The organism is Paenarthrobacter sp. NPDC090520 (assembly GCF_044769205.1).
Taxonomy (GTDB): Bacteria; Actinomycetota; Actinomycetes; order Actinomycetales; family Micrococcaceae; genus Arthrobacter.
This window is the reverse complement of record NZ_JBIVXM010000012.1, coordinates 1-115077: the sequence shown is the minus strand read 5'-3', so window position 1 is coordinate 115077 and position 115077 is coordinate 1. Positions and strand designations below refer to the sequence as shown.

At 64.4% G+C, this 115077-nt stretch carries 96 protein-coding genes, 4 tRNA genes, 1 pseudogene and 1 riboswitch (1 of these 102 only partly in view); of the genes and pseudogenes, 49 read left to right on the top strand and 52 right to left on the bottom strand.

The features are described 5' to 3' along the window. Together ACIQTZ_RS15570 and ACIQTZ_RS15565 are read right to left on the bottom strand one after the other, a co-directional pair. Positions 1 to 326 carry the 5' portion of a sensor histidine kinase gene (locus ACIQTZ_RS15570; RefSeq protein WP_402950099.1) on the bottom strand. Its footprint begins 1165 nt before the window's first position, so only the first 326 of its 1491 coding nucleotides appear in the window; it begins with the start codon at positions 324 to 326; its stop codon lies off the left edge, out of view. Between the two features lie 3 nt (positions 327 to 329). Continuing rightward, positions 330 to 1070 carry a response regulator transcription factor gene (locus ACIQTZ_RS15565; protein ID WP_397323830.1) on the bottom strand — a complete coding sequence of 247 codons (741 nt, stop codon included), beginning with the start codon at positions 1068 to 1070 and terminating at the stop codon, positions 330 to 332. Positions 1071 to 1272: 202 nt separating this feature from the next. Between ACIQTZ_RS15565 and ACIQTZ_RS15560 the strand changes: the two genes are divergently transcribed. The 3 genes from ACIQTZ_RS15560 to ACIQTZ_RS15550 all read left to right on the top strand — a co-directional run bounded on the left by ACIQTZ_RS15560 (position 1273) and on the right by ACIQTZ_RS15550 (position 4433). Then, a complete protein-coding gene (locus ACIQTZ_RS15560) occupies positions 1273 to 2397 on the top strand; it encodes a hypothetical protein (RefSeq protein ID WP_402982099.1) in 1125 nt (374 codons plus the stop codon). A 565-nt stretch (positions 2398 to 2962) separates the two neighbouring features. Then, entirely contained in the window at positions 2963 to 3826 is an 864-nt protein-coding gene (locus tag ACIQTZ_RS15555; protein WP_397323832.1) for a winged helix-turn-helix domain-containing protein, read from the top strand. 82 nt (positions 3827 to 3908) lie between these two features. Next, complete coding sequence (locus tag ACIQTZ_RS15550) at positions 3909 to 4433, top strand: SixA phosphatase family protein (RefSeq protein ID WP_402950091.1); 525 nt, start codon at positions 3909 to 3911, stop codon at positions 4431 to 4433. Positions 4434 to 4460: 27 nt separating this feature from the next. On the opposite strand, the gene ACIQTZ_RS15545 is transcribed toward ACIQTZ_RS15550, so the two are convergent. Further along, entirely contained in the window at positions 4461 to 4784 is a 324-nt protein-coding gene (locus tag ACIQTZ_RS15545; RefSeq protein WP_402982097.1) for a hypothetical protein, read from the bottom strand. Positions 4785 to 4879: 95 nt separating this feature from the next. After that, positions 4880 to 5809, bottom strand: a complete 930-nt coding sequence (locus ACIQTZ_RS15540; RefSeq protein ID WP_402982096.1) for a LysR family transcriptional regulator — start codon at positions 5807 to 5809, stop codon at positions 4880 to 4882. A gap of 72 nt (positions 5810 to 5881) precedes the next feature. Here ACIQTZ_RS15540 and ACIQTZ_RS15535 point away from each other — a divergent pair, with 72 nt between their 5' ends. Next, the gene (locus tag ACIQTZ_RS15535) at positions 5882 to 6796 is read left to right on the top strand and encodes an EamA family transporter (RefSeq protein ID WP_402982094.1); all 915 of its coding nucleotides are present in this window, start codon (positions 5882 to 5884) and stop codon (positions 6794 to 6796) included. Between the two features lie 30 nt (positions 6797 to 6826). Here ACIQTZ_RS15535 and ACIQTZ_RS15530 read toward each other — a convergent pair whose 3' ends face one another. From ACIQTZ_RS15530 to ACIQTZ_RS15515, 4 genes are all read right to left on the bottom strand, one after another. Then, a complete protein-coding gene (locus ACIQTZ_RS15530) occupies positions 6827 to 7474 on the bottom strand; it encodes a hypothetical protein (protein ID WP_402982092.1) in 648 nt (215 codons plus the stop codon). A gap of 90 nt (positions 7475 to 7564) precedes the next feature. Continuing rightward, positions 7565 to 8200, bottom strand: a complete 636-nt coding sequence (locus ACIQTZ_RS15525; RefSeq protein ID WP_402982091.1) for a TetR/AcrR family transcriptional regulator — start codon at positions 8198 to 8200, stop codon at positions 7565 to 7567. Beyond that, entirely contained in the window at positions 8197 to 10233 is a 2037-nt protein-coding gene (locus ACIQTZ_RS15520; RefSeq protein ID WP_402982089.1) for a YhgE/Pip family protein, read from the bottom strand. The genes ACIQTZ_RS15525 and ACIQTZ_RS15520 overlap by 4 nt, the downstream gene beginning before the upstream one ends. Beyond that, positions 10230 to 11000, bottom strand: coding sequence for an ABC transporter ATP-binding protein (locus tag ACIQTZ_RS15515; protein WP_402950073.1), 771 nt, complete (start codon positions 10998 to 11000; stop codon positions 10230 to 10232). Before ACIQTZ_RS15515 ends, ACIQTZ_RS15520 begins: the two co-directional genes overlap by 4 nt. A gap of 114 nt (positions 11001 to 11114) precedes the next feature. Here ACIQTZ_RS15515 and ACIQTZ_RS15510 point away from each other — a divergent pair, with 114 nt between their 5' ends. Further along, entirely contained in the window at positions 11115 to 12569 is a 1455-nt protein-coding gene (locus ACIQTZ_RS15510; protein WP_402982087.1) for a dihydrolipoyl dehydrogenase family protein, read from the top strand. Between the two features lie 18 nt (positions 12570 to 12587). Here the strand turns inward: ACIQTZ_RS15510 and ACIQTZ_RS15505 are convergent, their stop codons facing one another. The 7 genes from ACIQTZ_RS15505 to ACIQTZ_RS15475 form a co-directional block, all read right to left on the bottom strand. Then, positions 12588 to 13274 (bottom strand): N-acetylmannosamine-6-phosphate 2-epimerase, encoded by a 687-nt coding sequence (locus ACIQTZ_RS15505; RefSeq protein ID WP_402982086.1) that lies wholly within the window; start codon positions 13272 to 13274, stop codon positions 12588 to 12590. A gap of 10 nt (positions 13275 to 13284) precedes the next feature. Continuing rightward, on the bottom strand, positions 13285 to 14271 hold the full coding sequence (locus ACIQTZ_RS15500; RefSeq protein ID WP_402982084.1) for an ROK family protein: 987 nt from the start codon (positions 14269 to 14271) through the stop codon (positions 13285 to 13287). Between the two features lie 18 nt (positions 14272 to 14289). Further along, positions 14290 to 15207, bottom strand: coding sequence for a dihydrodipicolinate synthase family protein (locus ACIQTZ_RS15495; RefSeq protein WP_402982082.1), 918 nt, complete (start codon positions 15205 to 15207; stop codon positions 14290 to 14292). A gap of 37 nt (positions 15208 to 15244) precedes the next feature. Continuing rightward, positions 15245 to 16039 carry an ATP-binding cassette domain-containing protein gene (locus ACIQTZ_RS15490; RefSeq protein ID WP_402982081.1) on the bottom strand — a complete coding sequence of 265 codons (795 nt, stop codon included), beginning with the start codon at positions 16037 to 16039 and terminating at the stop codon, positions 15245 to 15247. Continuing rightward, positions 16036 to 18147, bottom strand: coding sequence for a dipeptide/oligopeptide/nickel ABC transporter permease/ATP-binding protein (locus tag ACIQTZ_RS15485; RefSeq protein ID WP_402982079.1), 2112 nt, complete (start codon positions 18145 to 18147; stop codon positions 16036 to 16038). Before ACIQTZ_RS15485 ends, ACIQTZ_RS15490 begins: the two co-directional genes overlap by 4 nt. 3 nt (positions 18148 to 18150) lie before the next feature. Continuing rightward, positions 18151 to 19107 carry an ABC transporter permease gene (locus ACIQTZ_RS15480; protein ID WP_400335861.1) on the bottom strand — a complete coding sequence of 319 codons (957 nt, stop codon included), beginning with the start codon at positions 19105 to 19107 and terminating at the stop codon, positions 18151 to 18153. Between the two features lie 95 nt (positions 19108 to 19202). Continuing rightward, on the bottom strand, positions 19203 to 20825 hold the full coding sequence (locus ACIQTZ_RS15475) for an ABC transporter substrate-binding protein (protein WP_400335864.1): 1623 nt from the start codon (positions 20823 to 20825) through the stop codon (positions 19203 to 19205). Positions 20826 to 21145: 320 nt separating this feature from the next. Here ACIQTZ_RS15475 and ACIQTZ_RS15470 point away from each other — a divergent pair, with 320 nt between their 5' ends. Continuing rightward, the gene (locus ACIQTZ_RS15470) at positions 21146 to 21874 is read left to right on the top strand and encodes a FadR/GntR family transcriptional regulator (RefSeq protein ID WP_400335866.1); all 729 of its coding nucleotides are present in this window, start codon (positions 21146 to 21148) and stop codon (positions 21872 to 21874) included. 144 nt (positions 21875 to 22018) lie between these two features. Here the strand turns inward: ACIQTZ_RS15470 and ACIQTZ_RS15465 are convergent, their stop codons facing one another. Further along, positions 22019 to 22639 carry a TetR/AcrR family transcriptional regulator gene (locus ACIQTZ_RS15465; protein WP_402982075.1) on the bottom strand — a complete coding sequence of 207 codons (621 nt, stop codon included), beginning with the start codon at positions 22637 to 22639 and terminating at the stop codon, positions 22019 to 22021. Positions 22640 to 22784: 145 nt separating this feature from the next. Here ACIQTZ_RS15465 and ACIQTZ_RS15460 point away from each other — a divergent pair, with 145 nt between their 5' ends. Genes ACIQTZ_RS15460 through ACIQTZ_RS15450 form a run of 3 tightly spaced genes read left to right on the top strand, consistent with a single transcriptional unit; the run spans position 22785 to position 25751 of the window. Then, positions 22785 to 24020, top strand: a complete 1236-nt coding sequence (locus ACIQTZ_RS15460) for an MFS transporter (protein WP_402982074.1) — start codon at positions 22785 to 22787, stop codon at positions 24018 to 24020. Continuing rightward, positions 24013 to 24798 carry a cyclase family protein gene (locus tag ACIQTZ_RS15455; RefSeq protein WP_402982072.1) on the top strand — a complete coding sequence of 262 codons (786 nt, stop codon included), beginning with the start codon at positions 24013 to 24015 and terminating at the stop codon, positions 24796 to 24798. Before ACIQTZ_RS15460 ends, ACIQTZ_RS15455 begins: the two co-directional genes overlap by 8 nt. Continuing rightward, positions 24795 to 25751, top strand: coding sequence for a fumarylacetoacetate hydrolase family protein (locus ACIQTZ_RS15450; RefSeq protein WP_402982070.1), 957 nt, complete (start codon positions 24795 to 24797; stop codon positions 25749 to 25751). The genes ACIQTZ_RS15455 and ACIQTZ_RS15450 overlap by 4 nt, the downstream gene beginning before the upstream one ends. Positions 25752 to 25990: 239 nt before the next feature. On the opposite strand, the gene ACIQTZ_RS15445 is transcribed toward ACIQTZ_RS15450, so the two are convergent. After that, positions 25991 to 26064 (bottom strand) — tRNA-Arg (locus tag ACIQTZ_RS15445). 285 nt (positions 26065 to 26349) lie between these two features. Here ACIQTZ_RS15445 and ACIQTZ_RS15440 point away from each other — a divergent pair. Continuing rightward, on the top strand, positions 26350 to 28176 hold the full coding sequence (locus ACIQTZ_RS15440) for a phosphoenolpyruvate carboxykinase (GTP) (protein ID WP_402982069.1): 1827 nt from the start codon (positions 26350 to 26352) through the stop codon (positions 28174 to 28176). Between the two features lie 91 nt (positions 28177 to 28267). Here ACIQTZ_RS15440 and ACIQTZ_RS15435 read toward each other — a convergent pair whose 3' ends face one another. The 4 genes from ACIQTZ_RS15435 to ACIQTZ_RS15420 all read right to left on the bottom strand — a co-directional run bounded on the left by ACIQTZ_RS15435 (position 28268) and on the right by ACIQTZ_RS15420 (position 31996). Further along, positions 28268 to 29425 carry a globin domain-containing protein gene (locus tag ACIQTZ_RS15435; RefSeq protein WP_402982151.1) on the bottom strand — a complete coding sequence of 386 codons (1158 nt, stop codon included), beginning with the start codon at positions 29423 to 29425 and terminating at the stop codon, positions 28268 to 28270. A gap of 142 nt (positions 29426 to 29567) precedes the next feature. Beyond that, the gene (locus tag ACIQTZ_RS15430; RefSeq protein ID WP_400335880.1) at positions 29568 to 30062 is read right to left on the bottom strand and encodes an RrF2 family transcriptional regulator; all 495 of its coding nucleotides are present in this window, start codon (positions 30060 to 30062) and stop codon (positions 29568 to 29570) included. A 24-nt stretch (positions 30063 to 30086) separates the two neighbouring features. Next, positions 30087 to 30554 (bottom strand): hypothetical protein, encoded by a 468-nt coding sequence (locus tag ACIQTZ_RS15425; protein ID WP_402982067.1) that lies wholly within the window; start codon positions 30552 to 30554, stop codon positions 30087 to 30089. A gap of 23 nt (positions 30555 to 30577) precedes the next feature. Further along, entirely contained in the window at positions 30578 to 31996 is a 1419-nt protein-coding gene (locus ACIQTZ_RS15420) for a phosphomannomutase/phosphoglucomutase (protein ID WP_402982065.1), read from the bottom strand. 126 nt (positions 31997 to 32122) lie between these two features. Here ACIQTZ_RS15420 and ACIQTZ_RS15415 point away from each other — a divergent pair, with 126 nt between their 5' ends. Next, positions 32123 to 34288 carry a RecQ family ATP-dependent DNA helicase gene (locus ACIQTZ_RS15415; RefSeq protein WP_402982063.1) on the top strand — a complete coding sequence of 722 codons (2166 nt, stop codon included), beginning with the start codon at positions 32123 to 32125 and terminating at the stop codon, positions 34286 to 34288. A gap of 178 nt (positions 34289 to 34466) precedes the next feature. Continuing rightward, entirely contained in the window at positions 34467 to 35900 is a 1434-nt protein-coding gene (locus tag ACIQTZ_RS15410) for an MFS transporter (protein ID WP_402982062.1), read from the top strand. Positions 35901 to 35959: 59 nt separating this feature from the next. Here the strand turns inward: ACIQTZ_RS15410 and ACIQTZ_RS15405 are convergent. Together ACIQTZ_RS15405 and ACIQTZ_RS15400 are read right to left on the bottom strand one after the other, a co-directional pair. Further along, positions 35960 to 36048: transfer RNA gene (locus ACIQTZ_RS15405), tRNA-Ser, on the bottom strand. A 68-nt stretch (positions 36049 to 36116) separates the two neighbouring features. Continuing rightward, a complete protein-coding gene (locus ACIQTZ_RS15400; RefSeq protein WP_402982060.1) occupies positions 36117 to 38351 on the bottom strand; it encodes a prolyl oligopeptidase family protein in 2235 nt (744 codons plus the stop codon). Positions 38352 to 38411: 60 nt separating this feature from the next. On the opposite strand from ACIQTZ_RS15400, the gene ACIQTZ_RS15395 reads away from it, so the two are divergent. Both ACIQTZ_RS15395 and cycA read left to right on the top strand, forming a co-directional pair. Continuing rightward, complete coding sequence (locus ACIQTZ_RS15395; protein WP_402982058.1) at positions 38412 to 40358, top strand: FAD/NAD(P)-binding protein; 1947 nt, start codon at positions 38412 to 38414, stop codon at positions 40356 to 40358. A gap of 122 nt (positions 40359 to 40480) precedes the next feature. After that, positions 40481 to 40580: riboswitch (glycine riboswitch) on the top strand. A gap of 159 nt (positions 40581 to 40739) precedes the next feature. Next, entirely contained in the window at positions 40740 to 42200 is a 1461-nt protein-coding gene (gene cycA, locus ACIQTZ_RS15390) for a D-serine/D-alanine/glycine transporter (RefSeq protein WP_402982057.1), read from the top strand. Between the two features lie 61 nt (positions 42201 to 42261). Here cycA and ACIQTZ_RS15385 read toward each other — a convergent pair whose 3' ends face one another. The 5 genes from ACIQTZ_RS15385 to ACIQTZ_RS15365 all read right to left on the bottom strand — a co-directional run bounded on the left by ACIQTZ_RS15385 (position 42262) and on the right by ACIQTZ_RS15365 (position 49239). Further along, positions 42262 to 46782: an ExeM/NucH family extracellular endonuclease gene (locus tag ACIQTZ_RS15385; RefSeq protein WP_402982055.1), complete on the bottom strand. Its 4521-nt coding sequence runs from the start codon at positions 46780 to 46782 to the stop codon at positions 42262 to 42264. Between the two features lie 181 nt (positions 46783 to 46963). Further along, positions 46964 to 47149 carry a hypothetical protein gene (locus ACIQTZ_RS15380; RefSeq protein ID WP_402982053.1) on the bottom strand — a complete coding sequence of 62 codons (186 nt, stop codon included), beginning with the start codon at positions 47147 to 47149 and terminating at the stop codon, positions 46964 to 46966. 175 nt (positions 47150 to 47324) lie between these two features. After that, on the bottom strand, positions 47325 to 48110 hold the full coding sequence (locus tag ACIQTZ_RS15375) for a VOC family protein (protein ID WP_402982052.1): 786 nt from the start codon (positions 48108 to 48110) through the stop codon (positions 47325 to 47327). Between the two features lie 213 nt (positions 48111 to 48323). Then, positions 48324 to 48623 (bottom strand): hypothetical protein, encoded by a 300-nt coding sequence (locus ACIQTZ_RS15370; protein WP_402982050.1) that lies wholly within the window; start codon positions 48621 to 48623, stop codon positions 48324 to 48326. Positions 48624 to 49148: 525 nt separating this feature from the next. After that, positions 49149 to 49239: transfer RNA gene (locus ACIQTZ_RS15365), tRNA-Ser, on the bottom strand. 103 nt (positions 49240 to 49342) lie between these two features. Here ACIQTZ_RS15365 and ACIQTZ_RS15360 point away from each other — a divergent pair. The 7 genes from ACIQTZ_RS15360 (at position 49343) to ACIQTZ_RS15330 (ending at position 55710) form a co-directional block, all read left to right on the top strand. Further along, positions 49343 to 50326: an NAD(P)H-quinone oxidoreductase gene (locus tag ACIQTZ_RS15360; RefSeq protein ID WP_402982048.1), complete on the top strand. Its 984-nt coding sequence runs from the start codon at positions 49343 to 49345 to the stop codon at positions 50324 to 50326. A gap of 29 nt (positions 50327 to 50355) precedes the next feature. After that, positions 50356 to 50895, top strand: a complete 540-nt coding sequence (locus tag ACIQTZ_RS15355; protein WP_402949328.1) for a PadR family transcriptional regulator — start codon at positions 50356 to 50358, stop codon at positions 50893 to 50895. A gap of 183 nt (positions 50896 to 51078) precedes the next feature. Continuing rightward, positions 51079 to 53346 carry a carbon starvation CstA family protein gene (locus ACIQTZ_RS15350; RefSeq protein WP_402982047.1) on the top strand — a complete coding sequence of 756 codons (2268 nt, stop codon included), beginning with the start codon at positions 51079 to 51081 and terminating at the stop codon, positions 53344 to 53346. Beyond that, a complete protein-coding gene (locus ACIQTZ_RS15345; RefSeq protein ID WP_402982045.1) occupies positions 53346 to 53537 on the top strand; it encodes a YbdD/YjiX family protein in 192 nt (63 codons plus the stop codon). Before ACIQTZ_RS15350 ends, ACIQTZ_RS15345 begins: the two co-directional genes overlap by 1 nt. An 85-nt stretch (positions 53538 to 53622) precedes the next feature. Beyond that, positions 53623 to 54264: a bacterial proteasome activator family protein gene (locus tag ACIQTZ_RS15340; RefSeq protein WP_402982043.1), complete on the top strand. Its 642-nt coding sequence runs from the start codon at positions 53623 to 53625 to the stop codon at positions 54262 to 54264. Positions 54265 to 54272: 8 nt separating this feature from the next. Further along, complete coding sequence (locus ACIQTZ_RS15335) at positions 54273 to 54713, top strand: hypothetical protein (protein WP_400270673.1); 441 nt, start codon at positions 54273 to 54275, stop codon at positions 54711 to 54713. A gap of 157 nt (positions 54714 to 54870) precedes the next feature. Further along, positions 54871 to 55710: an aldo/keto reductase gene (locus ACIQTZ_RS15330; protein ID WP_400335919.1), complete on the top strand. Its 840-nt coding sequence runs from the start codon at positions 54871 to 54873 to the stop codon at positions 55708 to 55710. Positions 55711 to 55831: 121 nt separating this feature from the next. Here ACIQTZ_RS15330 and ACIQTZ_RS15325 read toward each other — a convergent pair whose 3' ends face one another. The 5 genes from ACIQTZ_RS15325 to ACIQTZ_RS15305 form a co-directional block, all read right to left on the bottom strand. After that, positions 55832 to 57421, bottom strand: a complete 1590-nt coding sequence (locus ACIQTZ_RS15325) for an APC family permease (protein WP_402949340.1) — start codon at positions 57419 to 57421, stop codon at positions 55832 to 55834. A 111-nt stretch (positions 57422 to 57532) separates the two neighbouring features. Continuing rightward, positions 57533 to 59185: a GMC family oxidoreductase gene (locus ACIQTZ_RS15320; RefSeq protein WP_402982041.1), complete on the bottom strand. Its 1653-nt coding sequence runs from the start codon at positions 59183 to 59185 to the stop codon at positions 57533 to 57535. Further along, positions 59186 to 60673 carry an aldehyde dehydrogenase family protein gene (locus tag ACIQTZ_RS15315; protein WP_402982040.1) on the bottom strand — a complete coding sequence of 496 codons (1488 nt, stop codon included), beginning with the start codon at positions 60671 to 60673 and terminating at the stop codon, positions 59186 to 59188. A gap of 349 nt (positions 60674 to 61022) precedes the next feature. After that, positions 61023 to 61652, bottom strand: coding sequence for a TetR/AcrR family transcriptional regulator (locus tag ACIQTZ_RS15310; protein ID WP_400335927.1), 630 nt, complete (start codon positions 61650 to 61652; stop codon positions 61023 to 61025). Positions 61653 to 61711: 59 nt separating this feature from the next. Then, complete coding sequence (locus ACIQTZ_RS15305; protein ID WP_402982038.1) at positions 61712 to 63448, bottom strand: L-aspartate oxidase; 1737 nt, start codon at positions 63446 to 63448, stop codon at positions 61712 to 61714. A 71-nt stretch (positions 63449 to 63519) separates the two neighbouring features. On the opposite strand from ACIQTZ_RS15305, the gene ACIQTZ_RS15300 reads away from it, so the two are divergent. Together ACIQTZ_RS15300 and ACIQTZ_RS15295 are read left to right on the top strand one after the other, a co-directional pair. Beyond that, positions 63520 to 64479: a LysR family transcriptional regulator gene (locus tag ACIQTZ_RS15300; protein WP_402982036.1), complete on the top strand. Its 960-nt coding sequence runs from the start codon at positions 63520 to 63522 to the stop codon at positions 64477 to 64479. Between the two features lie 36 nt (positions 64480 to 64515). Next, the gene (locus ACIQTZ_RS15295) at positions 64516 to 64881 is read left to right on the top strand and encodes a bleomycin resistance protein (RefSeq protein ID WP_402982149.1); all 366 of its coding nucleotides are present in this window, start codon (positions 64516 to 64518) and stop codon (positions 64879 to 64881) included. 72 nt (positions 64882 to 64953) lie between these two features. On the opposite strand, the gene ACIQTZ_RS15290 is transcribed toward ACIQTZ_RS15295, so the two are convergent. Beyond that, positions 64954 to 66165 carry an MFS transporter gene (locus ACIQTZ_RS15290; protein WP_402982035.1) on the bottom strand — a complete coding sequence of 404 codons (1212 nt, stop codon included), beginning with the start codon at positions 66163 to 66165 and terminating at the stop codon, positions 64954 to 64956. A 164-nt stretch (positions 66166 to 66329) separates the two neighbouring features. After that, positions 66330 to 66950 carry an MBL fold metallo-hydrolase gene (locus ACIQTZ_RS15285; RefSeq protein WP_402982034.1) on the bottom strand — a complete coding sequence of 207 codons (621 nt, stop codon included), beginning with the start codon at positions 66948 to 66950 and terminating at the stop codon, positions 66330 to 66332. 104 nt (positions 66951 to 67054) lie between these two features. Between ACIQTZ_RS15285 and ACIQTZ_RS15280 the strand changes: the two genes are divergently transcribed. After that, positions 67055 to 68704 (top strand): alkaline phosphatase D family protein, encoded by a 1650-nt coding sequence (locus tag ACIQTZ_RS15280; protein WP_402982032.1) that lies wholly within the window; start codon positions 67055 to 67057, stop codon positions 68702 to 68704. A 14-nt stretch (positions 68705 to 68718) separates the two neighbouring features. Here the strand turns inward: ACIQTZ_RS15280 and ACIQTZ_RS15275 are convergent. From ACIQTZ_RS15275 to ACIQTZ_RS15260, 4 genes and pseudogenes are all read right to left on the bottom strand, one after another. Further along, positions 68719 to 69832, bottom strand: a pseudogene (locus tag ACIQTZ_RS15275) (hypothetical protein). Positions 69833 to 69845: 13 nt separating this feature from the next. Then, the gene (locus tag ACIQTZ_RS15270; protein ID WP_402949365.1) at positions 69846 to 70025 is read right to left on the bottom strand and encodes a hypothetical protein; all 180 of its coding nucleotides are present in this window, start codon (positions 70023 to 70025) and stop codon (positions 69846 to 69848) included. Between the two features lie 30 nt (positions 70026 to 70055). Beyond that, entirely contained in the window at positions 70056 to 70799 is a 744-nt protein-coding gene (locus ACIQTZ_RS15265) for a sulfite exporter TauE/SafE family protein (protein ID WP_402982030.1), read from the bottom strand. Continuing rightward, on the bottom strand, positions 70800 to 70943 hold the full coding sequence (locus ACIQTZ_RS15260; protein ID WP_402982152.1) for a hypothetical protein: 144 nt from the start codon (positions 70941 to 70943) through the stop codon (positions 70800 to 70802). Between ACIQTZ_RS15260 and ACIQTZ_RS15255 the strand changes: the two genes are divergently transcribed. Then, entirely contained in the window at positions 70878 to 71528 is a 651-nt protein-coding gene (locus ACIQTZ_RS15255) for an AGE family epimerase/isomerase (RefSeq protein WP_402982147.1), read from the top strand. The genes ACIQTZ_RS15260 and ACIQTZ_RS15255 overlap by 66 nt on opposite strands. Positions 71529 to 71754: 226 nt before the next feature. Further along, entirely contained in the window at positions 71755 to 72708 is a 954-nt protein-coding gene (locus ACIQTZ_RS15250; protein ID WP_402949384.1) for an Lrp/AsnC family transcriptional regulator, read from the top strand. Here the strand turns inward: ACIQTZ_RS15250 and ACIQTZ_RS15245 are convergent. After that, on the bottom strand, positions 72689 to 74137 hold the full coding sequence (locus ACIQTZ_RS15245; protein ID WP_402982028.1) for an amidase: 1449 nt from the start codon (positions 74135 to 74137) through the stop codon (positions 72689 to 72691). The two genes, ACIQTZ_RS15250 and ACIQTZ_RS15245, sit on opposite strands and share 20 nt — an antisense overlap. A 274-nt stretch (positions 74138 to 74411) precedes the next feature. On the opposite strand from ACIQTZ_RS15245, the gene ACIQTZ_RS15240 reads away from it, so the two are divergent. Genes ACIQTZ_RS15240 through ACIQTZ_RS15220 form a run of 5 tightly spaced genes read left to right on the top strand, consistent with a single transcriptional unit; the run spans position 74412 to position 80020 of the window. Beyond that, positions 74412 to 75161 carry a DUF5058 family protein gene (locus tag ACIQTZ_RS15240; protein WP_402982027.1) on the top strand — a complete coding sequence of 250 codons (750 nt, stop codon included), beginning with the start codon at positions 74412 to 74414 and terminating at the stop codon, positions 75159 to 75161. 43 nt (positions 75162 to 75204) lie between these two features. Further along, positions 75205 to 75942, top strand: coding sequence for a hypothetical protein (locus ACIQTZ_RS15235; RefSeq protein ID WP_402982025.1), 738 nt, complete (start codon positions 75205 to 75207; stop codon positions 75940 to 75942). Between the two features lie 49 nt (positions 75943 to 75991). After that, positions 75992 to 77218, top strand: a complete 1227-nt coding sequence (locus ACIQTZ_RS15230; protein WP_402982023.1) for an amidohydrolase — start codon at positions 75992 to 75994, stop codon at positions 77216 to 77218. A gap of 36 nt (positions 77219 to 77254) precedes the next feature. Next, on the top strand, positions 77255 to 78478 hold the full coding sequence (locus ACIQTZ_RS15225; protein WP_402982022.1) for a CaiB/BaiF CoA transferase family protein: 1224 nt from the start codon (positions 77255 to 77257) through the stop codon (positions 78476 to 78478). Further along, positions 78479 to 80020: a carboxyl transferase domain-containing protein gene (locus ACIQTZ_RS15220; protein ID WP_402982020.1), complete on the top strand. Its 1542-nt coding sequence runs from the start codon at positions 78479 to 78481 to the stop codon at positions 80018 to 80020. 44 nt (positions 80021 to 80064) lie between these two features. On the opposite strand, the gene ppk2 is transcribed toward ACIQTZ_RS15220, so the two are convergent. The 4 genes from ppk2 to ACIQTZ_RS15200 all read right to left on the bottom strand — a co-directional run bounded on the left by ppk2 (position 80065) and on the right by ACIQTZ_RS15200 (position 83765). Then, on the bottom strand, positions 80065 to 80958 hold the full coding sequence (ppk2, locus tag ACIQTZ_RS15215; RefSeq protein ID WP_402982018.1) for a polyphosphate kinase 2: 894 nt from the start codon (positions 80956 to 80958) through the stop codon (positions 80065 to 80067). A 99-nt stretch (positions 80959 to 81057) separates the two neighbouring features. After that, on the bottom strand, positions 81058 to 82098 hold the full coding sequence (locus tag ACIQTZ_RS15210) for a hemolysin family protein (RefSeq protein ID WP_402949397.1): 1041 nt from the start codon (positions 82096 to 82098) through the stop codon (positions 81058 to 81060). Continuing rightward, positions 82091 to 83449, bottom strand: coding sequence for a hemolysin family protein (locus tag ACIQTZ_RS15205; protein WP_402982017.1), 1359 nt, complete (start codon positions 83447 to 83449; stop codon positions 82091 to 82093). The genes ACIQTZ_RS15210 and ACIQTZ_RS15205 overlap by 8 nt, the downstream gene beginning before the upstream one ends. 243 nt (positions 83450 to 83692) lie before the next feature. Continuing rightward, a tRNA-Thr gene (locus ACIQTZ_RS15200) sits at positions 83693 to 83765 on the bottom strand. Positions 83766 to 83983: 218 nt separating this feature from the next. Here ACIQTZ_RS15200 and ACIQTZ_RS15195 point away from each other — a divergent pair. Further along, a complete protein-coding gene (locus ACIQTZ_RS15195) occupies positions 83984 to 84715 on the top strand; it encodes an HAD family hydrolase (protein WP_400335998.1) in 732 nt (243 codons plus the stop codon). A 13-nt stretch (positions 84716 to 84728) separates the two neighbouring features. Here ACIQTZ_RS15195 and ACIQTZ_RS15190 read toward each other — a convergent pair whose 3' ends face one another. Genes ACIQTZ_RS15190 through tmk form a run of 3 tightly spaced genes read right to left on the bottom strand, consistent with a single transcriptional unit; the run spans position 84729 to position 88086 of the window. Then, positions 84729 to 86279, bottom strand: a complete 1551-nt coding sequence (locus ACIQTZ_RS15190) for an alpha/beta hydrolase (protein ID WP_402982015.1) — start codon at positions 86277 to 86279, stop codon at positions 84729 to 84731. 8 nt (positions 86280 to 86287) lie between these two features. Next, positions 86288 to 87439, bottom strand: a complete 1152-nt coding sequence (locus tag ACIQTZ_RS15185) for a DNA polymerase III subunit delta' (RefSeq protein ID WP_402982013.1) — start codon at positions 87437 to 87439, stop codon at positions 86288 to 86290. Further along, on the bottom strand, positions 87436 to 88086 hold the full coding sequence (gene tmk / locus ACIQTZ_RS15180; protein WP_402982011.1) for a dTMP kinase: 651 nt from the start codon (positions 88084 to 88086) through the stop codon (positions 87436 to 87438). Before tmk ends, ACIQTZ_RS15185 begins: the two co-directional genes overlap by 4 nt. 73 nt (positions 88087 to 88159) lie before the next feature. Between tmk and ACIQTZ_RS15175 the strand changes: the two genes are divergently transcribed. After that, positions 88160 to 89344 carry a trans-sulfuration enzyme family protein gene (locus tag ACIQTZ_RS15175; RefSeq protein WP_402982010.1) on the top strand — a complete coding sequence of 395 codons (1185 nt, stop codon included), beginning with the start codon at positions 88160 to 88162 and terminating at the stop codon, positions 89342 to 89344. A 10-nt stretch (positions 89345 to 89354) separates the two neighbouring features. Then, a complete protein-coding gene (locus ACIQTZ_RS15170) occupies positions 89355 to 89696 on the top strand; it encodes a DUF2516 family protein (RefSeq protein WP_402982008.1) in 342 nt (113 codons plus the stop codon). A 16-nt stretch (positions 89697 to 89712) separates the two neighbouring features. On the opposite strand, the gene ACIQTZ_RS15165 is transcribed toward ACIQTZ_RS15170, so the two are convergent. Next, on the bottom strand, positions 89713 to 90534 hold the full coding sequence (locus tag ACIQTZ_RS15165; RefSeq protein WP_402982006.1) for a class I SAM-dependent methyltransferase: 822 nt from the start codon (positions 90532 to 90534) through the stop codon (positions 89713 to 89715). Between the two features lie 274 nt (positions 90535 to 90808). Between ACIQTZ_RS15165 and ACIQTZ_RS15160 the strand changes: the two genes are divergently transcribed. Further along, a complete protein-coding gene (locus ACIQTZ_RS15160) occupies positions 90809 to 91555 on the top strand; it encodes a phosphoglyceromutase (RefSeq protein ID WP_387438948.1) in 747 nt (248 codons plus the stop codon). Between the two features lie 77 nt (positions 91556 to 91632). Here the strand turns inward: ACIQTZ_RS15160 and phoU are convergent, their stop codons facing one another. Then, positions 91633 to 92286 carry a phosphate signaling complex protein PhoU gene (gene phoU, locus ACIQTZ_RS15155; protein WP_400336008.1) on the bottom strand — a complete coding sequence of 218 codons (654 nt, stop codon included), beginning with the start codon at positions 92284 to 92286 and terminating at the stop codon, positions 91633 to 91635. Between the two features lie 199 nt (positions 92287 to 92485). Here phoU and ACIQTZ_RS15150 point away from each other — a divergent pair, with 199 nt between their 5' ends. Both ACIQTZ_RS15150 and ACIQTZ_RS15145 read left to right on the top strand, forming a co-directional pair. Continuing rightward, on the top strand, positions 92486 to 93763 hold the full coding sequence (locus ACIQTZ_RS15150) for a sensor histidine kinase (protein WP_402982146.1): 1278 nt from the start codon (positions 92486 to 92488) through the stop codon (positions 93761 to 93763). Next, positions 93760 to 94440, top strand: a complete 681-nt coding sequence (locus ACIQTZ_RS15145) for a response regulator transcription factor (RefSeq protein ID WP_020608526.1) — start codon at positions 93760 to 93762, stop codon at positions 94438 to 94440. Before ACIQTZ_RS15150 ends, ACIQTZ_RS15145 begins: the two co-directional genes overlap by 4 nt. A gap of 71 nt (positions 94441 to 94511) precedes the next feature. Here the strand turns inward: ACIQTZ_RS15145 and ACIQTZ_RS15140 are convergent, their stop codons facing one another. Further along, positions 94512 to 95069 carry a hypothetical protein gene (locus ACIQTZ_RS15140; RefSeq protein ID WP_400336039.1) on the bottom strand — a complete coding sequence of 186 codons (558 nt, stop codon included), beginning with the start codon at positions 95067 to 95069 and terminating at the stop codon, positions 94512 to 94514. 293 nt (positions 95070 to 95362) lie between these two features. Between ACIQTZ_RS15140 and ACIQTZ_RS15135 the strand changes: the two genes are divergently transcribed. The 6 genes from ACIQTZ_RS15135 to rlmB all read left to right on the top strand — a co-directional run bounded on the left by ACIQTZ_RS15135 (position 95363) and on the right by rlmB (position 100196). Further along, the gene (locus tag ACIQTZ_RS15135) at positions 95363 to 95845 is read left to right on the top strand and encodes a CarD family transcriptional regulator (RefSeq protein ID WP_009357288.1); all 483 of its coding nucleotides are present in this window, start codon (positions 95363 to 95365) and stop codon (positions 95843 to 95845) included. Positions 95846 to 95966: 121 nt separating this feature from the next. Then, positions 95967 to 96749 carry a 2-C-methyl-D-erythritol 4-phosphate cytidylyltransferase gene (gene ispD, locus ACIQTZ_RS15130; protein ID WP_402982005.1) on the top strand — a complete coding sequence of 261 codons (783 nt, stop codon included), beginning with the start codon at positions 95967 to 95969 and terminating at the stop codon, positions 96747 to 96749. Then, positions 96749 to 97276: a 2-C-methyl-D-erythritol 2,4-cyclodiphosphate synthase gene (gene ispF / locus ACIQTZ_RS15125; protein ID WP_402982003.1), complete on the top strand. Its 528-nt coding sequence runs from the start codon at positions 96749 to 96751 to the stop codon at positions 97274 to 97276. The genes ispD and ispF overlap by 1 nt, the downstream gene beginning before the upstream one ends. Then, positions 97269 to 97622, top strand: coding sequence for a hypothetical protein (locus ACIQTZ_RS15120; protein ID WP_402982001.1), 354 nt, complete (start codon positions 97269 to 97271; stop codon positions 97620 to 97622). The genes ispF and ACIQTZ_RS15120 overlap by 8 nt, the downstream gene beginning before the upstream one ends. 35 nt (positions 97623 to 97657) lie before the next feature. Next, entirely contained in the window at positions 97658 to 99127 is a 1470-nt protein-coding gene (cysS, locus tag ACIQTZ_RS15115) for a cysteine--tRNA ligase (protein ID WP_402981999.1), read from the top strand. A gap of 79 nt (positions 99128 to 99206) precedes the next feature. After that, a complete protein-coding gene (rlmB, locus tag ACIQTZ_RS15110) occupies positions 99207 to 100196 on the top strand; it encodes a 23S rRNA (guanosine(2251)-2'-O)-methyltransferase RlmB (RefSeq protein WP_402981998.1) in 990 nt (329 codons plus the stop codon). Between the two features lie 310 nt (positions 100197 to 100506). On the opposite strand, the gene ACIQTZ_RS15105 is transcribed toward rlmB, so the two are convergent. Continuing rightward, entirely contained in the window at positions 100507 to 101316 is an 810-nt protein-coding gene (locus tag ACIQTZ_RS15105) for a carbon-nitrogen hydrolase family protein (RefSeq protein ID WP_402982144.1), read from the bottom strand. Positions 101317 to 101439: 123 nt separating this feature from the next. Between ACIQTZ_RS15105 and glgX the strand changes: the two genes are divergently transcribed. From glgX to ACIQTZ_RS15090, 3 genes are read left to right on the top strand one after another with little or no spacing between them, the layout of a single operon-like run. Next, complete coding sequence (glgX, locus tag ACIQTZ_RS15100; RefSeq protein ID WP_402981996.1) at positions 101440 to 103548, top strand: glycogen debranching protein GlgX; 2109 nt, start codon at positions 101440 to 101442, stop codon at positions 103546 to 103548. A 32-nt stretch (positions 103549 to 103580) separates the two neighbouring features. Next, on the top strand, positions 103581 to 104024 hold the full coding sequence (locus ACIQTZ_RS15095; RefSeq protein WP_402981994.1) for a ribonuclease domain-containing protein: 444 nt from the start codon (positions 103581 to 103583) through the stop codon (positions 104022 to 104024). A gap of 6 nt (positions 104025 to 104030) precedes the next feature. Beyond that, positions 104031 to 104390, top strand: coding sequence for a barstar family protein (locus ACIQTZ_RS15090; protein ID WP_402981992.1), 360 nt, complete (start codon positions 104031 to 104033; stop codon positions 104388 to 104390). A gap of 62 nt (positions 104391 to 104452) precedes the next feature. Here the strand turns inward: ACIQTZ_RS15090 and glgP are convergent, their stop codons facing one another. Next, positions 104453 to 107077: an alpha-glucan family phosphorylase gene (gene glgP / locus ACIQTZ_RS15085; protein WP_400336025.1), complete on the bottom strand. Its 2625-nt coding sequence runs from the start codon at positions 107075 to 107077 to the stop codon at positions 104453 to 104455. Positions 107078 to 107208: 131 nt separating this feature from the next. Here glgP and ACIQTZ_RS15080 point away from each other — a divergent pair, with 131 nt between their 5' ends. The 3 genes from ACIQTZ_RS15080 to ACIQTZ_RS15070 are packed head-to-tail and all read left to right on the top strand — an operon-like array spanning position 107209 to position 114739. Further along, entirely contained in the window at positions 107209 to 109290 is a 2082-nt protein-coding gene (locus ACIQTZ_RS15080) for an alpha-1,4-glucan--maltose-1-phosphate maltosyltransferase (protein ID WP_402981991.1), read from the top strand. Further along, positions 109291 to 111087, top strand: a complete 1797-nt coding sequence (gene treS / locus ACIQTZ_RS15075) for a maltose alpha-D-glucosyltransferase (RefSeq protein ID WP_400336029.1) — start codon at positions 109291 to 109293, stop codon at positions 111085 to 111087. It abuts the gene before it with no gap. 1 nt (position 111088) lies between these two features. Then, positions 111089 to 114739: a 1,4-alpha-glucan branching enzyme gene (locus ACIQTZ_RS15070; protein ID WP_402981989.1), complete on the top strand. Its 3651-nt coding sequence runs from the start codon at positions 111089 to 111091 to the stop codon at positions 114737 to 114739. Positions 114740 to 115077 lie beyond the last annotated feature (338 nt).

Genomic DNA, 115077 nt, shown 5'->3' with positions numbered 1-115077 from the left:
GCGCTGCTGACGGTCGATCCGCTGATCCGCGCATTCAGGGTGCCGGCGCCCTGCCCGCGGGCTTCGAGGGGGTCAGGCCGGCCGTTCGGGTAGCTGGAGGGCGGCCTGCCAAAGTCGTTCGCGCGGCTGGACGCCTGCTCCAATTGCCGGTCCAGTTGCCGGTTGAACACCATGTCCATGGACGCATAGCTCACCACTCCCACCGCCCCGCAGATGGCAACGAGCAGCGCCATGGCTACGAGCACCAGGCGGGTCCGCAAATGCCAGGTGGATGGGTCCAGCCAGCTCCGCTGCGTCTTCCGGGCGACCCCTGAGAGTGTGGTCAAGGTTCAGTCCGCGGGCTTGATGACGTAGCCTGCGCCACGCACGGTGTGGATCATGGGCGGGTGGTTGGCCTCGATCTTCTTGCGCAGGTAGGAGATGTAGAGCTCCACGATGTTCGCCTGCCCGCCGAAGTCGTAGTCCCACACGCGGTCGAGGATCTGGGCCTTGCTGACCACGCGTTTGGGGTTCTCCATGAGGTAGCGCAGGAGCTCGAACTGGGTTGCCGTGAGGGCGATGTCCTCGCCGGCCCGGGTTACTTCGCGGGTGTCCACGTTCAGGGTCAGGTCGCCCACCACGAGTTCTGCGGTGTCCATGGCGGCAACACCTGAACGCTGCACCAAACGGTGAAGGCGCAGCAGGACTTCCTCCATACTGAACGGCTTCGTCACGTAGTCGTCGCCGCCCGCAGCCAGGCCAACGATGCGGTCCTGTACTGCATCCTTCGCGGTGAGGAAGAGAGCGGGGACTTCCGGGGCGAACGCGCGGATCCGGTTCAGGACCTCAACTCCGTCGAATCCGGGAAGCATCACGTCCAGCACCAGGACGTCCGGACGGAAGTCTTTAGCGAGCTTCACGGCCTCGGGGCCGTCTGCGGCCACGGCGACGGACCAGCCGGCCATGCGGAGGCCCATGCTCATGAGCTCGGCGAGGCTCGGCTCGTCGTCCACCACCAGGGCGCGGATGGGGGAGCCGTCCGGGTGGGAGAGCTGGGGAAGGTTGTTGGTCATGGAGTGCGGGGATGCCATGTGACAACTCTCCAATCTGCTGGTTTGCCGGCGCTTTGCCGGTCCTGTGAGGACCCTGTGAAGTCAACACTAGCGAGATGGGAGTCCTGAAACACGCGAATCCACAGGTCACAGGAGGGACTGCTCCTCAACACAGCTTCCGCACAGCCAGGCAGCAGACTCTGGGGCCTAAGAGGACCAACAACCCCATCTGGAGAACACCATGAACGAGCAGCAGCGCCCCGAAGACCCCACGTCCCCGGCCCCGCAGGGCACCACCCAGGGAAACCAAGGCACACCCCGGGAAAATACCGGGCCGAAGCAGGAAACCGCGCAGCCCGGCCCCGGAGAAGCCAATCCCGGGTCCTCGTGGGCATGGGGCGAGGCAGATTCCCAGAAGGGCCGCAGGGACCTACCCGGCGGCGCGCCGACCCAGGAAACGCGACAGGCCGCTACCCAGCCCGGCGGAACCCAGCCGTCGGCGGGGTGGGGAGCTCCGCCGTCGGGCCCTACCGCAGCCAACAGTGAGTGGGGAGCTCCGCCGTCGGGCCCTACCGCAGCCAACAGTGGGTGGGGAGCTCCGCCGTCGGGCCCTACCGCAGCCAACAGTGGATGGGGAGCTCCGCCGTCGAACACCAATGGCTGGGGTGCTCCGCCCGCAAACGGCTGGGGTAGCTCCCTGCCCGGCAAGGACAAGGGAACCCTGCAGGGCCGCTGGACGCTCAAGCGGACACTGATCGTTGCCGGCGTTGCGGTGGTTGTCGCCGCAGGAACGGCTGCGGGCTTCTACTCCCTGGGCAACGCCGGCTCGGCAGATGCGGCAAACGTGCCCTTGGGCCAGGCCGGCGGAACCGGTGCGCAGCAAGGCGTCCCGGGACAGGGCCTCGGACCCGGGGGAACCGGCCAGGACGGGAGCGGAACGGGCCAGAATGGCATGGGCATGCCCGGCCAGATGGGCGGCATGTCGCCTGACGGCCTGGGCATGGCCGGAGGCCTGAACGCCGCCATCCATTCCGAGTACGTGGTCCTCCGCGACAACGAATACGTGACCATGGCCGATCAGCTCGGAACGGTCAGCGAGGTTTCGTCCAATTCCCTGACGGTCAAGAGCTCCGATGGGTTCTCCAGGACGTATGTCCTCAGTTCGGATACAGCCGTAGCCCAAGGCACCAGGCAGCGGGGCAGCACCACCAGCAGCCTGACCATCGCGGACATCAAGTCGGGCGCCACAGTGCGGGTAACGGCTACCAAGGACGGCGACACCTACGCGGCCTCCTCCGTCCGGCTCACCACGGCAACTACGTCCTCCGGACAGGGCTCGACGTCGGGTTCGGGCACCACGTCCTGAGCTGCCGGCCGGGCGATGTGGCCCGTTTCTACCGCTTGTAGCAGATTCGGGCCACTAATATCGAGACGGAGTCGAGTTGCGACTGGTCAGTAACTGTTTCAGATCGTGAGATTCCATGGCCGCAGGAGGTTGGAAAATCGCGAAGGCCATAATGCACTATTCGTCGAAGAAAGTTCACTGCATGTTCAATATTTCGGGCATCGGACGAATGGAATGGCGTTCATTTTAGGGACCCGCTGAATTGTGATTTGAGGCACAATAGTGCCGGATGTCTCAGGATGTGGACGTTTTGGCACATTGTTACTTGCGTGTTGCCTTTGTTACGTTGCACACTTCCAATGTGAACAAGAACTCAACAGCACCTGCAGCCGCAGCAATCTGGTCCAGCACACCCGCTGGCGACGAGACCCGCTGTTGTCGAATGCAAGCCTAACTTTCCACCCCAAAGAAGTTTCAGGCATTCGCCCCCTTGCCCAACGTTGGGCGCCCCTCCCCAGACTCATTGCGGGGACAACCAGCATTCGAAGCCGCGATGACGGCTATTCACTTTTGAGGTAAGCACTCCATGTCAGTTGCATCCGGATACGTCCACATCTCTGTCCGTAACGCCAATAAGGCCGCTTCCAATGCCGGCCTGCGCCCCGGTTTCGGCAACCGTCCGGGCTATGCCCCCGGTTCCCAGGGCGCCCAGCAGGCACCCGGGTACGTCCCGCAGGGCTACAACCCCAACTCTTACGGCCAGTTGCGAGCAGTACCCACCAACGAGCCAGCGCCGATTACTGCGCCCACCCCCGTGGTTGCCCAGACCGAGCGCCTTCGCCCCGTTGCCAACGACAACGTGGCGCGCGGATTCGTGCTCTACATGGGTATTGACGAGGAAACCGCTGCCGCGGCCGGGACGTCCATTGCCAAGCTGGCCCAGGAAATCCGTGCCTATGCACAGTCCCTCGTGACCGGAGCCGAGAGCTACGCTGCAGTCGCTGTTGCGCCGGCCAATGCACCCGGGTCCGCACTCGACGTCGTCCGCTCCACTTTCGGTGACCCCACGGTGGCCGCCCGCCAGCGCACTGAGGCCGCCCGTCCGGCGCCGCAGCAGGAAGCCCGCCCGTCCGGCGTGCTCATCGACCTGGCCCGCCGCGAAGTCCACCTGGACGGCGAATCGCTGAACCTGACGTTCAAGGAGTTCGAACTCCTTAACTACCTCGTGGAGAACGGCACCCGCACTGTGGGCCGCGACGAACTCTTGGAAGGCCTGTGGCGCAACGCCGAGGAAGTGCCCAACGAGCGCACCATCGACGTCCACATCCGCCGCCTCCGCTCCAAGCTCGGCCGCCTGGCCAACACTGTCCGCACGGTCCGTGGACAGGGCTACCGCTTCTACGAGCACCCCGAAGTCATTGTTTGGGCTGCCCCGGAATACTCCATCTAGCAGCACGCACAAGGCGCCCGTCTCCCTAGGGGAGGCGGGCGCTTTCGTATCTGCGCCGGCTTGGCAGCTATAGGGTTGAGGCATGAGCGACCACCACATCAAGCGGCTTGTGATCATGCGGCATGCCAAGGCTGACTGGCCACTCGGCGTCCCGGACCACGAACGGCCCTTGGAAGAGCGTGGCCACCGCGAAGCCCCGCTTGCAGGCAAGTGGCTCCTGAAGCACAAGATCGTGCCGGATTTCATTTTGTGTTCTTCGGCGCTGAGGACGCGGCAAACCTGCACGTGGGTCTGCGACGAGCTCGGGGAGAAGGCTCCGACGCCCAAACTCGAGGATGGCCTGTACGCGGCATCGGCCACAGGCATGTTGTCCGTGATCAACCACGTACCGGACACGGTCACCACGCTGATGGTCATCTCGCACATGCCGGGCGTCCAGGACCTGGCCATGCATCTGGCTTCCCGCGACTCGGACCATGACGCCTACATGGATGCTGCCACGCGTTACCCAACGAGTGCGTTGACGGTAATGGAAACAGAGAAGCCGTGGGCTGAGCTGGACGGCCAGGATGCCAGGCTGACACATTTTAAGGTGCCGCGGCACTAGCCTCTGGGCGGCTGCCGGGATGAAGGCCTAGACGGGGTCCGGTTCCGTAAGCTGCGGCAGGCACATGCAGCGGATCTCGAACACGGGGAGGCCCGCAGCCTCCTCGCCGTGGCCGGTGGCAATCAGGTATTCGCCGTCGAACATGTACACAGGAAGCTGTGGCGCGAGGTATTCGTTGTAGCGGCTGGGGTAGACCCATTGTCCGCGGATATCGAAGGCGGGGAGTGCGTACGTGTCCCTGCGGTTGTGGGCGCTGGGAAAGAGCTCGTCGTCCACCATGTGGTAGCTGGCCAGCCCATACAGGTGATGGTGGTTCGTGTCCGTGGGAAAAAGGATTGCTTCAACTGCCATGGCCCCTCCGAGCGGTGTTGGACCGGCGCATCAGACGCGTCGGTGGTTAGGTAAGGTTAAGCTAACCTAACCCCCGGGAGGGTGTCGAATGTTCCTCAGTGTGACGTTGCTTGCAGCGGCAGTTCCTGCTGCGCAGCCACCTCGCGGAGCAGTCGCACGGCGTGGCGGATGTTGGGGCTCGCCGTCATGGTCTTGCGGTACACGATCCCGACGGCGCGCTGCTGGACTGGATTCACCAAGGGAACGGCCACCACCGCAGTTGGGAGCGGTGGACGTCCCAGTCGGGGGACCAGCGCCACGGCCACTGCCTGCTCCACCATGGCGACGTGGGTCGAAAAGTCGGGATCGTAGACACGGATGTCCGGCACCCGGCCCAGGCCGGCGAAGATCTGCAGCAGCGCCTCGTTGCAGATGGCGCCTGCCGGGGTGCTCACCCACGTCTCGTCCAGCAGGTCTTCACGCTCGACGGCGGTTCTCGCCGCGAGCGGGTGGGCGCTGTTGAGCAGGATGTCGGCTTGGTCAAGGCAGAGGTCCTCGAGCGCCATGTTCTCCGGGATCACCAGCGGTACGGAATTCCAGTTGTGGACCACGGCGAGCTCGGCCTCTCCGGAGGCGACTCGTTGGACGGCTTCGCGAGGGTCCTCGGCGAGGACGCTGATGTCCAGCGCGGAACCGGCCGACGCCAGCCTCCCCAGCATGGGACCTGCCAAGCCGCGGCAAGCCGTGGAGAAGGCAACCAGGCGGAGCAAGCCGGAAGGCTTCTCCGGATCTGCTAGCAGAGTAGCCTGCAACTCTTCCAGTTCGCCCAGGATTCGCCGCCCATACCCGGCAAGGGCGAGACCCCGCTCGGTGAGCAGGACGCCGCGCCCGTTGCGTTCCAGCACGGATACTCCTGCCTGTTTCTCCAGTTTCTTGATCTGCTGGGACACGGCCGACGGACTGTAGCCCATCACCTCGGAGGCGGCCACCACGGACCCGTGCTGCTCAACGGCTACCAAAGCCCGGAGCGCGGAAATGTCGATCATGAAGTAAATCTACGTTGTTTCATGCTGAATTCAACGCTGGTGCTTCATCGAGAATGGGGTCAAAGTTAAGCCGTGAACCTTCGCCATTCCTTGCTCGCGGTCCTTGTCGCCGTCCTTTGGGGCATCAACTTCGTTGCCATCGACCTTGGGTTGCACCCTGCTGGCCACGATGTCCCGCCGCTGCTCTTCGTGGCCTTCCGTTTCCTTCTGGTGGTCATTCCTTGCATCCTCTTCATCCGCAAGCCGGACGTGGGCTGGAAGGCCATTGTCGGCGTCGGGCTTTTCATGAGCGCCGGGCAATTCGGGCTGTTGTACCTGGGCATGGCCTTGGGCATGCCGGCGGGCCTGGCCTCGCTGGTCCTGCAGGCGCAGGTGCTTTTCACCATCCTGCTCGCCTCGCGGATCCTGGGGGAGCGGCCGACGCGGCGGCAAATGGTTGGCGTCATCCTGGGGATCGCCGGCTTGGGTGTGGTGGCGTTGGGGCGAAGTGCCGTGGCTCCCGTACTGCCGCTCATGATCGTGCTGGCCGCGGCCTTGTCCTGGGCCGTAGGCAACGTGGTGGCCCGGCACTCGAAGGCCACCTCCGGGCTGGGGCTGGTGGTCTGGTCCGGTGCTGTGGTTCCCGTGCCGATGGCGGCGCTGTCTTTGGTGGTGGATGGTCCGCAGGCGGTGATTGGAACCATCGTGGATCTGCAGCCGGCCACCATCCTGAGCGCGGTGTATACGGCCGTGTTCGCCTCGCTGATTGGTTACGGGATCTGGAACAGGCTCCTGACGTTGTACCCGGGTTCCGACGTCGTGCCTTTCACACTGCTGGTTCCCGTGGTGGGGATGACCGCCGCGTGGCTGGTGCTTGGCGAAGTCCCGACGCCCGCCGAGATCCTGGGCGGCTTGGTCCTGCTCCTCGGCGTGGCCACGGCGGTGCTGGGAGTGTCCCGCAAACCACCCGGTGTGGGGTCTGCTCTACGGGCCAAAGCGCTCCGGTAGCGCGTTCTGCGGGCCCGCTGGCGTTGGGGGCTACCGCTTGGGGGCGGGTTTGCGTTGGGCGGAGGCGTTCGACGGCGGTCGCTTGGCTGGCGTGGCCGCCTTGCCGGCCTGCGCGGGGCGCTTGACGGTTGCGGGGTTTGGGCGTTTGGCCGCGGCCGGCCGGGGTTGGGTGGGTCGGCCCTGGGTAGGCCGGCCCTGGACGGGCCGAGCGGCGGGTCTCTTCGCCGGCACTGATCCGGAAGGTCGCTTGGCGGCGGGACGCTTGCCGGGCCGGGCGGCGACGGGCTGGGCGCGGGAACCGAAGCCCGGCAACACCGCACCGAGGAACAAGATCCCCAGGGTCCCCACTCCGGCCACCGCGGCCAGATAAAAGTAGATGTCCGAATCTTTGCTGCTCACAGCGCTTCCCAAGGCGTTGGAGTCCTGGTTGAAGGCGAGGCCCCACATGCGCAGGAACGCGATACCGAAGCCAATGAACAAGGCGGTGCCGGCGGCGCCGAGGAGGACCACAAGGTACCGGCGCCGGTTGAAGACCTGTATCAGGGAGGCCAGGTAGCACGTGAGGACGGCGCCCAAGAGCAGGTACAGGACCACTTCCTCCAGGACGGCGGCGGCCAGGACCAGCAATCCGAGGGAGACGACAGCGGCAATGATGGCTAGTTTTCCACTGTTCCCCATGTGACGCATGAGGTTAATCATCGCCGACCAAGCCGCCGCGCCACGCCGTCGTAGATTGCAGTTGCGTACCGTTGTGCGGGCCGCGTGCCACTACTTGATGACGTACCCGTGCATGATGGTCATCACCGCGGCCACGCTCTGCTCGCGGGTGCGCTCGGGGTTGTAGGTTTGCCGGTCCAGTCCCACCACGAAGATGGCCCCGAAGATGGCTGCTTCCAGGCTTCCCCGTGCAATGGACGTATCCACCGCGTACCCGGAAGCCACGCTCTCCACCGCTGAACCGATCACGGCAAGGAGCTCACCGCGGAGCTCGGCGAACACTGCACTCCATTCGCCCGGCGCGCGCCAATTCTCGCTGACCCAGAGCCGGGCAAAGGAGGGGTAGTCGTCCATGAACTCCATGGCCTGGCCCACCATGTCCCGCATGGCCTCCAGGGGATCCTCGGTCTGGCCTTCGATGGCCTGCAAGCGTCCCAGCATGATGTCCACGCCGTGGCGCAACAGTTGCGCGATCAGGTCTGACTTGCTGCCGAAGTTGTAGTAGACAGTCCCCTTGGACACGCCGGCTGCGGCGGCGATCTCGTCCACCGTGACCCCCGCAGCTCCACGTTCTCCAATGAGTTCCATGGAGGCCTCGAACAGGCGCTGCTTGGTGGCGTTGGTGCGCTCGGGCCGGAGCTTCTTCCCTCCAGTTCCCGGCGACGGGACTGGCTCTGCGGTGCTCATACTGCGATCTCCGGCTTCAGGGTCTTCAAGGTCCACATCTTGTGCTTGCGGACGGCGAGCGTAGACAGTGCCGCTCCCAGCAAAGTGTAACCAAGCAAGCCAAGGACGGTGGGCCAGATCATGGTCAGCTCGCCGCCGTAGATCAGGTGGCGCATGCCCGTCACCACGTAGCCCATGGGGAGGACCTCGTGCACCACGTGGAGCGGCATGGGCGTGGTCTGCCAGGGGAATGTGCCGCCGGAGGAGACGAGTTGGAGGACCAGCAGGATCAGCACCACGAACTTTCCGGGCGTACCCAGGAGCGCCACGATGCCTTGGATGATCGCGCTGAAGGCCATGACGGCGGCCAGCATGAAGAGCCACATTCCGATGGGGTGCGCGGCGTTAAGTCCCAGGCCCAGGTTCACCACCACCGTGAGGATGGTGGCCTGCAACACCGAAACCACGAAGAACGGCAGCCAGCCGCCCACGGCGATCTTCCACGCCGGGGCATTGGACGCCAGGGCCCGCTGGGTGATGGGACGCATGGCCTGGACCAGCATGAACACGCCAATCCAGAGGGCAAGCGTCAGGAAGAACGGTGCCAGGCCTGCGCCGTAGGAATCGGCCTTCGCCTGCGAGACGTTCTCCACCGCCACAGGATCCGCGATGACCTTGGAGACGTTGCTCTTCTGCTCGTCGTTGGGGTTCGGAATGTCACCGGCACCCTTGGCGAGCTCGGACGCCAGTGTGTGCGCGCCATCGTTGGCTGTCGCGGCGCCTGTGGCAAGTTGTCCCGCGCCGTCGTCGAGTTGGCGTGCACCGCCGTCGAGCTTGGTGGCGCCATCCAGGGCGGCCTGCTGGCCCGTGGCAAGGGTGGACGCTCCGGTGCTCAGCTTCCCCGCGCCGTCCGCGGCCTGCGAGATGGCATCGGTCAGCGCGGGCGTCGCTCCGGCGAGCTTCGCTGTCCCGGCACTTACTGCGGCCGAACCGTCGGAGAGCTGTTGGATCCTGGCGGCGTCGCCCGTGATCTTCGCCTTGGCATCGGTCACCGGGCTGGAGGTGGCGGCGGCGTCGAAGTCGGCCAGGACCTTGTCTGCCTGCTCCTGGGTCAGCACGCCCGCGGCAACCAAACGCGCATTGGATTCGACGACGCGGTTCCGGAGGCCTTTGTCCGCGGCGTCCAACTGCCCGACGACGTCCTGCACTTTCGCGTTCAACTGGGCGTTGCCCGCGGCTACTTGGGCGGCGCCGTCGGCAAGTTTCTGTGAGTCAGCAGGCAATGTGGCTGTCTTGCTCTTCAGCTCTGTGAGGCCTGAGCTCAGCTGGCCCGCGCCCGTGGTGAGCTGGTTGGCGCCATCGCGCAATTGGGTCTGCCCGGCTACCAGTTGATCCGCGCCGGTGACCAGTTGGCTGGTGCCGTCATGGAGGGTGCCAGCGCCGTCGCTCAGCTTCCCGACGCCATCGGCCAATTGCCCGGCGCCGTCAGCGGCCTTGACGATGGACGCGTGGATGGTCCCGAAGCCCGTGAGGAGCTGGTTGGCTGTTTCCTCGCCCACTTCCTTGGCCACCGTTGAGTGCACCGCCGTAGTGAGCTTGTCCACGATGGTGCTCAGGAGGTAATTGTTGGCGTCGTTGGTGGTGACGTGCAGCATGGCCTGGTTGGCGGCATCGAAGCTGCCGGGCGAAACCAGGTTCGCGGAGAAATCCTTGGGAATGCGCAGGGCGAAGGCGTACTCGCCCGTCTTCACTCCAGCGTCGGCGGCTTCGGCATTGGACACTTGCTTCCAGTTGAAGACATGGCCGTCCACCAGGCCGTCGGCCACCTTCTTGCCTGCCTGGAGTTCGGTGCCGTCCTTCGACGTGGCGCCGGTGTCTTCCACCACCAAGGCAGCATCGATCTGATTGAGGTTGCCGTAGGGGTCCCAGTTCGCGTAGAGGTAAACGGCCCCGTACAGGAGCGGCACCATGGTGAGGGCGAGGATGGTCAGCTTGGGCAGGAGCCCGCCGGTCATGCGCTTGAGTTCGGATCGGGCAAGCCGCAGCACAGTCACTTTGCAGTCCTTTGGAGGTCTTGGTCTTCTTGGTGTTCTTCGGTAAGAGCGCTTTCGGGCTCGACGGCGGCACTTTCGGTAGCGGCTGCCAGCCCGGCTTCCGGTTGTGGTTCGGCCGGGTCCGGTTCGGCTTCCGTCGCGTGGGTTACCGAATTGCCGATCACAGCAGCAGGCCCGTCCCATTCGTCCGGAAGGGCGCTGACGGTCGCGACGACGGCAAGCGGCCTCCCGGCGTCGGACGCCAAGTCCTGCAACCGGGGCAACCAAGCCGCGGGGTCGGCGCTGTGGCGATCGGGGGAGTCGACCACCAGGAGGTCGATTGCGGGGTCGGCCAGGGCGAGGGACGTCAGCAACTCAAGCCGGCGACCCGCCGGAAGTTGTTCAATCCAGAGATCGGCGATGTCCTCGAAACGGTTGACCTTCAGCCACGGCTTGCTCAGCAGCGCGCCACGGTAGCGGCGGGGAATGAGGGACAGGTCCTCGGTGACGAGATCGCGGACGCTCAGGTGCTGCTCGGGTTCGTTGACGCCCGGGGAGTCGATCAGTGCGCTCGCGAGCCGGATCCTCTTGGTTTTGGTGGTGCTGTCCCAGGACAGGATTCCGTCGCTGGGCTTCATTCGGCCGCTCAGGGCAAGGGCGAGGGCGGTGCGCTGGTCCTGCCCTTCGCCCGAGATGAGGATGAGCTCGCCCCGCTTTGCTTCGAGCGAGGTGGGTGGCAGGAGGTCGGTACGGCGGCCGTTGATCTGGAGTTGCTGTACGGACAGCATGTGATCCCTTCAAGGGTGATGGGTTCTGGTTCTGCATCGATTCTAACTAAACTGACCAGTCAGTTCAAATAGAGGTCTCTCACTTGCCCGTCCAACCCGGCGTAGGCTTCTCCCATGACTGCCGAAAACTCCCGTGAATTCGATGTGATCGTTCTTGGCGCCGGTGCCGTGGGGGAAAACGTAGCGGACAGGGTGGTTCGTGGCGGATTGTCGGCGGTGATCATCGAAAGTGAGCTGGTGGGCGGCGAATGCTCCTACTGGGCATGCATTCCTTCGAAGGCGCTGTTGAGGCCGGGCACCGTCCTGCACGCGGCCCAGTTGGTGCCCGGTGCCTCTGAGGCAGTGACCGGAACCGTGGATGCGGAGGCAGCCCTCAAGCACCGGGATTGGTTCACCAACAACTGGCAGGACGGCGGCCAGGCGGAGTGGCTGGACAGTGCGGGCATCGAGCTGATCCGCGGCCGCGGGCGCATCACGGGCCCCCGCGAAGTCCAGGTTGATGGCCTGGACGGAAACAGCTACGCACTCAAGGCCCACCACGCCGTCGTCGTCGCAACGGGTTCCACGCCGACCATCCCGGACATCGGGGGCCTGGCAGACGTCCCCTTCTGGACTACCCGTGGTGCCACCGCAGCCAAGGAAGTCCCGCGTCGGTTCGTTGTGCTCGGTGGCGGCGTGGCCGGCGTTGAATTGGCGCAGGCGTTTGCCCGGCTGGGTTCGGATGTTGCCCTCGTTGCGCGGGGGCGGCTGCTCAGCAGCTACCCGGAAGAAGCTGCCAACCTGGTGCTCGCAGGACTCCGGGCCGATGGCGTTGCGGTCCACGTGCACACCGATGTGGAGAAGGTGGAGAAGAACGACGACGGCTCGGTCAGCGTGCTGCTGGACGGGACCACGCTCGTTGCCGACCAACTCCTGGTCGCTTCGGGCAGGCACCCTTCGCTGGCCAATCTTGGCCTGGAGAGCGTGGGCGTCGCCGCGGAGGACGGAAAACTCCGGCTCACAACGGATCCCAGCGGATTGGTGGAAGGCCCGGCCAGCGATGGCACCAGTGGCCTGTGGCTCTACGCGGCGGGCGATGCCGCGGGCAAGGTGCTCCTGACCCATCAGGGAAAATACGAGGCCCGCGCAACCGGCGATGCCATTGTTGCCCGGGCCCGCGGCCACCTGCGCGGAGCCCCCAAACCGTGGAGCTCCTTGGCGCACACGGCCAACGACCACGCCATCCCCAGCGTCGTTTTCACTGATCCAGAAGTTGCCTCAGTGGGGCCGTCGCTGGAGCATGCCCTGCTGCAAGGGAAGAACGTGACGGGTGTCGAATTGCCCATCAACGTCTCGGGGTCCCAGCTGTACTCCTCCGATTACAAGGGCTGGGCTCAGATCGTGGTGGACGAGGACCGCAAGGTGATCCTTGGCGCGACGTTCGTTGGCCCCGGCGTCGCGGAGTTGCTGCATTCGGCCACGATCGCGATCGTCGGAGAGGTTCCGCTGGACCGGTTGTGGCACGCCGTTCCTTCCTACCCAACCATCAGCGAGGTGTGGCTGCGCCTGCTGGAGAAGTACGGGCTCTAGCAGCCCAGCAAGGAAGGGCTAGGAGTGCATTGCACCCTTGAACCAGCCTGTGATGGTGGCCGGGTGGGTGATCGCGGTGCCCACCACCACGGCGAAGGCACCGGCGTCGAGGGCCTGGCGGGCTTGGGCGGGGGTGTGGATGCGGCCCTCGGCGATGAGCGGCTTTCCCAGCTCTGCCGAGGCAATCTGATCCAGGAGTCCCAGGTCCGGGCCGTCGGTCTTGGGGCGCTCGCCGGTGTAGCCGGCAAGGGTGGTGCCAATGAGGTCGGCGCCTGCCTCAACAGCAGCAACGGCGTCCTCGAAGGAACCACAGTCGGCCATCACCAGTGCATGGGATTCTGCATGGATTCCGGCCACGGTGTCAGCCAGGGACAGTCCATCCGGCCGGGTGCGCCGAGTGCCATCGATCGCCACAACATGCGCTCCCGCATTGGCTACGGCCAGGGCATGCCGGAGGGTTGGGGTGATGAAGACGCCGTCGTGCCCGTCCTTCCAGAGGCCGATTACCGGAACCTCGACGGCGGTACGAGTGAACTGCACGTCGGCCAATCCTTGGACACGGATCGCCGCAGCACCCCCGATCACGGCTGAGGCAGCAACCTGGCCAGTGGTCCGGGGATCGCGCATCGGTTCGCCGGGGTATGCCTGGCAGGACACGATGAGCTGGGAACGGAGGGCTTCGAGGCCGTCGAGGGTCAGGATCACAGGTCTTTCCTTAGCTAAGAACGAGTTTCGCAGCGCCTACGATGGCCGCGGTGTTGCCGAGGGTTGCCGGGACGACAGGGACGGCGGCCAGGGGAGCAAGGAGTTCCTGGCGCAAGGCGGCTTCCATGGGCTTCAACCAGAGCTCGCCCGCATCGGCGAGGCCGCCTGAGATCACCACGGTTTCAGGATCCAGGATGTTGATGAGTCCGCCCACGGCCTGGCCTGCGGCGCTCGCTCCCAGTTCGATGGCGCGGGAGGCGGCGGTGCGGCTGGCCGCGGAGTTGGCGGCAGCGCCGGCGTCGTGCTTCTCGGCGAAACCCGAGGCGAGCGCAAAAACGCCACGGGTATCGGCAGCGAGGACAGAAGAACCGCCGAACCGGAGGTAGGCCTCATGGATGGCCGGCCCGGACGCGATGGCCTCCACGTGCCCGGAGCCACCGCACACGCAGGGCAAGGGAACACCATCAAAAGCCGCCAGCGGTGAAGCGAAATGCCCCACGTGCCCGCCCACAAACCGGTGGCCCAGAAGAGGCGCGCCGTTCAGCACAAAGCTGCCGCCGACGCCTGTCCCGAACGCCACCATCAGGGAACTCGAGGAACCTGCGGCGGCACCCAGCCAGGCCTCTCCGAGGGCGTGGGCATGGACATCGTTGACGGCGCGGAGGGCCGAGGACGGAATCGAAAGCCGCAAGGAAAGCCCGGCAGCCAGTTCAGTCCCGGCCCAGCCGAGGATGGCATCGGTGGCGGACACCACGGATCCAGTAACAGCATCAATGACCCCCGCGGAGCCGACACCGACGCCGGACACTGTCAGTCCGGCGTCGGCAGCGCGCTCCACCAAGCCTGCGATCAACGCTGCGGTGGCATCAAGGATCGCCTCGCCACCGGCCCGGTTCAGCGTCGGAATGGTGTCCGAGAGCAGCACCTCGCCTGAGGAGGAGACAACCCCGGCAGCGGTCTTGGTGCCGCCGAGGTCAACACCGATCACGTGGGTCATGGAAGAGGTCATAGGAAGCTAGACCAGCCCGTTCCGCTCCAGGATGGCGCGGATCGCAGCCGTTTCGGCTTCGTTCAGGGACAGCATCGGCGAGCTCATGGTGTTGGACTCGATAATTCCCATGACCTGCAGTGCGGTCTTGAAGGCACCCAGGCCAGCGGCGCCGCCGGACACGCGGCCGTTGGGGGTGTAGACGATCTCGAAGACGTCGGCCAAGCGGTCCTGCTCGCGCGCTGCCGAAGCCCAGTCGCCGGCCTGCGCAGCGTCGAAGAGACGGCGGTAGCCGGCGGGGTCCACGTTGCCAAGGCCCGGGACGACGCCCTGCGCGCCGCCCAGGAGGGCACCGTCCACCACGACTTCGTGACCGGTGAAGATGTCGAAGTTGGGGATGTCCTTCGCTGCGAGGAGCAGTTGGCGGAAGGAGACATCGTCGCCGGAGGAGTCCTTCACGCCGGCGATCACACCGTCGCGGCCGAGGCGGACCAGGAGGTCCGTGGGCAGCTTGAAGTGCGTGCGGACGGGCACGTCGTAGGCGAAGATGGGCTTCTGGATGGCCTCGTGGATGCTGCGGAAGTGGGTCTCGGTTTCCGCCACGTTGCCGATCGCGTAGTACATGGAGGTCACCACGATCGCGTCTGCGCCGAGGTCCACCACCTTGCGGGCTTCCTCGATGACGCGGTTGGTGGTTTGCTCGTTCGCGCCCACGATCAGGGGAACTGCACCGGCATTGGCGTCAGCGATGGTGGAGACCACCAGTTCACGTTCGGCGTTGGTCATGTAGGGGACTTCGCCGGAGGAACCCAGCACGAACAGCCCGGATACACCGCCGTCGATCAGGTGCTTGGTGACGTTCTTCAACGACTGGGTGTCGATGCTGCCATCGGCGTGGCGGGGCGTGATGACCGGGGGGATGACGCCCTGGAACTGAGTGGACACAGAAATCTCCGATGTTGGTAACTAGTGAAGGGAAAAGCTAGATGTGGAGCAGGCTGGGCGCGGCGCCCAGGAGCTTCCGCGTGTAGTCGTTGCTGGGATTGTCGAAGACCTGCGCGCCCGTGCCTTGTTCGACGATCTTGCCGAAATACATGACGCAGATCCGGTCCGAGACGTAGCGGACGGTCTGGATATCGTGCGAAATGAACACCATGCCCAGGTTCAGCTGCGTCTTCAGGTCGGAGAGCAGGTTCAGCACCTGCGCCCGGACAGAGACGTCCAGGGCCGACGTCGGCTCGTCCGCCACAATGATGTCCGGTTCCAGCGCCAGTGCGCGGGCGATCGCCACGCGCTGGCGCTGGCCGCCGGAAACCTGCGACGGCGTCACTTCGGCCGCCGATTGCGGCAAGCCAACCAGCGCCAACAGTTCGCGGACCTTGGCGGCGCGGCTGGAAGCGTTGCCGATGCCGTGGACCTGCAGGGGATCGGTCAGGATGTCCTGGATGGTCATACGCGGGTTGAGCGCGGTGGACGGATCCTGGAACACCACGGAGACGGAGCGGCCGAACTCGCGGCGCATGGCTGCGCTGCGCTTGATGGCCGGCTTTCCGTGGAACAGGACACTGCCCGACGTCGGGGGCTGGAGTCCCACGAGCACTGACGCGAGCGTGGACTTGCCGCAGCCGGACTCACCAACGATGCCTACGGTTTCGCCGCGGCTGATGCTGAAGTCCACCCCGTCAACGGCCTTGACGATGTTGGGCCGGAACAGCCCGCCGGTGCGTGCCCGGTGATAGACCTTGACGTCCTTGAGCTCGATGACTGGTGTGCTCACTTCGCGTCCTCCTTCAGGTGGCTCGCCCAGTAGTGATCGGTGTCTTCGCCGCTGCTTGACGCCACGGAGGTGAGGACCAGTTTCTGGTGGGGATCGGCGTCGGGCCTCAGTGAGCGCGCCGCGAAACGGTCGCCCGTGGCGAAATCGCGCGGCGAAGGAACCGTGCCGGGGATCTGGTGGAGCCGTGTGGCGTCGGCTTCGATGGAGAGCACGGCGCCGAGCAAGCCCCGGGTGTATTCGTGCTTGGGGTTCTGCAGGAGCTCGGAAGCCTGTGCGGATTCCACTACCTGGCCGGCGTACATCACGGTGATGCGGTGGGCCAGGGAGGCGACCAGGGCGAGGTCGTGGCTGACGAACACCATGGCGAATCCGAGTTGCTCGCGGAGTTCGTTGAGGAGGTCCACCACCTGCTTCTGGACCGTGACGTCCAGCGCAGTGGTGGGCTCGTCGGCTACCACGATCTTCGGCGAACGGGACAGGGCCATGGCAATCAGCACCCGCTGGCGTTGTCCACCCGAGAGCTCGTGCGGGTAGCTGGCCAAGGTCCGGACAGGGTCCAGCTTGACCATTTCCAACAGCTCCGCGGGCGTCTTGCGGCCCCCGCGCTTGGTGAGCTGCTCCATTTGCTCCTTGATCTTCATGGACGGGTTCAGGGAGCTCAACGCGTCCTGGTAGACCATGGCGATCTGCTCACCGCGAAGGCCAACGTAGGCTTTCGGGTTGCTGTGCTTGGTGTTGGCGTCCAGGAGTTCCTTGCCATCGAAAGTGATGGATCCGGTGACCTGCGCCGTCTTCGGGAGGAGGCCCATGACGGCCAGCGAGGTGATCGACTTGCCGCAGCCGGACTCGCCGACCAGTCCCATGGTTTCGCCTTCCCGGACCGTGAAGGACACGTTGTCCACGATCGCGGTGTCGCCGAAGCGGCCGGGGAAACGGATGGACAGGTTCTTCACTTCAAGGACGTTGCGTGCGCCTGTCGGTACCTGCGGGAGGCGGTCGGTGCGCTTCGCTTCGATTTCTGCCAGCAACGCAAGTTCCCGGTCCAGGAGGAGGTGCGGGTTGGCGGCGTCTGGCCGAACATCGGCGAGCAGGTCTGACTGGCCGCCCCCGGAACCGGCCCCCGGGCCGGAAGCTGCGCGCACGCCGTCGAGCTCGTGTTCCTCCACAACGGAAGGCTGGGCGACGGAGGTGGCAACTTCGGTGTCCACGGTCAGGGCAGCGGTGGAGCCGTCGTCGTCCTTCACCACCGGAGCCCGGCGGAGCTTGGGGTTGACCATCGCGTCGGTAAGGCCCTCGGCGAGGATGTTCAGGGACAGTACGGTCAGCAGGATGGTGAGGCCGGCGAAGGTGGTGGCCCACCAGCCACCGGACAGGACCAGGTTGCGGCCGTAGGAAATCACGTTGCCCCACGACGGAGCAGGATCCTGCACGCCCGCGCCCAGGAAGGACAGGGAGGCTTCGAGGATGATCGCGTCGGCCACCATGACGGTGGCGAACACCAGCACGGGAGCAGCGGTGTTGCGGACGATGTGCTTGACCAGGATGTAGAACCGGCCGGCACCCATGACCCGCTCTGCCCGGACGTAGTCTTCGCCGTACTGGGCCAGGACGTTGGCGCGGACCACGCGGGCCAGTTGCGGGGTGTAGATGATGGCAATCGCGATGATGATGGTCGGGACGGAGTTGCCGAACGCTGCCAGGAGTACTGCTGCCAGGGCGATGCCCGGGAAGGCCATCAGGATGTCCATGATGCGCATGATGATCTCGTTCACGGACTTGCTGGACGTCGCGGCGAACGAACCCAGGAGCGCGCCCACCAGGATCGCGAGACCCACGGCGCCGAGGCCGATCATCAGCGAGGACTGCGCGCCGAACAGGAGCCGGGAGAAGATGTCGCGACCCAACCGGTCGGTGCCGAAGAAGTGCTCGGCGCCCGGCGGGGTGGCCGGAATGAAGGTCTCCAGCGGATCATGCGGCGCCAGGACCGGCGCCAGGATGGCTGCGAGGACAATGAGGATGAGGAAGAGCAGGGCGATACGCGATCCCCAGGGCAGGGCTTTGAAACGAAGGCCCGGGGCGCTCAGCCGATCTGCGAGCTTGCTGCGCATGAGCTATACCGTCCTGATTCGGGGGTTGATGAGCAGGTAAAGAAGGTCCACCACGATGTTCACCAGTACGAAGGTGACGGAGATGGTGAGCACCACGCCCTGGACGAGGTTGACGTCCAGGTTGGTGATGCCGTTGAGGATCAATTGGCCCATGCCGGGCAAGGCGAAAATCATTTCAATCACGACGGCGCCACCCAGCAGGTAGCCCACGCGGAGTCCCAGCACGGTCACCGGGGTGACGAGCGCGTTGCGGAGGACGTTCTTGGAAACAACCTCCCGGTAGGGGACACCGTTGCCGATGGCTGTGCGGACATAGTCGCGGTCCAGCTCTTCCACCATGGAGGTCCGGACCACGCGGATCAGTGAGGCGGACACGGGAATGCCGAGCGCCAAAGCCGGGAGCGCCATGGAGTTGAGCCAACCGCCAAAGCCGGATTCCGGCGTCGCAATTCCGCCCGAGGGGAACATCGGGTTCTCGCCGAGCGCGAACCACTGGATGAGCAGGATGCCGAGCCAGAACGACGGCGTGGCGATCGCGGCAATCGAAAAGACACGGACCAACTGGTCCTGCCACTTGTCGCGGTAGAGAGCGCCCATGATGCCGAAGGCGAGGGACAGGACGATCGCGATCACGACGCCCAGGAACGTCAGCTGCAACGTCAGGGGGAAAGCCGAACCGATCATGGAAGCGACGGACTTGGCAGGGGGAGTGGTGACCCCGAGATCGAACTGCAGGAGCTTGCCGAGGAAGCGGAAGTACTGCAGGACCAGGGGATCGTTGAGGCCATTCTCCTGGCGGTACTGCTGCTTCGCTTCTTCGCTGGCCCCGTCACCGAGGGCCGAGCTGGCCTGGTCGCCGGGAGCGGCCTGCAGGACGAGGAAGACGAGCAACGTGATGCCCAGGATCATCAATGGCAAGGCTGCAAGTCTGCGGCCAAGCAGACGCAATATCGTGACCAATTTGTTCTCCGGTAGGTTGGGAATTTCTTGGCTTGCGGGGCCTGCCCTGCGTGCTACTTGGGGGTTTTAGCGCACAGAGCAGGCCTCACAAGGAACTAGGCGGTTCGTCCGACGTCGACGAACGACAGGCCTGTGGTGGGCAGCGGCTTGAAGCCGTTGAGCTTCTTCTCGTCCCACGCGCTGGGAAGCTGGCGGTGGAAGATCGGGTAGAGCGGAAGTTCCTCGGAGACCAGGTCCACGATTTCGCCTACGGTCTTCTTGGCCTCATCGCCGGAGGCCTGCGAACCCTTGTTCATGAGGTCCTGCAGCTTGGTGCGCTCCGGAGTGGTCCAGAAGGCGCGCTTTTCCATCCAAGTTGCTCCCGAGTAGAACCAGCTCAGGAGCAGGTCCGCGTCGTTGCCGAAGACGGACGGATCGCCGGGGGCCGCGACCACGGTGTAATCGCCCTTGCCCACGCGGTCGCTGTACAAGGCACCGGACTGCAGGTTCTTGACGGTGACCTTGACGCCGGGGATCTTGTTCCAGGATTCGAGGATCAGCGGAGCAACGTCCTTGACCCAGGCGGTGTCAGTGGTCAGCAACTCGAATTCGAGGTTGCTGACTCCGGCCTGCTTCAGGAGGTCGGCAGCCTTGGAGGCGTCGTAGCCGTAGACGTTCTTGGCCTTGACGTAGTCCGGGTGGCCTTCCTGGAAGTACGAGCTGGCGGCCTTGGCGTTGCCGAACAGGGCCTTCTTGATGATGGCTTCCTTGTCCATGCCGTAGTGCAGGGCCTGGCGGACCAGCTTGTTGTCGAACGGAGCCTTGGCGCAGTTGAACATGAGGAACAGCAGGCCGAAGGACTGGACGGACTCCACCTTGACCTTGGACTTCAAGCCGTCCACGTCCAGGTAGGGAACGTCCTCAATGGCCTGGACGCGGCCGGACTGGACTGCGGTGACGCGGGCTGCGGCGTCGGAGAGCAGCAACCAGTTCATGCCCTTGGCCAGGGCGGGCTTGGGGCCGTTGTAGTCCGCGAACGCCTCGAACACGATCTTGTCGTCCTTGACCGCGGACACCAGCTTGTACGGGCCGGAGCCCACCGGCTTGGCGTCGAAGGCTTTGAGGTCGGTGGCGAGTGCCTTGGGAACGATCTTGACCACGGAAATGCGCGGGCCGAAGCCGGGGAAGGCGTACTTGAGCGTGAATTCCACGGTCTTCGCATCCACCGGCTTGACGTCCTGGATGAACGGAATGAACTGGGAGAACAGCGACTTGTTGGCCGGGTCCATCACGCGGGTGAAGGAGAAAGCAACGTCTTCGGTGGTGACGGGGGAGCCGTCGTGGAACTTGGCGCCGTCGCGGATGGTCACCTGGTAGGTGGTGTCGTTGACCTTCTTGGGGTCCGATGCCGCGAGGGCGTTGTAGGGCTGGCGGGTGGCCGGGTGCAGTTCGATGAGGCCTTCGAAGATGTGCAGGTTGGCGGCCATGGGCGTTGCGCCGGAGGAGCTCAGCGGGTCGAAGCCCGTGGACAGGGCGTAGGAGATGCCCGCCTCGATGATGAGGTCCTTGTTCACCGCCGCCGTGTTGCTTGCGTTGCTGGTGGTAGTGCTGGCAGCGCCGCCGCACGCAGAAAGGGTTGCCGTGAAGGCGGCTGCTGCACCAACTGCGCCGCTTAGCTTCAGGAAGTTCCGGCGGCTGGCGTCGTTGACCAGCGGCAGGCTGTGGATCGTCTTGCTCATAGGGTGCCTCACCATTCGAGTTTCGTGGGTTATCGGATGTAGGACGTCCGATGCTCGTATGGAAACTGTAAGGGCGGTCACAACGGAACGTCAAGCGGGAGTCGGGTGCCGGGGGAGCTGGCGGGGCCTCCGTGACCGGCGGTACAGGCCAGTAATGGCGGGAAATCCGAGGAATTCCCGCTACACACTTATCAAGGACGTGGGACATCCGATATTGTATGTTGCGAGTCACTCATTCTGTGGTGGGCGCTAAGCTCGCCTCAATATTAACACCGCGCTGCCCGGCACTGACGGGAGAGCGCATTGGCAAGGAGAGCGCCATGACAACTTCCGGTGTGGTTCCGCAAGCGCGGTTCAGTGCACAGGCACGCCTGCGTGCTTTGCAGTCGGACATTATGGAGCTGATCCTCGAACGCGAACTCGAAGCCGGCGATCCCTTGCCCACGGAAAGCGAGCTGTCGGTTGCTCTGGGTGTTGGGCGGAACACGCTCCGTGAGTCCCTGAAGGTGCTCCAGGCTCTGGGTGTCATCGAGATCCGCCACGGTTTCGGCATGTTCGTGGCCCCCAGCAACTTCGACGCGCTGGCCGACGGCCTCACGTTCCGCGGACGTTTGTCTCTGCGGCACCAAGGTCTCGAAGCCCTGCAATTGGTGGATGTCCGGCAGGCGCTCGAATCCGGACTCATTGGCACGTCCATCGACGTCATGACCCCCGATCAGCTTGCCCTGATCGAGGAAGCCGTCAAGCAGATGGAAGACCTGGCCGCTGCCGGCGAAAACTTCGTTGCCGCCGATGCCGAGTTCCACCGCCGCCTCTTCGAGCCCCTGAACAACGAACTCCTGATCAACCTCATGGGTGTGTTCTGGAAGGTCTACCGGAAGATCCATGTAGAGATCGGCGCGGGTAACGAGGACCTGGTCAAGACCGCAGCCATCCATCGCAACATCTACGCCGCCGTCGCTGCCGGGGACAAGGTGCTCGCAGCCGAGCTCCTGAACCGCCACTTCGACGGCATCCGCCGCCGCATCAGCGAGGCCGTTGGCGAGTAGCGCACGCAAACGCAAGGGCCGCCGTCGTGCTTTCCGCAAAAGTACGACGGCGGCCCTAGCGTTATCGTCGTGGCCACCCAACTGGGTCGCAGTTGTGCGCGTTTTGAGGACTCATAACGCGCACTAATGCGACTTAGTTGGGTGTTAGCCGCGCCAGCCGGCCACCAGGACTGAGCGCAGGTAGTCGTAGCGGAACTCGTTGATGTTGTCCTGGTCCGAGAGCGACGCGATCCGGTGCGGAAGCGCAGTACCCGTGAGCGCGCCGACGCCAAAAAGGTAGGCCCATTCGTGGAAACCCCGCGGCTTGTCCGGCAACGCCTGGCGCATCACCGTAATGAAGTCCCGCGCCATGGGATCGAAGTACTCGGCGAGGATGCCGCGTTCATGGGCCGCCGGATCTGAAGCCTCCCGGAGGACAAGCCGAGCGAAGAGTTTTCCATCCGGTGTTTCCTGCGCCCGCAACGTTGGCAGGAGGAACGCTTCGACGATTCGTTCGACGGCGTCACCCGCCGAGGTGTCGACGGCCAGGACCTCACGACGGCGTTCCTCGTTGAGGTGTTGATAGCGGGCGAAGATTGCCTTGTAAAGATCCAGCTTGGTGGCGAAGTGGTAGATCACCAGCGGCGCCGTGGTGCCTATGTCCTCGGCGACGGCACGCATGGTGGTTGCTTCGAAGCCCCGGTCCGCGAACATCCTGACGGCGGCATCAAGGATCTGCTCGCGCCGACGTGTTCCCGCGGTATTCCCTTGTACTTCTGTGGACATGGTTTCCAGTCTATAGCTCCGTTCCCGACGGTCGTTGACACAAACTGAATAGGTGTATAAATTCTATCCCATCCAGAAACTGAATGAGTGTCTAAATTCTGTTTCGCGCCGGGCAACGTCGCCCGATTAAGAAGGGATTTCCACCATGAAACGTGGAACCACATGGTTCATCCTCCTTGGATCGTTCGTCATCTACCTCTTCGATGCCCTCGAAATCGCAGTGCTTTCCTTCGCCTTGCCGGCCATCAGTGCCGAGCTGGGGCTGACGCCCTTGGCAGGAGGCTTGCTGGCCACCGCCACGCTCCTGGGCATGGGCTGCTCAAGCGTGATCACGGGATGGCTGGCTGACAACCGTGGCCGGCGCGTCGCGCTGATCGTGTCCATGGTGGTCTTCGTGGCACTGACCTCGGCCCTCTTTGTGGTGCCCAATTATGGGGTGTTCGTGGCTTTGAGGTTCCTTGCCGGCATTGGCTTGGGCGGTGTGTGGTCCGTTCTGTCGACCTACATCGTTGAATCCTGGCCGCCCTCGCAGCGCGGGCGGGCTGTCGCTTTCGTCTTGGCGGCCTATCCGTTGGGTGGAGCAAGTGCGGCTTTGATTGCCGGATTCTTCATGCCGGATTGGCGGCTGCTCTTCCTGGTCACCGGGTTGTCGGCGCTGGTTCCCTTGCTGATGGTGGTGTTCTTCTTCCCGGAGTCCAAAGCCTGGCTCGCCGAGCGGGCGGCGCGTTCGGCCGCCGTCGGCCGCCCTGCCAGCGTGACCGCACGGGAACTGTTCACTGGTCCATACCGGCGCCGCACCATCATTGCCACCTTGGTGGCTGTCTGCGCCTTCATTGGTTTCTATGGCGCTTCCACGTGGCTGCCCAGCTACCTTTCCAACGAACGGGGACTGGACCCACGGCAAGTGAGCCTTTTCATGACCGTACTGAACCTGGGCATGTTCCTTGGGTACCTCGCTTTCGGTTGGGTGGCTGACAAAATCGGCCGCCGCAACGCGATCATTCTTTCCCTCGCAGGAACGGGTGTGCTGATGCCTCTCTATGGGCTGGTCACCCACCAAGCAGTCCTGCTCTGGATGGGGCCGCTCTATGCCTTCTTTATGACTTTCGCCGGGCTTTTCGGTTCGTACCTTGGCGAGCTGTATCCCACGAGGATCCGTACCACCGGCGCCGGTTTCTGTTTCAACATCGGACGCGGCGTCGCAGCCTTCGCACCCTTGGCCATGGGCGGAATCGCGGCCTCTTGGGGGTTCTCTTCCGGTCTTATCCTCTCCGGGGCGGTGTTCCTGCTGGGCGCCTGCCTCATGTTCTTCCTCCCGCAGAGGCACACCGCCGATGTCGCCGAAACATATCCAGACAAGGAACCCGCCACGCATGCCTAAGCTCGTAGACCTGTCCGTCAGCCTCAGGGCCAACATCGCCTCCGATCCGCCAGGCCTGACCCCGGAGATCGAATACTTCGGTCATCAGGAAACCGCCCGCGATCTGGTCTCCTTCTTTCCCGGCCTGGCCGAGTCCGACTTGCCCGGAGGGGAAGGCTGGGCCATCGAGCGCATCACAGCCACTACCCACACCGGAACACACCTGGACGCCCCCTACCACTACGCCTCCACCATGGACGGCGGTGCGCGGGCCATCACCATCGACGAGGTTCCCCTGGAATGGTGCTTCGGCAGGGGAGTGAAGCTGGACTTCCGGACATTTGAAGACGGGTACGTTGCCACAGCGTCGGATGTGGAAGCGGAACTGGACCGGATTGGCCATGAACTCGCCCCGGGGGACATCGTCTTGGTCAACACAGCTGCCGGCACCCGCTACGGGCTGGACGACTACCTCTCCACAGGGTGCGGGATGGGCCGTGAAGCGACGCTCTACCTGACCAGCCGAGGCGTCCGGGTGACCGGTACCGATGCCTGGAGCTGGGATGCCCCGTTCATCCATACCGCTAAGCGATATGTGGAAACCGGCAATAACGACCTGATCTGGGAAGGGCACAAAGCGGGCATGGAGATCGGATACTGCCACATCGAAAAGCTCAGCAACCTGGAGATCCTTCCGAGCGCTGGTTTCCAGGTCTCCTGCTTCCCGGTGAAGGTTCACGGCGCGTCCGCCGGCTGGACCCGTGCCGTCGCGATCCTTGATGAGGAGGTTCCGCGGTGAAGTTCTTCCGGATGATGCACGACGGCGTACCTCGCCTTGGGCTGGCCGACGACGGTTTGGTTTCGGGCCGGCTTTACCCCGAAGGCCTCGAGGCCTTCGATGTGATTGCCTGGCCCTGGCAGTCCTCCAGCGGTGCGCTGGTGGACCTGCAGGACGCCGAGCTCCTGCCGCCGTTTGAGGTCACGAGCATCCGGGACTTCATCACCTTTGAGCAGCACACGGTGGGTGCCCTCCGCTCCGTTGCTCCGGACAAGGGCATACCCCCGACCTGGTACGAGGCCCCCGCGTTCTACTTTACGAATCCGCACGCGGCCGTTGGCCACAACGCCACCGTCCCGATGGCGCCGGGCACGCAGCAATTCGACTTCGAACTGGAAGTAGCCGCCGTGATAGGCGCTGACGGATACAACCTCTCGGTGGAGGAAGCCGAGGAACACATCGTCGGCTACATGATCTTGAACGACTGGTCCGCCCGCGATCTGCAGCGCGCCGAAATGGCTGTCGGGCTGGGGCCCGCCAAGGGCAAGGACACGGCCACCTCGCTGGGCCCCTTCTTCGTTACCAAGGACGAGGTTGCGGATGCCACCTCGGATGGCTTCCTGGATCTTGGCATGAGCGTGTCTATTAACGGACAGGTGTTGGCCACGGATTCCCTGGCCAACATGGCGTGGAGCTTCGCTGAGTTGGTGGCCTATGCCAGCCGCGGAACGTGGGTGCGGCGTGGGGATGTCCTCGGCTCCGGCACGGGCGGTGGCGGCTGCCTCGCCGAGTTCTGGGGTTGGTACGGTTCCCAGACGCCACCACCGCTCAAGGCAGGTGACTCTGTAAGCCTGACGGTCGACCGGCTTGGCACTTTAACCAACGTGGTGGGCCAGGCCGCGCCTGTCCATCCGCTCCCACGGGCCCGCTGCCGGGCTTACGCCCCGCCAACGCCGTTCGCTCCGGGCGCCTGAGCTGCGCGGCACCCAGCCGTATTTGTATGCAAAAGGCGAGGGCCGCCGTCGTACTTTACGTAAAGTACGACGGCGGCCCTCGCGTTAGCGTCGCAGCCGCCCCAACTGGGTCGCAGTTGTGCGCGTTTAGAGGGCGCTAAACGCGCACAACTGCGACTTAGTTGGGGAGGCGTGTAGTTGGGTGCGCGTGGGGAAAGAAAAAAGACCCGCACCGGCGAACCGGTGCGGGTCTTCATTTGTGCGCCCAAAGGGATTCGAACCCCTGACCTTCTGTTCCGTAGACAGACGCTCTATCCAGCTGAGCTATGGGCGCATTTCGCGTGATTCTCGGCGGTGTGTTTCTCTGACCCCCTCGAACCTCAATAAACTTTACAGAAGTTCATGTGAAGTTCCAAATCGGAAAGCTGTAATCTAGCTAACTAGACCGGTCTAGGTGACCTTCGTCACTTAAAATGAGCGTCTTGAAACGCAGATCCTTGAATTTCCGCGGTTTTTGTTTTTTGGTTCCTTGGTTGTCCGATGTCTGACAGCGGATTGGTCTGGTCCGCGCCCCCTATCGTTTAGGACACACCACCGAACCCGAGGGAAGGGAACCGCAATGGGCGATCTGGCGCGACTGCCGCTGCTTGAGAAGGCACCTACTACGCATGCACGCCTGCTGGCCTGGGTTGAGGAAGTTGCCGAGCTGACCCAGCCGGACCGCATCCACTGGGTTGACGGTAGCGAAGCAGAAAACAAGAAGCTGACCGACGAACTCGTCGAGGCCGGCACCCTGAAGCGGCTCAACCCGGAAACGTTCCCGAACTCCTTCGCAGCGTTCTCCGATCCTGCAGACGTTGCCCGTGTTGAAGAGCAGACCTTCATCTGCTCCGAGAACGAGCGCGATGCAGGCTTCACCAACAACTGGATGGCCCCGGCCGAGATGAAGCAGAAGCTGCGCGGACTGTTCGCCGGCTCCATGCGCGGCCGCACCATGTACGTCATCCCGTTCGTCATGGGCCACTTGGATGCTGAAGACCCCAAGTTCGGCGTTGAGATCACCGACTCCGCCTACGTCGTGGCTTCCATGCGCATCATGGCCCGCATCGGCACGGACGTCCTGGACCGCATCACCCAGACCGACGCCTTCTTCGTTCCCGCCCTGCACTCCCTGGGCGCACCGCTGGAGGCAGGGCAGGCCGATGTTGCCTGGCCGTGCAACCCGGAAAAGTGGATTGTCCACTTCCCCGAAGAGCGCTCCATCTGGTCCTTCGGCTCCGGCTACGGCGGCAACGCCCTGCTGGGCAAGAAGTGCTACGCACTGCGTATCGCCTCGGTCATGGCCCGCGATGAGGGCTGGCTGGCTGAGCACATGCTCATCCTCAAGCTGACCTCCCCGGAGCAGAAGACCTACTACGTCTCCGCTGCGTTCCCGTCCGCTTGCGGCAAGACCAACCTCGCGCTGCTCGACCCCACCATCAAGGGCTGGAAGGTCGAGACCCTGGGCGACGACATCACCTGGATGCGCTTCGGCAAGGAAGGCGAACTTCGCGCCGTCAACCCCGAAGCCGGCCTGTTCGGCGTTGCACCGGGCACCGGTTGGGGCACCAACCCGAACGCCATGCGCGCCATCGCCAAGGGCAACAGCATCTTCACCAACGTTGCGCTGACCGATGACGGCGGCGTCTGGTGGGAAGGCATGACCGAGGAAACCCCGGCCCACCTGACCGACTGGCGCGGTGAGTCCTGGACTCCGGACTCGGACAAGCCTGCCGCCCACCCGAACTCCCGCTTCTGCACGCCGATCGACCAGATCGACATGCTGGCCGAAGAGTACTTCAGCCCCGAGGGTGTTGAGCTCTCCGCCATCCTGTTCGGTGGCCGCCGCAAGACCACCATCCCGCTGGTCACCGAGGCCCGCGACTGGTCCAACGGCATCTTCATGGGCTCCACGCTCTCCTCGGAGACCACTGCTGCCGCGGCCGGCGCAGTTGGTGTTGTCCGCCGCGACCCCATGGCCATGCTGCCGTTCATCGGCTACGACGCCGGCGACTACCTGAACCACTGGGTCAACCTGTCCGCCAAGGGCAACCCGGAGCGCCTGCCGAAGATCTTCCTGGTCAACTGGTTCCGCCGCACGGCCGAGGGTGGCTTCGCCTGGCCGGGCTTCGGGGACAACGCCCGTGTGCTCAAGTGGGCCATCGAGCGCCTCGAGGGCAAGGCCGACGCGGTGGAGACTCCGATCGGCTTCGTTCCGACCGGCGACTCGATCGACCTGGAAGGCCTGGACATGACCCCGGCCGAGGTTGAGGCTGCGGTTCGCGTTGACGCTGACGAGTGGGCAACCGAGTTCGCCTCCATCGAGGAATGGTTCGCCAACTTCGGTGGATCGCTCCCGGCGGCGCTCCAGTCCGAGCTGGATGGCCTGAAGAGCCGCCTGGCCTAGACCCCTTAGGGACAACGGCGTCCTTAAGTGCACGACGACGGCCTGTCGCCTTTCGCTGGAAAGGTGACAGGCCGCCGTCGTGGTTTAAGCGTTAGTTGGCGAGCCAGACGTCCGGTCCGAAGACTTCGTAGTGGATGCGGGTGGCCGGAATGCCCGCCTCGATGGCTTCGTCCCGGATCTTCTTCATGAAGGGCAGTGGGCCGCAGAGGTACAGCGAGGCATCCGCGGGCAGGTCGACTTCGCGCAGGGACATGAAACCTTCTTTGGCGCCGGACTGCGGGGTCTCGAGCCAGAGCTGCAGTTGGGCATCGATCCTCGCAGCGTCCGCGGTCATCTGGCCGCTGAGCGCCCAGCTCTCCATGGACCGTTCGGCGTGCAGCACCAGGACATCGCGTTCCGTACCGGTGTCCGCGAGGGAGCGCAGGATGGACGCCGTGGGGGTGCAGCCGATCCCCGCCGAGGCGAGGACTACGGGGCCGTCGCCTTCCTTGAGCGTGATCTCGCCGTACGGGTTGGAGATTTCCAGGATGTCGCCGGGCTCGACGGCGGTATGAAGGGCGGTGGACACCTCGCCGCCGTCGTTGAGCTTGGTGGTGAAAATCCGGCTGCTGCCGGCGCTGCCGGAGAGTGAGTACTGGCGGACCTGGCGGAGGCCATCGGGCAGCGTCACCTTGACGCTGACGTACTGGCCGGGCTTTGCCGCGGTGACGGGCGTGTCATCGGCGGGTTCAAGGGTGAAGGTCATGGAGTCCTTGCCCGCGGCTTCCTTGGCCACCACCCGCCACGGCATCCACATCATCGTGTTGGCCTGGGCTGCGTAGAGGTCCTTCTCCAGTTTGATCAGCGCATCGGCCATGAGCCAGTAGACCTCGGTCCACGCCTCGGCGATCTCTGGAGTAATGACGTCAGCCAGGTCAGCGGCGATGGCGGCGAACAGATGCTCATAGACCACTCCGTACTGTTCCTCGGTGATCCCCAAGGAGGCGTGCTTGTGGGCGATGCGGGAGAGTACCTTCTCCGGAAGGGTTCCCGGGTTGTTCACCAGGTGGGTCGCGAACGCGGCGATGCTCCCGGCCAAGGCCTTCTGCTGCTCTCCCGAGCGCTGGTTGGAGCGGCTGAAAAGCCCATCCAGGAGTTCGGGGTGGGCGGTGAAGAGGCGGTTGTAAAAATCAGCGGTGATCTCGCCAATCCGCGATCCGACCAGCGGAAGAGTTGCTTCAATGATGGGGCGGGACTTCTCCGAGAGCATGGTTCTCCTGGGGTTGGGGTCCGGCTGGTTGTCCGGACGCGAGCGGTAATATACGTATTTGAAATGCTTGTATTTACAGCTCAATTTCTACTCCTTGTAGAAAAGATGTGCAAATCGCGACGCAGCGTGTCGCGGAAGGGTGTTACGGAGCGGCGACCGCGGCTTCGGTTGCTGGGGATATCCCGGCCTGGAACTGTGGCCGCAGTCCAATGGTTTGGAACACCGGGGCCATCTGGCGGGCGTGCGGCAGTGACGCAATCACCACGCCATCGAGCTCCCGGTAGAAGGCTTCCCGCGCCCGTTTCATGGCGTGGCGGAGCCCGCACTCGGTGAGGAGGGGGCAGTCGCCGTTGGGGGACTGGCACTCGGCCGGGTCCTGGCGGCTGTCGAGTTGGCGGAGGAGTTGGCCTACGGTGGCCTTCCTTCCCGAGGCGTTCAAGCGCGAGCCGCCCAGCCGTCCGCGTTCAACATCGATCAGCCCGAGCTCCCGGAGCCGGACCATGGCCTTGCTGACGTGGTTGTAGGGCGTGCCAACAGCATCCGCCACAGCCTGTGTGGTCAACAGCGTTCCGTCGGGAGCTGCGGCCAGGACCATGACAGCGCGGAGGCTCACATCTGCGAACGCGTTGATCTTCATGGCATTTGCCTAACGTCGTGAGGTCTAGTCCACCCAGACGGTGGGCTCATGGGTGTCTGCTTCCATGGCACCGAAGGTGAAACCGTCGTTGGTTTGCGTGTAAGGAACGATGGCAGCCAGGACTCCGCCATCCCGGTGCTCGGCTGCGCCGGTGATGCCGTCCGATCCATGGTCCGGCAAGGATACGTCATAGGCAATGGCCACGGCCCGGTAGCCGTCACGGCCTTGGCGCAACAACTCCTGGACGTCGGACAGCATTTGTTCCGCGTCCAGCTCACCGTTCTCATCCGGCTCGTTCGGGGTGACCAGGACGATGCGGAGCTCGCCGTCGTGGGACAGCGTGATGCCGAAGGGGAGGAAGCCGCCGTTCTGGAGCAGGTGTTCCTGGGCCGTGCCAATGGCGGTGCCCAGGGTGTCGCGGAGCTCGCGGTCCTGGTCAGGATTGGAGTCTTGTCCAGCCGGTTGCCCCGTTGCTTGAGGTGTTTGGCTCATGGTGTCAGTATTCCTCTGCGTTGCTAGCCCCGGACGATTGCCAGGACGCGGTCGCGGATCTTTTCCATGGTGGCGTGGTCCTTGGCTTCGGCGTTCAGCCGGAGGAAGGGCTCGGTGTTGGAAGGGCGGAGGTTGAACCACCAGCTGCCGTCCTTGGCGCTGAAGGTGCTGCCATCCATGTGGTCAATCTCGATGTCTTCGGAGGCGAAATCAGCGCGGACGCGTTCCACGGCTGCGGCCTTGTCCTCGATTTCCGAGTTGATCTCACCGGAGGAAACGTAGGGTTCGTACTGGCGGCCGAGCTCGGACAACGGACCGTCCTGCTCACCCAACGCAGCCAGGACGTGCATGGCTGCCAGCATGCCGGTGTCTGCGTTCCAGAAGTCACGGAAGTAGAAGTGTGCCGAGTGCTCTCCACCAAACACTGCTCCCTCTTGGGCCATCACTGCCTTAATGAAGGAGTGGCCCACGCGGGTACGGACCGCGCGGCCACCGTCCTGGGCCACGAGTTCCGGCACGGCCTTGGACGTCAGCAGGTTGTGGATGATCACCGGGGTTTCTTCGCCGGCCGCCTTCGCGCGGGCGATTTCCCGGCGGGCCACCATGGCGGTGATGGCCGACGGCGATACAGGCTCGCCCTTCTCGTCGACCACGAAGCACCGGTCGGCATCGCCGTCGAAGGCCAGGCCGATGTCGGCGCCGTGCTTGAGGACCGCTGCCTGGAGGTCGCGCAGGTTCTCCGGTTCCAAAGGGTTGGCGGGGTGGTTCGGGAACGAACCATCCAGCTCGAAGTACAGTGGAACGATCTCAAAAGGCAGGCCGGGGAGCAGCTTGTCGCCCAACACTGCCGGGGTGGTCAACCCGGCCATGCCGTTGCCGGCATCCACAACAACCTTCAAACGCCGCGACCCGGAAAGGTCCACGAGCTTGCGCAGGTACTCGGCGTAGTCCTTCAGGACATCCCGCACGCCGATCTGGCCGCGCTTGGCGGCTGCCGGGATGCTGCCCTGGTTTAGGTATTCCTCGGCCAGGGCCTGGATCTCCTTCAGGCCACTTTCGGAAGAAATGGGCTGGGCGCCGGCCTTGGCCATCTTGATGCCGTTGTATTCGGCCGGGTTGTGGCTCGCGGTGAACGTGGCACCGGCGGCGTTCAACGCACCGCAGGCGTAGTAGAGCTCGTCAGTGGAAATCAGATCCAGCAACTGCACGTCCGCGCCACGGGCAGCGGCGCCCTTGGCGAACGCCTGGCTGAACTCCGGCGAGGACGGACGCATATCGCCACCCACCAGGACCGTCTGGCCCTCAAGGCCAAGAACGTCAATGAAGGCAGCACCCACGGCCTGGACAATCTCAGCCGTAATGGATTCCCCCACGATGCCCCGGACGTCGTACGCCTTGAAGGAAGCCGAGAGGTCGAAAGTCTTGTTCTGCTCGCTAGTCACGCGCTCAATCCTACTGTGGCAGTGCAAATGGGCATGAACCGGCGCAGGCTACATGTGGATAGACGTTGTCCACATAGCCCGTCGTCGGGGTCCTGGCTGTCAGGGCCGGCTGCAATACTGGGGTACATGGCCTCCAACCCCCACATTCCCTCTGTTTCCGTGCAAACACCTACCCGTGAGCAGGCCCTCGCCTGCCTCCGTGAACTCGTGGGGCACCCGGAGGCGGAGTTCCACGACGGCCAGTTTGAGGCCATCGAGGCCTTGGTGGACGGCGGGAGGCGGGCATTGGTGGTCCAGCGCACGGGTTGGGGGAAATCGGCGGTCTACTTCGTCTCCTCCCTGTTGCTGCGCAGGCGCGGTGCTGGCCCCACGCTGATCGTCTCGCCACTGCTTGCCCTCATGCGGGACCAGGTTGCGGCCGCTGCGAGAGCCGGTGTGCGCGCGGTGGCCATCAACTCGGCCAATGCCCTGGAGTGGGACTCCGTCCTGGAACAGCTCGCGGCCGACGACGTTGACGTCTTGTTGGTGTCCCCGGAACGGCTCACCAACCCCTCCTTCCGGGAGAACCAGCTTCCTGAACTGATCAGGCGCACCGGCCTGCTGGTGATCGATGAGGCCCACTGTATTTCGGACTGGGGGCACGACTTCAGGCCCGACTACCGGCGGATCGCGGACCTGATCGCCCAGCTTCCGCAGAGTGTGCCCGTGCTGGCCACTACCGCCACGGCCAACTCCCGCGTGGTCCATGACATCGAAGAACAACTCGGCGAAAGCGTCCTGACCATCAGGGGAGCTCTGGGCCGGGAATCCCTGCGACTCGGCGTGCTGAATCTTGAGAACTCCCGGGACAGGCTTGGCTGGTTGCTGACCCACCTCGCAGACCTGCCTGGCAGTGGAATCATCTACACGCTCACAGTCTCGGCGGCCGAGGACACCGCGAGGCTGCTCGCCGAAGCCGGGCACAACGTCTTGTCCTATACCGGCAGGACGGATCCCGCCGAACGGGAGCGCGCCGAGCAACTCCTGAAGGACAACCAGGTCAAGGCCCTCGTTGCCACGTCCGCGTTGGGCATGGGCTTCGACAAGCCTGACCTCGGATTCGTTATCCACCTGGGGGCGCCGTCCTCGCCGGTGGCGTACTACCAGCAAGTGGGCCGTGCTGGACGTGGGGCAGCCAACGCCGATGTCCTCCTGCTCCCGGGCTCTGAGGACCGTGAAATCTGGCAGTACTTCGCCACGGCCTCCATGCCCTCCGCGGAAAAGGCCGCGGCCGTGCTGGACGTCCTCGCGGATGCAGGGTCTGCACTGTCCACGGTTGCCCTGGAAGCCCGCGTAGACCTGCGCCGGACACCACTTGAGTTGCTGCTCAAGGTCCTTGCCGTGGACGGCGCCGTGGAGCGCGTGGGCGGAGGATGGCGGTCCACCGGCCAGCCGTGGGTCTATGACGCCGAGCGCTACTCGCGTATTGCCGAGGCCCGGGTGGACGAGCAGGACTCCATGATCATCTACCAGGACACCTCAGGGTGCCGCATGGAGTACATCACCTCCGTGCTCGACGACGAGACCGCAGCACCGTGCGGACGCTGCGACAATTGCGCCGGACGCTGGTTTCCGGACGATATTGCCGCGGCCGCGGTGGACGCCGCAGGACAGACACTGCGCAGGGTGGGCATCGCTGTGGAACCCCGCCTGCAGTGGCCGTCCGGGATGGACCGGTTGGGCGTTCCCGTCAAGGGCAAGATCAAGCCGGACGAGGGCATCGCTGAAGGGCGTGTGCTGGCCCGTCTCACGGACTTGGGCTGGGGCGGTGCGCTTCGCGAGCTCTTCGCGGCAGGAGCTGCTGACCGTGAGGTGGACCCGGCCATGCTCCAGGCCTGCGTGCAGGTCCTGCGCGAGTGGTCCGGCGCGGATGGCGGAACTGCCTGGAGCGGGGTGGGCAGGCCTGCTGCCGTGGTGAGCCTTCCCTCCAGGAGCAAGCCGCAGTTGGTGGACTCACTGGCGCGAGGGATCGCCGGGATCGGACGCATGCCCTACCTGGGGTCCCTGCAGCCCCAGCACGGCGGACCCACGGGGTCCCGCGGAGGCAACAGTGCCTACCGGCTTGCAGGAGTTTGGGACCGGCTGGTGGTGGGACCGGAACTGGGCCAAGCGCTCGCCGGAACCGCTGGGCAACCAGTGCTTCTGGTGGATGACCTCGTTGACAGCCGCTGGACCATGGCCGTGGCCGCCCGGGCCCTGCGGCTGGCCGGTGCAGGGCCGGTCCTTCCGCTGGCGTTGGCGCAGGCTGGGTAGAAGGTCTCCCCGGGCACGGCTGTCGCGGCCCACAGCGGCGGAACTGCGAGTGCCGGGCAACGTCCTGGGACGTAAGGCTGTGTCATTTTGTGATCGCTCCCACATTGTCTCTATAGGATCGATGAAACACGCCAGATAGCCCCGTGCGGGCCGTCCATCCTGACTTTGGACCGGAGCAATGACCACAGATTCGAACCAGACCGACGCTGCCACCGCCACGGAGAGTACATGGCAGCCGAGGTTGGCGCTGCTGGTGGCCGCAACGTTCTTCATGGAGTTCCTCGACGGCACCATCCTCACCACGGCCGTTCCCAGCATCGCTTCCGATTTCAGGGTCCCGGCCGCGGATGTCAACATCACCATGACGGCTTACCTCGTGACAGTGGCCATGGGTATTCCCCTCAGCAGTTGGCTGGCCGAACGGCTGGGGGCACGCAGGGTATTTTGCCTGGCCATCGCTGTCTTCACCGTGGCGTCGCTGCTCTGCGCCATCAGCCAGGACCTGACCATGCTCACGCTGAGCCGTGTGGCCCAGGGCGCGGGTGGGGCCATGATGGTTCCCGTAGGCACCTTGGTGGTGCTGCGGGGAACGCCGAAATCCGAACTCCTCCGGGCGACGGCCTTCCTCGTGTGGCCCGGACTCCTGGCACCGGTCCTGGCCCCCATGGTGGGAGGGGCGCTGACCACGTTCCTGTCCTGGCACTGGATCTTCATCATTAACGTTCCGCTTGGCCTCGCAGCCTTCATTGCGGCGTTGCGGCTTGTGCCGAAGACCGCCGGGGACGGCAAACGCAGGCTGGACTGGTTCGGGCTGCTGCTGACCACGCTCGGCGTCGGGGCCTTGGTTGTTGGTCTGGAAACGCTGGGTGGCCACGCGCCCGGGTCGGTTGCCGCCGTCGTGGTTGCTGCGGGCGTCTTGTCGCTGGCAGGTGCCGTCTGGTGGATGGCGAAGGCCAAGGTCCCACTGTTCAACCTGAACGTGTTCGGGACCAGGACGTTCCGCGCTACCTCAACTGGCGGCTTCATCTACCGCCTGACGATCAGCTCTGTGCCATTCCTCCTGCCCCTCATGTTCCAGGACGGTTTCGGCTGGGATCCGCTGAAGGCCGGCGTCATGGTGGCAGCCGTTTTCGTGGGCAACATCGGCATCAAACCCGCCACCACCCCGCTTATCCGGCGTTTCGGATTCAAGACGGTGCTGGTTTTCGCTTCCCTTGCATCGGCGGTGACGTTTGCCCTGTGCGCGTTCCTTACCGCCCAGACACCCGAGCCGGTCATCTTCGGACTCCTGCTCCTGAGCGGTGCCTTCCGATCCATCGGATTTTCCGCCTACGCCTCCGTCCAGTACGCGGACATCATTCCCGAACAGTTGCCCTCCGCCAACGCCATTTCAGCCACCTTGGTCCAACTGGCCGCGGGAGCGGGAATCGCCGTCGGAGCGCTGTTCCTCCGATTGTTCGACGCCACCCACCTTTTCGGCGCCGACCATGTGACCGCCTACAAGGGGGCGTTCCTGGCGATGGCCGTCCTGATGCTGGTCAGTACCATCGACAGCCTGACACTGCACCGCCATGCGGGAGCCGAGGTCAGCGCAGGGGCTTCCAAGCGGTAGGTCCGCGAAGCCCAGCGTTAAACGCAAAAGGTCCCGGTTCAAAAACCGGGACCAATTCGCGGAGACGGGGGGATTTGAACCCCCGGTCGAGTTTAACCCCGACCCTTCATTAGCAGTGAAGTCCATTCGGCCGCTCTGGCACGTCTCCAATCCGCTATTGCTAGCCCACCAAGGATACGCAGAACCAGCGGCCCAGTGCAAAACAGGCCAGGAGCGTCAGTTGATTCCGGCCAGCGCCCTCCACAGGAAATGGTTGCTCCGGGCTTGGAGGGCCGCGGCTTGCCGGTTGTCCGAGGCTCCGGCGTGCCCGCCTTCCAAGGCTTCGTGGAACCACACGTTGCGTATGCCCATGGCTTGCATGCGGGCTGCCATCTTGCGGGCCTGGACGGGGCCCACGCGGTCGTCGGACGTGGCGGTCCAGATGAACGTCTCCGGGTACTCCACGCCGTCGTGCAACAGGTGGTACGGCGAGAAGGTTCGGATGAACTCCCACTGCCCGGGAACATCCGGGTCGCCGTATTCGGCAATCCAGGAGTACCCGGCGGAGAGCTTGGAGTACCGGCGCATGTCCAGCAACGGCACTCCGCAGGACACCGCGCCGAACAACTCCGGGTACTGGGTGAGCATGTTGCCTACCAGCAGCCCGCCGTTGGAACCGCCCACGCAGCCGAGGCGCTTCCGGCTGGTGACTCCACGTGAGATCAGGTCCCGGGCGACGGCAGCGAAGTCTTCGTAGGCACGGTGACGGTTTTCCTGGAGTGCAGCGCGATGCCAGGAGGGCCCGTATTCGCCGCCGCCACGGATGTTGGCCACTACATACACGCCACCCCGGGCATGCGAATCCGGCCCGGTGGTGCGGCGCTCCAACCAGGCACGGCCAACCGTACCGCTGTAGGCAGGGGTGCGGGACACTTCGAACCCGCCGTAGCCGGAGAGCTGCGTAGGATTTTGGCCGTCCAGGACCAGGTCCTTTGAGGCCACCTGGAAGTAGGGCACGCGGGTGCCATCAGCGGAGGTGGCGAAGTGCTGCTGGACCTCGTACCCGGCTTCGTTGAAGAACGACGGCGACCGTTTCACCTCTTCGTGGTGGCTGTTGACGCCTCCGGTGCGCCCGGAGTCCAGGGAGTACACGGCTTCCCCGGGCTCCAGGGTCCCTCGGGTGAGCGTGGTGGGCGTCGTGAAGCCGGTGGCGACCAGCCAATAGTCGTTGCCGGCGCCGGATTCATCCTCGTCATCCACGGCGTAGGCGTTGACATCGTGGAGGGGCGGGCAGGCATCCAGGGTGCTGGAGGCCCAGGACCCCGCTGAATCGAGAGGGGTGGGGTCCAGCACACGGATTTCGGAGGAAACGTCGTGCAGCAGGTTCAGCAGGAGGTAGTCCCGGGTCCAGCTCCAGGACTGGAGGGACGTGTGCTGGTCCGGGGTGAAGAGCACCACCACCTCGAGTGATCCGGCGAGCCACGAGTCAAGGTCGGCCGCCAGGAGCGAGCCTGCGGGATAGACAACATCGGCCAAGGACCAGTCTTTCTGGGGCCGGAACATCAGCCATTCCCGGTGTGCGCTGATGTTCACGTCCGTGGGTACCTCGATGGCCACCCACGAATCGTCGCGGAGCAGCCACGTGCTCCGGTTGTAGAAGTCGATGTAGTCCACTGCGAAGGTCCGCTCGTAGCCCGGAGTGGCGTCGTGGGCCACCATGGCGAGCATGTGGTCTTCGGGGATTTCGAAGACCTGCTTCGCAGAGGCCAACGACTGCCCCCGGCGAAGCTGGACCGCCGTGCGGGCGTAGGAGGACGACGTCGCCGGAAGGCCGTCCGCCGTGCTGGAAACGAGCAGCGTATCGACATTGAGCCAGCTGACGTTGCCCTTTGCGGTTGGCACGTCGAAGCCGCCCGCGGCAGGGTCCACGAAGGCGCGGGTCTCGACGTCGAACTCGCGGTACCGGTTGGCGTCGCCGCCGTCGGGGGAGAGCGAAACCATCGCCAGACGGTACTCGGCGCCGGGCGCGGGACGCAGGAAACCGGCACCGTGGAAGACCCACTCGATCCCCTCGGCCTTGGCGAGGGCGTCGACGTCCAGCAGGACGTCCCACTCCGGCGACTCGGTGAGGTAGCTTTCCCACGTGGTGCGGCGCCAAAGGCCCTTGGGGTGCTCCCGGTCCTTCCAGAAGTTGTAGTAGAAGTCGCCACGCTTGTTCACCATGGCGATCCGGTCGGTGGAGTCCAGGACTTCGAGGATTCCGGCCTCCACGGCGGCGTAGTCGGCGTCTTCCAAGAGGTCCTCCGTGCGGGCGTTTTGCTCGCGGACCCAGGCCAGCTGCTCTTCGCCGTGGATGTCTTCCAGCCAGACATTCTCGTCCGTCGGTTCCGCTGCCACATCGGCGGCGTGGCGGGGTCCGGTAGCGGGGCGGTCTTCGGGGAGTGGCGTCTGATCAGCTTCTGTGGTGGTCATCGCCCCATCCAAGCAACTCTTTTCACGGGGAAGCAAGTCACACGGACGTTAGGCTTGAGCGTGGCTAAATCGCAAATCATCCGTGTTGCCCTGGTGGGGGCGGGCCCCCGGGGTACCAGTGTGCTTGAGCGGCTGCTCGCCAACTGGGCCGCCACCACGGACGAGGCGAATGTGACCGCAACGCTCCACATCCACGTCATTGATCCTTACCCGGCCGGTTCGGGCCACGTGTGGCAGCCGGACCAGTCGCGGCTGTACCTGATGAACACCCAGTCGTTCTATCCGACGCTCATTCCCGAGGATCCCGAACTTGCGCCGCCCTTGGCGGGGACGTCCTTCGACGAATGGCGAGTCACCCGGCGTCGTGATGGCCAGGGGCTGAACCAGGCCGAGAAGGCGGAACTGGCCACCCTCGAGTCGGACAACTTCCCCAGCCGCGCCATCTACGGACGCTATTTGCGCCAGACCCTCGCGGAGCTGCTGCAGCGGCTGCCCGACGGCGTCGAGGTCACCTTCCATGAAACCACCGCCATCGCGGCGCGGCCGGTTGGTGACATGTTCGACGTCGAACTGGCCGACGGCGGTAGCCTCACGGTCGGTTCGGTGGTCCTCGCGCTGGGGCACATCGAATCCCGGCTGAATCCCGAGCAGCGCTCGTTCGAAACCGCCGCGCGGGAACAGGGCCTGCTCTACTTCCCGCCTGCTCCTCCAGCTGATGTGGACTGGACACGCGTACCGGACAACGAGCCGGTCCTGGTCCGCGGCATGGGACTGAATTTCTTCGACGTCATGGGGCAGCTGACGGAAGGCCGCGGGGGCAAATTCGTCGACTCCGTGGCTCCGGGGACCGGTACGCTCGAGTACCGGCCGTCCGGCCGCGAGCCGAAGATCATCGCTGCCTCACGAAGGGGCACCCCGTACCGCGCCAAGGCCGGGCTGTCCGGCTACTACGCCACGAGCATCACGCTCCGGTACCTCACCGAGGCCGCCATGGACCGCTTCAAAGCCGCTGGCATCCAGCCGGGCTTCGATCACGACCTCTGGCCGCTCCTGCACCGCGACGCCCTCTGGGCCTACTACGCCACGCTGGCGGGATCGCAACCAGCGGCGATCCGGGACCCGGCGCAGTTCCTCGCGGACCTGGAGGATGCCTTGCAGCCCCACGCCCACGCAACGGGCAACTGGGAAAGCGCCGTGGGTGCGCTCGTGGAAAAGCACGTGGTGGCCTCCCGCCGGCTCAACCTGAAGGGGCTTGCAGCACCCTTGGCCGGCCGGACCTTTGCCTCACGCAAGGAGCTGGACAAAGCCATTACGGACTACCTCGACGACGACGCGCGGCGCTCCGCCCTCGGCGAATCCGACCCCGTGAAGATGGCCATCGGTGCCCTGCACACCGGCCGGGCGATCCTCAAGACAGTGGTGGCCGACGGCGGCATCACGGACGAATCGTGGGTGGCCGGGTTGCGGGGCTGGTTCGAATCGTTCGTGGAGGGGTTGGCCAGCGGTCCTCCGGCGCTGCGGTCGGAACAATTAGCCGCCTTGGCGCGTGCCGGCGTCGTGAGTTTCGTGGGACCCGACCCCAAGTTCAGCGTGGATCGGAACGCCAAAGTGTTCCGCGCATTCTCGCCGTGGGTCCGCGACGTACCGGCGCAGGCACGGACGCTGATCGAGGCGATGTCGCCCGCGAACCGTGTGGGCATGAACATCTCGCCGCTCCTGGAGCAACTGCTGGAGGACGGTTTGGTCCGTACCAAGATCATGATGAGCGTCGAGGGAACTCCGGTGCGGACCACAGGCCTGGACGTTGAACCGCATCCTTACCGTCCGGTGGCGGCGAACGGTTCAGTGACCCGGGGGCTGTACGTGCTGAGCCTTCAGTTGTCCGCCACGCAGTGGGGAACCGCGATCGCGGCCGAGGCACGGCCCACCAAGGGCAGGGCATACAGGAGCGGGCAACGGACCCTGCGCGATGCCGACGAGATCGCCCGCAGCATCCTGGAGCTCTGATGCGCGCCGCGGACGCGGGCTGTGGCAGGGCAAAAACCATGGCCTGACCCGGGGCGCTTGCGTGAACCACCACGCCTTCGCTACTGTGTGAGCTGCATCACCGGCCAGGTGGTGCGCGCTAGTGATCCGTGGCGGGAGAGTCCTGCCGGTACATCCCGTCAGGCGCCGTAGGAGCAAACCCTCCCCAGGAATCTCTCAGGCACCCTGTACCGCCGCGGCGAGGCAACTCTGGAAAGCAGTCCGGGATTCCCGGGCTCACCGAAGGTGCAAGCGTTCCTGCGTGCGCGCAGAACGCGGAAACTCTCAGGTCCATGACAGAGCGGGGAGGAACCCGAATCATCGCGGTACCCAAAAGGTACCGCCTGAACAATGGAGTTCCTCATGACGATTCAGCGCCCGCCAACAGATTCCAGCCAAGAACCCCACCTCGAACGCCAGCTCAGCAACCGCCACATCCAACTCATCGCGATCGGCGGTGCCATTGGAACGGGCCTCTTCATGGGCTCCGGCAAGACCATTTCCGCGGCCGGACCGTCGGTCATTTTCGTCTATATGATCATCGGCTTCATGCTGTTCTTCGTCATGCGGGCCATGGGCGAGCTGCTGCTGAGCAACCTGAACTACAAGTCCTTCAGTGACTTCGCCGCCGACCTCCTGGGTCCCTGGGCAGGCTTCTTCACCGGCTGGACCTACTGGTTCTGCTGGGTCATCACGGGCATCGCGGACGTGATCGCCATTGCCGGCTACTCCAAGGAACTCTGGCCGGGCCTGCCCCTCTGGATTCCGGGGCTCATCACCATCGGCATCCTCCTGCTGCTCAACCTGGCCACCGTGAAGGCCTTTGGCGAGACGGAATTCTGGTTCGCCCTCATCAAGATCGTGGCCATCGCGGCGCTGATCATCGTTGGCCTGTTCATGATCTTCAGCGGCTTCCAATCCGACGCCGGTCCCGCCAGCTTCACCAACCTCTGGTCCCACGGCGGCTTCTTCCCCAACGAATTCATGGGCTTCGTTGCCGGCTTCCAGATCGCCGTCTTCGCGTTCGTTGGCATCGAACTGGTAGGCACCACGGCCGCTGAAGCCAAGGACCCCGAGAAGAACCTGCCCAAGGCCATCAACTCCATCCCCATCCGCGTGCTGCTCTTCTACGTTGGTGCCCTCATCATCCTGATGTCCGTCACGCCGTGGACCCAGTTTGCCGCCGGCCACAGCCCCTTCATTGCCATGTTCTCCCTGGCGGGGCTCGGTGCCGCAGCCACCATCGTCAACCTGGTGGTGCTGAGCTCGGCGATGTCTTCGGCCAACTCCGGTATCTACTCCACTTCCCGCATGGTCTATGGCCTGGCACAGGAAGGCGACGCGCCCGCCGTCTTCAGCGCGCTGTCCGGACGCAAAGTACCCCGCAACGCCCTGTTCCTTTCCTGCGTCCTGTTGCTGTCCGGCGTCGTGCTCATGTACGCCGGCCAGGATGTCGGCAAGGCGTTCGACCTGGTGACCACCGTGTCCGCCGTCTGCTTCGTGTTCGTCTGGTCGATCATCCTGGCCAGTTACCTGGCGTTCCGGAAGCGCCGGCCGCAGCTTCATGATTCTTCGAAGTTCAAGATGCCCGGTGGCGTGGCGATGGTGTGGGTGGTGTTCGCGTTCTTCGCGTTCATCCTCTGGGCTTTGACCACCCAACCTGACACCCTCATGGCGTTGCTCGTGACTCCGGTCTGGTTCCTGGCCTTGGGCGTTGCGTGGGCCATCCTCCGCAAGCGGCCCACCCACCTTGCCCGGTACGAACACTTCCGTGCCGAGCTGCAGAAGGACGCTGAGCGGATACCGGAACCCGTCCGCAACTAGCCCACAAAGCAAAGGAGCCCCTCACGGGTGTGAGGGGCTCCTTTGCTGCTTTGAAGGGTGCTTAGCCCCTCAGGCACTTCTGGTACTCCAGCCACGCGAACGCGTAACGGAGCCAGCCCACGATGTCGTACCACTTGGACGGTTTGGTGGGGGCGGTGCACTGCGGCGGGTTCGGACCGCTCGCTGCCACCTTGACCAACGCCTTGACTGTGGTGCCACTTTCGACGGCGGTCAGCACCAGGGTGCCGGTACCTGCGGCTGCTGCCGCGGGAACCTTGAAGCTGACGCTTGCTGCACCGGAGGCAACGGGGACGTCGCCCAGTGCCACTGTGGCCCCCTTGGCATCAATGAACACTGCCTTGAGCGTCTTGTTGGCCGGGCTGCCGATGGAGGTCAGGTCCAGTTTGGACACCGCCAGCGTGATGGCGTCGCCTGCCTTGACCTCCGCGGCGGTGCTGTTCGCCACTGCCACTGAGCGCCGGGCGAAGTCAGGGGAAACCGGATTGTGCGCCTGCAGGTACTTGATCCAGGCGTCGCGGTCCACCAGGCCCGTGTCCTTGGTGTCGCTGCCTTCCTTGAACACCCGGAAGTTGTCACCGCCGGTGGCAAGGAAGCTGAACGTCCCGATCCGGTACTGCTTGGCCGGGTCCATCACGGCGCCACCCACCCAGATGCCGGTGATGCGGTCACCCGCGGGGCGTGCGGCGTCATAGGTGTAGTTGACGTTCTTGGACAGGCCCAGCTGCTGGTAGGGGCGGCTGGGCACCGTGCCATCAGGGTTGGTCTGCCACTGCTGTTCCAGGAGCGTCTTGAACTGGGCGCCGGTGAGCGTCGTCGTCCAGAGGTTGTTCACGAACGGCAGTACTGCGTTCGCTTCGGCGTAGGTAATGGTTCCGTCCGGGGCGTAGTACAGCTCGTTGCGCAGCCCACCGGGATTGACGACGCCGATCTCCGCCGCGCCCAGTTCAGGAGCCTTAAGCGTATCCACCAGCGAGTCCGCCACGAGGTTGCCCAGCGTGGATTCGGACGCGCGGTCGTCGCGCTTCGGGGCACCGCCGGCCGGGTCCGGGGTGAAAGCCGTGGTGATATCAGCGGTCACCGCGCCCACCGGCTGGTTGCCGATCTCTGCGGCGTTGGCCAGGGCTTTGTCCACGATCGTCTTGACGGCGGCGACGCGCGGGTAGGCGGCGACGAGGCTTTCTGCCGTGTCCGTGGTGCGGTCCACGATCGTTGCCTTGTACGCCGTGACCGACTTGGAAGCGGTGTCCACGGTCAAGGTCACGCTGCCCACGTTCTCGCCGTAGTTTCCGGTCTGCACGATCGGACGGGTCTTGCCTGTGGGCTGTCCGTTCGAGTCCAGGATGGGTGCATCCCAGGCATATTCCTTGTGGGTATGCCCGGTGAAGATCGCAGCCACGTCCGGGGAGGTCTCCTTCACGAGCTTGGCGAACGGGCCGCCGGCTGCGACTTCCTGCTCCAAGGTGGCGCCTTCGGGTGTTCCGGAGGCGGCGCCGTCGTGGTTTTCCGCGATGATCAGGTCCGCAGCGTTCTCCGACTTGATCTTGGCAGCAACCCGGTTGATGGCCTCCACCGGATCACCGAATTCCAGGTCCGCTATCCCCGCAGGGGTCACCAACGACGGAACTTCCTGCGTCACGGTGCCGATCACGGCAACCCGCAAGCCGTTCATCTCCAGGACCTTGTACTCCGGCAATACCGGGGTGGTGGTGCCCTTTTGGTAGACGTTGGCGCCAAGGTAGGCGAACTTCGCGTTGTTGCCACCGGCAATGACGCGGTCGCGCAAGTCCTGCCACCCGCCGTCGAACTCGTGGTTGCCAACTGCGGAAGCCTGCAGTTCAAGGGCGTTGAGCACATCGATGGTCGGCTGGTCCTTCGCCACAGAAGAAGCGAAGAGCGACGCTCCGATGTTGTCGCCGGCCGAGATGAAGGCCGTTGCGCCCGGAGCGGCTGCTGCCCGCAGCTTCTCCACGGTCCCTGCGAAGAGCACCGTGTTGGAGTCGATGCGGCCGTGGAAATCGTTGATGCCCAGGAACTGCAGGTCAACGCTTGCCGGTGCGTCCGGTGCCAGGTCCAGGCCCACCACCACGGGATCGTGGTCGCTGGCACGGAACTCGTCCGCGGCATAGTAGTTGGTCACATTGTTGTTATACCGGCTGTACTCCAACGCGACGGACTCCACGGAGTTGATGTTCCAGATGTCGGTTCCCGTCACGGTCTTGTGCGCCGCTGGGGAAGCGAGGATGTGGTCCAGGGAGCCGACCATTCCGCCGAAGAGATAGGAGTGCTTGTTGGTTCCGGCTTCGAGGTCGGTGTAGCCCGCGCCCGTGAGGACGTTGATGGGGTCCTCCTTGGCGTAGGCGTTGAAATCGCCGATCAGGAAGACCTTGTCCGTGCCCTTGCTGGCCTGCAGGTCCTTCGAGAAGGCCAGCAGCGATTCTGCCTGCTTGGTGCGGGCGATGTTCGAGGCGCCTTGGCCCTTGTCGGTGTCGTCCGGGGTGGCCGCGGAGCCCTTCGACTTGAAGTGGTTCACGATCGCGATGAACTTCTTGTCATCGGCCGCACCTACCGGCTTGAAGACCTGCGCCAGGGGCTTGCGCGCACTGGCGAAAGCCACGGTGTCGTTGTGGATGATGGATTCGCCCACAGGTTCGGCGGTGGCCTTCTTGTAGATGAATGCCGTGCGGATCATGTCCTCGTCGCCCAGCGGGGGAGCGTTCGCAGGAGTGCGGACGTAGTCCCACACCCCGGGCGTCTTGGCGTTGAGGGCATCAACCAGCTTGGACAGGGCGTCGTCGCGGTTCTTGCCGAACTGCGCCGAGTTCTCGATTTCCTCCAGGGAAACGACGTCTGCGCCGGACTTGGTGATGGCGGCAACGATCTTGTCCTGCTGGCGTTGGAGGTTCTCTGCGTTGGCCGCACCGCGGGCGTTGCAGCCTTCCTTCACCGTGATCGGGTTGCCGGCGCGGTCCGTGTAGAACACGCAGCCACTGAGCTGGTCACCGGTGGTGGGGAAGTAGTTCAGCACGTTGAAGGACGCCAGCTTAAGAGTGCCGCCAACATCTGCCGGGCCCTCGGGCCGTGAAGCAGTGAACGTCGCCGGCTGGACCGAGTCGGCATTCTCCGGGGTCAGGGCCGTGAGTGGCTGGAATTTCCAGGAGTTGTTGCCGTAGCCCAGGATCACGTCGGTCTTGAACGTGGCAGGAGAACCCACCCGGACAGGATCGGTGGTGGTCAGATACGGGAGCTGCTGGGCCTTGGTGGTGGCGTCCTTGAGGAAGTTGGTGGACGCGCCGTCGTCGAGCTTGATGCCGCGCATCGCGTTGTCAGCCACCACCGCCGCGTACTCCGGCGAACCGTAGGCGGCTACCGCCGTCGGCTGTACCAAAGGCGAGGTCCCGGCAGCGAGGCCAATTTCGCCGTACTGGTTCAGGGAGTAGTTGTCCGTCACGGTGAACGTGCCTTGCGGAGCGACGAGCATGCCCTCGAACGTCTCCCTGGCTGCCTCATTGGCGGGGAGCGCGAACGGCGATGCCTTCACTTCCGGTGCCGCTTCGGTGAGCTTCTTCAGCCCGGGGGCCTCCACCGTGATCTGGGTTTGGTTCGCGAATTCGCTCACGACGCCGGTCAGTTCCAGGTAGTCGCCGGGCTGTACCGAACCAGCCGTTGTGGGGGAGTAGACGAACACAGCGTCCGACGCCGTCCTGGCCGCCCCGCCGTTGTCGCCGCCGGTTCCGGGGGTCTGGACGTAGTAGCCATTGAAGCCGCCGGTGGCGTAGACCGCGGTCACCTTGCCGCGCGTGGTCACGGTGCTGCCGACCAGCGGGCTGGCCGCGCCGGTGCCTTGGATCTCGGCGATGGTCTTGGTGCCGCTACCCGGCTCCGTGGGCGGGGTGCCGCCGCCGGACGCCGTGGGCGTGATGGACGCGCTGAGGCTGAAGTCGGCGGCGTTGGAGTCCGTGTCAACGCCGTTGGTGCGGTTCAGGCTCCGGGTGTCCGTGTTTCCCGTGGGCGCCGTTGCGGCTGCGGTTTCGAACGTGTTGGACGTGCCGTAGCCAAGAAGGTCCGCGATGGCCGCGTTGCCCGTCACGGAGCCCGAAGCCAGCGGCGACACCGCAGTGCTCTGCTTGGCAAGGATCAGTGTCCCCGCGGTGCCGCCCGGGTTCAGCGTTCCCGTGGCCTGGACATCAGCCGGCGGTAGGGCCGGGGCAGTGGACGTGCCGCTGTTGGTGGCTCCCTGGATCAGGAAGTAGCCCTTGGCAGGGATGCTTCCCGTCAGTGCAGTGATGCCGGTGGGTGCAGCGGTTCCCGTTGCCGAACGGTACTGCAAGGACCAGCCGGCCAGGCTGACCGGTGAGTCGGAGGAGTTGTACAGCTCAACGAACTTGTTCTTGAATGCTGCGCCGCTGCTGCCTCCACTCAAGTAGGCCTCATTGATGACCACAGGTGATGTGCCCGGAGTGGGATCATCAGCTGCGAAGGCCGGAACGGCCGTCAGCGGGGCCGCTAAGAGCCCCGCCGACAGGACCGTGCCCGCCAAGAGTTTCCAATTCTTATGGTGCATCCGCTCTAACTTTCATCAGGGAGCCCTGTAGGGCTCTATGGACGACGCCCACTGTCTTGTGCAGGGGCGTTTGCCGGAAGTTACTCCCGGGTAAAGCTGCCTCGGACAAAGCTGAACACGAACGGATGAATAGGGAGTGGCTTGCCGGTGGCCGGAGGGTGGCCCCGGTCACCGGCAGGAACTACTTGGCAGCGCCTTTCAGCGTGCCAGTGACGGCAGCACCGGATTCGCCGCCGGACGTCTCGGTGGGGCGGCCGGATTCGTCCCGCTTGGCATCGCCGCTGCTGATTAAGGAACAACCGGCCAACGCGATGGACGCAACGCCGAGCACGGCGGCAGCCTTGGCAGTTTGTGAAAGGTGAAGCAATTTCCGGTCCTCATTCCCAGAAGGACCACAGCCTGGTTTTTCGAAGGGTGCGGTCAAACGATTGGGGAACCAGAAGCCATGCCCACGCCGAACGATCCCCCAAGCCCGGGAGTGGGCAGGTCCTGCCGGCCATCCTTGGGTAGGAGATGGCCGGCACGACCCGAAAATCAAGAGTCTAAGCGGTCTGGCCTAAATCCTGGATGACCTTGAACGTGGCGCCTGTTGGATCCGACAACGTAGCCAGGCGTCCGAACGGAGTGTCCTCGGCCTCCTGGACCACGGTGGCGCCAAGTCCCAGGGCCTTCTCAACCGTGGCGTCCGTGTCCTCTACGGCGAAGTACACGCTCCACATGGACGGCACCTGGTCGGGAAGGAAACCTGCCGCGTCCATGATTCCGGCCTTGGCGTTGTCTCCGGCGCCCAGCGTGGTGTAGCGGAACTCCGGAGTGTCGCTCATGACCTCCGTTTCCCAACCGAACACGTTTTGGTAGAACGACACTGCGGATTCATAGTCCTTGGACAGGAGTTCATGCCATGCGGGCGTTCCAGGTTCGGCGGCGAGTTCGTAGCCCTTCATCTCCCCGAACTGCCATGCTCCGATCGAGGCTCCGGAGGAGTCTCCATACATGGCCATGCTGCCCTGCTCGGGAACATCCATCGGCTCCATGAAGACCTGGCCGCCGTTCGCGGCAGCGGCTTCTGTGGTGGTTTTGATGTCGTCCGTCCGCAAGTAGGTGGACCAGAGGTCCGGCATGGAGCCCATGTCTTCCCGCTTCTGCATGATGCCGGCTATGAGCTTCCCATCCTTGGAAGCGGTGATGTAGCCGCCATACTTCTCTTCGTCTCCGGTCTCATAGGTCCAGCCGAAGAGTGCGTTGTAGAACGACTTCGCCTTCTCTGTATCGGAGGTCATCAGGTCGATCCAACACGGCGAACCGGCAGTGATATCGGGCGTAGGCATGTGTACAGCTCCTGTAGTCAGGCCGCGGCAAGCTCCGCGACTGAAGGTGTAGTGGTGGAGACACGAGGAACACTATGCGGGGGCTCTGACACTTTTCAACGATCTTTTGGTTGTCAGTTCTCAGACCGGGCTGGGGGGCTTATCTCTCCGGGAATTCGGTAGAGGTAAGAGCCGACTGTTTGCTTCATCGGGTTGCTCCCTACTAACACCTCGTCAAAGGAAATCTGGAAAGTTGTGTGCGCGTGGGTCTTCGATGCCACGCGCACGAATCCGTCGGTGATATGTGTACCCGTGCTCGAATCCATTCTTGGCAGTGGTACGTGTCAGCGCTCTGCTTGTTCCAGCAGCGCCCAGGGCTCCGGCGATGCCCAAGGCAACGAGCGGCCAGGCCTTGTCAACGAATGCTTGGTTGCCATGGACGAGGTCCTGCAACCACTCGGGCTTGGTTTGGAGGTTAGCCTCGGCGAGCTCGTTGCCGCAGGCTTCGTTGATGGCCAACTGTTCCGGGCTCATCCCTACTTTTACGTCCCCGGCGCAGTTCAGGGCGGTGTTCCTGAGTGTGTCGGTGCTTTCGACCACTGACGCCGCCGCGGCCGACATCGTTGTGTTGGAAGCAGCACCCACGCGCGTGCTGGCGCTCCTGTCGGTTGCGGTTGCGGCCGCGGCCCCTGGAACTGTGACCAAGAACAGCAGGAGCAGGGAAACGAGGCCTAGCAAACCCTTTACCAACGTTTTGGAAGGTCCGGAGCGGGCGCTGCGATCAAGCGCCGGTGCTGTCCGCGAAGGGGAGACCCCTGAATCCAGAGATGAACGGGTAGCAGGAAGCGCCACTGGGATGCCTTTCGGAACGCAGATGAGGGTCGCCGCACTTCTCCAACCGGGGGTGCGGTTCCACTTGGTAAGAGCCGCATCAGGGCGATTCATGACGCCACAATCCAAAAGCTATCGACAGGCCATCCGTGGGACGAGGCAACCCCAGGCCGAAATCACGCCAAAGCAGAACCCCCGGCATGCACTCGCATACCGGGGGTTCCAACGTGGCGGAAGGTAAGGGATTTGAACCCTTGGTACGGGGTTACCGCACACTGGTTTTCAAGACCAGCTCCTTAGGCCGCTCGGACAACCTTCCCTGCCTAGTAGTGTTTCATAGGGAGTTGGCTGTACCAAAACATCACGTGCTTCCCGTCCCGGCCCCGGGTCTGGAAGTGCCAGCAAGAATCCGGGAGTCCGTCATGAAAGCCGTCTACATTTCCCAGCCAGGCGGGCCCGAAGTCCTCGACGTCAGGGAAGTCCCGTCTCCGGTGCCGGGCGAGGGTGAGGTGTTGATCGACGTCGTAGCCGCGGGGCTGAACCGCGCCGATGTGCAGCAGCGCCGCGGTTTCTACCCGCCGCCCCCTGGCGCCTCCGAGGTTCCCGGGCTTGAGGTTTCCGGCCGGATCGCCGGCTTCGGCCCTGGAGTTACCAAAGCGTTCTCGTTGGGGGACAAGGTTGTGGCCCTGCTGGCGGGCGGCGGCTACGCCCAGCAAGTGGCCGTTCCCGCCGAACAGGTACTGCGGCTTCCCGACGGCGTTGACCTGGTCACCGCAGCCGCTTTGCCCGAAGTGGCAGCCACCGTCTACTCGAACCTCATCATGACGGCGCAGCTCCAACCCGGCGAAACCGTGCTCATCCACGGTGCCACGGGCGGCATTGGAACCATGGCCATCCAGATGGCCAAAGCCTACGGCGCCAACGTGGCCACCACCGCGGGCACTGACGAAAAAGTGGGCACCGCCAAGGCGTTCCTTGGTGCGGACATCGCCATTAATTACTCCGACGAGGACTTCGTCGAAAGCTTCAAGGCGCAAAACGGTGGCAAAGGCGCGGACGTGATCCTCGACGTCGTGGGTGCCAAGTACCTGCAGCAGAACGTAGACGCACTCGCCGACTACGGCCGCCTGATCATCATCGGACTGCAAGGCGGCACCAAAGCGGAGATCAACCTGGGACAACTGGTCAGCAAACGGGCCGCCGTGATCGGCACGGCCCTCCGTCCGCGGCCCGTGGCCGAGAAGGGCGTCATTATGTCCGCCGTGCGTGAGGTGGTTTGGCCCATGCTCTCCGATGGCCGGATCAAGCCGCTGGTGGCCAAGTCTTTCCCGCTGGACCGCGTGGCGGAAGCCCACGAGTACTTCGATTCCGGCGAGCATGTGGGTAAGGTCCTGTTGCTGCTCTGACCGGCACCCCCTTATAGCAAGGAGCTCCATTGTCCATCCGGCACAGCCTCCTGGCCCTGCTCCAGGACCAGCCCCGGTATGGCTATGAGCTGCGCGTGGAGTTCGAGGACCGGACCGGCGCGGCCTGGCCGCTGAACATCGGCCAAGTTTACACCACCCTGGACCGCCTTGAGCGGGACGGACTGGTCAGCAACGACGGCGACGACGGCGGCGGCCACGTCGTCTACAGCATCACCGACGCCGGGGTCGCCGAAGTCGGGGCCTGGTTTGACGGGGCAGTGGGCCGCGGCACTCCGCCTCGCAACGAGATTGCCATCAAGCTGGCGCTCGCGGTGACCCTGCCGGGCGTGGACGCCTCGGCCGTGATCCAGTCGCAGCGCGAAGTGTCCGTGCGCGCCCTCCAGGAACACACCCAAGCGAGGAAAGCGGCATCGGCAAACCAACGCTCCGCCGACACTGCGTGGTTGCTGGTACTTGATTCCCTGATCTTCCAAGCGGAGGCAGAGGTGCGCTGGCTGGACCTGTGCGAAGCGCGGATGCTGCAAGTTCAGGAGCGCTCGGGGGAGTGAACTCTCGGAAAGTGCGCGGAGTGTAGTTGCCGTTCACCGCAGCACAACCGCCGCTCGTCGCACCACGCCTGATCACCCGGTAGGTTCCGCCGTGCGGGGGGAACCTTCATTGCTAGCGTGCCCGTGACGCCCGGCTGTGCCCTAACGGAGCCACGGCAGCAAGAAGGTTCTCAAGGAGGAGACATGAACGCCATCCCGGAACAAGAACTCGAAAGGGAGCTGGACCCCACATTGCCGCCGCCGGCCGTGGATGAGTCCCGACGGGAAAAGGACGAACGGAAGTGGACCCCGGCCAAAATCGCCTTGTGGGTGGCCATTGCCCTGCTCGGCGGCGTGGCTTGGGTCATGCTTGCGCTGGTCCGCGGCGAGACGGTCAACGCCATCTGGTTTGTCTTCGCTGCCGTGTGTACCTATCTGATCGGTTACCGCTTCTATTCCAAGGTCATTGAGCGGTACCTCCTCAAGCCGGATGACCGGCGGGCTACCCCGGCCGAGTACAAGGCTGATGGCAAGGATTATGTCCGCACCGATCGGAACGTCCTGTTCGGCCACCACTTCGCTGCCATTGCCGGCGCCGGTCCGCTGGTGGGTCCGGTCATTGCTGCACAGATGGGTTACCTCCCCGGCACTATCTGGATCATCATCGGCGTCGTACTTGCCGGTGCGGTGCAGGACTATCTGGTGATGTTTTTCTCGATGAGGCGAGGCGGCCGGTCCCTCGGCCAGATGGCCCGCGAGGAACTTGGCGTCATTGGCGGCACCGCCGCCCTGGTCGCCACCCTGCTGATCATGATCATCATCGTGGCCATCCTTGCGCTGGTGGTGGTCAATGCCTTGGGCGAAAGCCCGTGGGGTGTCTTCTCGGTGGGCATGACCATTCCGATCGCACTCTTCATGGGCGTCTACCTGCGGTACCTGAGGCCGGGGAAGGTCATGGAGGTCTCGATCATCGGCTTTGTGTTGCTGATGGCCGCGATCATCGGCGGCGGTGCCGTGGCTGAAACGGAATGGGGTGCGGCCTTCTTCCACCTGGACAAGGTGACCATCGCCTGGGGCCTCATCATCTACGGCTTCATTGCTGCGATCCTGCCTGTGTGGCTGCTGCTCGCACCGCGTGACTACCTCTCGACGTTCATGAAGATCGGCGTGATCGTGATGCTCGCCCTTGCCATCATCGTGGTGCGGCCGGAAATCAACGTTCCGGCCTTCAGCGAGTTCGCCAGCCGTGAGAACGGCCCGGTCTTCTCTGGAGCGTTGTTCCCCTTCCTGTTCGTGACCATCGCGTGCGGTGCCCTGTCCGGGTTCCACGCATTGATCTCCTCCGGCACCACTCCGAAGCTGATCGAGAAGGAACGGCAGACCCGTTTCATCGGGTACGGCGGCATGCTCATGGAGTCCTTCGTGGCCATCATGGCGCTGGTGGCGGCCATCTCGATCGACCGTGGCATCTACTTCGCCATGAACGCACCCCTCGCGCTGACCGGCGGCACGGTTGAATCCGCGGCCCAGTGGGTCAACAGCCTTGGCCTGGCGAACGTGAACATCACTCCGGACGTCCTGGCACAGACCGCCAAGGACGTGGGGGAGGAGAGCATCATTTCCCGCTCGGGCGGTGCGCCCACGCTCGCTGTTGGCCTGGCGCACATCATGCAGCAGTTCATCGGCGGGCCTGGAATGATGGCGTTCTGGTACCACTTCGCCATCATGTTCGAGGCACTCTTCATCCTGACTGCGGTGGACGCCGGCACCAGGGTTGCGCGTTTCATGCTGCAGGACTCGATCGGCAACTTCGTTCCCAGGTTCAAGGAAGCCTCGTGGCGGCCGGGTGCCTGGCTGTGTACGGCGATCATGGTTGCTGCGTGGGGTGCCGTGCTGCTGATGGGCGTCACGGACCCCTTGGGTGGCATCAATACTCTCTTCCCGCTGTTCGGCATCGCCAACCAGTTGCTCGCTGCCATCGCCTTGGCCGTGTGCATGGCCATTGCTGCGAAGCGGGGAGCGTTCAAGTGGCTCTGGATCGTCGCAGTCCCGCTGGCGTTTGCCGCCGTCGTGACCATCACGGCAAGCTTCTTCAAGATCTTCTCGCCGGTTCCGGCGGTGGGCTACTTTGCCAACAATGCCGCTTTCACCAAGGCCTTGGCGGACGGCAAGACCTCGTTCGGGACGGCCAAAACGGTTGAGGCCATGGAAGCGGTGGTCCGCAACACCATGATCCAGGGCGTGCTTTCGGTGATCTTCGTCGTCCTGAGCATCATCGTGATCATCACCGCCGTCATTGCCACGGTCCGGGCGTTCCGTGCCGGTGGCGGGCAGGACCACGAGGATCCGGCCGTACCGTCCAAGGTGTTCGCTCCGGCCGGTTTGATTCCGACGGCAGCAGAGAAGGAACTCCTTGCCGAGTGGGACGCCCTGCCCGTGGACCAGCGACCCGTGAGCGCGGGGCACCACTAGTGGGAGCCCTCACGCAGGGCTTTCGTGGATTCGCCGGATACATGCGGGGGCTGATGGGAGCCGACGCGTACCAAAAGTATCTGGAGCACTTCACGTCCTCCGGCCACGAAGGTCCTGCCATGACCGAGCGCGAGTTCTGGCGGGACCGCATGGACCGTCAGGACACCAACCCGCAAGGGCGCTGCTGCTGAGGCTGCCGGAAGTTTCGCTACGAACGAAGTCCAAAATCCGGTCTTGGCCGCGGGCTGGCGCGAACCACGTGAGAGTATGAAACGCATGAGCGATCTGAACGACATTCAGCCCAAGGATGAGGCTTCGGACGACCAGGCCGTGGAGGGTACCCCGGTGGAAGGCACGGCCTTGAACGGCGCTGACCAGGGGTCAGAGGAGGCAAAGGACAAGCCCAAGGGCACCAACCTCCAGGAGCTCGTTGACGAGCCGGCCAAGGTGATGCGGATCGGAACCATGATCCGGCAGCTCCTCGAAGAGGTGAAGAGCGCACCCCTGGACGACGCGGCACGTGGCCGCCTGGCAGAAATCCATGAACGTTCCATCAAGGAATTGGAAGACGGTCTGGCTCCCGAACTTATCGAAGAGCTGGAGCGTATCAGCCTGCCGTTCCCGGAGGACAAAGCGCCCTCGGACGCAGAACTTCGCATAGCCCAAGCGCAGCTGGTTGGTTGGTTGGAGGGCCTGTTCCACGGCATCCAGGCCGCCATCGCAGCCCAGCAGGCTGCCCGTGACCATGCAACTGCCCAGCACCAGTTGCGCCAACTTCCGCCGGGAACGGTGATCGCGCCCGGCATTGTGATCGGCGAGAACGGGCAGCCGCAGCGGGCCAAGGCCCCAGGTGGACCCGGCGTTGCGTCTCCCGGCCAGACCGACGATCCCGATCACGGCCCGGGCCAGTACCTCTGAGCCTGGCCGTGGGTTTCTTTGGGGCCGTCCGGCAGGGACGGAAAGACGATCTTGAGCTCGGTAAGGGGCTGTGGCGCCGTGCCCATGACCGTTTCCACCGTGGCTTGGATCGCTATCACCAGGTATTGGAAGGCGTTGACGACGAGGAGTTGTACAACGAGCTGGTGCAGATCGCCAACGAGCTTGCGGACTTGCTCCCACGCGTTCGGGTGATCTGCGTTGAGGCGCAAAAACGAGCGCCCAGCGATGGCCTTGACGTGCCAGGTTCCCTTGCCGGCGTCCACCGTGCACTGTCCAAGGCCGGCAATTCGCTGGCCACGACGGCGGAGGCTGCGGCCATGCTGCGGCTGGCTGTTGGTCCTGTCCCAGTGGGCGCGCTGTCCGTACGGCGCCGGGCCGAGTCTGTTTTTGAACAGGTTGCGGATGCCGAGCGCCTCCTTTCGTACTGACTGAAGGCCAACGGACTGAAGACCGCCCGGTTCAAGTGTGCAGCGCATGCAACTACCGGCGTACGCGTTTATTCCACTGACGCAAAAAGTTAAGCGGATAGCTGATCTGCGTAATATTTGGTGCTTTGAGCAACTTCATGCTGGCAGGATTGCAGACATGACTTCCTCACCAACGCTCACGTTCAACGACGGCAACACCATTCCCCAGCTCGGCTATGGGGTGTGGCAGGTTGAAGACGATGTAGCCGAAAAGGTGGTCCGCCAGGCATTCGATGCCGGCTTCCGCCACATCGATACCGCCAAGATCTACGGCAACGAATCCGGCGTTGGCCGTGCGATTGCTTCCTCCGGCCTCTCCGCCGAGGAAATCTTCATCACCACCAAGCTGTGGAACGCCGACCAGGGCTACGAGGCCACGCTGGAAGCTTTCGAGAAGTCCTTGGACCGCCTCGGCATCGAAACCCTGGATCTGTACCTGATCCACTGGCAGCAGCCCAAGCAGGACAAGTACGTGGACACCTGGAAGGCCCTGATCGAGCTGAAGAAGCGCGGCCGCGTGAAGTCCATTGGTGTCTCCAACTTCACCACCGAGGGTCTGCAGCGCATCATCGACGAGACCGGCGTTGTCCCGGCGATCAACCAGATTGAACTGCACCCCTTCTTCAACCAGTCCGAGCTGCGTGCCTTCAACGCTTCCAAGGGCATCCTCACCCAGGCCTGGTCCCCGCTGGGCCAGGGCGGCGAACTGCTGGAGAACCCCACCGTCGCTGAGATCGCGGCCAAGCACCAGGCCACGCCCGCCCAGGTGGTCATCGCCTGGCACCTGGCCATCGGCAACGTCGTCATCCCCAAGTCCGTCACCGAATCCCGCATCCAGGAGAACTTCGCGGCTCTGTCCGTGAAGCTGGACGATGCCGACGTCGAGGCCATCAACGGCCTGGACCGCGGCACCGAAGGCCGGATCGGCCCGGACCCGGCGGTGTCCGACTTCGCCTAGTCCCGGCACGCAAGTGCCCCGTACCCAACTGGGTAGCATTAGTGCGCGTTATGATCGCTCAAAACGCGCGCTAATGCGACCTACTTGGGTGCGGGGCGCTGTGCGTTAAGGTGCCTGGCTCCTAAGGTACGACGGCGGGTGGCGGGTTTTGGGGGACCGGTTCTGCGCCCGAGGATGGATGGGCCGGAAGGTTCGCGGCGTGTTCAGCCAGGATGCCCGTCTGGTGCCGGATCTTCAGCCGGTAGAGAAGGGCCCCACCCACGGTGACAGCAGCCACGAAGATCACTCCACCCCACTGCAGGTACCACTCGAAGGGCGGGACGGAGTTGTAGATCTCCTGTCGCGGCCAGATCAGGTTGATGGTCATGGCACCGCCCCACAGCACGGCGAGGATGTTCACCGGCAGGCCCCACTTTCCCAGGGAGAAGCCGGACTCGGAACCGGGAGCGTCCGCTATCGGCCACTTCTTCAGGAACCGCTTCCGCAGCAGCGGCACAGTGACCAGCAGGTAAGACAGGTAGATCAGGACAATGCTGATGCTGGACAGGATGGTGAAGATGGCCGGCTGCATCACGTTGATGAGCAGCGGAATGACGGCCAGTACGCCGATGACAATGGCTGCCACGGTGGGGGTCCGGCGTACCGGGTCCACCTTGCTGAGCTGGCGGCTGAACGGGAGGTTGTTGTCCCGGGCCATGGCGAACATCATGCGGATCGCAGCAGCATGGACGGCCAGCGTGCAGACCACCACGGCGACGACGATGCACACAAGGAACGCCTTGCCGAAAGGCCCGCCGAGGACACTGAGAACAATGTGCTGGAGCCCGCCGTCGGCTGCGCCCACCTTGGGGTCCGTGAGGTCCGGTGCTGCCAGGATGCCAAACAACAGGATCAATCCGCCCAGCAGGAAGGACGCTGTGACCGCCCGGATGATCGCTTTCGGTGCCGTCTTCTTGGGGTCCTTGGTCTCCTCGCCCAAGGAACTGGCGGTGTCGAATCCGTACATGACGTAGCCGGAGGCCATGGCGCCGATCAGGAAGACGCCGAAAAAGCCCAGGTCATGGCCTTCACCGAAGCCGGCCGTGTCGAAGAAGACCTCCGGACCGCGGACCACATGCCAGCCGAGCGCCAGGATCAGCAGCACCGCGGCAATCAGCTCCACGAAAACGCCGATGCTGTTGATGCGCGTCATGAGCTTTACGCCGAACGCGTTGATCAGCGTGGAGATGGTGATCATGATCGTCGCCAGAACCACACCGTTCATGGCGAAATCAAAGGGTCCGCTGCCGTCGCCCACGAACTGGAAGCCGGACCAAAGTTGGGGCAGGGTGATCTGCAGCGCCAGTGCTACAGACCCCAAGGCCATGATGGAGGACAACATCAGCAGCCAACCTGCCAGCCAGGACGGGGTCCCGGAAGAAAGCCGTTTGGCCCAGTTGTAGACCGACCCGGCCACCGGGTAGCGGCCGGCAAGCTCGGCGAAGCAGAGGGCAACCATGAGTTGGCCGACGAAGACGATGGGCCAGGACCAGGCGTAAGCCGGTCCGGCCATGGAAAAGCCGAAATAGAACAGCTGGAAAACACCGGTAAGGATGGAGATGTAGCTGACGCCGGCAGCGAAACTGGCGAATTTGCCGATGCTGCGGTCCAGGGTCTGCGTGTAGCCAAATTCGTCCATGCCGCTTGAATCATTACTCTTGATGGGTTCCATGTGGACTCCTAATCAGGAAAGCAAGATGGGATCGGCCGCCCTGGGGCGCGGCGAATCGAAGTTTGCTGTGGTGGTTGTGCCCGGCAGGAACAGCCCCGCCGGGCTTGGCGCTTAGGCATACGAAGGCGAGAAATCCTCCTCTTCCCGTTCGAGGGCTGCGCCGTTGGCGTGAAGACGGCTGGACCGGATCAGATCAGCGCACCGCTCGCCGATCATCATGACGGTGATGTTGGGGTTGACGGTGACATGTTCGGGCATGACGGACGCATCGGCGACCCGGAGGCCGGTGACCCCCTTGACCCGCAACCCGGGATCCAAAGGTGACATATCGTCGTCGTACGCTCCCATGCGGACCGTGCCCACCGGGTGGTACACGGTGTTGTGGGTCCTGCGGATGTACTCCCGCAATTCCTCGTCCGTCTGCGCCTCGATGCCGGGCGAGAGTTCGCGCCCAGTCCACTCAGCCATGGCGGGCTGCGCGGCGATCTCCCTGGCTTTGCGGATGCCCGCAACCATGACGCGCATGTCGTGGCCTTCGGGGTCCGTGAAGTAGCGCGGGTCCACCATGGGCTTGTCGCGGAAGTCCCTGCTGCGCAGGCGGACTGTGCCGCGGGAACAGGCATGGGTGACGTTAGGGGTGAGGCTAAAGCCGTTCTCCGTGGTGGGGTAGCCGTAGCGCAGGGTGTTCATGTCGAACGGAACCGAGCCGTAGTGCATCATGAGGTCCGGACGGTCCAGGCCCTCCTCGGTGGGGGTGAAGATGCCGATCTCCCACCACTGGGTGGAGGACTGCACCATGGGCTGCCTTGCCTCAAACTGCACCACGCCCTCTGGGTGGTCCTGCAGGTTTTCGCCCACGCCCGGAGAGTCGACCAAGGCCTCGATCCCGTGCTCCGCGAGGTGTGCGGCCGGGCCAATGCCGGAAAGCATCAGCAGCTTGGGGGAGTCGATGGCACCGGTGGAGAGGATCACCTCGTGGCGTGCGCCAAGGCGGTGGGTGCGTCCGAACGCCGAATCAACAACATCGACGCCGGTGCAACGCTTGTCCGCGTCGAACACCAGTTGGCGGGCCCTCAGGCCGGTCAGCAAAGTGAAGTTGGGGCGCTCGATGATGGGGTGGATGTAGGACACCGAACTGGAGGATCGGGTGCCATCCGAGCGGCGGTTGATCTGGAAGAAGTTGGCTCCGTTGACCACCGTGGTGCCTGTGTTGAACTTCGCCCGGGGGATGCCTGCCTGTTCGCAAGCTTCCAGCAGTGCGACGCCGGAAGGATCTGCCGGCGGCACGTTCATCAGGTGCACAGGGCCCGAGTCGCCGTGGTGCGGGGAATCAGGGCCGGCGTCCTCGTTCGTTTCCAGCCGCTTGTACAGTGGCCAGGCCGCTTCTGCGTTCCATCCCGTGGCGCCGTACTTCGACTCCCACTCGTCCAGGTCCTCGCGGGGAGCCCAGAACGCGATGCAGGAGTTGTGGCTTGAGCAGCCGCCCATGACCTTGGCACGGGCGTGCCGCATGAATGAGTTGCCGTTTTCCTGCGGCTCGATCGGGTAGTCCCAGTCGTAGCCGGACTCCAGCAGCTCCATCCAGCGGTCCAGCTGGAGGATTTCGGGCAGGTTGCGGTCGTCCGGGCCCGCCTCTACGAGGGCCACTGTCACGTCCGGATCCTCGCTCAGCCTCGCGGCCACGGCTGCTCCGGCGGACCCGCCGCCGATCACGACGTAGTCGAACGCGCGCTCGCCGAGGTTGTCAATGGTGTCGAAGTGCATCTAGTTCTCCTTGCTGTGGTCAGCGAACCAGCCGGTTACCTGGGGGCTGGTGTTCTGGTAGATGTGCTTGGCTTCCTGGTATTCGGCCAGCCCGGTGGGCCCGAGTTCGCGGCCGACTCCGGATTGGCCGAATCCGCCCCATTCGGCCTGGGGGAGGTAGGGGTGGTAATCGTTGATCCAGACCGTGCCGTGCCGCAGGCGCTTTGCCACACGTTGGGCCTTGCCGGCATCCTGCGTCCACACGGCACCGGCCAGTCCATAGATCGTGTCGTTGGCGGTTGCCACGGCCTCGTCTTCGGTACGGAACGTCTCCACCGTCACTACTGGACCGAACGCCTCGTCGGTGACCACGGACATCCCCCGGGTAACGCGGTCCAGGACGGTGGGCTGGTAGTAGAACCCGGCGTCGTACGTCCCGCCCTCAACCGGCGCGCCGCCAGTCCGCAACCGGGCGCCTTCTTGGAGCCCCCGCTGGACGTAGGTGTGGACCTTGTCCCGGTGGGCCGCGGAGATCAGCGGTCCGGTCTCGGCGTCATCGTCGAACGGCCCGCCCAGGCGGATGCTTTCGGTGCGGCGGACCAGCTCATCGACGAAGCGCTCGGCCATCGATTCCTCCACCACCAGCCGGGCACCCGCCGAGCAGACCTGGCCCGAGTGGACGAAGGCGCCGTTGAGGGCATTGTCGACGGCGGCATCGAAGTCAGCGTCGGCGAAGATCACGTTGGGGTTCTTGCCGCCGAGTTCCAGCGCCACTTTCTTGACCGTCGCGGCCGCCGCCGCGGCGATCCGCTTGCCGGTTTCCAGGCCGCCGGTGAAGGAAACGAGGTCGACGGCGGGATGTTCCGAAAGCGGTGCACCCGCCTGGGCGCCGGGTCCCGTCACGAGGTTCGCGACGCCGTCGGGCAGTCCCAGGTCGTGCAGGAGCTGCATGGCGAGGATGCTGGTGGATGGTGTCAGCTCTGACGGCTTGAGCACGAAGGTGCATCCTGCTGCCAGTGCCGGGGCGATCTTCCACGCGGCCTGCAGGAGCGGGTAGTTCCACGGGGTGATGAGGCCGCAGACGCCCACCGGTTCGTATTCGATCCGGCTGACGACGTCCGCGTTGCCCGCGTCCACCAGCCTCCCCGCCTGCTGGCCGGCGATCCTGCCGAAGTACTCGAAGCAGGCGGCGATGTCATCGATGTCGATCCGGCTCTCGATGATCCGTTTGCCCGTGTCCAGCGATTCGGCGCGGGCGAACTTTTCCCGGTGTTCCCGTAGCCCGGCTGCGACCTTCAGGAGGAAGGCGCCGCGCTCAGGGGCGGGGGTTGAGGACCAGACGCCGGAGTCGAAAGCAGCGCGCGCCGCTTCTATGGCGCGTTCGGCGTCCTCCTTGCCGCCCTCGGATACGGTGGCGACGAGTTCGCCGTCGGCGGGGTTGCGGATTTCGCGGACGGCGCCGGAGGCAGCTGCCTCCCATGAGCCGTTGATGAAAAGCGTTTTTGGCATGGATCTCCCTAGGAATTGGGCCCGGTGTTCAAAGGTAGGGCGGGTGTTTCAGGGGTCGGTGTTGAGGTTCCGGTGCGGCGTTTTTGGGTACAGCGCAGCTGCGCCTTGTAAGGCGCGGGGCTGGCGGGTGGCGCGGTGCTGTCCGGTGTGTTGAGTTATGCGGAGTGGTTCAGCGTTGACGACTTTGCAGAGGATGTGAGACCGGGCGCATTGTTAGTGGTCCGGAGTAGGTGTGTCCTAAGTCATAGAAGTACACTAAACCACTTTGAACGATCGTTCAAGCGTTTTGAGGCGAGATATATCAATACGCGTGTTTGTGACTCTGCCGGGTTAGGAGACTTGCGGCGAGCTACTTGGCGTCGCGCGCCGGGGCAAAGGCGATTTCCTCCGTGCGGGCGATGCTGCGCTGGATGGCGCCTTTGTCTATGCCCAGCAGGGAGGTCAGCCACATGCCGTTTTGGATGACGACGATGTCAGCGGCGCGGTCCCGGCATTCCTCCCAGGAAAGCGCGGGTGTGGCGTTGTTGATCAGGGTCGCGACGCCGTCGAGGTAGCGGTCGAAAGCGGCGGCGTTGATCTCCGCGTAACCCTCATCAGCCTGGGCCAGGGCCCAGAGGTGGAGGCGCAGGGAAAGGTAGGGCGTGGTCAGCAGGTCAGGGCCGGCGACGCGGCGAAGGGCCTGGCGCAGATGTTCGCCTGGGTCTGCCTCGGAGTTCGCGGCGACGAGGAGGAGGTCGTCCTCATCCACGCGGCGCAGGGCCGCGCGGATGAGGCTCGTTTTGTCGTCGTAGTAATAGTTCACCAGGCCCAGCGCCACTCCGGCTTCGCGGGCCACTGCCCTCATGCTCACTCCGGCGATGCCGTGGCGCGAGAGCAGCTCCATGGCTGCTTCGAGAATGCGGGACTGCTTGTCGAGCTGTTCGCCGTTGTTCTGCGCACCGTTGTTCTGCGTACCCTTATTCAAGGCGTTTGTCCCCATAAGGCCACACTATTGCCTAAGTTGGCGGGAGCGCACTTTGGGTCGACGGACCGTCCGGCTTACTCCACCAACTTGCCCACCGTCGAGACTTCCTTCATCAGGGCGGCGATCTCAGCGGGGATGGCCGGGATCTGTTCCTTAGCCACGCCTGTGGTGGGTGACCAGACGAGGTTGACCTGCAGTTCCGCATCCATCCCGGGGTAGTCGCTGCGGTTGTGGCAGCCGCGGGTTTCGCGGCGTTCGATGGCGGATTCGAGGGTGGCGCGGGCGGCGAGTGCCGAGGCTTTGAGGTCGAAGGCGTGGGCCAGGTCCTGGTAGCCGGCGAGGTCTGGGTGGACGCCGATGTTTTGCATGCGTTCTTCGATGGCGTTGAGTTTCGCGAGGCCGGTCATGAGGCCGCCTTCGTCCCGGACGACGCCGGCGTGTTCGGTCATCATGTTGCGGATGGCCCGCTGAAGTGCCCGCACGTTCTCGGTGCCATCGGCGGCGAGCAGCTCGTCGATTTCCGCCCGGGCTTGGGCCAGGGCCTCGGCCGAGCGGGGCTGGGACGTGAGGGATGCAGAGTAGCCGGCGGCTGCTTGGGCTACGATCCGGCCGAAAACGAGCAGCTCGATGAGGGAATTGCCGCCGAGCCGGTTCGCGCCGTGGAGCCCGCTGGATGCTTCACCGATGGCGTACAGGCCGGCCACGTCCGTGCTGTGATCCTCCGGGCGAACCCATACACCGCCCATCGAGTAATGGGCCGTCGGGGCAATTTCGATCGGGGTGGTTGTGATATCGAGCATCTGGACTTCCAGCATGGTCTGGTAGACCCGTGGCAGGCGGTCCATGATGGTTTCACGGGGAAGGTGGGACACATCGAGCCAGACTCCGCCGTTGGGGGTGCCGCGGCCTTCCTTGATTTCGGTGTAGGCGGCCAGGGCAACCCGGTCGCGGGTGGACAGTTCCATGCGTTCCGGGTCGTAGCGTTCCATGAACCGTTCGCCGAGGTCATTGCGCAGGATGCCGCCTTCACCGCGGGCGGCTTCGGAGATCAGTGTGCCTGCGGCACTTTCGGGTTCGATGATCCCGGAGGGGTGGAACTGTACGAGTTCTGCGTCGCGGAGCCTTGCCCCTGCGTCGACGGCGAGGCGGAACGAGTCTCCGGTGTTCTCGTCGCGGCGTGAGGAGGTGCGGCGCCAGATGCGGTTGTGCCCTCCGGCGGCCAGGACCACCGCGTCGGCGTGGATGAGGTAACGGGTGCCGTTGTTGAGGTCGAAGCCGTAGGCTCCGAAGACCTGGTTGTCCTTCACGAGCAGGCGGGTGATGTACACCTCGTCCAGTATGGGGATCTCCAACTGCTGGGCCCTGGCAACCAGGCTGCGTTGGATCTCCAGCCCGGTGTAGTCGCCGGCGAAGGCCGTGCGCCGGAAGGTGTGGGCGCCGAAGAAGCGTTGGGAAATGCGTCCGTCGTCCTCGCGGGCGAACGCCATTCCGTAGCGTTCCAGGTCCTGGATGCCTTGAGCGGCTCCGCGGGCAACGATCTCTACGGTGTGGGGGTTGGCGAGGTAGTAGCTTTCCTTGATGGTGTCTGCTGCGTGTTGCTGCCAGCTGTCGTCTTCATCCATGGTGCCGAGCGCTGCGTTGATGCCGCCGGCGGCAAGGGAGGTGTGGGCGTCCGTGCGCTGGCGTTTGCCGACGGCGAGCACGTCGACTCCCATTTCGGCCAGCTCTATGGACGCGCGGAGGCCTGATCCGCCCGTCCCGATGACGAGGACAGTAGTGGAGATCTGCTTTTCTGTGGGGGAAGTGTTCATAAATTCATGCTAAAAACCGATTCTATGATCAGTCCAATGCATTGTTTGGCTCAACTTGATGCATATAGGCTATGAAGGTGAATCTTGAACAGCTCCGGAGCTTCGTGACCGTACACCAGATGGGGCACTTCACCCGGGCCGCCGCGTATCTGCATCTGGCCCAGCCATCGTTGAGTCGGCAAATCTCCACCCTTGAGTCCGACCTCGGAGCGGCCCTTTTCCATCGCGTCAGGGGCAACGTCACGTTGACCGCAGCGGGGGAAGCACTCCTGCCGTTGGCGACCCGGATGCTGGCAGATGCCGACACCGTTCGATTTGAAATGCAGGAGTTGGCCGGGCTCAGGCGCGGGAGGGTGCGCATCGGCGCTACCCCGACATTGTGCATCAGCCTCGTTGCCGAAGTCCTGACCTCTTTCCATTCCGCCTATCCGGGCATAGAGTTGCACCTGTCAGAGGGCGGTTCGCTGGGTTTACTGGAGGAACTGGCCAATGGTGCGCTGGACCTTGCCCTTGTCACCACATCGGAGGACGCGCCAACCCCCTCGCCCAGCCTGGGAATGCTTCCGATCCTGAGTGAGGAACTCGTGGTCATCTCCTCGGCCAGGGGCGATCTCCTGGAGGGCGTTGAAACCCTGACGCTCACCGAATTGGCTGAACTACCGCAGATCACTTTCCAGGAAAACTATGAACTGCGGGCAACCACCACACAGGCCTTCCGCGCGGCGGGCCTCACTCCCAGGATCGTCCTTGAGGGCGCCGAAATGGACGCCGTACTGCGCTGCGTGGAACGCGGACTGGGTGTTGCCGTGGTTCCGGCCATGGTGATGGTGGACAGGCCAGGTTTGCACTCGGTTCGGCTTACGGCCCCGCGCTTCACGCGCTCCATCAGCCTGGCGCACCGAAACGACGTACCGCTCACGCGTGCAGCCCAGGCCATGCAGGATCTGGTCATCGAAACGGCCAATGACCTGTCCTCAACCAGCGCGGCGACAGCAGGCCTGCTCTCAGCGACACCGGCTCGCAAGCGGTGACCCTCGTGCCAAGATAGGTCCATGGTCCCGACACCCCTGCCTGACCGTGCCGTACCGAACCTTCCGTCCGCGGACTTCGACGTGACCGAAGCCTTTTACGGTGGCTTCGGCTTCGAACGGGTTTTCCGCGATGAGGGCTGGCTGATCCTGACGCGGGACGGCCTGCAGTTGGAGTTCTTTCCCGCCCCGGACCTTGACCCGTTCACCAGCAACTTCATGTGCTCCGTTCGGGTTGCCGACGTCGATGGGCTCTACGAAGCCATACAGCGTTCCGGCGTACCCGTGATGACCACCGGCATGCCCAGGCTGCGCCCCGTGAGGATGCAGTCCTGGGGCCTCCGGGCAGGCTACCTGGTGGATCCCGACGGCACGCAGCTGACGCTGATCGAGCAGTCGCTTTGAGCAGAAGCCGACGACGGCGGCACTGGAGTCGGGCGCGCGGGCGGCAGGCCGGCGTCGTTCGCCAGGTTCGGCCTAGATCCGGCGGCCTAACCGCAACTGGAGCGCATACAGTCCACCTGCAGCCGTGAGCGCCAGGGCGCCGGGGGCCAGAAAGACCAAGGGCAAACCCACGACGCCAACTCCCAGGCCGCCCACAAGTCCTCCCAGTGCGGAGCTGACCGCGGGTGCGCTGATGAAGATCGCCGAAGCGGTGGCTACTGCCTGGGGGAGCAGGCGTTGGGCCACGATGATTCCGAGGCCTGCGAAGATGCCCCAGACGCCGCCCATGAGGACCTGCGCGATCAGCAGCCCGACGGGTGAGCCGCTGAGCGCGAAGAGCACGTTCGCCCCGACGCCGAACAGCGCCCCGAGGACCATGAGGTTGAGCATTCCGGTCCGGCGGGCAAGGACCGCCGCCACTGGCATCAGGATCAGTTCCACGAGCGGTTGGATGCCGATGATGATGCCGCCGAGTGTCGGCGGATACTGGTGGTCATTCATGTAGATGGGAAGGTAGGCGTACTTGATGGGTTCTCCGGCGTACACCAGGATGTAGAGGCCTGTGAAGGCCAGCAGTGGCCACATCGTCGTGAGCGGCATATGGGTTTTCGGCTTTGGGGCGACCGTGGTGTCGGTGTTCCGGGCCCGGTCCCGAAGAGTTCCCAGAGGCAGCAACTGTGCCAGGGTACAGGCTGCCGTGGCCATCAGCATGGCACGCAGGCCGAGTTGGGCGCCAAGGAAAGAGCCTGCTACCGGGCCAATCACCCAACCCAGGGTGAGCGACATCCGGACGTAGGAGATCACGCCATCACCTGCCGGCGAAGGATTGGCCTGGAGTTCATCATGAATCGCTGCGAACAGTTGGGAGGTGGCGGCACCGGCGAAGCCGAGGACAAGGGCGCTGATGGCAAACGGCATCCAGAGCTCGGTTGAGAACGCGATCCCCAGCCACCCCAGGAAACCGGCCACTGCGCAGAGCCGGAACGGGCCGAGTCTGCGGCCTGTGTGGTCGGACCGCCGCCCCACGAGGTATCCCGCCACCAATGCGGCGAGATTGGTGAGGTAGTAGAGTCCCGCGACGGTTAGCGAGCTGCCCAGATCCTCCACCAGGAACCGGGCGATTTGCGGAGCGGCCGCGGAGAAGCCGAGCCCTGAGAAGAACAGTGCGAGCATGGCGCCGCGATACAGGGGGGTGGTGAGCACCACCCGCAACGCCGAGGGGCTGCGGGTCAGTTGGTCTGTCATGCTGTGGTGTCTCCGTTGAAGTGGCTGCACGGCAGCGCGTGGATGAAAACCTAGTCAAACTTGGTTTTGATCTTAGGCTGCATCATGCCCAAAGTCCACAGTGTCCGCAGCGCTCCCGAAGCCGGCCGATCGACGACGCGGCAGCACCAGCTCAGGCGGCGTGTTCAGCCCGTGGCCGCGGGCCTCCACGGCTCGTCGGTGTGCGTGAGCCACACCTTGTCCGGGTTCAACGACAGCACCAGCCGTTGTCCCTCCGTGCCCGGATTATCCAGTTCTCCGAACCACACGGCAGTGTCACCGGCGATGATGGTCGGCCCGTTGTCGCCGTCTACGACCACAATCTGCGAACCCGCGGTGTGCCCTGGCGCGGGAAGGAGACGCACCCCGGGAAGCAGTTCGAACTCGCCATCCACGGTCACGTAGTCAACCCCGGGTGCGTCCACCCAGTGAGGGATGGTGTAGTCCTCCTTGGTGCGGGCGTCGTCGAGTTCCTGCCGCTGGACGTAGATGGGTTTGCCGGCGAAGAGATGGTTGCCGCCGCAGTGGTCGAAATGAAGGTGTGTGTTGACCACCATGTCGATGCCCTGGATGTCGAAATCCTGCTCGTTCAACGGGTTCAGGCGGGGATCCATATCGGCGATTGCCGGATGAAGTTCAGTCAGGCCGGTGTCCACCAGGATGCGCCCTTCGGGGTGGTCGATGACATGGACGTAGATCGGCATCGGCTCGCCTTCGGCCATGAGTTCGCCGACACGGACAGGGGTGACGCGGATGGCTGCATTCATTTCTCCAGAATCCCACCCACCACAGGATGCGTCGAGCAACCGCCCAACGAAACCTTCACCCCACCCTCACCCGCTGTTCACAACGGCTCGAAAGGGTGGACGGCATGACTGACCTTTCACGCCGCTCCCTCGTCAAGACCTCCCTCGCCGGCCTCACCCTGGCCGGCCTCGCCACGGCAGGAAGCCCCGCGAACGCCATCCCCCTGGTCCGCAAGCGCCTCACCCTCCCTACGGGGATCGCTACCGGCGATGTCACCACCGATTCCGCCGTCCTGTGGTCCCGCGCCTCCGGACCGGGCCGGCTCACCGCCACCCTCCGGGCCATCGACGACGCAGGTGACATCCTCCGCGGCCGCTACGGTTTCAGCCGAACCATCCGCGGCCCCCTGGCAAGCGAAGCCAGCGACTTCACCGCGAAGATCCACGCCAAGGGACTTCCTGCGGGTACCCGCTTCACGCTGGAGTTGAATTTCGAAGACGAGAACGGCCTCGGGGAGGCTGTTCAGGGCACCTTCCGCACTGCGCCGGGAACGAACAAAGCCAACGACGGCGGCTCGCAGGACGCGCGCGCTGGCGGCAGGCCGGCGTCGTACTCGCAGTCTTTCGTCTGGACCGGCGACACCGCCGGGCAGGGCTGGGGCATCAACCCGGATATCGGCGGAATGCGCGGCTACCAGGCCATGCACCAGACCCGCCCTGACTTCTTCATCCACTCAGGTGACACCATCTACGCCGACGGCCCGATCGCCGAAACGGTCACTGAAAAGGACGGCCGGGTGTGGCGGAACATCGTCACGGAGGAAGTCGCCAAGGTGGCCGAGACGCTGAAGGAATACCGGGGCCGCCACCGTTACAACTCCCTGGACGCCAACATGCGCGCCCTGTTCGCCGACGTACCTGTCATCGCCCAGTGGGACGACCACGAAACCCACAACAACTGGTACCCCGGCCAGATCCTGGACGATTCCCGCTACACCGAACGCAACGTGAACGTCCTCGCTGCGCGCGGCCGGCAGGCGTGGCAGGAGAACATGCCGATCGCGGACTCCGCTGCACTCTGGCGTCCGGGAACGTACGACGCCGGCCAGTACCAGCCGGCGCGGATCTATCGGAAGATTTCGCGCGGCCCGCAGCTGGACATCTTCTGCCTGGACATGCGGACGTTCAAGTCGCCAAACACGGACGGCAAGGAGCCATACGCCACCAACATCCTGGGCCAGGAGCAGGTGGACTGGCTGATCAAGGAAGTCCGGCAGTCGAAGGCGACCTGGAAGGTGATCGCCGCCGACCTTCCCCTAGGAATCGTGGTGCCGGACGGTGCCGTGAACCAGGAGAGCCTGTCCAACCGGGACAACGGTGCGCCGCTGGGCCGTGAGCTGGAGATCGCCGGGGTGCTGAGCGCGTTCAAGAAGTACGGGGTGAAGAACACCGTGTGGCTGACGGCGGACGTGCACTACTGCGCGGCACACCACTACTCTCCGGAACGCGCGTCCTTCACGGACTTCGATCCGTTCTGGGAGTTCGTGGCCGGTCCGATCAACGCGGGTTCCTTCGGCCCGAACGGCATGGACGGGACGTTCGGGCCGGAGGTGGTGTTCGCCAAGGCCGGGCGTTTCCCCGGCGAGTCTCCCCGCGATGGTGAGAACCAGTACTTCGGGCACGTCGAACTGGGTTCCGACAACACCTTCAACGTGAGCCTGCGGAACGCCAACGGTGCCGTCATCTTCTCGAAGACGCTGAACCCGCTGGGCTGACGCCTGGCGCAGCCCTAACGCCGGATCATCTCCAGCACAGCGTCACGCACACGCCCCATGGTCTGGGCGTCCTTGCCCTCGACGTTGAGCCGCAGCAGTTCTTCGGTGTTGGACGCACGGACGTTGAACCACCAGTCTCCTGATTCCGCGGTCACGGTCAGGCCGTCCAAATCATTCAGGAGAACATCGTCCATGCCCTCGTAGGAGCCTTGAATGTCCGCGATGGACGTGGCCGTGTCCGCCACGGCCGAGTTGATCTCGCCGCTTGAGGAGTACGGTTCGTACTTTTGCGCCAAGCTGGAGAGAGGTCCGGGCTGCCCGCCGAGGGCGGCAAGGACGTGCATTGCGGCGAGCATGCCGGTATCCGCGTTGTAGAAGTCGCGGAAGTAGTAGTGGGCGGAATGTTCGCCACCGAACACAGCGTTCTCTTCGGCCATGCGGGCCTTGATGAACGAGTGGCCAACCCGTGTTCGGACGGAACGGCCACCGGCGGCCTGGATGAACTCCGGAACCGACGTGGACGTAATCAGGTTGTGGATCACGGCCGGCTCTGCCTCCCCGGCCGCCTGCGCCCTGGCGATCTCACGTACCGCGATCAGGGAGGTGATGGCGGATGGTGTGACCGGTTGTCCCATCTCGTCGACGACGAAGCAGCGGTCCGCATCGCCGTCGAACGCCAACCCAAGGTCGGCGCCGTGCGCGACGACGGCCGCCTGCAGGTCGCGGAGGTTCTCCGGTTCCAACGGGTTGGCGGGATGGTTCGGGAAGGTGCCGTCCAACTGGAAGTAAAGGGGAACAATCGTCAGCGGCAGGGCCTCCAGGTGCTGGCCGCCCAGTACCGCAGGAACGGTCATCCCAGCTGAGGGATCCGCAGGCGAAATAGAGCTCATCGGTCGAAATGAGGCCGAGATCGCGAACATCGGCGCCTCTAATGGAGGCACCGCGCGAAAAAGCAGAGACGAACCCCGGAGATGACGGGCGCATGTCACCGCCGCAGAACACGGTCTTCCCGGCAAGGCCCAGGACATCGACGAAGGCGGCACCGATGGCTTCTGCAACTTGGTCGGTCAGTGACATGCCGACGATGCCCCGGACGTCGTAGGCCTTGAAGGACGAAGAAAGATCCATGATCGTCCTTGATTCAGCGAGCGCCGAAGTCGGTATCCGTGTACGAGCCGGCGCGCCGCTCAGGGGCTTCGCTGCACCGGCAGTTGGTGTCGATCTCAAGACGGAGCCCGCTTGGGTCAACCGTGAGGGAGACGGGTTCGCCGTTGGAGGTGGAAACCCGCAGGGTGCTTTCCTTGGGGGAGACGTCAAACATGGTGGTCCTTTTCTTAGGGGGTTATGGGGTTCAGCCGACAGCGTCGAGGACGCCGCGGACAATGGTGGCAGCCGCGCCGAGGTAGGCCAGCACGATCAGCAGGATCTGTGCGGCCCTCGCCGAGACGCGCTTGGAGGCGAGGTCGCCCAGGACGAGTCCGACCAAACAGGCGACGGCGACCGCCACCCACATGGTTGCCGGCAGGACGGGAAACGATTCCGGTGCCGTGACCGCCTTGGAAATGAGCGACAAGGAGCCGATGGTGAAGAAGTAGGGCTGCATGGTGGCTGCGAACGACTTGTGCTGCCACCGGGTTGCGATGGAGTACATGCTGACGGCCGGTCCTCCCACCCCGGCCGCGGTGTTCATGAAACCGCTGAGCCCTCCTGCGGTGAAGAGGTACCGGCGACGCTTGGGCAGGACAGCGGATTTCATGAACAGCAGGACTGTCAGGCCGACGGCGAGGATGACCCCGATCGAGATCTCCAGGACCGGCGGCGGCATGAACCGGATGAGGATGGCCGCGGGGACAATCCCCAGGAGGGCGGATGCGGCCAGCGCCAGGTACCGCTTCCAGTCGATATCCCGCACGACGCGGAAGATGATGGCCCCTGCCGTCACGGCTCCGCACACATTGACCAGCACCACGCCTTCCACCGGGCCCAGCAGCAGGACCAGGAAGGGGGCCGCCACGAGGGCGAACCCCATCCCGGTCACGCGCTGCATCCCCGCGCCCATGACGACGGCCCCCAGCACCAGTCCTGTGGTCAGCATCTAGGCCTTCCAGGCAACGTACTGGACCTCCTCGAATTCCTCGAGGCCCAGGCTGGATCCTTCCCGGCCCAGGCCGGACTGCTTGGCCCCGCCCATGGGCGCGAAGGCCACCGACGGAAGGGGAACTACCGCGTTTTCGAGCACTTCGACCCGGAATGGAATCCGATTCCGGAGTACAACACAGACGACCGCGCAAGCCAGTTCCGGGCATACGGCGGAACGCCTGGCCACTGGGTGGAATGGGCGCGCTTGCTCCTGCACCTCCGCGCCGGCCTCGAGGCCCGGGGCCTGGAGGCCCCGTCCTGGCTGACGGAGGACGCCCGGGGCCTGTTCGATGCCGCCATCCGCGATGCCTGGGAGCCGGACGGCCATCAAGGGTTCGTGTACTCCGTGGACTGGGAGGGCAAGCCCGTTGTCACGTCCCGCATCCGGTGGGTGCCGGTGGAGGCGATCGGCGGTGCTGCCGCGCTGTACATGGCCACCGGAGACGAGAGCTACGCGGACTGGTACGAGCGGATCTGGGACCACGCCCGCGACTGGTTCATCGACTACGAGCATGGCTCTTGGAAACAGGAACTGGACGAGCAAGGCAACGTGGCCTCGACCGTGTGGTCAGGCAAGGCAGATATCTATCACTTGTGGCACTGCCTCGTTGTTCCACGGCTCCCACTGGCGCCCGGCCTGGCTCCGGCACTCGCAGCCGGGTTGCTGGACTCGCGCCTCCACTAAGCTGCTGCGTCAACCCCGAGCACGTGACATCAATACGGGGAAGGCGGACCGGGGGACCATTTTGACTATCCCCTGCTACGGGACGACCTGCGCGGTAGGGCCGGAGTGCCGGGATTTGCCTGGCACCCCGGCTGGGTGGGCCCCGGCTGGGTGGCGCCCTTATATTCTGTCTGTGGGCCCGTGACAGAAACCCAGGGCTCCAACCGGAACGAACGGAGCGCCCACGGTGTTGTTTGACGCATTGGAGCGGCAGATCGTGGCCGCCCTCCAGATCGACCCGCGCTGCCCGTGGCGCAAGATGGCTGCGGTGTTGGGGGAAGCCGAGCGAACAGTTGCGCGCCGGGGCTCCCAACTCCTGGAGTCGGGAGCGGTTGCGGTGGTGGGCGTGCGGCCGAAGCCGGCAGCGGTGCTCTTCGAAATGCGGTGTATCCCTGGGACGGTGCGGACGGCTGCGAAAGCCCTGGCCCAGCGAAAAGACATCACGTTCGTCTACACCACAACGGGCACCGGTGATTGCGTGGCCGAGATCATGACGGACCCCGGGCACATGGCCGACGTGCTCTCGGACGAACTTCCGTCCACCATCGGCCTCAGGGATTCAACCAGCTACCCGGTCCTGCGATACTTCCGCACCATCCGGGGGTGGCGGCCGGAAATCCTCAGCGCGGACCGGGCCGAGGCACTGCGGTCACACCTCACCGTGGACTCGGGCATCCTGGAAGCCCAGAAGGAACTGAGCCGCCAGGACAACGAGATCGTGGAAGCCTTGTGCGCCGACGGCCGGATGAGCTTCGAGGCGCTGGGCCGTCGGGTGGGCGTCTCGGAAGCGACCGCCCGCCGACGCAGCGAATGGCTTCTGGCCAACAACCAGGTCCACTTGCGGGTGGTGATCGAACCGGCAGCTTTCGGCCTCGCCGTTGAAGCCTTGCTCTGGATCCGGGCCGCGCCACAGCACGTTGAACAACTGGGCAAGAGCCTCGCCGAACTCCCCATGGTCCGCTACGCCGCGGCCATAGCAGGCGACTACCAGGTGATCGCCGATGTCACCGTGGGGGATATGTCCGCCCTTTACCGGTTCATCACTGCTTCGGAGTGGGCACAGTACGCATCCGGCGTAGATGTCTCCATCCTGCTCGACGCCCAGAAGCGCGGTGGCCGCTTTATGCGGGCACCGTCGTAAGGGCCAGCACGTCAGCAGCGATAACGGGCGCGACGGCGGCGTACCCCGTCTGCTGCTCGAAGGCCCGGCCCCAGCGGAGCAACTGCATGTCCGTATAGTGGTTGCCGGCCAACTGGAGGCCAATGGGCAAACCTGTCGAGCTGAAGCCCGCGGGCACGCTCAGCACCGGAAGGCCGGTTGCGGAAAGCACGCACGCCGAACGCATCCAGTCCAGATACGTTTCCGACAGTATTCCGGCAACAGAGCCCGGGTACCGCAGGGTCGCATCGAACGGCAGGACCTGGGCGCAAGGACTCGCAAAGAGGTCATAGCGGCTGAAGAATGACTGAACTCCCGCTTCAAGCCGTGTGCGCGCAGCTGCGGTTTCGATCAGGTCCCGGGCCGTCAGCGCGAGTCCCTTGTTCACGTTCCAGTGCACTTCAGGCTTGATCACGTCCCCTGCCCTTTCCAGGACCGGCCCCAGCCCTGCAGCGAAATCCATGGCCCGCGTATTGCCGAACACCAGGTCTGCTTCGCTGAAGTCCGGGGTGGCTTCCTCCACGATCGCCCCCAGTTCCTCGAAAACCCTGAGCTGCCGTTCCAGGTGCTCCAGGATTTCGGGTTCCACCGGCACGCCAATGCCAAAGTCCCGCGACCAGCCGATCCGCACACCGCGCATGTCCGTTTCCAGCGATGCGCGGAACACTTCCGGATCCAGCCCTGCCGGGTGGGGGACGCGCGGATCCGGACCGGCCGTGACGGACATGAACAAGGCAATGTCCTCCACGGTCCGTGCCATCGGCCCCGTCCGTCCCAGCCATGCGTAGGCGTTGACGTCGGACGGCATGGGGATCACCGCCGTCGACGGCCTGAAACCCACCACGTTGCAAAAAGACGCCGGGATGCGGAGCGAACCGCCCATGTCGCTGCCGTCGCCGATGCTCTGGATCCGGGAAGCAACGACGGCGGCAACCCCGCCACTGCTGCCGCCGGCGCTCAGTGTGGGCGCGTACGGATTGGTGGTGGTCCCGAAGAGGTCGTTGAAGGTGTGTGATCCTGCTCCGAATTCCGGGACGTTTGACTTGCCGGTACTCACCACGCCGGCCGCCTTGAGCCGGGCAATGATGAGGTCGTCGGCGTCGGGCACATAATCACGCAAGGCGAGGGAGCCTTGGGTGGTGCGCATCCCGGCAGTGTTGTTGGTGTCCTTGTGCGTCATGGGCAGGCCGTGCAGGGGCGGCAGTTCGGCCCCGGCGGCTGTCAGTTGGTCGGCGTGGTGCGCCAGCGCCTGCGCGCCTTCGGGGTCCAGGGTCACCACGGCGTTGATCACCGGATTGACCTCCTCGATCCGGCCAAGATGGGCGGCAAGGGCCTCGCGGGCCGAGATGTCCTTCGTGCGGATTGCGGCGGTGAGTTCGACGGCGGACAGCTCGCCAATGGTCTCGGGCATGGTGCTCCTTTGCTGGATGGTCGCTGCCTGAAAGTGTGCCGAGTCACACTGAGTCAGTGGAAGCCCCGCGTGCTGCAAGGGTCCCGTTTGACCGTATCAGCCAACTAGATGGCTGATTCCGTCAGCTATTGTGTGTGATCCGGCTCATAGCGGAAGGTGTTCCTAACCCGCTGGCCGATCTGGTCGGTGGGCCTGGATTTGCCCCCTCAGCAGGAAACAGCCGCTACAACGTGGTTCGGATGTGAATGCGCGGGGCCCGCAACCGGAGGTTTCCATGCACCAACCCCTGGCACTTCAACCGCTCGCATCCAACAGTTCAACGGACATCCTTGCCATCGCCAACAACCCTGTCCTGTGGATCTGCGTGGCCGGTGTCTTCGGCGTCATCATCATCCAGTCCGTCATCTTCATGAAGGCGGCACGTCGTGCCGCTCCGTCGGTGGAGATGAGCGCGCAGGACATCAAAACGTCCTTCCGCTCCGGGGCAGTCTCCGCGATCGGACCTTCCTTGGCCGTCTCCCTCGTGGCGATTGCGCTGCTTGGCCTGTTCGGAGCCCCGGCAGTCTTGTCCCGGATCGGCCTGATCGGTTCAGCTGCCTACGACGTTTCCGCTGCCGGCATTGCCGCCGGTTCCATGGGAGCCAAGCTCGGCGATGCGAGCTACACGCAAAGCGTCTTCGCCGTGGCCTTCTTCGCCATGAGTATCGGTGGGGCCATGTGGATGCTGGCCACGCTCATCCTGACGCCCATCCTGCGCAAGGGCGACGCCAAGATCCGTTCCGTGAACCCCGCCGCGATGGCTATTGTCCCCGCCGCTGCGCTCATCGGTGCCTTCTCCTGCCTCGGCCTCACGGAACTTCCCAAGTCCAGCATCCACGTCCTGTCCTTCCTGGTCTCCGCCGCGGTCATGGGCCTCTGCTTGCTGCTCGCCAAGAAGCTCGGCAAGAGCTGGCTGCGCGAATGGGGCCTTGGCTTCTCCATCGTCATCGGCCTGGGCGCGGCTTTCCTCGCCGCCGGCGCCTGACCCCGCAAAGCACTGAGCACCTTTGAGTGAAGGGAACACCCTCATGACTTCCACAACTTCTGCCGCCATCACCCCCACCACCGGCACGGCCATGGCCGAGTTCAACCGCACCACGTCCCGCTGGGGCCAGATCACCATGATTGCCGGACTGTTGATCTCCGTGGCCGGTCCGCTGTACCTCGTGTTCGCGAGCGGACTGGACATCGGACCCGCCCAATTGTGGATTGCCTTCGCCGCAGTGGCCGCAACGTTCGGGATCATCTGGATCGTCGAACCGCTGACCTACTTCCCGATCCTGGGCCCGGCCGCCATGTACCAGGCCTTCATGATCGGCAACATTTCCAACAAACTCCTCCCGGCCGCGCTCATCGCGCAGACCAACATCGGGGCAAAGCCGGGAAGCAAGCGTGCTGAACTTGCCGCCGTCGTCGCTATCTGTGGTGCCGCCGTGGTGCACCTGGTCTCCCTCGCGATCTTCGTGGGACTGCTGGGCAGCTGGCTGATCAGCGTCATTCCGCCGTCGGTGCTGACGGTCACGCGGCTGTACGTCCTGCCGACCGTCCTGGGCGCCGTGCTGGTCCAGGCCATCGTCTCCATGAAGCAGCCCCGCACCACCGTCTTCGCGCTCCTGGTCTCTGCCGTCGTCGTATTCGTGGTCCTGCCGCTGGTGCCGTCCCTCGCCATGGTGTCCACCGCCATCGCCGTCCTCGGCACCATCCTCCTGGCGTGGTTCTTCCGCGGAAAGCAGGTGGCAGCCGCCAAGCCCATCCACATCGAGTAACCCCGAGCCGCACGGCAAGCCCATAGAACGCACCAGAAGGAAGATCACCATGACGCAAACCGCCACCGCCCTGGAACTCGACAGCGAACAGACCACCAAGCTCCACGCCCTGTACCGCCGCCTCCACGCCCATCCCGAGCTCTCCATGCAGGAGCACGCCACCGCGCAACTCATCGAGGAACAACTCGACCGTTTGGGCGTGGGGCATTTCCGCTGTGGAGGCACGGGAGTGGTGGGTGTCCTGCGGAACGGGGAAGGACCGGTGGTCGCATTCCGTGCCGATACCGACGGCCTGCCCATCGAGGAAGCCACCGGACTGGAGTACGCCAGCACGGACAAAGGCATGCTGGACGGCGCAGAGGTTCCCGTGATGCACGGTTGCGGCCATGACACCCATGTGGCGAGCCTGCTGGGAGCCACCGAAATCCTCGTCGGAAACCGGGATGCGTGGTCCGGGACCCTGGTACTGATTTTCCAGCCCGGTGAAGAGACCGCGGCAGGCGCCTTGGCCATGCTCGACGACGGGCTGTGGGACAAAGCTCCGCGCCCGGACGTGGTGTTCGGGCAGCACGTCATGCCCCGCCCGGTGGGTACGGTGTCCATCTCCAGCGGCCCGGTCGCGGCCATGGCGGATTCGCTCAGGGTTACTGTCCACGGCCAGCAATCCCACGGTTCGCAGCCGCAGGACTCGATCGATCCCATCGTCATGGCAGCGCATATGGTCACGCGGCTGCAGACCATCGTGTCCCGCGAGCTGGACCCGCGGAAGTCCGCCGTCGTAACCGTCGGGACATTCCACGCTGGACTCAAGGAAAACATCATCCCGGCCTCGGCGGAATTCACGCTCAACATCCGTACCTTCGACGAGGACGTCCGTGGCCAGGTCCTCGCCGCTGTCCGCCGCATCATCGAGGCCGAAGCCGCCGCGTCTGGCGCTCCCACGCCGCAGATCGAGGAGCTGTACCGCTTCCCGCAGTGCTACAACGACCCCGACGCCGTTCCCTCCGTCCTTGAGGCACTGCGCGGTGCGCTCGGGGCTGGGTCCGTCGAGGTCACCCCGCCGATGATGGGGAGCGAGGACTTCGGCCACCTGGGGACCGCGATCGGTGTGCCGTCCGTGTTCTGGATGTTCGGCGGCACCCCGGCGTCCGCCTTTGAAGGCCCCGTGCCGGTACCCGTGAACCATTCGCCCTTCTTCGCCCCCGAGCTGGAAGGCTCCCTGGCCGGCGGAGTCTCGGCCGCCGTCGCCGTCCTGCTGTCCCGCCTGGGCAACTGAGCTTGCTTCGGCAACTGACCTTCGAGGAAACATCGCATGACTTCAGTACTCACCGAAACAACACCTGTCCTCCGGGACACCGGCGGTCCACTCTCCGGCCGCCTTGTGGTGGACCTCAGCCGCGCACTCGCGGGCCCGCACGCCGCCATGATGATGGGCGACCTCGGTGCCAGGGTCATCAAGATCGAGAACCCAGGCGCCGGGGACGACACCCGTGGTTGGGGTCCGCCCTTCGTTGGACCCGAGGACGATCCGCAGGCCACCTACTTCCTGTCCTGCAACCGCAACAAGGAATCCCTCGCGCTGGACCTCAAGAGCGATGACGGCAGGGAGGTCCTCCGGCAGCTGCTGGAACGCGCCGACGTGGTGGTGGAAAACTTCCGTCCCGGAGTCCTGGAACGGCTCGGCTTCAGCACGGATGCCATGCACGCGATCAATCCCCGTTTGGTGATCCTCTCCATCACAGGCTTCGGCCACGATGGCCCCGAGTCCCACCGCAGTGGCTACGACCAAATACTCCAAGGCGAAGCCGGGCTCATGTCGCTCACCGGCTCCGGCCCAGACGATTCCCAACGCGTCGGGGTACCCATTGCCGATCTCCTCTCCGGCATGTATGGAGCCTACGGAGTGGTCGCGGCCCTGCTGGAACGCGAACGTACCGGGCAGGGACAAGTGGTGCGGACTTCCTTGCTGGCGTCCCTCGTCGGGGTGCACGCGTTCCAGGGGACCAAGGTCACCGTGGCGGGGGAGTCGCCCGAAGCGCAGGGCAACCATCACCCTTCGATCGCGCCGTACGGCCTCTTCCGCTGCCGCAACGGGAGCGTGCAGATCAGTGTCGGCAGCGAGAAGCTCTGGGGAGCTTTTACGTCCACCTTTGGTCTTGATCCGTCGGCTGAGGGCCTCGCCAGGAATGCGGACCGGGTGCGGAACCGCTCCAAGGTCATCGGCGTCGTGGAAGCGGCCTTTGCGGGGTACGACGCCGAGCCGCTCCTCGCGAAGCTCGCCGACGCCGGCATTCCCGCGGGCAAGGTCCGGTCCCTGAAGGAAGTGTATGAGTGGCCCCAGGTGGCATCCCAGGGGTTGCTGGTGGACGTGGAACACCCGCTCCTGGGCTCGGTCACTTTGCCCGGCCCGCCGCTGCGCTTCTTCGACAACGCCTCCGGAGCCGAATCCACCCGCCGTGCCCACACGGCACCGCCGCTGCTCAACGAGCACGACACAAGCATTCGCGAGTGGCTGTCCACAGGGGAGGAGGACTAGGTGGCGGCCACGGCCACCCGGCTCGGTGCGCGGGAACTGCTTGAGGAAACGCTCGACGCCGGAACTTTCGTTTCGTGGGACGCCCCGGCTCGTGGGGTGGTTGGCTCTGACTCTGCGTACGCCGCAGACCTGGTTGCCGCACGCGACAAGTCCGGCAGTGACGAATCGGTGCTCACCGGCGAGGGCCGGATACGGAACCACCGCGTCGCCGTCGTCGTCTCCGACTTCGCTTTCCTGGCCGGCTCCATCGGGCGGGATGCGGCACAAAGGCTCGTTGCCGCCGTCGAACGCGCAACCCAGCTCGACCTGCCGCTCGTGGCGATGCCCGCCTCCGGTGGCACCCGTATGCAGGAAGGAACCAGCGCCTTCCTTGCCATGGTGGAAATCGTGGCTGCAGTCCAGGCCCATCGGGACGCCGGGCTTCCTTACTTGGTCTATCTGAGGCACCCGACCACCGGGGGAGTCATGGCATCGTGGGGTTCCTTGGGGCACGTCACCGCTGCCGAGCCGGGTGCCCTGCTGGGGTTCCTGGGGCCCAGGGTCTATTCAGCGCTGCACGGCGAGGACTTCCCCAACGGGGTCCAGACCGCCGAGAACCTGTTCGACCACGGGCTCGTGGACGCAGTGGTTCCGCCCGAGGGGCTCCACGACTACTTCGGGCGGGTGCTGGACCTGTTGCTGGCGCCCGGCGGCGAGGGAGCGGTTGCTGGGACGTCCGCTGCCGGCGTTGGCGCGGCCGGGGCGAACGATCCCGCCGCGCAGGTTCCCACCGCGCCGCTTCACCCCGCGGCGCTGCCGGCAGCGTGGGACTCCGTACAACGTTCGAGGAACCCACTACGCCCTTCCACCGCACGGTTATTGCAGCAAGCAGCGGGAAGCGTGGTGCTCCTGAGGGGCGCCGGAGACGGTGCCAAGGAGAACGGGATCCTGGTGGCCCTCGCAAGCTTCGGGGCCAAACCGTGCGTTGTGGTGGGGCACGATTCCGGGAGGTCCATGGGACCGGCTTCGTTGCGGGACGCCCGGCGGGGGATGCGGCTGGCGTCGGAACTCGGGCTTCCCCTGGTCACTGTCATCGACACTCCTGGTGCGGCGTTGTCCAAGGAAGCAGAGGAAGGCGGGCTCGCCGCCGAGATTGCACGGTCCCTATACGACCTCCTCGGACTGTCCACCCCCACCTTGTCCGTGCTCCTCGGGCAAGGGACCGGCGGGGGAGCCTTGGCCCTCCTGCCCGCAGACCGGACCATCGCCGCGCAACACGCGTGGCTCGCCCCCTTGCCACCCGAGGGTGCGTCGGCCATCGTCCACCGGACCACGTCGCAGGCCCCGGCGCTCGCAGAAAGCCAGGGCATCACGGCGGCTGCGCTCGCGGGCAGGGGAGTGGTGGACGTGGTAGTGGAAGAATGCCCCGATGCCGCTGCCGAGCCGGTGGAGTTCTGCCGACGCCTCGGTGACGTGATCGCCGTCGAACTCCAAGCGCTGGCAGGTCCGCGATCCCCGCGGCTGCAGGCCCGCCGTGCAAGGTATCTTGCCCTGGTCTCGTAGCCCCCACATAGCGGGAGTTGAGTCCCGCCGTCGGGCGTTTTCCGCTAGTGGCTGCCCGGGGTCTCGCCGTCTTCGAAGATCCTCGAGGCAGGGCCCACGATCAGTGCATCGGGTGTGCCCACCAGTTCCATGTCCTTGCCGGTGTAATCGAAGCGGTTGAGGACGTGACGCATTGCTTCGAGGCGTGCGCGCTTCTTGTCATTGCTCTTCACCACCGTCCACGGCGCCCAGTCCGTGTCCGTTTCGAGGAACATGGCTTCTTTCGCGGCAGTGTACGAACCCCACTTGTCCAGCGACGCCAAGTCCATGGGGGAGAGCTTCCACTGCCGGACTGGATCTACCTGCCGGATGGTGAACCGTGTCAGTTGCTCGGTGCGGGAGACAGAGAACCAGAACTTGACCACGTCAATGCCGTCGTCCACCAACAGCTTCTCGAAAATGGGTGCTTGGTGGAGGAAGTTCTCGTATTGCTCCTCGGTACAGAAGGACATCACGCGCTCCACGCCGGCCCGGTTGTACCAAGACCGGTCGAACATGACCATCTCGCCGGCCGCAGGCAGGTGCGAGACATAGCGCTGGAAGTACCACTGGGACTGTTCGCGCTCACTGGGCTTCTCCAAGGCGACTATCCGGGCACCACGGGGATTCAGGTGCTCGGTGAAACGCTTGATGGTGCCGCCCTTGCCTGCGGCGTCCCGGCCCTCGAAAACCATCACAACCCGGCGACCCGTGGACTTGACCCACTTCTGCAGCTTGAGGAGTTCGATCTGGAGCAGCCGCTTCTCCGACTCGTACGTTTCACGGTCCAGGCGGGCCGCATAGGGGTAGCCCTCGCGCCAGGTATCCACCAGCACGCCGTCGGGGCCGAGTAACACGGGATCATCGTCGTCATCGTCCAGGACCGAGAAGCCATGGAGGTTGGAGCCAAGAACAGTCATGGCCAGAACGTAGCGCCGGGAAGTTAACGCACCGTGAATACAGGAAGTCACCGCGGCCGAACGCCCCCAAAGCGTCCGGCCACGGTGACCCATGCGTCGTTAGGCGCTTGTCACGTCCTGTACCTCGCCCACGAGTTCTTCGATGATGTCCTCGAGGAACAGCATGCCGGTGGTGGCACCTTCGGCATTGAAGACGCGGGCAACGTGGGCTCCGCTCCTGCGCATGGACGCCAGGGCATCTTCGAGTTCGCTGCCGACATAAACGGAAGCCAGCCGACGGATGCGTTTTTCCGGTACCGGACTGCTGAACTTCTCCGGCGTGGTCAGGTCCATGACGTCCTTGAGGTGGAGGTAGCCGGAAGGCTGCCTGTCCGTGTCCGTCAGGATGTACCGGGAGTAGCCGTGCTCAGCAACCGTCCGCTGGATGTCCGCCGGCGATGACGTGGCCGGCAGAAGCACCATCTCGGCGATCGGAACCTCCACGTCGGCCACGGTCTTGGCCGTGAACTCGAAGGCGGCAGTCAGTGTTCCACTGGTGTCGTTGAGCGTTCCTACCCGCGTGGATTGCTCCACGATGGTTGCCACTTCGTCCAAGGTGTAGGCGCTGGTCGCCTCGTCCTTGGGTTCCACGCGGAACAGCCGAAGGATGGAGTTTGCGATCCCGTTCAGCGTCCAGATTACAGGCTTGAACACCTTGGCCACCAAGACCAGGGGAGGCGCCAGGATCAGGGCAGCACGGGTCGGCACGGAAAACGAAATGTTCTTGGGGACCATTTCGCCCACCACAACGTGCAGGAAGGTCACCAGCAGGAGCGCGACGGCAAAGGCAATGATGCTGATTGCCTCGGCCGGCAAGGACGTGAGCCCCAAGGGAATTTCCAGAAGGTGGTGGATGGCCGGTTCGGACACATTGAGGATCACCAGCGAACATACCGTGATGCCCAACTGGCTCGTCGCCAGCATCAGGGTGGCGTGTTCCATGGCCCACAGTGTGGTCTTGGCGGCCTTGCTGCCGGCCTCGGCCTTGGGCTCGATCTGGGAACGCCGGGCGGAGATCACGGCAAACTCGGCGCCAACGAAGAACCCGTTCACCACCAGCAGGATCACCAGCCAGATGATTCCGGGAAGATACTCACTCATGGCCAAGCTCCTCGGAAATCTTGTCGATGATCTGGTCGTGGGTGCTGGTTGTGTCCGCATCGGGATCCGGTGTGAAGCGGATACGTCCCAGCTGCGGGCCGGCTACCCGTTCCACACGCAGCACGCCATCGGCGATGGCCACCTCGTCACCGAGCTCCGGAACGCGGTCCAGCTGGTCGGACATGAAGCCGGCCACAGTGTCGTACTCCTCGCCTTCGGGCACCACAATGCCGGTCCGGTCCAGCAACTCGTCCGGCCGCAGGGATGCGTCGAAGGTCACCGAACGGCCGCTGCGGACCACCCCGGCCCTGGCACGGTCGTGTTCGTCCTCGAGTTCGCCCACGATTTCCTCCACGAGGTCCTCAAGGGTGACAATCCCCGCCGTTCCGCCGTGTTCGTCGGAGACAATGGCCACTTGCAGGCCTTGCTTGCGCAGGAGGACCAGGAGTGCATCCACGTCCTTGGACTCCGGGACGTACAGCGGCTCGGTCATGAGGGAAGTAGCGGTAACGGATTCACGTTCTTCCAGCGGCACCGCGAAGGCCTGCTTGACGTGGAGGACTCCCTGAACGTCGTCACGGTCGCGTCCGATCACCGGGAACCGCGAGAACCCGGTGGCCGAGGCCAGCTCCACGATCTCCGCGGCCGTGTGATCGGAATCCACGGCTACCATGCGGATACGGGGCGTCATCACGTCTCCGGCCGTATGCTCCGAAAAGCGCAGGGTCCGGTTCAGCAACTCGGCATGGTCGCGGTCCAGGACGCCTTCCAACGCTGAGCGCCGCACCAAGGAGGTCAGCTCCTCCGCGGATCGGGCACCCGAAAGTTCCTCCTTGGGCTCAATGCCGAAGGAACGGATGATGCGGTTGGCTGTGTTGTTGAAGAGCAGGATTGCCGGTTTGAACACCGTGGTGAAGAGGGCCTGGAACGGGACTACTACCTTGGCCGTGGCCAGCGGCAAGGCCAAGGCGAAGTTCTTGGGAACCAGTTCTCCGATCACCATGGAGAAGATGGTGGCCAGGAAGATACCTGCCACCGCACCGACGCCGGGAATGAAGGCCTCGGGCAGCCCGGCCGATTGCAGCGGGCCGCGGAGCATGCTGCTGATGGCCGGTTCAAAGGTATAGCCGGTGAGCAGGGTGGTGAGGGTGATGCCGAGCTGTGCACCGGAGAGGTGCGTCGACGTGATTTTCAGGGCGTTGATGGTCGGCCCCAGCCGCTTTTCGCCGCGGGCTTGGCGGGCTTCGAGTTCAGTGCGGTCCAGATTGACCAGCGCAAACTCTGAAGCGACGAAGAATCCTGTGCCGACAGTGAGGACAAGGCCTATGCCGAGCATGATCCATTCATACATTCGGGCGCCCCTCTCCCGTGTGGACCGGCAATCCGGTCAGGGGGCAGAGGGGCCTGGGCATATGTGAAGGAGGGTCATCCATAGTGGGCCAAGTCTACGGGGTGGCCGGCCAAGTCCGGATATTTGTGCGCCGCAGGCTGAAACGGGAACCCACCGGGGGCTTCGGACGTTGACGAGCGGATGCCCCTAACGCGGAAACAGAGAACCCCCGGAAATCCGAAGATTTCCAGGGGTTCCCAACCGAGCTTCCTATCAGAATCGAACTGATGACCTTTTCATTACGAGTGAAACGCTCTACCGACTGAGCTAAGGAAGCACCGCGACTTTCTACCGGTTTCCCGGCCGATCACGCAAGACATAACTGTAATAGAGGCACGGCGCCCGGGTCAAAACGACGGCGGCGGCGGCCGTTGCGGGGATGTTCACCCGGGCGTCGGGCCGGGTTCAAGCCGCCTTTCCCCTGCCGCCGGAAGCTGGGGAATCAACTGTTGCCGGGGCCGTCCGGCACGCAATACTCGCCGAGGGAGCCGCGCAATGACTGGGGACGCATTGACCAGGGATACCAACCACACGCCCAACAGGTTGCGGCTCGCGGTGGTGGACATGGTGGGGACCACCATCACGGACGACGGCCGGACCGAGCGGGCCATGTCCCGGGCGTTGGCCGAACACGGCGTGGAGCCCGGCAGCACCCGCTTTGAGAGCATGCTCGGCTATGCGCGGGACACCATGGGCTTCTCCAAGCGAACGGTCTTCAGCCACCTTTTCGAGGACACGGTGGTTGCCGAAAGTGCCAACAAGACGTTCGAGCTGGTGTACGACGAATTGATCGACGACGGCGGCGTCCGTGCCATTCCGGGGGCGGAGGACGCCATCCATTGGATGCGCGAATCAGGAATGCACGTATGCCTCGCCACGGGCTTTGGCCGGCACACCCAGAACATGGTCCTGGAATCCCTGGGCTGGATGGGCTTGGCCGACCTCAGTCTGTGCCCGGCCGACGCCGGACGTGGCCGTCCCTACCCGGACATGATCCTGACCGCTGTGCTCGCCCTGGACCTGGACGACGTCCGGGAAGTGGCGGTGGTTGGAGACACGAGCTCGGACATGTTGTCCGGGGTCCGCTCCGGTGCCTCACTCATGGCTGGCGTGCTGACCGGTTCACACTCGGAAGCGACCCTCCGGGCAGCCGGCGCCACCGAAGTGGTTGACTCCATCAAGCAGTTGCCCCTGCTGCTGGAGAAGCACGAGGCCCGGCACTTCTAGGGCCGGGCCAAAGCTAGCACTTCAGCCCGTCCTGCGGCTGCTTCCCGTCGATGAAGTAATCGTCAACTGCGTTGCTGACGCACGAGTTGGAGCGGCCGTAGGCGGTGTGCCCTTCGCCTTCCCACGTAATAAGGGAGGCGTTCCCGAGCTGCTTCCGCAGGGACTGCGCCCATGCCAGCGGGGTGGCGGGATCCCCGGTGGTACCGATGACGACGATCGGCGCCGAGCCCGTGTAATCCACCGCTGCGGGAGTTCGCGTGGCCTTGTACGGCCAGTCCTTGCAGCTCACGCCGCCGTAGGCAAAGAATTCACCGAACGTGGGGGACTCCTGCTTCAGGCGGGCTTCCTCGGCCCGCATCCCGGCGGTGTCGGTGACCATGGGATAGTCCAGGCAATTGATGGCCGTGAAGGCGAAGTTCGAGTTGGAGCTGTAGGTGCCGTTCTGCTCCCGGTCAGCGCCGAGATCGGCAATCCGCAGCATCTGGGAAACGTCGCCGGAGAAGGCGCTGGCCAGGGCCTGGGTCAGGGCAGGCCAGCTTTGGTCATCGTAGAGCGGCAGGATGAGCCCGTTGACGAATTCGTTGCCCGTCACGAGTCGCCCGTCCTTGGCTGTTTGGGGATTGTCGTCCACAGCCTGGATGAGGTCGCGGATCTCCTGGACACCGTTGTCCACGTTTCCGCTGAGCGGGCAGTCCTTTTGGTTCAGGCAGTCGGAAACATAGGAACGGATGGCCTTCTCGAAGGCTACGGCTTGCCCTGAGGTGAGGTCTTCGTTGCTGAGCGACGGATCCACGGCCCCGTCCAGCACCAGGCGTCCGACGTTGTCCGGGAAGAGGGCTGCGTACGTGGAGCCGAGGAACGTTCCATAGGAGTAGCCGAGGTAGTTGAGCTTGGCATCGTTGACCACGGCGCGGAGGACATCGAGGTCCTTGGCGGCGCTGACGGTGTCGATGTGTTCCAGCACAGGGCCGGTCTGCTGCACGCACTGTTGGATCACGGACTTGTTGAAGGCCAGGGCAGCTGCGAGTCCCTCGTCCGTGTTCTCCCTGAAGACCTTTTCCCGTGCGGCATCCCGCTCAGCGTCCGAGGACATGCAGGTGACGGGAGCCGAGCGCTTGACGCCGCGGGGGTCGAAGCCCACCATGTCGTAGTTTGACCGCAGTTTCTGCGTGAAGTGCGTCTTTCCGCCGTCCCGGACGAAGTCAACGCCGGAACCGCCGGGTCCGCCGGGATTGACCAGGATGGTGCCCTTCTTGTTTCCGCTGCTGGAGAGCTTGATCGCCGAGAGTTCGATGTCCCCGCCGGAAGGGTTCCCATAGTCGAGCGGGACCTTGACGGTGGCGCACTGGAAGCCGCTCTCACAACCCTTCCACTCCACTTCCTGCGAGTAGTACTTTTCCAGTCCCTTCGGAGCCGACGCGGCGATGGAAGGATCAACCGTGCTCGTGGATGGCTTGGCGGTGGGAGTGGGCATAAACGGAAGCGAGCACGCACTGAGGACCAGCAATGAAACGAGCGTGAGGCAGAGCGCTGCGAGCCCCCGGCGGCGGCGTGCGGACTTCATGGATTCTCCTATTGCTGGATCAGGCTCGTCGCCATGGACTCCACTGCCAAGAGCGGTGCCACGTTGGTGGTGGTGATGCGGACCCGTGCTTTGTTGATGGCGTCCATCCGGGCAAGGGTGGTCTCCGGCGCGGACTGGCGCGCGTATTCTTCTAGATCGCCCCTGAGTTCAACGTTGACCAACTCCACTGCGTTCCCGAGCTGGATGATCAAGACGTCCCTGTAAAAGGACAGCAGGTCGGTCAGCGTCCTGTCCAACGAGTCGGTAACGGACCGCTTGGCACGGCGCTTCTGGTCGTCCTCGAGTTGCTTGACCTGGCTGCGCATGGACGGCGGGAGGGTTCCGGATTCAGGGGCTCCAAGGCTGGCCAACAGGGCAACCTTCTCCGCAGCATCCCGTTCGTCATTGGAACTGTTGGCCTCGTCCGTGGCGATCTTGACCAGTTTCTCGGCCATCATCACCGCCGCTGTGACGCCGCGCAGGCCCAGCGGGATCCGGACAGTTTCCAGCCGGCGTTCCCTGGCGTCGGCGTCGCGAGCCAAACGGCGTGCGATTCCAATGTGGCTCTGTGCTGCCCGGGCGGCCCGTTCAGCCAACTGCGGGTCGATGCCATCGCGGCGAACAAGAAGGTCTGCGACGTCGGAAGCCGGCGGCAGGCGCAGGGTGACCGGACGGCATCGGGACCGGATGGTGACCAATACGTCCGCGGGGGAGGGCGCGCACAGCATCCAGATGGTCCGCGGCGTGGGTTCCTCGATGGCCTTGAGCAGGACGTTGGTGGTCCGTTCGGCCATGCGGTCCGCGTCCTCCACCACGATGATCCGCCACCGGCCCGTGGACGGCCTGTCTCCCGCTTTGGAGACGAGTTCCCGGGCTTCGTCAATGGTGATGGTGACTTTCTCGGTGCGCACGAACGTCACGTCGGAATGGGTCTCGCCAAGGATCGTGTGGCAGGCGGGGCATTCGCCGCAGCCGCGAAGGGCCACGTCGTCCTGCTCGCAGTTCAACGCAGCGGCGAAGGCTTTGGCCGCGTTGGAACGACCGGAGCCGGGTGGACCGGTGAAGAGCCAGGCATGGGTGAGTCCCGCTTCGCCTTGCGCTGCCTGTTTCAACTGCGCAACAACCGGAGCCTGCCCCTGGAGGTCGTCCCAAACGCTCACTGGGGAACCCGCCCACCAAGCAACGCCTCGACACGTTCCAGGATCCGGGAAGCCAACGTCTCAATATCCAAGGATGCGGGCAACACGAGATAACTGGACGGCGACGCGGTGGCCAGGTCCAGGAACGCGTGGCGGATGGCCGAATGGAAATCGTCGGGCTCGGACTCCAGCCGGTCTTCTGCGGCCTCGCCGGCAGTGCGCCGCTGGCGCCCGTCTGAAGGATCGACGTCGAGCAGTACCGTCAGGTCCGGCTGCAGGCTCTCGGTGGCCCACTCGTTAAGGGAGCGGACCTGCTCGGCGCCGAGGCCCCGGCCAGCGCCCTGGTAGGCAACAGAGGAGTCGATGTAGCGGTCCGTAATGACCACCGTGCCCGCTGCCAGGGCGGGGCGGATCACTTGGCTGGCGTGGGCAGCGCGGGCAGCGGCGAACATCAGTGCCTCAGTGCGGGCGTCGATGGTCCCGTGGCCGTGCTCAAGGACTAGGGAGCGCAGTTTTTCGCCGATGGGGGTTCCGCCGGGTTCGCGGGTTCGCAGGACGGTCAGCCCCCGGGATTCAAGGGCGTCGAAGAGCCGTGCGGCCTGGGTGGACTTGCCCGCTCCGTCCCCGCCTTCGAAGGCAATGAACAGGCCAGGACTCTGAATACTCACCTGCCTAGCCTACCGAGCGGGTGCAAACGTAACGGCTTTCATCCACACCCGTGCCCCCGACTACCCTGAAACCATGAGCCTTTCCGAAGAGCACGCGGCAGCTTTGTCCCCGGAAACCCTTGTGGTGGCTGCAGGCCGTCCCGAACGCAAGCACGATGAGCCGGTCAATCCGCCCATTGTCTTGTCCTCCACATACTTCGGAACGGGTCCGTTGAGCGACGGGGACCGCGGCTACGGGCGCTACGCCAACCCCACCTGGGACCCCTTCGAGGAGGCCTTGGCCAAGCTCGAAGGCGCCGGGCTTCCGGGGCTGCTCTACGGTTCCGGACTGGCCGCCGTGAGTTCCGTGCTTTCCCTGGTGCCCGCCGGAGGCGTGGTGGTGATGCCATCGCACAGCTACTCGGGCTCGCTGGTGATGGCTTCCGAGCTCGCGGACAAGGGCTTCATTGAATTGCGCACCGTGGACATCTCGGACACGGAGGCGGTCAAAGCCCTCATCAGCCCCGAGGGAGGCCGGAAGGCAGACCTGCTGTGGCTCGAAAGCCCCACCAACCCCATGCTGGGTATCGCTGATGTCCGTGCCCTGGCGGAAGCCGCGCACGCTGCCGGCGCGCTTGTCGTCACGGACAATACGTTCTCAACGCCTCTGGTGCAGCAGCCGCTGGCCCTGGGTTCCGACGTCGTTCTCCACTCGGTGACCAAGTACCTGGCCGGCCACTCGGACGTGGTCCTCGGCGCTTTGGTGACCTCCAATCCGGAGCTGCGGGCCGCGCTGCTCCATCACCGGATCATCCACGGCGGCATCGCGGGCCCGTTCGAAGCGTGGTTGGCCCTCCGTGGACTGCGGACGCTGGCCCTGCGCATCGAGCGTTCGCAAGCGTCCGCCGCTGTCCTCGCGGAGCGTCTCAGCACCCACCCGAGGGTGGAAGCTATCCGGTATCCGGGCCTCGCCACGGATCCCGGCCACCAGCGGGCCACGGAGCAGATGAAGGGCTTTGGTTCCATCCTCTGCATCCAGATTGCCGGCGACGACTCCCGCAGCGGCGCCGAAGCCGCCGACCAGCTGGTGCGCGCGCTGCAGCTCTGGCTCCCCGCTACGTCCTTGGGCGGCGTCGAGTCACTGATTGAACGCCGACGCCGGCACACGGCCGAGCCGCTCAGCGTCCCGGAGAACCTGGTCCGGTTGAGCGTGGGCATTGAGAACGTCGAGGACCTTTGGTCAGACCTCGAGCAAGCGCTGAAGTCGCTGGACAGCTAGGCTAAAGGGCGTGGACGGAAAATTCTTGATCGGCCTTGTCTCCAGCGCGGTCTACTGGATCCTGGGCTTGGTGGCCCTGGCCCTGGAAATCTGGGCGTTCGTCGATTGCTTGCGCCACCGGCCGGCGCTGTTCGTGGCAGCCTCCAAGCGGACCAAGACGTTCTGGCTTGCGCTCACGGGCGTGGCCCTGTTAATTGGTGTCCTGACCGTGATTAGCGGCGGCAACGCTCTAGGCTTGTTCGGCATCGCTGCCGTCACGGCAGCGTGTGTGTACCTCGCCGATGTCCGCCCCGCAGTCCGCGAGGCCGGCAGTGGCGGCAACCGCAACGTGGGCCCGTACGGCCCCTGGTAAACAGCGCCGCACCAAACTAGAGCGGCGCCACGGCCTCCCACGCCACGGTCACTTCACCCAAGCGCCACCGCGACGGTCCATCCTGAAGCGGCCATCCGGCGTCGAGCAGTGAGCGGCACATGGCGGTCCACCGCTGCCGGTTGCCAAACGAGGCCAACGGCGCCGCCTCCAACCAGGCGCGGTCCATGGCCTGCAGGAACGTGTGTACCCGCTCTCCAGGGACGTTGCGGTGGATCAGGGCCTTGGGCAGCCGCTCGGCCACCTCGGACGGCAGCTCAAAACTGCCGAAGCGCACGGACAGGCTCAGGCTCAGCGGACGTTCCTGACCCAGCGCCACCCAGGTCACCCGGCGGCCGATTTCGTCGCAGGTGCCATCGATGAACAGGCCGCCCGGAGCAAGCCGGGACTGGACCAGTCCCCAGATTGCCGGCACGTCCGCTTCCTCGTATTGGCGCAGCACGTTGAAGGCGCGCACCAGGACGGGTTTGCCGGGCACGGGAATCTCGAAGCCACCCACGTGGAAACTCAGCCCAGGCCGCTCCAACGGCTTGGCGTTCCGCACGCGTTCGGGCTCTATTTCGATCCCGCAGACCCTTACATCGGGACGGACGGCTTGCAGCCGTTCAAAGAGCTCGACGGCGGTGGCCGGCGAGGCGCCGTAGCCCAGGTCCACCACCAAAGGCTCGACGGCGGCGCGCAGGCGCCACGCCTGTGGCCCGGCAAGCCACCTGTCCAAGCGGCGCATGCGGTTGGGATTCGTGGTGCCGCGGGTGATATTGCCAACCGGCTTTCCGCCCCTGTTGCGGGGAGAGCCCACCCGTTCAGCCTTTTGCACCACGGCCCCCACTTTATCGCCTGCCCTGCTCCGCACCCTTGCCGCGCTTCGCTGCCCTGACGTGCCGCACCCTTTGCCGCGCTTCGCTGCCCTGACGTGCCGCACCCTTTGCCGCCACACGCACCCCGGACCACTGGTGCGCGTGGTGCGAACGGGTGCGGCAGATGCTCGGGTGGGTGCGCTGGGCGCGAACGGGTGCGGCAGATGCGACCGAGGGCGCCCGTTGCTGTTCGTAACGCCCGGCAGGGGAGAGGGGCGCTCGGCTAGGATGAAAACCATGACTTACAAGCTCATTCTGCTGCGCCACGGCCACAGCGACTGGAACGCCAAGAACCTGTTCACCGGTTGGGTGGACGTTGACCTGAACGACCAAGGCCGCGGAGAAGCAGTACGCGGTGGAGAGCTCCTGGTTGAGAACAACATCCTCCCGGACGTCCTCTACACCTCGCTCCTGAAGCGTGCCATCAATACCGCCAACATGGCCCTGGACAAGGCCAACCGCGGCTGGATCCCGGTCAAGCGCGACTGGCGCCTCAACGAGCGCCACTACGGCGCCCTGCAGGGCAAGGACAAGGCCCAGACCCTTGCCGAGTTCGGCGAAGAGCAGTTCATGGAATGGCGCCGCAGCTACGACACCCCGCCGCCGCCCCTCTCGGACGACAGCGAATTCTCGCAGGCACACGACCCCCGCTACGCCGGGCTGGGCGACGCACTGCCGCGTACGGAGTGCCTCAAGGACGTCCTGGTCCGCCTGCTTCCTTACTGGGAATCTGACATCAAGGAAGACCTCAAGGCGGGCAAGACCGTCCTGGTCACCGCACACGGCAACTCCCTGCGTGCCTTGGTCAAGCACCTTGACGGCATCAGCGACGACGCCATTGCCTCCCTCAACATCCCCACTGGCATCCCGCTGGTGTACGAACTGGACGAGGACTTCAAGCCGGTCAACCCCGGCGGCACCTACCTGGACCCCGAAGCCGCAGCAGAGGCCATCCTCGCCGTAGCCAACCAGGGCAAGAAGTAGGGCTCCGCAGCGATTAAACGACGACGGCGGCCGGTCACCCCAGGTGACCGGCCGCCGTCGTCGTCCTGCCGTAAAGGCTAGAAGCCCTCGGGCTGCCATTCGCCCGTCACGAGGTAGGTGACCTTGCGGGCCACGGAAACACCGTGGTCGGCGAAGCGCTCGAAGTAGCGGCTGGCCAGGGCAACGTCCACCGTGGTGGAAGCGGATTCGTTCCAGTCCGGTGCGGCGATGGCCTTGAAGACGCTGAGGTGGAGGTCGTCCACGGCGAGGTTGATCTTGAGGATGTCCCGGGCGACTTCCAGGTCGCGGGTTTCGAGGAGCTCGATGACCTTGGCCACAATCTCGATGTCGTGCTGGGCCATGGCCTTGAAGGTCTGGGTCAGTGGGGACGGGATGACGGTGGCGGGGTAGCGGAGGCGGGCCAGCTGCGCTACGTGGCGGGCGAGATCGCCCATGCGCTCCAGGGAAGCGCTCATGCGCAGCGAACCGACGATCATGCGGAGGTCGCTGGCTACAGGACCCTGGAGTGCCAGGATGTCGATGGCGCGCTCGTCCAGGCTGTTCTGCAGGAAGTCGATGCGGGCATCGGCCGCGATGACGTCCTGGGCGAGATCGATGTCTGCCCCTTCAAAGGCAGTGGTGGCCTTGGTGATTGCTTCGTGAACGAGTTTGGAGATCTCGATGAGGTCGTCGCCCACCTGGGTGAGTTCCGCCTGAAAAACCTTGCGCACTAAGGCGTCCTTTCCTTGGAAATCCTGTGCCCGTGGTGGCGGCCGGATTTCAAAACCATGGTTAGTCCAACAAGTAACACTGACAGCCGGCCATGAACTGTTGCGCACCTTTAGGTGAACGTTAGTTGAACCGTCCGCGTTTGGCGCAGGATCCATGCTTTGCCGTGTTTTCACAGCATAAGCTGGACAGGTGGATCCGTTGCTTATAGGTGTCATTGCAGGCTTGGTTGGCCTGTCTTTGGGCGTCTTCGGCATGCTCGCATTCAGGATCAGTGAACGGCAGCGCAGGATTGTTGACCTGGATGTCACCGAACCGCTGCTTCCCGAGGGGGCGGCCGAGGTACTCTCCGTGGTTGGCCGTGCTTTCGTGGTGGTGGACGCGATCGACGGCGTGGTCCGCGCCAGTCCTGCGGCGTACGCGTACGGCTTGGTCCGCGGGCACACGGTGGTTCACAAACAACTCCTGGACATGACCGCCAAGGTCCGCCGTGATGGCGTGATCCTGGAGGACCAGTACGAACTGCCGCGCGGTCCTTTGGGCAAGGGAGCGATCGTGGTCCAGGTCCGGGCAGCGATGCTCGGCCAGGAATACATTGTGCTGCTTGCCGATGACCGCACGGAAATCACCCGTACCGAAGAGATCCGCAACGACTTCGTGGCCAACGTCTCCCACGAACTGAAGACGCCGGTGGGTGCCATCTCGCTCCTGGCCGAGGCCCTGGAAGCGTCGCCGGACGACGAGGACGCCGTTCGCCGCTTCGCCAAGCGCATGCACAAAGAATCGGGCCGCCTCGCGGCGCTGGTGCAGGACATCATCGAGCTGTCCCGCCTGCAGGGCGCCAACGTGGCACAGCAAGGCCACGCCGTGGACATCAATGCCGTGATCACCGAGGCCGTTGACCGCTCCCAGCTGCCCGCCGAGAGCAAGAACATCCAGATGGTGGTGGGTGGCCACTCTGAATCGTTGGTCTTCGGCGACCGCGACCTCCTGGTGACAGCGCTGCGCAACCTGATCGACAACGCCATCCGGTATTCCCCGGAGAACACCCGCGTGGGCGTCGGTGTCCGGACGAGGGAAGGCGTGGTTGCCATTTCCGTCACGGACCAAGGCGAAGGCCTCACCCCGGAGGACCAGGAACGCGTTTTCGAACGCTTCTACCGGGTGGACGCTGCGCGCTCCAGGCACACGGGCGGTACCGGCTTGGGCTTGAGCATCGTCAAGCACGTGGTGTCCAACCACGGCGGCGAAGTGACCGTTTGGTCCCAGCCGGGCCAGGGCTCCACGTTCACCATCCGCTTGCCGGAGATGGAAGGCCAGGACGACGACGCCGGCCTGCCGCCTGCCACTGCGGACACATCTCCCGGACTACCGGTGGCCGACCCCGCCGCCGACGAACCCCAAAGCGCGACCCAACAAGCTCGCGCACGTCAACAAGCGGGCGCCACGGGCGCCCAAGAGCAAGGAGCCAGCGCTTGAGCCGGATTTTGATTGTGGAGGACGAGGAGTCCTTCAGCGACCCCCTGTCCTACCTTCTGGGCAAGGAGGGTTTTGACGTTGAAGTAGTGGATAACGGCAGCGACGCCCTGGTGGAGTTCGACCGCAACGGTGCCGACTTGGTGCTGCTGGACCTCCAGCTCCCGGGCACGCCGGGCACCGAGGTGTGCCGCCAGTTGCGCCAGCGCTCCAGCGTCCCGGTGATCATGCTGACCGCCAAGGATTCGGAGATCGACAAGGTGGTGGGCCTGGAGCTCGGCGCGGACGACTACGTGACCAAGCCCTACTCTTCCCGCGAGCTCGTGGCACGCGTGCGGGCAGTGCTGCGCCGGCAGGGAGAGCCGGAAGAGCTGATCACGTCCACCGTCCAGGCCGGCCCGGTCCGCATGGACATTGAACGCCACGTGGTCAGCGTCAACGGCGAGCAGGTTTCGCTGCCGCTCAAGGAGTTCGAGCTCCTGGAAATGCTGCTGCGCAACTCGGGCCGCGTGCTGACCCGTGGGCAACTGATCGACCGCGTGTGGGGTTCGGACTACGTGGGTGACACCAAGACCCTGGATGTGCACGTCAAGCGCCTGCGCAGCAAGATCGAGCCGGACCCGTCCGCGCCACGGTACCTGGTTACGGTCCGCGGCCTGGGCTACAAGTTCGAGCCGTAACAGCTCCCGATAGCACAAAGGAAGGGTTCCGCTGAAGCGGAACCCTTCCTTTGTTATGTGGCTTGCGGCCCTTAGTGGCCGGCTGCTGCGGACTCGGTGGAAGTAGCAGTCGGAGTGGCTGTGGACGTTGCCGAGCCGCTGGGGCTTGCCGAACCGCTGGGGGTGGGCAGGTACTTCTGGTACTCGGGAAGCGTGCCGTCGACTACAGGAACGTTGACGGTGCTGGAGTCGGAACCGCTGCGGATGGTCACCGGAGTCAGGCCACCGGGCTGGGTACCGGCGGAGCTGAGGATGGCGGCATCCGCCTGGTCGTTCAGGTAGGTTTCGGAACCTGCCTTGACCGGGATCTCGGTCTGGGAGCCGTTGGCGCCGCTGATGGTGAGCGTGGCGTCGGAGGTGCCCTGGTTGAAGACGGCGCCGATGACGCGGCCCGGCTGGTTCTCGCCGGTGGCAACGATCAGGATGTTGCGGAGCTGCAGCTTGCCGAGGTCGGCCCTGACCCCGTCCGATGCCGAGTACTGGTGCGACGTCTGCTGGGCGTTGACGAAGCCGCAGCCGGTTACGGACAGAACGCCGACGCCGATCGCAGCGGCCGCCATAGCCAGCTTGCCGCGCTGGACAGTGTTCATCGCAGGAAAGCGCACGACACCTACTCCTCAAGAGTCATTGGAAAGTTTTCAGCCATAGCCTATCGGCAAACAGCCCGAAACGAGGATTCGGGAGGGCATTGTGGCGAGCTGCGGCGGGCCGGACCTGACACTCACTTTGATTGACTAATGCATCTTTCAGGGTTTTCGTCAAGGGGTGGTTTGTGACCCTCTGAGGCCTCTTTCCCTTTATTTGCGCGGGTCCAGGGGTCGTCCGATGCCAGTCGTATGCCTTAATCGTGATAGACTAGTCTGCGGGAAAGGGGAAAGTCCACATGGTTTTTGAGGTCGGCGAGACAGTAGTTTACCCTCACCACGGTGCAGCGAAAATTGAGGAAATCAAGATGCGCACCATCAAGGGCGAAGAGAAGATGTATCTCAAGCTCAAGGTGGCTCAGGGTGATCTGACCATTGAAGTTCCAGCAGAGAACGTTGACCTTGTTGGGGTCCGGGACGTAGTGGGCAAGGACGGTTTGGAGCACGTATTTGACGTTCTCCGCGCCGAGTTCACGGAGGAGCCCACCAACTGGTCACGTCGTTACAAGGCAAACCTGGAGAAGCTTGCTTCGGGCGATGTCATCAAGGTGGCAGAGGTCGTTCGCGATCTTTGGCGTCGTGATCACGATCGCGGCCTCTCCGCAGGTGAGAAGCGCATGCTGGCCAAGGCGCGGCAGATTCTGATTTCAGAACTGGCCCTGGCTGAGAAGACGGACGAAGAGAAGGCAGCAAGCGTTCTCGACGAGGTCTTGGCTTCCTAAGAATTGATGCCCGGTGGTGCGAAAGCGCCGCCGGGTTTCTTTTTGCCCGGAGGCGGCCGCAGTTGCGTGCAACCATGCGACATGTGGGTTTTCTACCCGGATTACGCATAACCTTGACGCCATGACTCAACCTTCGAAGCGCTCGGTCACAGCCGTCATTGTTGTTGCGGCAGGTTCAGGAGAGCGCCTGGGCTACGGCATGCCCAAGGCCTTGGTGCCCTTGGGCGGTGAAGCCATCCTGATGCACGCCTTGCGCGGCGTGGTGGCGTCCGATGTTGCCCGGCAGATCTGCATTGCCGTGCCCAAGGGGGACACCGAACTCCGCGAACTGATTGCCGAATTCACGGTGGAACTGGTTGACGGTGGCCCCGAAGTCACAGTCGTCGACGGCGGTTCCACCCGGGCGGATTCCGTCCGGGCGGCATTGGCTGCTTTGGAGGACGGTACCGAATCCGTGCTGGTCCACGACGCCGCGCGTGCGCTCACTCCGGAACGGGTGTTCCAGCGGGTGGCCGACGCCCTGGCTTCCGGCGCCAAGGCCGTCATTCCTGCCATGCCCGTGGTGGACACCATCAAGACGGTGTCGCTCACGGACGATTCCGATTCGAAGATTGCTCCGGAAATCGTGACGGGAACAGCACCGCGCGAACAGCTCAGGGCCGTGCAGACTCCCCAGGGCTTTGAGGTGGCAACGCTGCAGCGCGCCCACGACGCCGCCGGACTGTTTGATGACAAGCAGTCCGCCGCCGTGACGGACGACGCCATGCTGGTTGAACTCCTGGGCATCCCGGTCCACGCAGTCCGCGGTGCCAGCCAGTCACTCAAGATCACCACGCCGCTGGACCTCATCATTGCCGAAGGCCTGTTGGAAGGTCCCTTGGGCATCCGTTGGGTGGAAGGCTGATGGCGGACGTGGCGCCCGTTCTTCCGCGTACCGGTATTGGTATCGATGTGCACGCCTTCGCGCCGGCCGATGATCCGCAACCGCTCTGGCTCGGTGGCCTCTTCTGGGAGGGCGAACAAGGACTTTCCGGCCATTCCGACGGCGATTGCGTGGCCCACGCGGCGGCGGACGCACTCTTTTCTGCCTGCGGAATCGGTGATCTCGGCACGCACTTCGGCACGGACCGCCCCGAGTTCAAAGGCGCTTCCGGTGTGACGCTCCTCGGGGAGGCCGCCAGGATTGTCCGGGCAGCAGGCTTCGAAATCGGCAACGTGGCTGTGCAGTTCGTCGCAAACCGGCCCAAGTTCGGCCCTCGCCGCGAGGAATCCCAAAGGGTGCTGAGTGAGGCCGCGGGTGCTCTTGTCAGCGTTACGGCTACTACCAGCGACGGGCTCGGTTTCACGGGCCGCGGCGAAGGTATCTCCGCTGTCGCCACTGCCCTCGTGTATGCCGTCCCGGCCCCAACGAAAGCTCCGACGAATGACTAAGCCGCATACCGCCGTCGTACGTTTTTCGGCCGTAGCGGGCGCCCTGGCAGTTGCGCTGCTCCTGGGCGGGTGCGGCGGCACGCCCACCATGGACGTCAAGGCCAGCTGCGAGTTCCTGAACAACGATGCTTTCAAACCGGATGGCAACCAGCAGCAGCAATCGAAGCAATTGGCGGCGCATTACCACGAGATCGCGGACAAGCTGGCGCCGGAGGTGGCCAACCCCATCAAGGAAATGGCCGCCATCATGGACAAAGCGGCTGCTTCGTCGCTCGGTGCAGCCACCCAGGAACAGCAACAGCAGCTCAAGGTGCAGTTCAACAAGGTGGGGGAGTACTGCAAGTAGGCGGTTCATGGTTCGTCATCGGCTAATCTGGAGCGGTGACCCTGCGCTTTTATGACACCGCCTCCGCCGAAGTCCGCGACTTCGTTCCCCTCGAACCCGGCAAGGCCAGCGTGTACTACTGTGGGGCCACCGTCCAGGGCATGCCGCACGTGGGCCACGTCCGTTCCGCGATCGCCTTCGACCAGCTGACGCGTTGGCTGGAATTCCGGGGGCACCGTGTCACCGTGGTGCGCAACGTCACGGACATCGATGACAAGATCCTGGTGAAGTCGGCGCAGTCGTTTGAGCCGGACTGGTTCTCCGAACCCAGCGCCCGGATGGACGAGGAATGGTGGGCCCTTGCCTACCGTTACGAGCAGGAATTCGAGAAGGCCTACGAAACCCTCGGCGTGCAGCGGCCCACCTACGAGCCCCGCGCCACCGGCCACATCCCGGAAATGCACGCGCTGATCCAGCGCCTCATTGACCGCGGGCACGCGTACCCGGCGCTGGACGATTCCGGCGACGTCTATTTCGACGTGCGCTCGTGGAGCAAATACGGCTCGCTGACCCGCCAGAACATCGACGACATGCAGGGCGCTCCCGACGCCGACCCCCGGGGCAAGCGCGATCCCCGCGACTTCGCGCTGTGGAAGGGCTACAAGGAAGGCGAGCCCGCCACCGCCAAGTGGGATTCGCCGTGGGGCGCCGGACGGCCCGGGTGGCACCTCGAGTGCTCCGCTATGGTTACCAAGTACCTCGGAAGCCGCTTCGACATCCATGGTGGGGGACTGGACCTCCGTTTCCCGCACCATGAGAACGAGATGGCCCAGTCACAGGCCGCCGGGGACGAGTTCGCGAATTTCTGGATGCACAACGGCATGGTCACCTACGAGGGCGAAAAGATGTCCAAGTCCATCGGGAACACCGTCAGCCCGGCCGAGATGCTGGAACTCGCTTCACCGCGCGTCGTCCGCTACTACCTGGGACAAGCCCACTACCGCTCGGTGTTGGATTACCGCCCCACCTCGCTGCAGGAAGCCGCTGCCGCCGTCGAACGCATTGACGGTTTCATCACCAAGGCAGCAGCCAAGGTCGCGCACGATATGGGCGGGCCGAAGGGGTATGCCGTAGCGCCGATGGCCCACATGCCGGCCGCCTTTATTGCCGCCATGGACGACGACCTGAACGTTCCGCAGGCACTCGGAGTGCTGCATGAAACCGTCCGGGCCGGCAACACCGCATTGGCGGCAGGTGACCTTGAGGCCGCCAAAGCCGCGTTGTACAGCGTGAATGCCATGACCGGCGTCCTAGGCCTGGACGCAGTCAAGCGTCCCGAGGCAGTGCAAGGCCGCGAACATGCAGCGCTCGACGTGCTGGTGGAGGCTCAACTCGAAGCCCGCGCCGCAGCTCGTGCCGCGAAGGACTGGGCGGCGTCCGACGCCATTCGCGATACGCTCGCCGCGGCGGGCATCGTGGTCGAAGATGGTTCGGATGGTGCTACCTGGAGCCTGAAACGCGACTGACAACCGGGCACGTCCGCCGAATTGCACTGGGTCAGTAGACTTGATTCCAGACTCATTACAACATCAAGGATGGAATCCCATGGCCAACAACGGTAACCGGTCGGTCAAGAAGAAGAAGGGCCCCACCATCGGAACCGGTGGCCACGGCCGCAAGGCGCTCGAAGGCAAGGGCCCCACGCCCAAGGCGGAGGACCGCGTCTACCATAAGGCCCACAAAAACAAGCAGTTGGCCGAGCGTTCGGCCGCCAAGCGCGGTGCCACCAACCGTGCTGCGGGCACCCGCCGGAGCACCGGTCCCAAGGGACGTGCCACCGAGGAACTTGTCACGGGCCGCAACTCCGTGGTCGAGGCCCTGCGCGCCGGCATTCCCGCGAAGGCGCTGCACGTGGCCATCCGCATCGAAATGGATGACCGCGTCAAGGAATCGCTCAAGCTGGCAGCCGAACGCGGCATCCCGCTGCTCGAAGCCGGCAAGCCCGAGTTGGACCGCATGACCGAGGACGCCGTCCACCAGGGCCTCGTCCTGCAGATTCCGCCTTACGAGTACGGGGACGCTTACGAACTCGCCGAGGAAACGATTGCCAAGTGGAAGAAGGGGCACATCGCGAATGCCCCCCTCTTCGTGGCCCTCGACGGCATCACCGACCCCCGCAACCTGGGTGCCATCATCCGTTCCGTTTCAGCGTTCAGCGGCCATGGCGTGATCGTTCCGGAGCGCCGTTCGGTAGGCGTCACTGCTTCGGCGTGGAAGACCAGTGCCGGTGCCGCTGTCCGCGTTCCCGTGGCGCGTGCTTCCAACCTGAACAACGCCCTCAAGCAGTTCAAGAACATGGGCATCTACGTTCTTGGCCTCGATGGTGACGGCGACGTATCGCTGCCGGACCTCACCGTGGCCACCGAGCCGGTGTGCATCGTGGTGGGCTCCGAGGGCAAGGGCCTCAGCCGCCTTGTCCGCGAAAACTGCGACCAGATCGTCTCGATTCCGATCGACTCGGCCATGGAGTCGCTCAACGCATCCATGGCCGTCGGTATCTCGCTGTACGAAGTCTCGCGCCAGCGCGCTTCGTAATCCGTCAGTAAGGCGCCGCAAGCGCCATCCTCCGCGTGCTGCTCCCCACCGTCCCCCTAGCCTCGCAAGCTCGGCCAGGGAACCCTGACGGCGTGGGCCCACTTCGTCGCTTTGACGCACGCTTCCGGTGGCCCTTGCGGCGCCTTTCGCGCATCCCTCTCTCACCGTTGGGTGCTTTTTGGCGAACGCTCTCTCACCGTTGGGTGCTTTTTGACGAACGCTCTCTCACCTCTATTTCGGGCGCAGGGGCTGGTGAGAGAGGGTCCGGCCCAGTGGGCGGTTCGGTGAGAGAGGGTCCGGGGCCGGGGAGCTAAAAGTCGCGGCGGTTGGCCAGCACCGGGAGTTTTTGCCGGGCCTCGTCCACCACCGCGGGGTCGAGGTCTGCGAAGAGCAGGCCGGGCTCGCCTTCCAGTGCTTCCAGCACCTGGCCGAATGGACTCACGACGGCGGAGTACCCAACGCCCGTGGGTGCGGAACCTTTCGTTTCGATCCCCTGGGTGGCCGGGTCGCCTTGGCCGCAGGCAAGGACGAACGTTGTGGTGTCCACAGCCCGTGCCCTGGCCAGGAGTTGCCACTGCTCGGCCTTGCCCGGCCCCGATCCCCAGGAAGCAGAAACGATGTTCACCACGGCGCCGCGTTGGGCGTTGGCCGTGAACAGCGCCGGAAAACGGACGTCGTAGCAGGTGGCCAAGCCAAAGGTGAGGCCACCGGCGTCGAACGTCACGGGGTCTGTGCCCGCCTCGACCGTGTCCGACTCCGCGAAGCCGAACGCATCGAAGAGGTGGATCTTGTCGTAGCTCGCTTCGACGCCCGGGCCGGTGGCCAACAGGGTGTTCCGGACGCGCGGCTTTCCAGACTCCGAATCAGCGCCAGGTGTGAACATGCCGGCCACGATCACCAACCCGAGTTCAGCAGCGATTTCGCGGACACGGCTGGCCCACGGACCATCGAGCGGCTCGGCGATGTCCAGCAGGGAGTTCCCGAACGCGCGCATCATGGCTTCGGGAAAAACCACCAGTTCGGCGCCGCCGTCCTTCGCACGCCGTGCGTACTCTTCGAGGAGCCGCAGGTTGTCGGCAACATCCCGTCCGGTAATGACTTGGGCAAGTGCCACACGCACCATTCGAAACCTCCAGTTCTTTTCGTTTTCAGTATGGCAAGCCGGTCAAGGGAAACACCGTGTGTGTCGTCACATGGACCCCCGAAGAGGCACATACTTGGCGTGGAACTAAACTTGCAAGCAATGGTTATGCCTATTTTGGACACAGCAGCCACGCTGGACGCCTCGCGTCCCACGCCCCTCGGACTGAGCACTCCGCAGCCCGGAGATTTCGGCGCGGCCGGTGGCACCCACGTCAACGTTGCGGTCTTTGCGCCGGACCTGGAGCGCGTGGAGATTGCCTATCAGGCGCCCGGCGATGGCTGGCGCGTGCACACCCTCCCCAACACCGAGGACGGCGTGCACTTTGGCCTGGTGAGCGGCATGCCTCCAGGAACGCGTTACGGTTTCCGCGCGGCGCCGTCGGAGGGTGGACTGCCGTTGTCCGTCCCGTCGCTGGATTTCGACGACGACGGCGAGCAGTCGCTCCTGCTGGATCCCTATGGCCGCGCCGTGGACCAGCGGGGTGAGTTCCTGACCAGCGTCCACTTGGCCACTGATTTCGATTGGGGAGATGACGCCGCCCCGCGCACTCCGATGCGGACGTCGGTGATCTACGAGGCCCACGTCCGCGGCCAGACCATGCTGCACCCTGAGATTCCGGAACACCTCCGGGGAACCTACGCGGGTATGGCGCATCCGGTGATGATCCAGCACCTGACCGAGCTTGGCATCACCGCCGTCCAGTTGCTGCCCATCCACTTCCACTTGGATGAGGCACACCTGCAGGACCTGGGCCTCACCAACTATTGGGGCTACAACAGTGCTGCGTTCTTTGCCCCGCACGCCGACTATGCCACCGAGGCAGCTCGGAACGCCGGCCCGCACGCAGTGCAGGACGAGCTCAAGGGCATGGTCAAGTTGCTCCATGCCGCCGGCATTGAGGTCATCCTGGACGTGGTGTACAACCACACCGCCGAGGCAGGACCCGACGGACCGGTCATCAGCTTTCGTGGTTTGGCGGAGAAGCGCTATTACCGCCACGATGCCCACGGACGTTACCTGGACACCACCGGTTGCGGAAACACCATGGACTTCAGCGATCCCGTAGTGGTGCAGCTGGCCTTGGACTCCCTGCGCTACTGGGTGGACGAATTCCACGTGGACGGCTTCCGGTTCGACCTCGCCGTCACGCTTTGCCGCGACGCAGGCAACCAGTTCGATCCCAAGCATCCGTTCCTCCAGGCGATAGCCGAGGACCCGGTGCTCTCCGACGTGAAGCTGATCGCGGAGCCGTGGGATGTTGGCTATGGCGGCTGGCAGACGGGCCGTTTCCCGCAAGGTTGGTCCGACTGGAACGATCATTTCCGCGACGGAGTCCGGCAGTTCTGGTTGTCAGACCGCGCGTCCATTGAAGCTGGCGGTCTAGGAAGCTCCGTTGCCGCGCTGGCCGAAATCATGGCCGGCTCCGCGGGCTTCTTTGCCCCGTCCGGCAGGTCACGGCTGGCGTCGGTCAACTTTGTCACCGCGCACGATGGCTTCACCCTGACGGACCTGGTGAGCTACGACCGCAAGCACAACGAGGCCAACGGCGAGCAAAACCGCGACGGGCACGGCGACAACCGCAGCTACAACCACGGCTTCGAGGGCCGCAGCGAGAACGAGTCGATCGTCGCTGCCCGCGCCCTGTCCATCCGCAACCTCATGGCCACGCTGCTGCTCTCCATCGGCGTACCCATGATCACCGCCGGCGATGAACTGGGCCGTACCCAGCAGGGCAACAACAACGCCTACTGCCAGGACAACCCCACTGCCTGGCTGGACTGGAGCCGCACCCACGAGGCAAACGCGATGTTCCAAACCACCCGGGAACTGGTCCGGCTCCGGCGGTGGTTCCTTCGGCAGCAGCCTGAAAGCTTCCCCGCCACAGCCAACGACGCCAGCCTGCAATGGTTCGACGATAAGGGCAAGCGGATGACCCCTGCCCGGTGGAACGATCCCAACGTCCGTTCCGTCCAACTCCTCATGGGGAACGAGACCAGCACCGTCCGCGGTTTGATCGCGGTGAACGGGAGCAACCAGGACGTCAAGATGGTGCTCCCGGAGATCCTCAGCGAAACCGGAATCGGCAAGCGCATGTTCGAACTCCGTTTCACCACCTCCGTGTTGCACGATCACCGCAAGGGTGCGCTGGTGGCGTCCGGCGAGCGGGATATCCTGCAAGCCAACACCATCAACATCTACCGCACCTGAGCGGCCGAACGGCATCAAAGGAAGTCCTCCACATGAAGCGCAGCAAACTGGCTGCATTCGCAGCCCTGGTGATTGCCGCCGTCGTGCTGGTGGTCGCGATGGTGAGCGGCCAGCAGGCCACGGCACCCAACGGCACAGAAACCACGACGCCGGCGCCTCCTGCCGCCGCCAGCGCACCGGTGAATCCTTCCGGGCTCCCTGCCGTCAACGCTTCGCAGTTGCCCAAGGAAGCGCGGCAGACTCTCGCGCTGATAGCCAAGGGTGGGCCGTATCCGTACCGCGAGGACGACGAAAATTTTGGCAACTTTGAGGGACTGCTCCCCAAAAAGTCCAGCGGCTTTTATCGGGAGTACACCGTCGTCACACCCGAAGCCTCCAACCGTGGCGCCCGCCGGATTATCGCAGGCAAGGACGGGGCGAAGTACTACACCCCGGATCACTACGAATCGTTCAAGTTCATCGTCGAGGACAAGTAGGAGCCCATGAAGATCTACTCAGCAGACACCTGGACACTCGAAGAACTGCAGGAGCAAGTCTCTGACGCTGGACGCAGGACCATCCTGGTCCCGCCTGCCGCAAACAAGCAGGCGGTCCTTGAGGTCTTCGGCCAGGTCCTTGACTTCCCCGAGTACTACGGCGTGAACCTGGATGCCCTGAACGATTCGCTGCACGACTTCGCCGACTCGCTCTCGGACGACGACGGCAGCCCCGTGACCATGATCTGGCAGGTCCCCGCCGCCTACCGCACGGACCGCTCGTTCGCCGTGGTCTGCGAAATCCTCCAGGACGCCGAGCGCTACGCAGGCCGCGACTTCGCAGTGATCGCCGTCTTCGGGCATTAACGTCGCTGGCCCGCTGTTCCGTGGTTGCGCAACAACGGAACAGCGGGCCAGGAACGCTTTTGCTAGGCGTTCGCGATCAACCCAAGTTCAGCTTTCGATGCCAGCGCGGAGTGCTTCGGGAACACGCGGACGGTGTACCCGAAGGAGCCGGACCGGTTGATGACCAGGGAGCCGTGGAACAGGTGCCGCCCGTTGCCGAGGTCCTCCTTGGCGTCCAGTTCGGCCACAACCACGTCGTCGAGTTCGTCGCTTTCCTCGGCGCGGCCAAAGGCTACCTCCACTGAGACGTCTTCCGGTGACAGGTCGTTGAGTGCAACGTAGGCGTTGACCTGAAGGCTGTCACCCACCTGGGGCTCCTCGGACAAACCGACCGAGTCCACGTGTTCCACCACTACGCCGGGCCAGGCGCCGCGTACCTTGGACGTCCAGGCGGCGAGTTCCTTGGCTTCCTTGTGCGAGTCGGCGCTGGCGCGGCGTCCCGAAACGGCAGCCGGGCAGTACAGCAGGTTGACATAGTCGTGCAGCATGCGTTCGGCGGACACGGCCGGGCCGAGGTGCGCCAGGGTGTGCTTGATCATGGACACCCAGTGCGTGGGGACCTTCTCCGTGCTGGATTCGGAAGGACCCGCGGCTCCGGCACCCTGGGAGACGGTGGTGCCGTAGAAGCGCGGTGCCACCTGGTTTTCGAGCAGTTCGTAAAGCGCTGCTGCTTCGATGTCGTCGCGTTCGTCGGCGGATGCCCCATTGTTGGCGGTGGGGATGGCCCAGCCATTCTCGCCGTCGTACATTTCGTCCCACCAGCCGTCCAGGACGGACAGGTTGAGCGAGCCGTTGATGGCGGCCTTCATGCCGGATGTGCCGCAAGCCTCGAGCGGGCGCAGCGGGTTGTTGAGCCAGACGTCGCAACCGGGGAACAGGGTGCGTGCCATGGCAATGTCGTAGTTGGGCAGGAACACGATCCGGTGGCGCACCTCGGGGTCGTCGGTGAAGCGCACCAGGTCCTGGATCATCTTCTTGCCGGCGTCGTCCGCGGGGTGGGACTTACCGGCGATGACCAGCTGGATGGGGTGCTTCGGGTCCAGGAGCAGTGCCTTGAGGCGTGCGGGGTCGCGCAGCATCAGGGTGAGCCGCTTGTAAGTGGGGACGCGACGGGCGAAGCCGATGGTCAGCACGTCAGGGTCCAGCACCTTTTCGGTCCAGCCAAGCTCGGCATCAGCGGCGCCACGCTTCTTCCATGAGGCGCGCAGGCGTCGACGCACGTCCTCGATGAGCTGGACACGGAGTTCGCGGCGGAGCGCCCACACGTCCTCGTCGCTGACGTTGTAGGCCAGGTCCCAGCGGCCCAGGGCTTCGGCTTCGGCACCGAACTGGTGACGGGCCAGGGACGAGATCCGCGGGTCTACCCAGGTGGGTACGTGGACGCCGTTGGTCACCGAGGTGATGGGCACTTCGGAGTGGTCGAATCCCGGCCACAGTCCGGAGAACATCTCGCGTGAGACGACTCCGTGGAGCTTGGCCACGCCGTTTGCGCGCTGCGCCAGGCGCAACCCCATCACCGCCATGTTGAAAACGGAAGGGTTGCCGCCGTCGTAATTCTCGCGGCCCAGCTCCAGGATCCGGTCCACGGGCACATCGGGCGCAAGCCCGGCCTCGAAGAAGTGCTTGATCTGCACTGCCTCGAAGCGGTCAATGCCGGCGGGAACGGGAGTGTGCGTGGTGAACACGGTGGAGGCACGGCCTGCGGCCAAGGCTTCTTCCCACGTGAGGGGATCGTTGGCGTCCGCCATGGCTTCCTGGATGCGTTCGATGCCGAGGAATCCTGCGTGGCCTTCGTTGGTGTGGAAGACCTCGGGTGCGGGGGTGCCGGTGAGCTCCTGGTAGACGCGCAGGGCCTTGACGCCGCCCATGCCGAGCAGGAGTTCCTGCTGGAGCCGGTGGTCGCCGCCACCGCCGTACAGGCGGTCGGTGATGCCGCGGGCGGCTTCGTCGTTGGAGGGCACGTTGGAGTCGAGCAGCAGCAGCGGAACCCGCCCGACGTCGGCACGCCACACGTGCGCGTGGAGTTCCCGGCCGTTGGGCAGCGGTAGGGAAATCTGGACTGGTTTGCCGGGTACGCCATCCTTGGCGGGGTGGCGGAGCAAGGTCAGGGGCAGGCCGTCCGGGTCGAGGACGGGGTAGGTTTCCTGCTGCCAGGCATCACGGGAAAGCGACTGCTTGAAGTAGCCGGCCTGGTAGAGCAGGCCGACGCCGATGAGCGGCACGCCGAGGTCGGACGCGGCCTTGAGGTGGTCGCCGGCGAGGATGCCGAGCCCGCCGGAGTACTGGGGGAGTACCTCGGTGATACCGAATTCGGGCGAGAAATAGGCGATGCACTTTGGCGCGTCCTCGCCCAGGCCCTGGTACCAGCGCGGTTCGCTCAGGTAGCGGTCCAGATCGGCGGCGGCTTCCTGCACACGGTTCACAACGTCGCCGTTGGTGGCCAGCTCCTGCAGTTGCTCGCGGCTGATCGATCCAAGCAGCGCGATGGGATCGTGCTGCGCGGACTCCCAGAGAGCCGGGTTGAGGCTCGCAAAAAGCTCCCTGGTGGGCCGGTGCCAGGACCAGCGCAGATTGGTAGCCAGACGGGCCAAAGGCCGGATGGACTCGGGGAGGACGGTACGGACTGTAAACCTTCGAATTGCCTTCACGAGCGCCACACTAACCGACTCACATGGCAGCCGGAACCGCTTTGGGTTTCTTTTAGGTAAAAGACATCTTGCGTCGAGAAGAAAGGTCGTGTGCTTAGCATTCTGTGATTTTTGTCGCTAACGTCGTGCTTGTGACGAATATCCAGCGAACTAGCACCGCTCTGAAATCCAAGACCAAAACGGACATCACCGACGGACTTCGTTTCGGCCGGTTCCCCATCACAGCCGTCCAGCCAGTGGTTGAGGGTGGCCGCTTCCCGGCCAAAGCCCTCCCCGGCGAGGACATCCAGGTGGCCGCCACGGTGTTCCGCGAAGGACACGACCAGCTGGGCGTCTCGGCAGTTCTCCTGGATCCGCGCGGCAAGGAACGCCAGCGGGTGCGTCTGGAACCGTCCCAACAGGAACAGTGGAAGGGCCGTGACCGCTGGGAAGGCCTGCTGACGCCCACGGCGGCGGGGCCTTGGACCTTCGTCATCGAGGCCTGGCACGACCGTTACGGTACGTGGCACCACAACGCCGAAGTGAAGGTGGCCGCAGGAATCGACGTTGAGTTGATGCTCGCCGAAGGTGCCGTGCTCCTGGCCGGGGCAGCAGATGACGACGCCGGCCGCAGCGCTGCTGACAAGCGCACCTTCCGCGCAGCTTCAGTGGCGCTGGCCGACACCACCAAATCTGCCGAGGAGCGGCTCGCTGCCGGTTTCAGCGCAGAGGTGCTGGCCGCCGTCGGGCGTGTCCCGATCCGTGAGCTGGTAACCGTCTCCGAGCGGTTCCCGCTGAAGGTTGAACGGGACCTCGCCGGACGTGCCGCCTGGTATGAGTTCTTTCCGCGGTCCGAAGGCGCCGTCCTGGACCACGCCACGGGGGTGTGGACGTCAGGAAACTTCCGCACTGCTGCCAAGCGCCTGGACGCAGTTGCGGAGATGGGTTTCGACGTCATCTACATGCCTCCGATCCACCCGATCGGATTCCAGCACCGCAAGGGCCGCAACAACACGCTGACCCCGGGACCGCAGGATCCCGGCTCGCCGTGGGCCATCGGTTCCAAGGACGGAGGCCACGACGCCATCCATCCGGAGCTGGGAACCTTCGAGGACTTTGACGCTTTCGTGGCCAGGGCCAATGACCTGGGCTTGGAAGTGGCCATGGACCTTGCGCTGCAGGCAGCCCCTGACCACCCCTGGGTCACCTCCAACCCGGAGTGGTTCACCACCCGCGTGGACGGCACCATCGCTTATGCGGAAAACCCGCCCAAGAAGTACCAGGACATTTACCCGCTGAATTTCGATAACGATCCTGCGGGAATTTCCAAGGAAATCCTGCGGGTGGTGCAGCTGTGGATCAGCCACGGCGTGAAGGTTTTCCGCGTGGATAATCCGCACACCAAGCCGGTGTGGTTCTGGGAATGGCTGATCGGGAAGATCAACAAGAAGAACCCCGAGGTGGTTTTCCTTGCCGAGGCCTTCACCCGCCCCGCGATGATGCATGCGCTGGGCCGCGCAGGCTTCCAGCAGTCCTACACCTACTTCACGTGGCGCAATACCAAGACCGAACTGGAGGAGTACTTCCACGAAGTCAGCCACGAGAGTGCGGCTTTCTTCCGGCCGAACTTCTTCGTGAACACGCCGGACATCCTCACCGAGTACCTGCAATTCGGCGGTCCTGCGGCCTTCAAGGTCCGTGCCGCCCTCGCTTCGACAGCCAGTCCGCTCTGGGGCGTGTATGCAGGCTACGAGTTGTATGAGCACGTGGCCCGGCCGGGCGCCGAGGAGTACATCGACAACGAGAAGTTTGAGTACAAGGCCAGGGATTGGGACGGCGCTGCAGAGTCGGGACGCACCTTGGCTCCCTACATCACGCGACTGAACACCATCCGCAAGGACCACCCGGCACTGGGGGACCTGCAGAACCTGACCCTGCACCGGAGTACGGATGACGCCACGATCGTGTACTCCAAGCACAAGACCCTCCCGGACGGCACCAAGGACACACTGATCATCGTGGTCAACGTGGATCCGCACAGCGCCCGCGAGAGCACAGTGTCCCTGGACCTCTCAGCGTTGCACCTGGACCCCGCGGACCTGGATGAGAACGGCCGCTACTGGGTTGACGACCTCATCAGCGGCCAGAGCTGGGCGTGGGGCGAGCACAACTACGTCCGCCTGGACGCCCACGTTGAGCCGGCCCATGTGCTCAGCATCCGGAGGCAGCCTTAAGTGAGTTTCTCTCCGCAAAACCCGAGCCAGTACTTCACTCCGAAGAACACCTTCGAGCTGAACGCTCCCGGTCTCCAGCATGATCCCCACTGGTACCGCAAGGCTGTGTTCTACGAAGTACTGGTCCGGGCTTTTGCGGATGCCAACGGCGACGGTTCGGGAGACTTCCAAGGCCTGATCGACAAACTGGACTACCTCCAGTGGTTGGGCGTTGACTGCCTCTGGCTGCCGCCGTTTTTCCATTCGCCCTTGCGCGATGGCGGCTACGACATTGCCGACTACACCTCGGTGCTGGACGAGTTCGGCACCATCAGCGACTTTAAGCGGCTCGTGGCAGAAGCCCACGCGCGCGGCGTCCGCGTGATCATCGACCTCCCGTTGAACCACACCTCGGACCAGCACCCGTGGTTCCAGGAATCACGGAAAGATCCCACGGGACCCTACGGCGATTTCTACGTCTGGAGCGATACGGACGAGAAGTACCAGGACGCACGCATCATCTTCGTGGACACGGAGGAATCCAACTGGACCTTCGATCCCATCCGGCGCCAGTTCTTCTGGCACCGCTTCTTCAGCCACCAACCTGACCTGAACTTCGAGAACCCCGCCGTGGTGGAGGCCCTGCACGACGTCATCCGGTTCTGGCTGGACCAGGGCATCGACGGTTTCCGGGCCGACGCCGTTCCATACCTGTTCGAGGAAGACGGCACCAACTGCGAAAACCTCCCCAAGACCCACGAGTTCCTCCAAGGGCTGCGCAGGATGGTGGACGCGAGCTACCCGGGCAGGGTGATCATCGCCGAAGCGAACCAGCCGCCGCACGAGGTAGTGGAATACTTCGGGACCGAGGATGCGCCGGAGTGCCACATGGCCTTCCACTTCCCCATCATGCCCCGCCTGTACTACGCGTTGAGGGACCAGAAGGCTGCGCCGATCATCGAAACGCTGCGCGATACCCCTGGCATCCCCCGGGGTGCCCAGTGGGGAACGTTCCTGCGCAACCACGACGAGCTGACCTTGGAGATGGTGCCTGCGGACGAACGTGCGGCGATGCTCGGCTGGTACGCTCCCGACCCCCGCATGCGCGCGAACATCGGCATCCGACGGCGGCTGGCACCGCTGCTGGACAACTCACGGTCCGAGATCGAACTCATCAACGCCTTGCTGTTGTCCCTTCCCGGAAGCCCGTTCCTGTACTACGGGGACGAGATCGGGATGGGTGACAACATCTGGCTGGACGACCGGGATGCCGTGCGCACTCCGATGCAATGGAATCCGGACCGCAACGCAGGTTTCTCCAGTGCGGATCCCGGCAAGCTCTTCCTCCCCGTGATCCAGTCGCTCGTGTACAACTTCGGGATGGCGAACGTGGAGGCGCAGGCCGCGCACTCCGGTTCGCTGCTCCGGTGGACCCGGCAAATCCTCAGCGTCCGCAAGAACCACCCCGCGTTCGGCCTGGGCAACTTCCGCCACATCGAGGCCGACCACGAGGTGGTTCTTGCGTATGTCCGGGAACTTCCGCCGGGCAATGCCGAAGGCGAAACCGCAGAAACCATCCTGTGCGTCTTCAACCTTTCACAACATCCAGTGGCCGCCTCCCTGGACCTGCCTGAGTTTGTTGGCAGGGGATTCCGGGACATTTTCGGCGGTCAGCCCTTCCCCGCCGTGGGCGATAACGGCCAACTCAATGTCATGTTGGGAAGCCACAACTTCTACTGGTTGCGGCTGCGCTCTGCGTCTTCCAACCCATCGTCGCCCTTTACGCAGGCGATTCCCGTGGTGTCGACCAAAGGATGAGATGAGCAAGGGAACACTTAACCCCGCCATTGAAAGCCTTCTCCGGAACTGGCTGCCCACCAAACGCTGGTTCCCGGTGAAGAATCCCGACTTTGCGCTGGAGCGCGTCGGAGGCTTCCACCTCCCGGACCCGGGAGGGAGTCCGGCCTCGGAGGTCCTGCTGCTCGGAGTGACGTACAGGACGTCCGACGGCGGTCCCCGGACCGACGTGGTGCAGGTCCCCTTGAGCTTCCGCAGCCAGCCCTTGGCCGAGGCGCCGGCCGCCCTGCTTGGCGAGGTAACGGACCCGGAGCATGGCCTGCAACTGGTCTACGATGCCGTCTTCGACGACGCCTTCATTGGGTCGTGGCTTGAACTCATGCGCGAAGGCGGCGCGGCAGGGGAAGGCACCGTCCGAGGTCACCTCTCGCGGGGTCGGGTTGCCTTGCCTGGGCGCCCCACCTCCGTGAAGGTCCTCTCCAGCGAGCAGTCCAACACTTCCGTCATAGTGGACGACGGCGGATCGTCGGCGATCGTGAAGATCTTCCGTGTGTTGGCGGCCGGGAAGAACCCGGAAATCGAGCTGGGTGCGGCCCTCACCGCGGCAGGTACGAGCGAGGTGCCCGCCACGCTCGGTTGGATCACCGGCTCCTGGGACTCGGCGGGAAATCCATCAACGGGTGAGCTCACCGTTGCCCACGAGTTCCTGCACGGTGGCCAGGACGCGTGGCGTTTGGCGGTTGAGGCTGCTGCCTCCGGAACCGACTTCACGGCTGAAGCGCGCGGGCTGGGTGCTGCCACGGCAACAGTCCATGCGCGTCTCTCGGAAACCTTCGGTGCGATCGACGGCAGCGGCCAGGGAGCCCACATTGTCGCAACGCTCGCCCGGCGGGTCCGCCAGTCGTGGGCTGAGGCGGCTGCCGCCGTCGGGCCTTACGACCAGAGCCTTGATGAGTTGCTGTCCGCCTTGGACGCCGGCGCCGTTGGCCAGTTGCAACGCGTCCACGGCGACCTCCATCTCGGCCAGATCCTTTGGGTTCCAGCCGCCGAGGGAGAGCCGGGCAGGTGGGCCATCCTCGACTTCGAGGGCGAGCCCCTGCGCACCATCGAGGAACGTAACACTCCGGACCTGCCGCTGCGCGATGTGGTGGGAATGCTCCGTTCCTTTGACTACGCCGCGGGTGCCGCCGTCCGTGAAAATGCGGAGGCCACGGTTTCCGAAGCCTGGGTGGAGGACTGCGCTGAAGCGTTCCTTGCCGGTTATGCCGAAGTCAACCCCGGAACCGTGGACCGCGGCTCGCCGCTCTTTGTGGCATTGTGGCTGGACAAGGCCTTATACGAGGTGGTTTACGAGCTGCGGAACCGACCGGACTGGCTGTCCATTCCGGTCAACGCAGCACGGCACATCCTCGACAAAACGAGCCGCGGCAAGCACGCCGCGGCTACAGCGGAAGGTAATGACATGACTGGCTCTGCACGCACCGAACGGCCCCGGGTCCCCATGCCGGTGGACCCCGAGACCTTGGCCCGTGTGGCAGCCGGTGCCTACCATGCACCGCACTCCGTGCTCGGCGCGCACCTTGACGATCATGGCCACGTAACCATCCGCACGGTGAAGCACCTTGCCAAGTCCGTGATGGTGGTGACTGAAACCGGTCGCACGCCCATGGAGCACGAATCCAATGGCGTGTGGGTAGCGGTTTTGGAACCGCTTCAGGCCGGCCACGTGCCGGATTACCGCTTGGAAGTGGTGTACGACGCCGAAACGGTCACTATTGATGACCCGTACCACTACCTGCCCACGGTGGGTGAAGTGGACCTGCACCTCATCGGTGAGGGCCGGCACGAGCGGCTTTGGGACGTCCTGGGCGCGCACCTGCAGGACTACCGCACCTCGTTGGGGGACGTCTCCGGTGTTTCTTTCGCTGTGTGGGCGCCAAACGCACAGGCAGTCCGGGTCAAGGGCGACTTCAACGGCTGGGATGGCCGGAACCATGCCCTCCGGTCCTTGGGTTCGTCCGGTGTTTGGGAGGCCTTCATTCCTGGGGTTGTAGCAGGGGCGTGCTACAAATACGAGATCCTGACCCGCGCTGGCCACTGGGTGGAGAAGGCCGACCCCCTGGCGTTTGGCACGGAGGTCCCTCCACTGACAGCATCCCGGGTAGTTGACTCCAGCTACCGCTTCAAGGACTCGGAATGGATGGCGGCGCGTGCCCAGCGCGATCCGCACAACTCGCCCATGAGCGTTTACGAAGTCCACCTCGGCTCCTGGCGCCTCGGCCTCGGCTACAAGGAATTGGCCAAGGAACTCGTGGAATACGTTAAGTGGCTTGGCTTCACCCACGTGGAATTCATGCCCGTGGCCGAGCACCCCTTCGGCGGATCCTGGGGCTACCAGGTCACGTCCTACTTCGCGCCGACGTCCAGGTTCGGGCACCCTGACGAGTTCCGGTTCCTGGTTGATTCACTCCACCAGGCGGGCATCGGCGTGCTCTTGGACTGGGTCCCCGCGCACTTCCCCAAGGACTCGTGGGCCCTGGCCCAATTCGATGGCGAGGCGCTGTACGAACACTCCGACCCGGCACTGGGGGAACACCCGGACTGGGGTACGTTGATCTTCGACTTCGGCCGGCGCGAGGTACGCAACTTCCTGGTGGCCAACGCCCTCTATTGGCTCGACGAATTCCACATCGACGGGCTGCGGGTGGACGCCGTTGCGTCCATGATCTACCTGGACTACTCCCGCGAGGAAGGCCAATGGCGGCCCAACAAGTTTGGCGGCCGTGAAAACCTCGAGGCGATCTCCTTCATGCAGGAAGTCAACGCCACGGTCTACAAGACCCACCCCGGTGCGGTGACCATCGCCGAAGAGTCCACCGCCTTCCCGGGAGTCACGGCTCCCACCAGCCACGGGGGACTTGGGTTCGGACTCAAATGGAACATGGGTTGGATGCACGACACCCTGAAGTACATTTCCGAAGACCCGGTCAACCGCAAGTGGCACCACGGAACCATCACGTTCTCCCTGGTGTATGCGTTTTCGGAAAACTTCCTGCTGCCCATCAGCCATGACGAGGTTGTACACGGCAAGGGCTCCATGCTCAGGAAGATGCCCGGCGACCGCTGGCAGCAGCTGGCCAACCTCCGCGCCTTCTTCGCATACCAGTGGGCCCACCCCGGCAAGCAGCTCATCTTCATGGGCACGGAATTCGGACAGGAAGCAGAGTGGTCCGAGCAGCACGGGCTGGACTGGTTCCTTGCCGACATTCCTGCCCACCGCGGACTCCAGTTGCTGGTGAAGGACATCAACGCCATCTACGCGGGTACCCCGGCCCTGTACAGCCAGGACAACGACGCCGCCGGATTCCAATGGATCAATGGTGGAGACGCTGACAGGAATGTCCTGACCTTCGTGCGATACGACCGTGACGGCAAGGCGCTGGTTTGTGCCGTGAACTTCTCCGGCGGGCCGCACGAGGGTTACATTCTGGGGGTTCCATCGGCAGGGGAGTGGAGGGAAGTGCTCAACACCGACGCCGAAGCCTATGGCGGTTCCGGTGTGGTGAACGGTGGGACGCTGAAGGCTGTCTCGCCCGGTACCGATGGCCAGCCGGCTGCGCTGACCGTAACACTTCCGCCGCTCGGCGCCTCGTGGTTCACGCTGGCTGACTAGTCGGCTTTGCCGGACAGGAGGGCCAGGTCTGCATGGGACCGGGCCCTCCTTCCTTGTGTTTCCGGGGTTTTCGCGGCCGCCGAGGGAGTCGCCCTGCCTCGGTTTTGCGATCCGGGAAGAGTAGGCGTATAGTTAGTACCCGCGCTGCTCCTCGAGCAGGGATCGCAAGCTGACAAGAAACCGCAAGGAAAATCAAGTCAAGCTTGCCGATTTGACTCGGATGAAGTGCGCGGGTAAGTTTGGAAAGTTGCTCCGGAGCGATCTGGTGGCCTGTGTGGTTGCTGGTGGTGCTGGTTAGTGTCTGTTGTTTGAGAACTCAATAGTGTGCCAAGTTTGTT

Excerpts from the sequence above, each read along its gene's own strand:
- ACIQTZ_RS15565 (WP_397323830.1), bottom strand. The coding sequence starts at position 1,070 with ATGGCATCCCCGCACTCCATGACCAACAACCTTCCCCAGCTCTCCCAC.
- ACIQTZ_RS15560 (WP_402982099.1), top strand. The coding sequence starts at position 1,273 with ATGAACGAGCAGCAGCGCCCCGAAGACCCCACGTCCCCGGCCCCGCAG.
- ACIQTZ_RS15555 (WP_397323832.1), top strand. The coding sequence starts at position 2,963 with ATGTCAGTTGCATCCGGATACGTCCACATCTCTGTCCGTAACGCCAAT.
- ACIQTZ_RS15550 (WP_402950091.1), top strand. The coding sequence starts at position 3,909 with ATGAGCGACCACCACATCAAGCGGCTTGTGATCATGCGGCATGCCAAG.
- ACIQTZ_RS15545 (WP_402982097.1), bottom strand. The coding sequence starts at position 4,784 with ATGGCAGTTGAAGCAATCCTTTTTCCCACGGACACGAACCACCATCAC.
- ACIQTZ_RS15540 (WP_402982096.1), bottom strand. The coding sequence starts at position 5,809 with ATGATCGACATTTCCGCGCTCCGGGCTTTGGTAGCCGTTGAGCAGCAC.
- ACIQTZ_RS15530 (WP_402982092.1), bottom strand. The coding sequence starts at position 7,474 with ATGGGGAACAGTGGAAAACTAGCCATCATTGCCGCTGTCGTCTCCCTC.
- ACIQTZ_RS15525 (WP_402982091.1), bottom strand. The coding sequence starts at position 8,200 with ATGAGCACCGCAGAGCCAGTCCCGTCGCCGGGAACTGGAGGGAAGAAG.
- ACIQTZ_RS15515 (WP_402950073.1), bottom strand. The coding sequence starts at position 11,000 with ATGCTGTCCGTACAGCAACTCCAGATCAACGGCCGCCGTACCGACCTC.
- ACIQTZ_RS15510 (WP_402982087.1), top strand. The coding sequence starts at position 11,115 with ATGACTGCCGAAAACTCCCGTGAATTCGATGTGATCGTTCTTGGCGCC.
- ACIQTZ_RS15500 (WP_402982084.1), bottom strand. The coding sequence starts at position 14,271 with ATGACCCACGTGATCGGTGTTGACCTCGGCGGCACCAAGACCGCTGCC.
- ACIQTZ_RS15485 (WP_402982079.1), bottom strand. The coding sequence starts at position 18,147 with ATGCGCAGCAAGCTCGCAGATCGGCTGAGCGCCCCGGGCCTTCGTTTC.
- ACIQTZ_RS15475 (WP_400335864.1), bottom strand. The coding sequence starts at position 20,825 with ATGAGCAAGACGATCCACAGCCTGCCGCTGGTCAACGACGCCAGCCGC.
- ACIQTZ_RS15470 (WP_400335866.1), top strand. The coding sequence starts at position 21,146 with ATGACAACTTCCGGTGTGGTTCCGCAAGCGCGGTTCAGTGCACAGGCA.
- ACIQTZ_RS15465 (WP_402982075.1), bottom strand. The coding sequence starts at position 22,639 with ATGTCCACAGAAGTACAAGGGAATACCGCGGGAACACGTCGGCGCGAG.
- ACIQTZ_RS15460 (WP_402982074.1), top strand. The coding sequence starts at position 22,785 with ATGAAACGTGGAACCACATGGTTCATCCTCCTTGGATCGTTCGTCATC.
- ACIQTZ_RS15455 (WP_402982072.1), top strand. The coding sequence starts at position 24,013 with ATGCCTAAGCTCGTAGACCTGTCCGTCAGCCTCAGGGCCAACATCGCC.
- ACIQTZ_RS15440 (WP_402982069.1), top strand. The coding sequence starts at position 26,350 with ATGGGCGATCTGGCGCGACTGCCGCTGCTTGAGAAGGCACCTACTACG.
- ACIQTZ_RS15435 (WP_402982151.1), bottom strand. The coding sequence starts at position 29,425 with ATGCTCTCGGAGAAGTCCCGCCCCATCATTGAAGCAACTCTTCCGCTG.
- ACIQTZ_RS15430 (WP_400335880.1), bottom strand. The coding sequence starts at position 30,062 with ATGAAGATCAACGCGTTCGCAGATGTGAGCCTCCGCGCTGTCATGGTC.
- ACIQTZ_RS15425 (WP_402982067.1), bottom strand. The coding sequence starts at position 30,554 with ATGAGCCAAACACCTCAAGCAACGGGGCAACCGGCTGGACAAGACTCC.
- ACIQTZ_RS15415 (WP_402982063.1), top strand. The coding sequence starts at position 32,123 with ATGGCCTCCAACCCCCACATTCCCTCTGTTTCCGTGCAAACACCTACC.
- ACIQTZ_RS15410 (WP_402982062.1), top strand. The coding sequence starts at position 34,467 with ATGACCACAGATTCGAACCAGACCGACGCTGCCACCGCCACGGAGAGT.
- ACIQTZ_RS15400 (WP_402982060.1), bottom strand. The coding sequence starts at position 38,351 with ATGACCACCACAGAAGCTGATCAGACGCCACTCCCCGAAGACCGCCCC.
- cycA (WP_402982057.1), top strand. The coding sequence starts at position 40,740 with ATGACGATTCAGCGCCCGCCAACAGATTCCAGCCAAGAACCCCACCTC.
- ACIQTZ_RS15385 (WP_402982055.1), bottom strand. The coding sequence starts at position 46,782 with ATGCACCATAAGAATTGGAAACTCTTGGCGGGCACGGTCCTGTCGGCG.
- ACIQTZ_RS15375 (WP_402982052.1), bottom strand. The coding sequence starts at position 48,110 with ATGCCTACGCCCGATATCACTGCCGGTTCGCCGTGTTGGATCGACCTG.
- ACIQTZ_RS15370 (WP_402982050.1), bottom strand. The coding sequence starts at position 48,623 with ATGAGCCCGGAACAGTTGGCCATCAACGAAGCCTGCGGCAACGAGCTC.
- ACIQTZ_RS15360 (WP_402982048.1), top strand. The coding sequence starts at position 49,343 with ATGAAAGCCGTCTACATTTCCCAGCCAGGCGGGCCCGAAGTCCTCGAC.
- ACIQTZ_RS15350 (WP_402982047.1), top strand. The coding sequence starts at position 51,079 with ATGAACGCCATCCCGGAACAAGAACTCGAAAGGGAGCTGGACCCCACA.
- ACIQTZ_RS15340 (WP_402982043.1), top strand. The coding sequence starts at position 53,623 with ATGAGCGATCTGAACGACATTCAGCCCAAGGATGAGGCTTCGGACGAC.
- ACIQTZ_RS15330 (WP_400335919.1), top strand. The coding sequence starts at position 54,871 with ATGACTTCCTCACCAACGCTCACGTTCAACGACGGCAACACCATTCCC.
- ACIQTZ_RS15325 (WP_402949340.1), bottom strand. The coding sequence starts at position 57,421 with ATGGAACCCATCAAGAGTAATGATTCAAGCGGCATGGACGAATTTGGC.
- ACIQTZ_RS15320 (WP_402982041.1), bottom strand. The coding sequence starts at position 59,185 with ATGCACTTCGACACCATTGACAACCTCGGCGAGCGCGCGTTCGACTAC.
- ACIQTZ_RS15315 (WP_402982040.1), bottom strand. The coding sequence starts at position 60,673 with ATGCCAAAAACGCTTTTCATCAACGGCTCATGGGAGGCAGCTGCCTCC.
- ACIQTZ_RS15310 (WP_400335927.1), bottom strand. The coding sequence starts at position 61,652 with ATGGGGACAAACGCCTTGAATAAGGGTACGCAGAACAACGGTGCGCAG.
- ACIQTZ_RS15305 (WP_402982038.1), bottom strand. The coding sequence starts at position 63,448 with ATGAACACTTCCCCCACAGAAAAGCAGATCTCCACTACTGTCCTCGTC.
- ACIQTZ_RS15300 (WP_402982036.1), top strand. The coding sequence starts at position 63,520 with ATGAAGGTGAATCTTGAACAGCTCCGGAGCTTCGTGACCGTACACCAG.
- ACIQTZ_RS15290 (WP_402982035.1), bottom strand. The coding sequence starts at position 66,165 with ATGACAGACCAACTGACCCGCAGCCCCTCGGCGTTGCGGGTGGTGCTC.
- ACIQTZ_RS15285 (WP_402982034.1), bottom strand. The coding sequence starts at position 66,950 with ATGAATGCAGCCATCCGCGTCACCCCTGTCCGTGTCGGCGAACTCATG.
- ACIQTZ_RS15280 (WP_402982032.1), top strand. The coding sequence starts at position 67,055 with ATGACTGACCTTTCACGCCGCTCCCTCGTCAAGACCTCCCTCGCCGGC.
- ACIQTZ_RS15270 (WP_402949365.1), bottom strand. The coding sequence starts at position 70,025 with ATGTTTGACGTCTCCCCCAAGGAAAGCACCCTGCGGGTTTCCACCTCC.
- ACIQTZ_RS15265 (WP_402982030.1), bottom strand. The coding sequence starts at position 70,799 with ATGCTGACCACAGGACTGGTGCTGGGGGCCGTCGTCATGGGCGCGGGG.
- ACIQTZ_RS15245 (WP_402982028.1), bottom strand. The coding sequence starts at position 74,137 with ATGCCCGAGACCATTGGCGAGCTGTCCGCCGTCGAACTCACCGCCGCA.
- ACIQTZ_RS15240 (WP_402982027.1), top strand. The coding sequence starts at position 74,412 with ATGCACCAACCCCTGGCACTTCAACCGCTCGCATCCAACAGTTCAACG.
- ACIQTZ_RS15235 (WP_402982025.1), top strand. The coding sequence starts at position 75,205 with ATGACTTCCACAACTTCTGCCGCCATCACCCCCACCACCGGCACGGCC.
- ACIQTZ_RS15230 (WP_402982023.1), top strand. The coding sequence starts at position 75,992 with ATGACGCAAACCGCCACCGCCCTGGAACTCGACAGCGAACAGACCACC.
- ACIQTZ_RS15225 (WP_402982022.1), top strand. The coding sequence starts at position 77,255 with ATGACTTCAGTACTCACCGAAACAACACCTGTCCTCCGGGACACCGGC.
- ppk2 (WP_402982018.1), bottom strand. The coding sequence starts at position 80,958 with ATGACTGTTCTTGGCTCCAACCTCCATGGCTTCTCGGTCCTGGACGAT.
- ACIQTZ_RS15210 (WP_402949397.1), bottom strand. The coding sequence starts at position 82,098 with ATGAGTGAGTATCTTCCCGGAATCATCTGGCTGGTGATCCTGCTGGTG.
- ACIQTZ_RS15205 (WP_402982017.1), bottom strand. The coding sequence starts at position 83,449 with ATGTATGAATGGATCATGCTCGGCATAGGCCTTGTCCTCACTGTCGGC.
- ACIQTZ_RS15195 (WP_400335998.1), top strand. The coding sequence starts at position 83,984 with ATGACTGGGGACGCATTGACCAGGGATACCAACCACACGCCCAACAGG.
- ACIQTZ_RS15190 (WP_402982015.1), bottom strand. The coding sequence starts at position 86,279 with ATGAAGTCCGCACGCCGCCGCCGGGGGCTCGCAGCGCTCTGCCTCACG.
- ACIQTZ_RS15175 (WP_402982010.1), top strand. The coding sequence starts at position 88,160 with ATGAGCCTTTCCGAAGAGCACGCGGCAGCTTTGTCCCCGGAAACCCTT.
- ACIQTZ_RS15160 (WP_387438948.1), top strand. The coding sequence starts at position 90,809 with ATGACTTACAAGCTCATTCTGCTGCGCCACGGCCACAGCGACTGGAAC.
- ACIQTZ_RS15140 (WP_400336039.1), bottom strand. The coding sequence starts at position 95,069 with ATGAACACTGTCCAGCGCGGCAAGCTGGCTATGGCGGCCGCTGCGATC.
- ACIQTZ_RS15135 (WP_009357288.1), top strand. The coding sequence starts at position 95,363 with ATGGTTTTTGAGGTCGGCGAGACAGTAGTTTACCCTCACCACGGTGCA.
- ispD (WP_402982005.1), top strand. The coding sequence starts at position 95,967 with ATGACTCAACCTTCGAAGCGCTCGGTCACAGCCGTCATTGTTGTTGCG.
- ispF (WP_402982003.1), top strand. The coding sequence starts at position 96,749 with ATGGCGGACGTGGCGCCCGTTCTTCCGCGTACCGGTATTGGTATCGAT.
- ACIQTZ_RS15120 (WP_402982001.1), top strand. The coding sequence starts at position 97,269 with ATGACTAAGCCGCATACCGCCGTCGTACGTTTTTCGGCCGTAGCGGGC.
- rlmB (WP_402981998.1), top strand. The coding sequence starts at position 99,207 with ATGGCCAACAACGGTAACCGGTCGGTCAAGAAGAAGAAGGGCCCCACC.
- glgX (WP_402981996.1), top strand. The coding sequence starts at position 101,440 with ATGGTTATGCCTATTTTGGACACAGCAGCCACGCTGGACGCCTCGCGT.
- ACIQTZ_RS15095 (WP_402981994.1), top strand. The coding sequence starts at position 103,581 with ATGAAGCGCAGCAAACTGGCTGCATTCGCAGCCCTGGTGATTGCCGCC.
- ACIQTZ_RS15090 (WP_402981992.1), top strand. The coding sequence starts at position 104,031 with ATGAAGATCTACTCAGCAGACACCTGGACACTCGAAGAACTGCAGGAG.
- ACIQTZ_RS15070 (WP_402981989.1), top strand. The coding sequence starts at position 111,089 with ATGAGCAAGGGAACACTTAACCCCGCCATTGAAAGCCTTCTCCGGAAC.